Genomic DNA, 112994 nt, shown 5'->3' with positions numbered 1-112994 from the left:
GCGCGCATCGAGTCGAGCACCTGTTCCTTGGTGGCCCCGGCCGGCATCTGCCGGCCGATGATGCCGGCGAACACCAGGTCCGTGGCCTTGCCGAGAATCTTCGGACCGATGACGCTCAGGGTCACGCTGACGACGACGCACAGCAGCAGCGCGTAGATGGTCAGCCGTTCGGGCTTGAATCGGGCGACGAGCCGTTTGCCCGACCCCTTGAAGTCCATCGAGCGCTGGTCGGGGCCGCCCCCGGCCATCATGCGTCCCATGGGCCCGGCCATCAGGCAGCCTCCGCTTCCGTGAGCTGGGAGAGCACGATCTCCCGGTACGTCTCGTTGCCCGCCATCAGCTCGTGGTGCCGGCCGGTGCCGACCACCCGGCCCTCGTCCAGCACGACGATCCGGTCCGCGTCGCGGATGGTCGCCACCCGCTGGGCCACGATGACGACGGTCGCCTCTGCGGTCTCGTGGCCGAGCGCGCTGCGCAGGGCCGCGTCGGTGGCGTAGTCGAGCGCGGAGAAGGAGTCGTCGAAGAGGTAGATCTCGGGGCGCTGCACCAGCGTGCGGGCGATGGCGAGCCGCTGCCGCTGACCGCCGGAGACGTTGGTGCCGCCCTGTGCGATCGGCGCGTTCAGGCCGCCCTCGAGCTTCTGCACGAAGTCCTTGGCCTGCGCCACCTCCAGCGCGTGCCACATCTCCTCGTCGGTGGCGTCCGGATTGCCGTAGCGCAGGTTGGTGGCGACCGTACCGGCGAACAGGTACGGCTTCTGCGGCACGAGCCCGACGGTCTTCGCGAGCAGCCGGGGGTCGATCTCCTGGACGTCGACGCCGTCCACCAGCACCTCGCCCTCGGTGGCGTCGAACAGCCGCGGGACCAGGCCCAGCAGCGTCGACTTGCCGCTGCCGGTCGAGCCGATGACCGCGGTCGTCTCACCGGGCCGGGCCACCAGTTCGATGGACTTCAGCACCGGCTCCTCGGCACCCGGATAGCGGAAGCCCGCGCCCCGGATCTCCAGATGGCCGTGCCGGCGCAGCTCGGACACCGGCGCGACCGGCGGCACCACGCTCGAGTCGGTCCCCAGGACCTCCTGGATGCGCTCGGCGCAGACCTCCGCGCGCGGCACCATCATGAACATGAAGGTGGCCATCATCACAGACATGACAATCTGCATCAGATAGGCGAGGAACGCGGTCAGATCGCCGATCGCCATCCCGCCGCTGTCGATCCGATGGGCGCCGAACCACACCACCGCGATCGACGACAGGTTCACCACCGTCATCACGATCGGGAACATCAGTGCGAGCATTCGGCCGGTGGCCAGCTGCATCTCGGTCAGATCGCCGTTCGCCTTCCCGAACCGGCCCTGCTCGTACTCGTCCCGGACGAAGGCTCGGATCACCCGGTTGCCGGTGATCTGCTCGCGCAGCACCCGGTTCACCGTGTCCAGCCGGACCTGCATGGACCGGAACAGCGGCCGCAGCCGGCGCACGATCAGCGTCACCGAGACGCCGAGCACGGGCACGACGGCGACGAGCACCGCGGACAGCGGCACGTCCAGGCCGAGCGCCAGCACGATCCCGCCGACGCACATGATGGGCGCCGACACCATCAGGGTGAACGTCATCAGGGCCAGCATCTGGACCTGCTGTACGTCGTTGGTCGTACGGGTGATGAGCGAGGGCGCCCCGAAGTGACCCACCTCGCGGGCGGAGAAGGACTGCACCCGGTCGAAGACGGCGCCGCGCACGTCCCGGCCGAGCGCGGAGGCGGTCCGGGCGCCGAAGTACACGGCGCCGATGTTGCAGACGACCTGGGCCAGCGAGATGCCGATCATCAGGGCGCCGAAGGACAGGATGTAATCCGTGTCACCTTTCACGACACCGTTGTCGATGATGTCGGCGTTCAGTGTGGGCAGATAGAGGGTGGCGCAGGTCTGCAGGAACTGCAGCAGCACCACGAGAGATATGGGTTTCCTGTAGGGCCTGAGGTAGGTCCGCAGAAGTCGTATGAGCACGCTACGTCTCTCGGAGTCGGCGGTGGGGGCTGGTCGGAGTGCCCTTGGCCCCTATCGTCGGACACTCCACCGGCGTTACCTCAACCGATTAACCCATCAGCGTGCTCCTGCGCCCGTACGCGTTTGCGGTGTTACGGGCGGAACGCCCCCGGGTGGGTCTGCTCCCGCACCGAAACGAACTGCTGCCGCACGGCCTGACCCACGGCCAGTTCGTCGCCCGGCTCCAGGACCTGCGCGGCCGCCCCCTGCCAGGCGGGCGGGGTCCGCGGGTCGAGGGTGCCCTGCGACACGCCGAGCGCCCAGGCGGCCTGCCGGGCCGCGCCGATCGCCGCGTAGTCGGCGGGCTGCGGTACGACGACCTGCGCGCCGAACAGCGAGGGCGCCGCCGTCTGCACCGCGGGCAGCTCGGCGGCCGCACCCAGCAGGAAGATCCGCCGGACCTCCACGCCACGCCCGCGCAGCACGTCCAGCGCGTCGGCCAGCCCGCACAGCATGCCCTCGAACGCGGCCCGCGCCAGGTGCTCGGGCTTCATCGACTCGCGCCGCAGCCCGGCCAGCGTCCCCGCGGTGTGCGGCAGATGCGGCGTCCGCTCGCCCTCCAGATAGGGGAGGAGGACCAGCCCGTGGGCCCCAGGCGTCGACTTCATCGCCAGGTCGGACAGGCTCTCCAGATCCGGCAGGCCGAGGAGTTCGGCGGCGCCGCGCAGGGTGCGCACCGCGTTCAGCGTCGTGACGACCGGCAGGTGCATGCCGGTGGCGTCGGCGAGCGACGTGATCATCCCGGCCTGGTCGGTGAGCGCCTCCGGGTGCACGGCCATCACGGACCCGGACGCCCCGAGCGAGACGACCGCGTCCCCGAGCCCGATCCCGAGCCCGAACGCGGCGGCCATGGTCTCCCCGGTCCCGGCGGAGATCAGCAGCCCCTCCGGGGTCGTACCGGCCGCGTCCGACGGACCGATCACCTCGGGCAGCATCGCCTGGTGGCCCAGCGCCAGCTCGACCAGGTCGGGCCGGTAGGCGCCGGTGGCGGCGGACCAGTAGCCGGTGCCGGAGGCCCCGCCGCGGTCGGTGGTCCGGCGCACGGGCCGCCCGAGGAGCTGCCAGACCAGCCAGTCGTGGGCCTGGAGCAGCGTGGCCGTACGGCGGGCGTTCTCGGGCTCGCTCTTCGCGAGCCAGCGGAGCTTGGTCACCGGCTGCGCGGCCTGCGGGACGCACCCCACCGCCTGCGTCCAGGCCTCCCGGCCGCCGAGCGCGTCGACCAGGTCGGCCGCCGCGACCTGCGCCCGCTTGTCACCGCCGACCATCGCCGGACGCACCGTGTTGCCCTGCGCGTCCAGCGGGATCAGCGCGTTCTGCTGCGCGGAGACACCGATGGCCTGCACACCCTCGAGCAGGCCGCCCCCCGCGGCCTCGCCCAGGGACAGCAGCCAGGCCTGCGGGTCCACATCGCTGGGCCGGCCCCCGTCCGGCGTCTCCACCGGATGCGGGGCGTACCCCTGCCTGAGCACGGCTCCGGTGTCCGTGTCGCAGACCACGATGCGAGTGAAATCGGGCGAGCTGTCCAACCCGGCGACTATCCCCATGGCGAAAATTCTGCCGCATCGCGGCGCTTGCTTCGGCCGTGGGCGCCCACTCGGCGCGGGGCGCCCGTCGTCCGGGGCCGTACAGCCGCCGCTACGTGTTGCTCGTGCCCCAGTCGTCCTCGCCGCCCGTGCCGTTGACGTTGCGTTCCCGCAGGGAGCGCACCCGCTGGGCCACGGACTCCGGGACCCGGTCGCCGACCTTGTCGCTGACCGTGTGGAAGGCCTTGCCGGCGTACACCCGGCCCTGCTGGGCGGCCGTCTCGGCGGTGTTGCGGACGGCGGGGTTCTGCGCGATCTGGCGAGCGGACTTCTTCAGCTGCTCGTAGCGCTCGCGTCCGGCCCTCGTGCCGAGCACGTAACCGAGGGCCAGTCCGGCGACGAACGTGAGCCGGTAGCGCATGGCTGCCACCCTTCTCCTTGCGTAGGTCTCTGGTGCGGCGTCGGGGCCGGGGGATACCGATTGGCGGAGCACCCCCCTGCTTGCGCTAATGTATGTGTCGCAGCGAGCGCCCGCCCCCTGGCGAATACCCAGGTAGGTACGTTCGATGCAACGAGGCAATCCTCCGTAGCTCAATTGGCAGAGCAGCCGGCTGTTAACCGGCAGGTTACTGGTTCGAGTCCAGTCGGGGGAGCTTCGGTCCTCCGTAGCTCAATTGGCAGAGCAGCCGGCTGTTAACCGGCAGGTTACTGGTTCGAGTCCAGTCGGGGGAGCGCACTGAACGAGGACCCTTCGGGGTCCTTTTTCATGCCCGCGGGAACCGCTGTGACCATGGCGAAGTCTCAAGGTCAGGAAGCAGCGCAGAAGCCGACCATCCGAAGCAGGAGATCGTATGAGCGGCTATGCTGCGGCAGACGGCGCGCACACATGTACGCGACACGCCGCTATGGGGCGGTAGCTCAGCCGGTTAGAGCAGCGGACTCATAATCCGTCGGCCGTGGGTTCGAGTCCCACCCGCCCCACCAGGCGCTACACGCGCAGAAACGATGTCACCTGCGGTGATGCAGGAGCGGTGGCCGCCACGCCGAGGCGGCACCACCGTTCACCCGCTCGGATCACGAGTCACGAACCCCGCGGACGCCCCGGATCACCCGGAGAGCTGATCGAGCACCGGAACGGCCCCGCCCCGACCGGCGCGCCACCGGGATCGGACGATCAAGAACGGCCCCGCCTCGACCGGCACCCCTTCCTCCGCCCTCCCGGCGCCCGTCCGTGCCGGGGGCGAGTCGCTGTCGGTGTGCGGCCGGCCGTGAGGGGGTGACCGGTGATGTGGATCACAGGTGCTGGACCTCGAGCATGCTTGAGGAAGCAGGCTGCCGGCATCGCAGGGCGCCGGACAACGGCAGCCCCTCGCCCCGGAGTTCAGGAGAACCGGCATGGCCACGCTGCTGCACATCGACACCTCCCTCAACGGCGAGAACTCCCACTCCCGCGCCGTGGCCGCCGCCTGCCGAGAGGCATGGGAGAGCGAGCACCCGCAGGGCACGGTGATCCACCGTGATGTCGACGCCGACCCCGTGCCCCACCTGCGGGCCGCCGCCTACTACGCCGGATACGTCGCCCCCGCCGACCGGTCCCCCGAGGAGCGGGCAGCCTTCGCCCTGCGCGCCCGGCTGATCGAGGAGGCCGAGGCGGCGGACGTGATCCTGCTCGGCGCCCCGATGTACAGCTACTCGATCCCCTCGACGCTGAAGGCCCGGATCGACCACGTCTTCGCCGTGGGCCGCACCGCGATGACCGAGCGCCCCTCGCTCGCGGGCAAGCCGGCCGTCGTCGTGACCAGCCGCGGCGGTTCGTACCAGGAGGGCACCCCCCAGTACGGCAACGACTACGTGCAGAGCTACCTGCGGCAGGCCCTCGGCGGCGATCTCGGTCCGGACGTCAGCTTCATCGTCCCCGAGCCGACCCTGGCACCGGCCGTTCCGGCGATGGCCGACCTGGTCCCGCTCTTCGAGGCCTCCCGCACCGAGGCCCTCGCGGCCGCCGAGTCCCACGGCAAGGAACTGGCGATGCGTCCGGCCGCCCAGGACACCCGCGCGTCACCCGGGCCCGGCGGCCCGAGTCCCGGGACGCGCGGGCGTGTTCGAGGGGCGCCGTGTCCGGCGCCATACTGTGCGCATGGAACGCATAGGGGGCTACCTCGTCGAGCGGAAGCTCGGGGAGGGTGGGATGGGGACCGTCTTTCTCGCGCGGACGCGGGGCGGGCGCGCGGTCGCGCTGAAGGTCGCCAAGGCGGAACTGGCGGCGGACCCGGTCTTCCGTGAGCGGTTCCGCAGTGAGGTGGAGGCGGCCCGGGCGGTCGGCGGCTTCCACACCGCGCCGGTCGTGGACGCCGACGTCGACGGTGATCCGCTGTGGCTGGCGACCGCCTACATCCCCGGCCCGACCCTCGCGGCGCGGCTCGGCGCCCAGGGCGCCATGGACGAGCCGCAGTTGCGGGCCCTGGCCGCCGCGCTCGCCGAGGCGCTGGAGTCCATCCACTCCTGCGGTCTGGTGCACCGGGATCTCAAGCCCGGCAACATCATCATGGCCGAGGACGGACCCCGGGTCCTCGACTTCGGCATCGCCCGGGCCGTCGAGTCCACCCGCTTCACCGCCACCGGCACCGCCTTCGGCACCCCCGGCTTCCTCGCCCCCGAGCAGGCCCTCGGCCACGATGTGACCGGTGCCGCCGACGTGTTCGCCCTGGGTGCCGTCCTGGTCGCCGCGGCCGGTGGCAGCGCCTGGGGCGAGGGCACGCCCATGGGGCTGATGTACCGGTCCGTCCACGAGCCGCCGAACGTGTCGACCGTGCCCGCCGGGCTGGTGGAGCTGGTGTCGGCCTGCCTGGCCAAGGACCCCGCGGCCCGGCCGACCCCCACCGAACTGCTGGACCGCATCACGGGGGAGCCGGCGGAGCGGGCCCCGGGCGTGCCGTCGTACACCCCGACCGTCATGGCACCGCCGACGCCGCGGCAGGTACCCGCGGCGCCCGCGCAGTTCCCCGCGACCACGGCGACGCCCCCGCATCTCGCGGCAGCCCCCTCGATCCCCCCGGCGCCCGTGGCCCCGCCGCAGGTCGCCTACGGGTTCGGGCCGCCCATGCCGTACGGCCCGCCGGAAGCCGTGCTCGGCGACGGCGAAGCCCGCGTCGTCGTGAACGCGGCCGGAGTGGTTCTCGAACTCGCGGGCGTCGCCGCGGACTTCGAGTGGGCGGAGATCGCCGGTGTCCGGCGCACGCCCTCCTCGCGCGGCAGCCGGCTCACCGTGACCGTCCAGTTGTGGGACGGCAGCGTGTACGACTGCGAGCTGAACGCCCGCCGCTCGGCCCGGCTCGCCGAATGGATCGCACAACTGGACCACGTCTTCGGGCGGTACCTGGCGGGCCGGTAGCGGACCGGTCGGCGCCGGCCCGTCAAGCCGTTTCGCCAACAGCCTCTCTTGAGCCCGAACTTGGCCCAGGCTTGGCTTGGACATGCCCTGTACTGGGCACGGACCTCCTACGGGGAGCCGCCGTGGGGCGGTGCCGGCAGGAGGAGGCGTCATGGACCGTCGGATCCGGGTGCGTGTGAGTCGTCGGCCGGCCGCCCCTCGAGGGCAGGAGATCGACCGCAGGACGCCTTCGGGGCGCATCCTGCCGTACTGATCACTCCTGGTCGTCGCCGGGCGGCGGCGCGTGGCGGGCCACCGCCTCGCGCAGTGCCGTGCGCAGGTCCTCGGGCGGGCGGGGGCCGTCGGGCAGGGCGCTCGCGGTGACCACCGCCGCGACCTCGCGCAGCTTGGTGTTGGACCGCTGGGAGGCCTCCCGCAGGATGTCCCAGGCCCGGTCGGGACCGCAGCCGTGGGCGGCCATCAGGATGCCGCGCGCCTGGTCGATGACCGGGCGGGAGCCGATCGCGTGCCGCAGCTGCTCTATCTCCAGGCGCAGTTCCCACAGCTGTTCCGCGCGTTCGAGGGCCACCGCGGAGGCGGTGCGGGCGGGGAACCCGGCGGGCAGTGCGGTGACCAGCGGGTCGGTGGCGTCCAGGCCGACCAGTTCCAGGACCCGGCGTGGCTGTCCCCGCCATCCCGTGGCCGCGACCGGCACGCCGTGCAGGTGACCGTACTCGGTCAGCGCGTCCAGGAACTCCAGGCCCGCCGTGTCCATGAACGACACCCCGCTCGCGTCCAGCTCGACCCGGGCGACGCCCGCCGGCAGGGCGGCCAGGGCGGCGGCCAGCGTGTCCGTACAGCCGTGGACCAGCTCTCCGCACGCCTCCAGAAGGGCCCGGTCCTCCTCCGTCCGGCCGCCGATGGCCAGCGCGTCCAGCCGCCCGGTGTGCGGTGCTCGTGCCGCTGAGGTCATGTCTCCCCCCTGCTTCGCTCCGCATGGCTCGCTCCCTCGCCTGCCCCTCGCGTCCCGGACTACACACCGGGAAGGAGAGTCGGGGCGCATACTGGGCACCCTTGTTCATGTGCGACTGTTCATGTGCGACGGGGAGACGGTGTGAGCGTGCCGGAGCCGGTGCGGCCCCCGACGGCGGCCGTCGTACCGGGGCCCCCGGTGCCGCGGCTCGACGTGGTCCCGCTGACCGGACGGAGCGGAGTCCGGGCGGCGGGCGAGGTGAGCCTGCCGACGCGCGGCATCTGGGAGCGCGCGCTGGAACGGGCCGTTCGCGAGGGCGAGGACGTGTACTGCTTGGAGCTTTCCGCACTGACGTTCGTCGACGTGGCGGGCGCCGACGCGCTCGCCTGCGCCGCACGGCGGTTCGGTGAGCGGCGGCGGCTCGTGCTGGAGCGGCCGCCCCCCGCGCTGTCCCGCATGCTGGGTCTGCTGTGGCCGGGACTGCCGGCGATCGAGGTGTCGAGGTCATGACCGTGACGGCCGAACCCTTCGTGCACCCCGCCCTCTTCTACGCGGACGCCGAGCAGTACCTCGCCGGCACCGTGCCCTTCGTCCGCTCCGCCCTGGCCGCCGAGGCGCCGGTCGCGGTCGCCGTACCCGGCGAGAACCTGCGGCTCGTCCGGGACGCCCTGGGCGCCGACGCCGACGGCGTACGGTTCCTGGACATGCGGGAGGCCGGACGCAACCCCGGCCGGATCATCCCCGCCGTGCTGCGAGCCTTCGCCGACACCCAGCCGCCGGGCCGGCGCGTCCACATCATCGGCGAACCGGTCTGGGCGGGCCGCACCCCGGCCGAACACGCCGCCTGCGCCCAGCACGAGGCGCTGATCAACGCGGCGTTCCAGGGGCGCGAGGCGACGATCCTGTGTCCCTACGACACCGCCCGCCTGGACGAGCGGGCGCTCGCCGACGCCCACGCCACCCACCCGGTCGTCATCCCGCCCGGCGCCACCGCGCCCCGCCCCAGCCCGGCCTACGACCCCGAGGGCGTCGTCGCCCGCTACAACCAGCCGCTGCCGCCCGCGCCCGACCCCGGCCCCGGCGTGCTCGCCCTCACCTTCGACGACGGCTCCCTCTCCGCCGCCCGCCACCTCGCCACCGAGCACGGCACCCGGCTCGGCCTGAGCGGACTGCGGCTGGAGAACCTGACCCTGATCACCGCCGAGCTGACCACCAACAGTGTGGTCCACGGCGGCGGCACCGGCGCGCTCACGGTGTGGGCCGAGGGCGGGTACGTGCTGTGCGAGGTCCGGGACAAGGGCCGGGTGACAGACCCCCTGGCCGGCCGCCGCCCCGCCGGCCGCGACCAGCGCGGCGGCCGCGGCCTGCTGCTGGTCAACCTCGTCTCCGACCTGGTGCTGGTGCACACCGGCGCGGACGGCACGACCATCCGGAGCCACGTGGCGCTGTGAGGGTCGGCGCCCGCACGGCGGCGCCCGCCGCGTGAGATCGCCGGGCCCGTGCCGCCGGGTCGGCTAGGCCGCCAGCGGGTTGAGGACGAGCGGCTCGACGTGGCCCTCCAGCATGGCGCCGAGACCCTGTACGGCGCACAGTTCGGGCCGTTCGGCGATGTCCACCGGGACGCCGGTCGCCTTCCGGAGCATCTGGTCCAGGCCGGGCAGCAGAGCGGAGCCGCCGACCATCATGATCCCCCGGTCGGCGAGGTCGGCCACCAGGTCGGGCGGGCACTCGCGCAGCACCTTGCCGATCCCGTCGAGGATGGCCATCAGCGGAGCCTGGACGGCGCCGCGCACGGCGGCGGTGTCGATCCGCACGCTGCGGGGGAGACCGGTGGCCAAGTCCCGGCCGTGGATCTCCGTCGAGGCCGGTCCCTCCGGGGTGAGCCCGCTGCCGGACAGGGCGAGATGCAGCGGCCGTACGGACTGACTGGGCAGCGTCAGCGCGTGCTTGTGCCGCAGGTGCTGCACGATCGCTTGGTCCACGGCCTCACCGCCGACCGGGATCCGCTGGGCGGTGACGATGGAGCCGAGGGAGAGCACCGCGACCTGCGTGGCCGCCGCCCCGCACATCATGATCATGGTGGCCTCGGGCCGATCCACGGGCAGCCCGCACCCCACGGCGGCGGCGATCAGCGTGTCCACCAGCTCCACCCGCCGCGCGCCCAGCCCGACCAGCGTCTCGATCGCGGCCCGCTGGGCCAGCGGGTCGGCGTCGTGCGGGGTGCAGGCCGCCGCGCGCAGCCGCGGCTTGCGGCGCAGCGTACGGCGCATCTTGTCGCCGAGCAGGTGCCGCAGCATGCGCTGGGCCATCTCGATGTCGACCACCGTGCCACCGGCGATCGGCCGTACGACCCTGATGTAGTCCGGCGTCCGCCCCGTCATCTGCTCCGCGAACTCGCCCACCGCGATGAGCGCACCGTTACGGGTGTTCACGGCCGCGACCGAGGGCTGGTCGACGACGAGACCGGCGCCCTTCACATACACGCGGGTGTGGGCCGCGCCCAGGTCGACGGCGAAGTGGCAGCGGCGCAAGCGCTCCAGACTGACGGTCACGGCGGATCCTCCCGAGTGCGCAGGCCTTGGGCGGCCGACCGGTTGGCGGGCCTCTTCCCCGTCTCTGCATCCTGCTGCGGGCCGAAGGGCGGGCGCCTTCTGGAGGGGGCCGGGCGGGGTGCCGCTGAATGGGGGGTTTACCGCGGAACCGCGGTGTGTCGCGAGGTCAGGCCGCGCCGCTCATGAGCCGGGCGCGGGCTCCGGCGTCGCCGACGCCCAGCTCAGCCTGACGACCAGCTGCCCCTCCGCCGCTCCCTTGGCGATCACCGCGCCGGCTTCCGCGCTCAGCTTCACCCCGAACTCCAGTTCCACCGAGTCGGGGCGCAGGGTGCCGTCCCGGAAGACCCGCAGGGCGGAGTGGGCCGCCGCGCGCACCCCGTCCAGCGCGCCCTCGAAGGTGCGGGTGGTCTGGGCCGCGGGGCCGCCCTCGCCGCGCGAGACGAGACGGGTGCCGCTCGCCGCGTCCGTGGCCTCCACCACGACCACGGCCCCGTCCTCCGTGGTGAACTCCATCAGCTTGTTCATGGCGCTGTCCGCCCCCCCCCGTGTCGTCGATCCATGACCAACTCCATTGTTGCGGAGGGGGAGTGGGACTGTCCGCCGTTCCGCCCCTGCCGGGGCGCCGTGTTGGCGGGAAGCCGCCAGGACATGTTTCCGCCAGGACCGCTCAACACCCCTGCAACAGAAGGCACATGACACTCGTCCCAGCACTCGGCGCACCAGGACGGACACTCCCGGACGAGAAGAGGCGTGGATGAGGCGAGGACCAGTCAGACGCGGTGCGGCCCTGCTGTCGGCGGGGCTTGCGATGGCCCTGTTGCCGACGGGCCCGGCGGTCGCGCGGACCGCCGCCGCCGCGGACCGGCGCCCCCCGGGCGCCGCGACCACCGTCACCCTCGTCACCGGCGACAAGGTGACCGTCATCGATCTCGCGCGGGGCCGGAAGACGGTCACCGTGCAGCGGCCCCGAGGGGCCACCGGTGCGGTGCGGACGCAGGTGAACGACGGCGACATCACCGTCGTACCGGACGAGGCGCTGCCCCATCTGCGGGCCGGCACCCTGGACCGGCGGCTGTTCGACGTGAGCGGGCTGATCCGGCAGGGACTCACGGACGCCGAGGCCGACGCGCTGCCGCTGATCGTGACCTACGGCAAGGGCGCCCGCGCCACCACCCCCGCCGGATCCGAGCGGACCCGGGCACTGCCGAGTCTGCGCGGTGCCGCCGTCGAGGCGGAGCGGGGACGCACCTTCTGGCGGTCCTTCACCCGCGGCGGCGTCGGCAAGGTCTGGCTCGACGGGCGCGTCAAGGCCGACATGGCCGAGAGCAACGCCCAGATCGGCACCCGGGCCGCCTGGGACGCGGGGCTCACCGGCAAGGGCGTCACCGTCGCCGTCCTCGACACCGGCGTCGACCTGAGCCACCCCGACCTGACGGGCCGGGTCACCGCCACCAGGAGCTTCGTCGAAGGACAGGAGGTCGCCGACCGCAACGGGCACGGCACCCATGTCACCTCCACCGTCGGCGGCAGCGGCGCCGCCTCCGACGGCAGGGAACGGGGAGTCGCGCCCGACGCCGGCCTCGCGGTCGGCAAGGTGCTCAGCGACCAGGGCTCGGGAAGCGAGTCCCAGATCATCGCGGGCATGGAGTGGGCGGCGCGGGACGTGCACGCCCGGGTGATCTCCATGAGCCTCGGCTCGACCGAGGCCAGCGACGGCACCGACCCGATGGCCCAGGCGGTGAACACCCTCTCCGCGGAGACCGGCGCCCTCTTCGTCGTCGCCGCCGGCAACACCGGCTCCCCGTCCTCCATCGGCTCGCCCGGCGCCGCCGACGCGGCCCTCACCGTCGGCGCCGTGGACTCCGGCGACCAGGCCGCCTACTTCACCAGCGCCGGACCCCGGTACGGCGACAACGCCCTGAAGCCGGACATCTCCGCGCCCGGCGTCGACATCCTCGCCGCCCGGTCCCAACTAGTCTCCGGCAGCGGCTACTACACCTCCATGAGCGGTACCTCCATGGCGACCCCGCACGTCGCCGGAGTGGCCGCCCTGCTCGCCCAGGCCCATCCCGACTGGACCGGCGCGCGGTTGAAGGACGCGCTGATGTCCACCTCGCGTCGCCTCGACGCCTCCGCCTACCAGCTGGGTGCGGGTCGGGTGAGCGTTCCCGACGCGGTCGGGGCGCGGATCACCGCCACCGGCTCCGCCGACCTCGGCTTCCACAGCTGGCCGTACGAGGCGGACAAGCCCGTCACCCGGCCCCTCACCTACACCAACTCGTCCGACGACGACGTGCGGCTGACGCTCGCCGTCCAGGGCGGCCCGGACGGTGTGGCCACCCTCGCCGACTCCGCCCTCACCGTCCCCGCGCACGGCACCGCGTCCACCACCGTCACCGGCGACGCGTCGAAGGCGGCGGTCGGGCAGAGCAGCGGGCAGATCGTGGCCTCCGGGCCGGACGGCACCCCGCTCGCGCACACCGTGTTCGGACTGGTCAAGGAGGAGGAGCGGTACACGCTCACCGTCCACGTCAAGGACCGCGACGGGGCGTCCACCGCCGCCGACCTCGCCGTGCAGCGGCTCGCCGCGGGCGAGGACGCCCAGCCCGCGCACGTCGGCGACTCCGGCACCCTGAAGCTGCGCCTGCAGCCCGGCACCTACTCCCTCACCTCCTTCCTCGACGTGCGCGGCAGCCACGGCGCCGACTCCCTCGGCCTCGGCTTCCTCGCCGCCCCCGAGATCACCCTCGACCGAGACCGGGACGTCACCCTGGACGGGCGTGAGCTGAGGGAGATCGTGGCGGACGTCGACCGGCGCACCGAGACGCGTCAGCTCCTCATGGAGTACGACCGGACGGCGAACGGCGCCGACCTGTTCGGCGCGGTCCAGGTGCCCCTGACCTACGACAGCGTCTTCGCCGCGCCCACCCGGAAGGTCACCCAGGGTGGTTTCGAGTACCGGACCGTGTGGCGGCTGGGCAAGCCGCTGCTGGAGGTCAAGGGGATCGGCGAGGCGACCGTACAGGCGGGCGGCAGGCTGATCGTGGGGCGGACGAAGCTGCCGCTGGCCGACGTCGGGGACGGGCCGTTCACCGGTGTGTCCGGCAAGGCGGTGCTCGCGCACCTCGCCGACGGCGCCGACCCGGCCGCGCTGGCCCGGGCGGCCCAGGACGCCGGTGCCCGGGCGCTGTTCGTGACGGACGACGCGCCGGGCCGGCTGATGGCCTGGTGGGGCACGGACGACAACGCCGACCGGCCCCTGCAGATCGCCACGGTGAGCCGGGCGGACGCGGCCCGGCTGCGGGCGGCCGGGAAGGTCGAGATGACCGGCACCCGCAACTCGCCGTACATGTACGACCTGTCCGAGGGCCACCCGGGCGCGATCCCGGACCGGGACCTCACCTACGCCCCCGCAGGGCGTCAACTGGCCGCCGTGCACACCAGGTTCCATGCCGCCGAGCCGGTGAGCGGCGGCGAGTTCCGGTACTCGATCACCGGCACCTTCCCCATCGGCCTCGGCTTCCAGGAGCGCGTCGACCTGCCCGCCGAGCGCACCGACTACGTCTCCACCGGCCCCGGCCAGCTCTGGCACGAGTCCGTCACCGCCCACGAGGACGCGCTCGAGGAACGCAGCGGACTGGTGCGCTACGAGGGCGGCAGCCGGTCGGAGCTGAACTGGTTCCGTCCCGTGTGGCACCCGTGGCTGGGCACCGGTCTCGGCTGGGGGCAGCAACGCGCCGGGAACGAGATCCAGTTGAACACCCCCGGCTGGGGCGACTCCGGGCCCGACCACACCGGCTTCGGCGACGTGTGGAGCGACGGCAGCGGGATGAGCCAGACCACCGCCGTCTACCTGGACGGAACGCTCGTCGACCGGCGCACCAGCTCCGGTGTCTACGTCTGGGACGCGCCCGCCGACGAGCACACCTACAAGGTGGTCACCGACACCGCCCTGGACGCCGGCCACTGGCAGCCCGCCACCAGGGGCCACACCGAGTGGACCTTCCGGTCGGCGGCCGGCCCGGAGGACCGCTGGACCTACCTGCCGCTGATCAACCTTGCCTTCGACCTCGACACCGACCTCGCCGGCCGGGTGCGGGCCGGGCAGCGGATACCGGTCGGCCTCGGCGCCGAGTACGTGGCGAACGCGGCCGGCACCGGGACCCTCGGCGGCGGCAGGCTTGAGGTGTCGTACGACGACGGCACGACCTGGCGGACGGTGCCGCTGACCGCCGGCCGTGGCGCCTCCTGGCGCGGCACGATCGCCGTGCCGCGCGACGCCGCCCACCTCTCCCTGCGGGCCTCGGCCCGCGACGACAAGGGCGGCGCGGTGACCCAGGAGATCATCCGGGCGGTGGACGTGAGGTAGTTCAGGGGTGGGGGTGGTCCGCGGGCTCCACGACGCCCCGGACCACCCCCAGCTCCACCAGGTCCTGCGGCCGGATGCGCAGCTGTCCCGCGGTCGTCTCCACCTCATGCGGGGGGCGCTTGAGGATGGCCGCGGCGAGTTCCGGCGCTATCACCGAGAAGTAACTGTCCGGCGTGGCCCAGGTGTTGCCGGGCGCGGCCAGCGCCAGCGCCCCGCCGGAACCGCCCTCGCCCGTCACCAGCGTGGTGATCGGCACCCGCGCGCAGGCCACCGCCCCGAACACCTCGGCGATCGCGGCCCCGGCCCCCTGCCGCTCCGCCTCGGCGTCATTGGCCGCCCCCGGCGTGTCCACCAGCGTCAGCACCGGTATGTCGAGCCGGTCGGCGAGCCGGATCAGCCGGGCCGCGGTGCGGTACCCGGCCGGCCGGGTCGCCGCCCCGGTCTGCGCCGCGTACGCCACGGTACGGCCGTCCCGCTCACCGAACCCGCACAGCATGCCGTCGGGGTCCGTGCCGCCGCAGCGGTCGCCGCTGAGGGAGACCCGGTGGGTGAAGTAGGCATCCAAGTAGGCCTGTGCGCGCGGGCGTTCGGCGGAGCGGGCGCGGCGGACGGCCTCCCAGCCGGTGGCGGGGAGGGCGGCGGAGCCGAGGGCCCGCGGTACGGCAGCCTCCTGCGCCGGACTGGTGAGCAGCCGCAGCCACCGGCCCAGCGTGCCGCGCAGCTCCTCGGGCCGTACCACCGTGTCCGCCGACCCCGCCGCAACCTGCGCCTCGGCCGTGTAGGCGGACGGGTCCGCGTCCCGGGGCCGCACCCGGGAGCCCGCGAAACCCACCTGGGCGCCCGGCAGCGCGAGGATCACGTCGGCTCCGGCGCCGAGCGTGGCCCAGCCGCCGCCGGTCGTGGGATCCCGCAGGACCGCGACCTGCGGCAGCCCCGCCTCCCGGGTGAGCGCCGACTCGCGGGCCACCCGCTGGAGTTGGGTCAGCGCCGGCATGCCCTCCTGCATCCGGCTGCCGCCGGTCGCCACCAGCGGCACGACCGGGAGCCGGTGGGCCCGTGCGTGCCGGTGGGCGGCCTCCAGACGGTCGCCGGTGCGCTCGCCCAGAGAGCCGCCGAGGAAGCCGAACTCGAACGCGATCAGCACGGCCCGGGTGCCCCCGACGCTCGCGGTGCCGCAGACGACGGACTCCTCCTCACCGGTGCGCTCGGCGGCGCGGGCGCGCGAGGCGTCGTAACCCTGCCAGCCGAGGGGGCCGTTCACCTGTGCGTGCCGGGACGCGACGGGAAGCTCCTCGAACGACGCCTCGTCCGCGACCAGCGCCAGGATCTCGCGTGCCGACAGCCGCTCAGGCATCGGCCACCAGCGCCCGCTTCATGATCTTTCCCATGTCGTTGCGGGGCAGCGCGTCCAGCCGGCGGACCACGCGGGGCCGCTTGTGCGGGGCCAGCCGCCGGGCCACGTGCTCGGCCAGTTCCTCGGCGGACGGCACGGCCCCCGGGTCGGCCGGCACGATCCACGCCACGATCCGCTCGCCCAGGTCCGGGTCGGGCTCCCCCGTGACCGCCGCCTCCCGCACCCCCGGATGCTCCAGCAGCGCGTTCTCGATCTCGCCCGCCCCGATCTTGTAACCGCCGCTCTTGATCAGGTCGGTGGCCTTGCGCCCGACGATGCGGACGTAGCCGTCGCTCTCGCGCACCGCCATGTCGCCGGTGCGGAACCAGCCGTCGGCGGTGAACGCGGCGGCGGTCGCGTCGGGCCGGTTCAGGTACTCGGTGAACAGGTTCGGTCCGCGCACCTGGATCTCGCCAACGGTCTCCCCGTCGTACCCGGCGAGTTCCGTGCCGTCCTCCTCCACCAGCCGCAGCTCGACGCCCGGCAGCGGCACCCCGACCGTCCCGGCCCGGGCCTCCCCGTCCGCCCGCACGCTGGTGTTCATCAGCGTCTCCGTCATGCCGTACCGCTCGATCACCCGCCGGCCGGTAGCGGCCAGGATCCGCTCGTGGTCGTGCACCGGCAGCGCCGCCGAGCCGGAGACCAGCAGCCGGGCCCGGCCCAGGCCCTTGGCCAGCTCCGGGTCGTCCGGCAGGGCCTCGGCGATGCGGTGGTACATCGTCGGCACGCCGAACAGCATGGTCGCGCCGTCGTTCAGCTCCCGGGCCACGCCCTCGGTGCCGAACCGCCCCAGGTGCCGCACCGAACCACCGCGCCGCAGCGGGCCGAGCACGCCCAGCACGAGCCCGTGCACATGGAACAGGGGCAGCCCGTGCACCAGCACGTCCTCGCCGCTCCACCGCCAGGCGTCGGCGAGCGCGTCCAGGGTCGCGGCGAGCGCCCGGCGCGGGATGACCGCGCCCTTGGGCGGGCCGGTGGTGCCGGAGGTGTAGACGACCAGCGCAGGGTCGGTCTCGCGGGCCTCCTCCTCGGGGGCGGTGCCGGTGGCGTACGCGTCCACGTCCAGCCGGGCCACCCCGCCGAGTGCGGAGGGCAGCTCCGCGCCGGGAGCGGCCAGGACCAGCTCGGGCGCGCTGTCGGACACGATGTGCGCCAGCTCCTTCTCGCCCGACTTCGGGTTCAGCGGCACCGCGGCCACTCCGGCGAGCAGCGCGCCCGTCACCGCGACGGCGGTCTCCAGCTCCGGCGTCGCCCACACGGCGACCCGGCCGGTCCCGCGGATCCGCTCGGCGAGCGCGCCCGCGGCGCCCGCGAGTGCGCCGTACGTCAACGACCGTTCGCCGAACCGCAGGGCGACCCGGTCGCCCGGACCGTCCGCCAGGGCGGGGAAGAGGGAGGACACGCGGCGCACTCCTTGGGGCTCGGGGACTTCAGCACCTTCCTACACCAGCCGCCGCGTTCCGACGACCGTGCTCAGGTCCGCCGCGAGCCGCAGCTCGGCCGACCGCAGCGCCGGATGCTCGAGCCAGTGCAGCCGGGCCCGGTCGACCACGCCCTCGTGCAGCGGCGGCCAGCCGGTCGCCGGCGTGAAGTCGTCGACGACGACCGTCCCGCCGGGCGCGAGCAGCCGCTCGACGTCGGCGGGCGCGTCCCCGGGCACCTTCCCCTGCCCGCCGCCGTCGAGCACGAGCAGGTCGAAGGGCCCGTGCTCCTCGATCCGCCGCCAGTCGCCGCTCAGCACGGTGACCTCGGGGCGGCCGGCGAAGACCTCCGCGGCCGACCGCGCCCGCTCCGGGTCCCGCTCCACGCTGTACAGCCGCACTCCCGGCGCCGCGCCCGAGGCCAGCCAGGCCAGCCCCACCCCGAGCCCGGTGCCGGTCTCCCCGATGCGGGCCCGGGCGCCTGCCGCCAAGGCGTGCAGCAGGCGGCCCTGTTCGGGGCGGCAGGAGTACGGGAAACGGTGGGTGCGGGCGGCGGCCAGGGCCGCCTCCACCAACGGTGGAAGCCGGTCCATGGCGGTGTACGCGTGCGTTCCGGTCAGTGCCATGGACCCGATCCTGCCCGGCTCAGGCCGCCGCCTCCACCACATCGGCGACGACGCAGCTGACGTTGTCCGGCCCTCCGGCCGTGTTCGCCGCGTCTATCAGGATGTGCACCGTGGTGTCCGGGGCCTGGGAGGCGGCCAGCGCCGCCTGGATCCGCTCGTCCGGGACGACCCCGGACAGGCCGTCGGAGCACAGCAGGTATCGGTCGCCCGGCCGGGCCTCGTGCAGCCGCAGGTCCGGGACCGGGGGCGTGCCCGAGCCGAGGGCCTTCAGCAGCAGCGCCCGCTGCGGATGGCTCGCGGCCTCCTCGGGCGTCAGCCGCCCCTCGTCGATCAGCGACTGCACCACGCTGTGGTCGTGGGTGATCCGGAACAGCTCACCGTCCCGCAGCAGATACGCACGCGAGTCCCCGACGTGCACGAGCGCCAGCTTCGACCCCGTCCACAGCAGCGCGGTCAGCGTGGTGCCGACCGTCTCGCCCTCGCCTCCCAGATCCCCGATCGCCTCGTTCGCCCCCTGTACGGCGTCCGCCAGCAGGTTCAGCACGTTGCCGGCGGCCGGCTCCTCCCCCTCGTCCAGGAACCTCAGCGCCTCCACGGCCGCGCTGCTGGCGAGCGCCCCCGCCGGCCCGCAGCCGTCGGCCACGGCGAGCAGCCTGCGGCCCGCGTACACGGTGTCCTGGTTGGCGGGACGGACGTGCCCACGGTCGGTGTGGGCGGCATAACGCAGTTCCAGCATGGTGGTGTGGTCCCTTCTCGACTCGACGGTCAGCTGGTCGACGAGGAACGCGGCGAGATCCCGCCTTACGGCCGTGTCCGCCTCGACGCGCGCCCAGTAGGCCCGGATCTCCCGGGCGGCACCGGCCGCGTCCAGGGCGCACACCGCGCGGATCTCGGCCAGCGGCATGCCCAGCCGCCGCAGCCAGCCCACGAGCCGTGCCCGTCCGAGCTGCGCCACGGCGTAGTACCGGTAGCCGGTGTCGGGGTCGACCCGTGCGGGCCGCAGCAACTCCAGCTCGTCGTACAGCCGCAGCGCCTTCGGCGACAGCCGGCTCGCCTTGGCGAAGGCGCCGATCGTCAGCAACTCCATGAGCACCTCGCTCCTCGTCGTCCGCCACCGATGCTGGGGCTTCCCCAAAGGTGAAGGTCAAATGGGCTGTCCCGGTTCCGCGGGCGCTTGTTAGCCTCACCGGTGATCGAACCGCCGTACGACAGGGAGCGCGCCGTGCCCCGTATCGCCCTTGCCACCTACGACTGCGGAGCCGAGCCGCACCGCGATCGCGACCTGCCGGTGCTGGTGGGCGCGCTGACGGAGGCAGGCGCCGAGGCCGAGGCCAGGCCCTGGGACGACCCGGACACCGACTGGGGCGGCTACGACCTCGTCGTCATCCGTTCGACCTGGGACTACAGCTGGCGTGCCGAGGAGTTCGGGGCGTGGGTGGAGCGGGTCGGCAAGGCCACCCGCATCGCCAATCCGGCCGCCACGGTGCGCTGGAACTCCGACAAGCGCTACCTCGGCGACCTCGCGGCGGCCGGTGTGCCCACCGTCCCCACGCGCTACCTCGCTCCCGGCGAGCCGGCCGACCTGCCCACCGACCACGAGTACGTGATCAAGCCGACCTCCGGCGCGGGCGCCCGGTTCGCCGCCCGCTACACCCCCGCCGAGCACGAGACCGCCGTACGGCAGCTGGCCCGGATGCACGCGGAGGGCTTCACCGCGATGGTGCAGCCGTATGTGCGGGGCATCGACGTCAGCGGGGAGCGGGCGCTGCAGTTCTTCGGCGGCCGCCTGCTGCACGCCAGCCGCAAGGGCGCGGTCCTCGCGCCCGGCACCCCCTACGACGCCGACAAGGTCGCCCACCCCGACCTGGAGCCGTGGCAGCCGATAGCTGCCGAACTGGCCGTGGCGGAACGGGCGTTGGTGGCTGTACCGGACACGGCGGGACTGCTGTACGCACGCGTCGACCTGGTCGACGGTGAGGACGGGCACCCCCGGGTGATGGAACTGGAACTGGTGGAGCCGAACCTGTTCCTGTACCTGCACCCGGCCTCCCTGCCCCACGTGACGGAAGCAATCCTGACGGCAGCCGCACAGGGGTAGGCGCCCCGCGCGGACGGGGCGGCTGTGCGGGATCTGGCGGCCGTGCGGACCGGCGGCGCTGCCGACGGGCGGTCGTGTGGCATCGGGTGGCTGTGGGGGGCCTGGTGGCTGTGTGGACCGGTGGCGCTGCTGGCCGGTGGCCCCGGTCGTGTGGCATCGGGCAGCCGTGCGGGGCCGGGCGGCTGGCGCGGGATCAGGCAGCGCTGCCCGACCGGCGGTCGTGTGTCATCGGGCGGCTGTGTGGGACCTGGCGGCTGTGTGGGACCGGTGGCCGTGTGGCATCGGCGGCTGTGAGGGGGCGGACGGCTGGGGGGAGACCGGCCGTCCGGAAGTTATCGGACCTTCGGAGGAGAGCCGCCGGCTGTGCGGGATTCCGCGGCCGGACGAGACCCGGCGGCTTTGCGGGGCCAGGGCGGTCGGACCCGGGCGACGGCCCGGCAGGAACTACGGCGTCTCGCCGGCGACTGTTGCTCGGCAGGCCTCCGCGTAGGCGCGGACCAGCGGGCGGGTTTCGTCCTCGCGGCGCCAGGCCAGGGCGTAGCGGCTGGGGCCGATGCCGCGGACCGGGCGGGTGGTGACACCGCCCAGGGTGATCAGCGGGGCGTTGCCCTCGGCGACCAGGCAGACGCCGAGGCCGGCGACGAGGGCCTCGTACGTCTCCTCCGCCCCGGCGATCTCCGCTCCGATGCGCGGCGGCCGGCCCGCCCGGGCCTCCAGGGCGAGCCAGTAGTCGCGCAGCGGGCCCGCGCTCCTCGGCAGGGCGAGGAACGGCTCGTCCAGCAGGTCCGCGAACTCGACCTCGGCACGGGCGGCGAGCGGGTGCGTGTCCGGGAGGGCGACCAGGCGGGGTTCCTCGGCGAGCACCGTCCAGGCGTAGCGCTCCTCGTCGGGCAGCGGCAGCCACACGAAGGCGATGTCGGCGCTGCCGTCCGCGAGGCCGGCCGTGGGGTCCTCCCAACTCACCTGGCGCAGCCGGGGAGTGGTCCCGGGATGGGCGGTGGTGAAGCGGGAGCGGATGGCCGGCAGCAGCCCGCCCCGGCCGGGACTTGTGCTCATGCCCACCACCAGCGTGCTGCGCTGCGCCGCCTTGGCGGCCTCCACGGCGGCCGTGCCCGCCTCCCACGCGGCCAGCACCCGGCGTGCGTGCGGCAGCAGCGCCTCGCCGGCGGCCGTCAGCGCCACCCCGTGCCGGTCGCGCAGGAACAGCTCGGCCCTCAGGAGGTGCTCCAGTGCCCGGATCTGCTTGCTGAGCGCGGGCTGTGACACGTACAGACGCTCGGCCGCGCGCGTGAAGTGCAGCTCCTCGGCGACAGCGACGAAGTAGCGCAGGTCCCGGGCGCGGACGTCCATGGTCATAACCGATGGCTATCACCATGGGTCTTGGACGGGCAACGCCATTCCGCAGCAGGCTGGTTCGTGTCGGAAACGCAGGTGCGAACGGGAGTTGCCGTGAACAAGGTATGGCTGGTGACCGGTGCGAGCAGTGGCTTCGGGCGGGCGATCACCGAGACGGCGGTGGCCGCCGGTGACGTGGTGATCGGTGCGGCCCGGCGCCCGGAGGCGCTGGACGAGCTGGTGGCCGCGCATCCCGACCAGGTGGAGGCGCTGCGGCTCGACGTCACCGACACGGCCGCGATCGAGGCGGTCGTACAGGACGTGGTGGCGCGGCACGGCCGGATCGACGTGCTGGTCAACAACGCGGGCCGCACCCATGTCGGCGCGCTCGAGGAGACCACGGAGCAGGAGCTGCGGGACCTGTTCGACCTGCATGTCTTCGGCCCGGCGGCCCTGGTGCGGGCGGTGCTGCCGCACATGCGCCGGCGGCGCTCGGGCGCGATCGTGCAGATGAGCAGCATGGGCGGCCAGATGTCCTTCGCGGGCTTCGGCGCCTACAGCGCGACGAAGTTCGCGCTGGAGGGCATGTCCGAGGCGCTCGCGGACGAGGTGCGGGAGTTCGGCGTCAAGGTGCTGATCGTGGAGCCGGGCGCGTTCCGGACCTCGATCTTCGACACGAGCCGGGCCGGGGTCAGCGCGGACAGCGGGGTGTACGCCAAGGTCGGCGAGACCCGCGGGTTCGTCTCCGGCGGCGACGGCACCCAGCCCGGCGACCCGGCCAAGGCCGCGGCCCTCATCCTGGCCGCGCTGGAGGCGGAGCCCACCCCGCTGCGGCTGACCCTCGGCGACGACGCGGTCAGCGCCGTGCTGGCCCATCTCGACCAGGTCCGCGGGGACGTCACCGCGTGGGAGAAGCAGGCCAGGGCGACGGGCTTCGACGCCTGAGCGGGTTCAGCCGCGGACAGCGGTCCGCTGCAGCAGCCCCCAGGTGAACTCGGCGACCACCTCGTGCCGTACGCCGGCCCGGTCGGGGGCGGTGAAGGCCAGCCCCCAGCGGGTGGGGGCCGTGCCCTCCAGCGGACGCGCCGGGGCGAAGGCGCGGGCGGCCTCGTCCACCGTGCAGGACCACGGGGTGAGGTCGTGCAGCGTGCGCAGCACCGGTGCCGGCGCACCCGGCGCCCGCACCAGCCACTCGTTCCACACCGCGCCGTCGGGGGAGACCAGCACCTCGAAGCGCAGGCCCGGCCAGAGCGGCAGCGCCCACTGACGGGCCTCGCAGTCGACGTCCCCGAGGCGGCGCTCGGCCACGGCCTCGGGCTCGCCGAGCACCGACCGGTAGCGGGCGGCGGCGGACCGGGACCTCGGGGACCGGACCATGGCCTGCCAGTGCTTGTTGGCCTCCCGCATGTCCGCGACCGACGCGCCCAGAGTGCGCCGGGCCGCCTCCACCAGGTCCGGATTGTGGTCGGCCATGCGGCGCAGCAGCACCAGCTGGAAGTCGAGTCGCATGCCCCCATGGTGCCCGGCCCGTCCCGGGCCATTGCCCGCGCAACCCCGCATGGCTAGCCTGTGTTCGTCATGCCGATCGTCTGTTGAAATCTCGAACACAGGCGCTTAGACCCAAGGGAGGGGGCCGGACGTGGGACGCCTCGTGCCTGCCGTGACCCGGGCTCTCGACATTCTTGAGCTGTTCCTCGACGGGGACGGGACGCTCTCCGCCCCCGACATCGTGCGCAAGCTGCAGCTGCCGCGCACCACCGTGCACGAGCTGGTCACCACGCTCGCCGCACGCTCGTACATCGTGCCCGTGCCGGGACAGCCCGGACGGTACCGGCTCGGCGTACGGCCGTACCAGCTCGGCAGCCGCTACGCCGAGCAGCTCGACCTCGCGGCCGAGGGCCAGCAGGTGGCCCGCTCGGTGGCGGAGACCTGCGACGAGACCGTCCACGTGGCCATCCTCGAGGGCACCGACGTCATCTACATCGCCAAGGTCGACTCCACGCACGCGGTGCGCATGGTCTCGGCCGCGGGCCGTCGCCTCCCCGCCCACTGCACCTCCGTCGGAAAGATGCTGCTGGCCTCGCTGCCGGAGCAGGAACTGGCGGCGCGGATACCGGACGGCGCCGAGCTGACCGCCATGACCCCGAACAGCATCACCGATCCCGCCGCGCTGCGCGAGGCCCTCGCGGAGATCAGGCAGCGGGGCATCGCGGTGGAGAGCCGCGAGTCCAACCCGGACGTGTCCTGTGTCGCGGCCCCGGTGCGCGACCGGGCCGGGCAGGTGGTCGCCGCCCTGTCCATCTCGGTCCCCATGATCCGCTGGAGCGACGAGCGCCGGACGGAGCTGGAGCAGCTGTCCGCCAAGGGCGCGGCGGAGCTTTCGGAGCGGCTGGGCCACCGGAGCGTGGCATGACGGCCGGGTACGAGGTCGCCGTGCGCGCGGAGGCGGCGCTCGGCGAGGGCCCGACCTGGGACCCGGCGACGGGCCGGCTCGTCTGGCTGGACGTCCTGGGCATGCGCATACACACGTACGCCCCCGCGTCGGGCCGTCGTACGGCGCGTACCACCGAGCAGCACGTCGGCGCGGCCAAGCCCCGGGCGGGCGGCGGCCTGGTGCTGAACCTGAGGGACGGCGTCGGCCTGCTCGACCCGGACGGCACCTTCCGCTGGCTGCACCACGAGCCGGTACCCGGGCGCCGCGCCAACGACGCGGCCGTCGCCCCCGACGGGTCCCTGTGGGCGGGCACGATGCGCTACGACGAGGCGACGGGCGGCGGCACGCTGTCCCGCCTGACCGGAGACGGAGACGTGCGGACGGTCCTCTCCGACGTCACGGTCAGCAACGGCACCGGCTGGAGCCCGGACGGCGGCCTGATGTACTACGCCGACACGCCGACGCGGCGGGTGGACGTCTTCGACCACGACGGCGGGACCGTCCGCAACCGCCGCACCCTGGTCGAGATCGAGGAGGGCGCCGGTTTCCCGGACGGCCTGACGGTCGACGCGGAGGGCTGCGTGTGGGTGGCCCTGTGGGACGGGGGAGCGGTCCGCCGCTACACGCCGTCCGGCGAGCTGGACCGGGTCGTCCGGCTGCCCACCCCGCGCACGACGGCCTGCACGTTCGGCGGCCCCGACCTGACCGACCTGTACATCACGACGGGCCGCACGGGCCTGTCCTCACCGCACCCCCTGTCGGGCTCGGTCCTGGTGGTCCCGGGCGCCGGCAAGGGCCTCCCCCAACCGGCGTTCGCGGGCTGAGCGGTGACGATGCCGGGCGCGGGTGGGCATCGCTCAGCCGCGCCCGCGGAGTGCCGCTGCACCCACCCGTGCCGCCTGGGGGTCCCCCCAGGCCCTTGAGGCACTGGGGGAGGCACGACTGCCCGCAGCCGCGCGGGCGTCGCGGTCCGCAGTCGGCCGACGCACTCCGCCGACGGTGCTGCCCCCCCAGGGGCGCGGGGAACCGCGCGACCAGCCCCCACGCACCCGCAGCCCGCACACGGGCCGCGGCACAACGGCGCTACCCGACCCCGCCTACAAAACACCCGCGGCCTTCCGCTCCTCCACCGTCAACGGCGGAGCGAAGAGCGGAGGCTTCAACGGCCCCACCACCGCCGCCAGCACCACGCTCGGCGCCAGCAGTGCCTCCGCCCCCCGCTCCAGGGCCGTGACGTCGGTGACCCTGCGGGCGATGCGGCCGTTGCCCGTCGCCGTGCGCAGGAGCCGGGCCACGTAGGCGGACAGGAGGCGGTCCCGCAGGGTGGGGCCGGACTGCGTGGCACCGGGGTAGAAGACGTCCGCCCCGATCGCGAGGTCCCAGGCCGCCCGTACCGTCCGCCCGACCGCCTTCTGCACGTGCCGCGACAGGCCGGGGGTGCCGATCCCGTGACGGCGGACCACGTCCCGCAGGGCCAGGGCGGACTGGGCCGAGACGGCCATGCCGTGGCCGTACACCGGGTTCAGGGCGCACACCGCGTCCCCGAGGACAGCGAAGTTCTCCGGCCACGCCGGCATCTTCTCGTAGAAGTGGCGGCGGTTCGCGGTGGTCCGGGTGACCGCCACCTCCGTCAGCGGCTCCGCGTTCGCCAGCAGCTCCCCGATCAGCGGGTGGCGCAGCTCCTCGTACGCGTACCGGGTGAAGTCGCCGGCCGTGGTGGGTAGTTCGTCGCTTCTGCCGCCGAACAGCGTGACGATCCACCGGCCGTCCTCCACCGGCATCAGCACACCCCCGCGCCCGGTCCCCGCGCCCCGCGGGTCGGGCTCGATGTTGACGACGGGGAAGCCGTCCCGGGCCGCCTGCTCCGGCGCCCGGAACAGGCGGCTGGCGTACACCAGGCCCGAGTCGACCTCCCGCCGCTCGGACCGGGGCAGGCCCAGCTCGGTCAGCCAGTGGGAGGCCCGGGAGCCGCGGCCCGTGGCGTCCACGACCAGGTCGGCCGGCAGGGTGCGCTCGCCCTCGCCGTGCGCCCGGATCCGTACCCCCGTCACCGCCGCGTCCGTGCCCGTGAGACCCACCGCCTCGGCCCGCTCCACCAGCTCGATGTCCCCGTCGGCCAGCACGAGTTGCCGTACCACCCAGTCCAGCAGGTCCCGGCCGGCCGGCAGCATGAACGCGGACTCGGCCCACCGCCGGTACCAGCCGTGCGGCGACAGCGCCACCATGTCCGTGGTCATCGGCACCCGGCTCACCCCGGCCGCCCGCAGCCGCCCGATCGCCCCGGGCAGCAGCTGCTCCAGCGCACGCGCTCCGCCGGACCAGAGCTGGTGCACGTGCCGGGCCTGCGGCAGCCCCTTGCGCGGCTCGGGGCCCGCGGGCAGCGCGTCCCGCTCGACGACGGTCACCCGGGCGCCCGTCGAGGCCAGGGCGCGGGCCGCGAGCAGCCCGGCGAGGGAGCCGCCGAGGACGACGGCGGCGGGCTTGCGTTCACTCATGTACGGCAACGCTCTCTGCTGGGACGGCCGCACGCGCGCGGACCGCCTCGATGTCGTCGGGACGGCGGAGGGCTCGGGAGACGGCCCCGATCTCCTGGAGCAGGCTCGTGGTGTCGGGCCCGGCCGGGACCTCGGAGGGCTCCGGGTCACGGCCCCTCGTCTCGATCGCGTCGAGGATGCTCACCGCGGCCGCCAGTGCCCGGGCCCGCTCCGGCGGATGCCCGAGGCCGAGGGCCGCGTCGTAGGACCGCCTGCCGAGTCCGGTGTCGATGCGCCGGGCCAGCGGCAGCAGCACGTCCCGGATGAACGTCTCGCGCCGGGTCAGCCGCAGTTCGGGCGTGGCCCGCAGCACGAACGGCACGCCCTCCCCGCTCGCGGTCCGCATCAGCTGGTACAGCGGCCGCAGTTCGCGGTGGGCGAGCCGGACCAGCCAGCGGTCGTGCAGGTACTGGCCGGCGTGCGGAAGGATGAAGCCGACCGCGATCAGGATGGCGGACAGCGCGGCGACGGGCGGGGCGAGGTTGGTGCTCAGCCAGTCCAGGTTCTGCCCGAACCAGCGTGTGACGACCGCGACCAGCTTGGACGCGTCGAAGATCAGGTTCAGCACGTAGCCGGCGCCGAGCAGCTTCAGGCCCCAGCGCAGCCAGGCGTCCAGCCCCTCGGTGCGCACCCAGTTCCAGATCAGCCTGGAGGTGATCAGGCAGGCCACGGCGTGTGCGACGAGGTAGAGCAGGATCTCCTCGCGCATGAACGGGGTGGTGGCGTAGTACGTGTCCAGGTCCCGCAGCCGCTCCACGGGAGCGTCGGCGAGCAGGAACAGCAGCCAGAGCGCGACGACCACTCCGGAGTAGACCGAGATCACCCACCGCATCGCGCGGCGGGTGGCGGCCGAGCGGTCGGACAGGCCGTTGCGCCAGGTGATGATCAGCAGCAGGCAGGACCCGCAGAACGCGGTGATCAGCGAATAGCACCAGGGCGCCGACACGTTGGGTACGCCGGTGAGCCGGTTGACGGCGGCGATCGTGGACGGCGTGCAGAACACGAACACCGCGCAGGCGAGCAGCAGCAGTCCGCCGACCGCGCGCAGCAGCGGGTCCCGCCACAGCCGGATGATCGTGGGCAGCTTGATCACCAGGGCGGCGGTGAGCACCGCAGTGGGGATCCAGAAGGAGATGTAGAACTCGCTGAGGAAGTCCGACGGGTCGTGCGCCGGCAGGGTCACCGCGTGGCTCCTCCGCGTCCGCGATAGCCGAGTGAACGCTGGACGGGGTCGAGGGGCGCGCCCGGTCCGGTGCCGTCGAGGTGGGGCCGGAAGAGAGTGGCGAGGCGGTGGCCGAAGTCGTCGGCCTCGGCCTCGTCCGCCTCCCGGGAGCCGTTGCGGGCGGCCACCGTGAGCACCATGTCCCGCCGGCGGGGCTCACCGGCGAGCGCGCGGGCCGCCGCGGCCCCGGCCAGGTGGTGGTGCCGGTGCCCGACGTGCAGGTGCCACAACTCATGGCCGAGAATGACCAGTTGCTGCACGGCCTCGGCCCGCTCCTCCACGATGACCAGGTCGAAGTCCTGGAACTCCACCCACAGTCCGGTGACCTCGATCTCGTCCGGGAAGCGCTCGAAGCGCAGCTCCACCGGCCGCCCGGCCCGTCGTGCGCTCATCTCCTCGCACAGCACCCGGCACAAGTCCCGTACGCCGTCCGGCGCCTGCGGCCGTGCGCGGACGGCGGCGGCGAGGTCGGCGGCCAGCGAGCGCATCGCCGAGCCCGGACGCGAGCCGCGCAGCCGTCCGGCCAGCCGTGCCGCCCGCTCTCGCGCGCCCGCGATGGTCATCGTTCCCCCTTCTCACCGCCGGTGTGCGGCTCGTCCGAGCGTACGCGCCCGGATGTGTCCGCGTCATGCGATCCAACGGCCGTAGTTCAAGGGCTAACCACCTATGAGCTTTGTCCAACCCATTGACGCGCAAGCGCTTCGAATTTACGGTCCGTTCGAAGTTACGGGCGTCATTCGATATATCGAACAGTGGGGCAAGGTATGGGACAACCTGGCCTGAATCGCAGGCAACTTCTGGGAGCGGCGGGCGAATTGACGGTCGCCGCGAGCCTCGGCTTCGCGGCCCTCGGCACCGGGGCCGACGCGCTCGCCTCCGGCGGGCGTACCGGGTGCGCTACTGGAACCTCTTCAGCGGCGGCGACGGCTGCGTGCTGAAGAAGGCGGGCCTGCTCGGCGACGACGGCCTGATGATCCCGGTCACCTCCACCACCGAGTGGTTCGACGTCCTGAAGAAGGCCAGGAAGGTACAGAAGAAGGGGCTGCAGACCATCGGTCTGTGGACCAACGACCGCGGGCGTGAACTCGAGGTACCGGGATCCGGATCGGCCGTTCGAGGTCGGTGACGGGCCCGTACACGGACAGTACGGGCAAGCCGCTGCTGGAGGGCGGCGGCGACCTGTTCCTGGCGTCCCACGGCCGCTGCATCGCCCCGGCGGAGAGTCGGCGTTCCGCACCCACGGCAAGACCTGGCTGGCGTACCACTACTACGACGCGGACGACGACGGCACCCCGAAGCTGGGCCTCGACGAGCTGGGTTGGCGCTCCGACTGGCCTGTTCCGAAGTGACTCGAAAGGACCCCATGAGCAAGCGCACCGCCCGCTTCACCCTCGACCCCGCTTTCACGGTCGGCCCGGTCAACCCTCGTCTGTTCGGCTCCTTCGTGGAACACCTGGGCCGTTGCGTCTACACCGGCGTCTTTGAGCCGGACCACCCCACGGCCGACGCCGAAGGCCTCCGTACCGACGTCCTCGACCTCGTCCGCGAACTGGGCGTCACCACCATCCGCTACCCCGGCGGCAACTTCGTGTCCGGCTACAGGTGGGAGGACTCCGTCGGCCCCGTCGAGGACCGCCCCCGCCGACTCGATCTCGCCTGGCACTCCACCGAGACGAACCGCTTCGGCCTCTCCGAGTACATCGCCTTCCTGAAGAAGATCGGCCCCCAGGCCGAGCCCATGATGGCCGTCAACCTCGGCACGAGGGGCGTGGCCGAGGCGCTGGAACTGCAGGAGTACGCCAACCACCGCTCCGGAACCGCCCTCTCCGACCTGCGCGCGGCCCACGGCGACAAGGAGCCCTTCGGCATCGGGCTGTGGTGCCTCGGCAACGAGATGGACGGCCCCTGGCAGACGGGCCACAAGACGGCCGAGGAGTACGGCCGCATCGCGGCCGAGACGGCCCGGGCCATGCGGCAGATCGACCCCTCCGTGGAGCTGGTCGCCTGCGGCTCCTCCAGCCAGGCCATGCCCACCTTCGCCGAGTGGGAGGCGACTGTCCTGCGGGAGACGTACGAGCTGGTCGACCACATCTCCCTGCACGCCTACTACGAGCCCGTCGACGGCGATGCGGACTCCTTCCTGGCCTCCGCCGTCGACATGGAGTCCTTCATCGAGAACGTGGTGGCCACGGCCGACCACGTCGGTGCCCGCCTGAAGTCCGAGAAGAAGATCAACCTCTCCTTCGACGAGTGGAACGTCTGGTACCTCTCCCGCTGGGAGGAGCACGCGAGGACCATCGACCGGAGCGACTGGCCGGAGGCCCCCCGCCTGCTGGAGGACAACTACAGCGTCACGGACGCGGTCGTCTTCGGCTCGCTCCTCATCGCGCTGCTCCGGCACGCCGACCGCGTCACCGTCGCCTGCCTGGCCCAGCTCGTCAACGTGATCGCCCCGATCATGACCGAGCCGGGCGGCCCGGCCTGGCGGCAGACGACGTTCCACCCGTTCGCGCAGGCCTCCCGGTACGGCAGGGGCGAGGTCCTCGACGTCCGGGTGGACTCGCCGACGTACGAGACGAGGAAGTACGGCGAGGCGGACCTGCTGCACGCCACCGCCGTCCGCGCCGAGGACGGCACGGTCACCGTCTTCGCCGTCAATCGCGACCGCACGGAGCCGCTGCCGCTCGAGGTCGCCCTGGGCGGGCTCGACCTGACGTCCGTCACCGAGCACAGCGCCCTGGCGGACGCCGACCCCGACGCCCGCAACACCCTGGACGACCCCGAGCGGGTCACCCCGCACCGGGTCGAGGGCACCGCCCTGCGGGACGGCACCCTCACCGCCGTGCTGGAGCCGCTGTCCTGGAACGTGATCCGGGTGACGTAGCGGAGATCAGCGGCCGGGGGAGGGCACCGGGGTCACCGGTACTCCTCCGGCCGCCCGGCCCAGCAGGGTCAGCCGTACCTTCCCCGGCCCGGACAGCGAGGTGAACTCCGAAAGGACCGCCAGCGCCAGGGTGTTGGTGCCCCGGGTGCGCAGGATGCCGTTCGGCAGGACGAAGGTGTGCTGCGGACCGACGTTGTTGATGTACTGGCCCATGTTCCAGCCGTTGAGGAAGATCTGCGCGCGGTAGGCCCGGTACGGGTCGTCTTCCAGGGTCAGGCCGACCGAGGCGTCGATGTCGGCCGGCACGGACAGCCGGAAGGCCGTCCGGTACCAGGTCACTCCCTGGCGCCGCTCGGCCCGCGGGAAGGTCACCGCCTCCCAGTCCCGGTCGGCGAAACCGGGCAGGTGCCAGCCCTGCCGTTCGCCGTACAGGCCGCCGTTGTTCTGCGGCCCACGCACCGGGTCCGGCGCCGCCTCGCCCTGGATCCGCCACGTCACCCTCGGCGCCGCCCCCCGGAAGAGGGCGGCGGTCAGCCCGCGGGCGGCCTTGTGGGTGTCCAGCGCCTTGCCGTCCTGGTCGTGCTGCATGCGCCGGACCAGGACCGACAGCACGTGCCGGCCGGGCGAGCGCAGTCGTTCGTCCACCGGGAGGACGGCCGTGGCGTCCCAGCTGCCCTTCCTGGTCGTGGTGTTCTTGTCCGGCACCGGCATCCGGTGGGTGCCCAGCGGCTCCCCGTCCAGCCATGCCATCAGCAGGCCCTGGGTGCCGGTGGAGTAGGCGAGCGAGACCTCCTCGATGCCGGAGGAGTCGGTGAAGGTGCCCCGGTACCAGACGTCTCCGTAGTGGAAGCCGTAGTCGTCGGCGAACAGCACCGGCTGGTCCTCCGGGACGGGCGTGGTGCTGAACGACGACGTCCTGTCGGCGGCCTTCCAGTCCGAGTCGTCGAAGTTCGGTCCCGCCTCCGGGTTCTCCGTGCGCATTCGCCAGCCGCCAAGCGCGGGCAGCCCCACCTCGGGCACGGCGGGCAGCATTCCGGTCGTCATCAGGCTGCCCGAGTAGGTGACCCGGGTCGGCACCTTCCGCCCGTTCCACACCACACTCGAGATGCCGCGCGGCCCCCACACCTCCACGCTGGTCTCCCCGGTCACGTCACCCGTCAAGTGGACCTCGGAGCCACGCAGTTCGGCGTGGCGCAGCAGCGCCGGACCGTACACCAGCAGGGTGCCGGACGGGGTGTCGTACGGGAAGATGCGCACGGCGGTGGCGTCGTCGGCGAAGAGCAGCAGCAGCGGGGTCTCGCTCTCGCCCTTCTCGACCATCACGCGGGTCAGACCGCCCTGGCCGAGGGGCGCGTTGACGTGCAGCTCGTTCCTGTCGTAGGCCCAGGCGGCCTCCGGGTCGAGCCGGGTGACGTACGGCTCCTCCGGGCACTTCAGGACCAGGTCGGCCATGTCGTCCCGGCGGCCCGCGAACACCGCGATGTCCTGCCGTCCGGCCGTCACGCACAGCATGGGCTGCGCGGTGGAGTACTTCAGGGTCCGCCTGCCGAGGCCGAGGCGGAGTCCGGTGGTCAGCATGCGGGCGTCGCGCGCGGGCACGGTGATCCGCAGGTGCCCGGCGTCCGTGGGCAGATCGGTGACGACCGGCTCCGTGCCGTCGTTGCGGGCTACGTACACATGGGCGCCGGTGTCCGGGTTGGTCAGGTGGTAGACCTTCAGCCCCTTCACCTCGACGTCCGCGGCCCGGTCCAGCCGGGCGAAGTCGGGCACGCGCTGCAGCAGGTGCCCGAGCTGGTGCATCGGAGCGATCTTGTCGGTGACGTTGCGCCCCTCGTCGATCGCCGCCCCGTAGTCGTACGAGGTGTAGACGACCGGCGCGGGCAGCCAGCCCCACGACGTCCCGCCGAACGTCATGTACACGTTGTGCAGGGTGATCCCGTTGGCCAGGTTGGTGAGGTAGAAACGGCGCTCGTAGGCCGCGTCCCGGGTGCGCCGCGACTCGGCGTACCCCTTGCCGTCGAACCAGGCGCCGCCCCACGGGTCGAACCAGCCACCCCCGAACTCGGGCACGAATCCGGGCGTGTGCGGCGAGGCGGTGGCGCCGCCGGTCGCTCCGCCGGGCCCGAAGTGACCCCAGTCCGGCGGGGTCTGGGACGGCGACGGATACCCGTCGAAGCCGTACAGCCAGCCGCCCTTCTCCCCGGCCGTGTCGAAGGACCCCGGGACCCAGTAGCCGTTGCGCCCCTTGTCGTTGTGGAAGAGGGGTACGTCGATCCCGTCGTTACGGACCTTCTTGTACAGATGGGACATGTAGTCCCGGCCGGTCGCCTCCCCGGCATGGGCGTCGTACTCGTTCTCGATCTGGTAGAGCAGGATCGTGCCCTTGCCCTGGGTGAACAGGTGCCGGCGGGCGATCCGGTTCACCTGGGTGAGCCACTCGTCGACGTGCGCCAGATAGGTCGGGTCGGCGGTGCGGGCCGTCCCCTTCGTCGCCGTGAGCCAGCCCGGGAAGCCGCCGCCGTCGACCTCGGCGTTGATGTACGGGCCGGGCCGCAGGATGACGTACAGGCCGGTCTCGGTGGCCATGCGCAGGAACAGGTCGAGGTCGCGGACGCCGGAGAAGTCGTACCGGCCGGGCGCGGGGGAGTGGTAGTTCCACGACACGTAGATGCTCACGGCGTTGTAGCCGTGCGCCCGCATCTTCTGCAGCACGTCCCGCCACAGGGACGGGCTCGGCAGCCGGAAGGGGTGCATCTCGCCGGACCACACGACCAGCCGCCTGCCGTCCACCAGCAGGGAGTAGTGGTCGTAGCCGATGGTGTGACGCTCCCCGTCGGCGCTGGGCGGAGCGGGGGCCGGACCGGTCGGCACGCTGCGCGCCGCGTACGCCGAGGACGCCCCGGGGCCGCCGCTGCCGCCCAGGGCGAAGCCGAGCGCGGCCGAGCCGGCCAGGGCACTGAAGGTACGTCTGCTGAGCGCCAAGGTGGATCCTCCCGGGCGATCTTACGGGGGCGCGGTTCGGCCATTCTCCATGGAGATACGCCCCACAATGGACCCATGAGGATCTCGGCGCGGGCGGATTACGCGGTACGGGCGGTGCTGGAGCTGGCCGTACGACACGGTAACGGCCCGGTGAAGGCAGAGGAAATCGCCGCTGTCCAGGACATCCCCCACAAGTTCCTGGAAGGCATCCTGGGCGATCTGCGACGTGCCGGAATCGTCGACAGCCGGCGCGGTGGGGGCGGCGGCTACCGGCTGGCCCGGGCCGCGGCCGCCATCACCGTGGCGGATGTCATCCGGGCGGTTGACGGCCCGATCGTGTCGGTACGCGGTGAGCGCCCGACGGGGCTCGCCTACACCGGCACCGCCCAGCCCCTCCTCCCGCTCTGGATCGCCCTGCGCGCCAATGTCCGCCGCATCCTGGAGGGCGTCACGATCGCCGACCTCGCGACCGACGCCCTCCCCGAGTCGGTACGCGCGCTGGCGGCGGAGCCGGCAGCCTGGGAGAACCCGTGAACCCGTGAACCCGTCCACGGGGACGTGAAAATCCCGTTGTGAATGGCCGGAGTTCACCCTCCCGGGGTGGCGATGGGCTTCCTACGATGCCCATCGCCTCCCCCTCCTTCACAGGTTCCACACAGCTTCTTCAAAGTTCAACGGACGGGTCGGAGGCCGAAACCCCCCACTCGACAACTGGAGAAAGCATGGCTGGTGGACTCCTCCTGAGCGGTGCCGTAGCCGCTCTTCTCACCACCGCGATACCCGCCTCGTCCTCGCCCGTCTTCGACGACCCGCCCCCGGACAAGATCGTCATCGATGTCGCCACGGTGAACGGCTCCGGCTGTCCCGCGGGCACGGCGGCCGTCGCCGTCTCCCCGGACAACACCGCCTTCACGGTGACCTACAGCAACTACCTCGCCCAGGCCGGCGGCAACTCCGACCCCACGGCCTTCCGCAAGAACTGCCAGCTCAACCTGGTCGTGCACGTGCCGCAGGGCTTCACCTACGCGGTCGCCAGCGCCGACTACCGGGGCTTCCTCTCGCTCCAGTCCGGCGCGTCCGCGACGCAGAAGGCCTCGTACTACTTCCAGGGCTCCTCGAACACCGCGTCGAAGACGCACCCGTTCAGCGGCGCCTACAACGACGACTGGCAGGCCACCGACAGCACCGACTGGGCCCAGCTGGTGTGGGCCCCCTGCGGCGTCCTGCGCAACTTCAACATCAACACCGAACTGAGGGTGAACGCGGGCAGCGCGAACCCCGGCAAGGTCAGCTTCATGACGATGGACTCGACCGACGGGGACATCAGCACGGTGTACCACCTGGCGTGGAAGCAGTGCCCGGGTTCATAGCCGGGCGCGAGGCGTGACCGCGTCGCCCGGCTCGCTGACAGTGCCGGGCGACGCGCGGGCGGTCTAGGTCGTCTCGGGGGCGTCGTCGTACTCGCGGGACACCACCGTGACGCGCCCTGTGGCCGCTTCGAACCGTACGGTGTCCAGGCCCATGGTCTCCAGCTCGGCGATCGTGGTGGCATGCGCGGTCGTGTTCAGGGCGAGCACGGCAAGCCGGTGGCCGCCGTCGCCGAGTGCCACCTCCTCGGCCGGCAGGGTCTCCACCATGCGGTCGGCGGAGGCGGACGGCAGCGGCTCGTCGACGGCCACGTGCAGCATCAGGTGCTCCATGCCGGTGTCGAGGCGGCGTGCCTGTGACACCCAGACCGTGCGGATCGCCGGGAAGTCCCGGATCCGGCGGGCCACCGCGTCCCGCAGGGCCCGCGCGACCGGATGGGTGGACCAGGTCAGTCTCAGCCGCTCGCCCTCGGCCCGCTGACCCCGCTCGCGCAGCGTCCGGTGCAGCAACGGCACCGGTACGCGAGCCCAGTTGGCCGCGGAGAAGAGAGCGAGGACGCCGACGCCGGTCTGCTGGGCGATGTCCAGCAGCCGCAGGACGTCGCAGTGGACCGCCGCAGAGGCCTGAGGGAGCCGTTCGGCGCGGCACGCCTCGCTGACGTAGCCGGGGAGGGCGGGACTGCCGTCCTCGTTCTTGAGGAACATCACCGACCCGTTCGCCTGTACGGGCACGAGGACGCCGTGGTCGGCGAGGGCGGCGAGGAGCTGGTCCGACTCCGTGACGGCGGCACCACGGTCGAGGATGTCGGCGAGTGCCGCGTTGTCGGTCACGGAACGCATCCTGGCATACCTGTCCTGAAGAACGCCGACCGGTTTGCGAGACGGGCGTCGCCCGAGGAGCGCTAGCCCGCCTGTCCCATTCCCGCCGCGTTCGGCCAGCTCTGTGCGTTGGGCCAGCCGGTCGCCGGGGCGGGGGAGAGCCCGGTCGCGGGGGCCGGGGTGGCCGGGGCCGTCATGCCGCGGACCTGGGCGGCCGTGAGGCCTCCGCGGGCCGGGACACCGGGCGGGGTGGGGCCGGCCACGGCGGCGGGTGCCGGAACGGGGACGGGGGCTGGAACCGGGGCCGGTGCCGGAACGGGGGCCGGGATGGGGGCCGGGATGGGGACGGCGGGGGACGGGACGGGTGCCGGCATCGGGGCCGGAGCCGGTACGGGAGCCGGTGCCACCGGCTGCTGCATCGGGAGCGCCTGGGCTGCCGCCGGCATCGGCATCCCGCCGCCGGTCGGCGGTACGGCGGCGGGGAGCGGCATGCCGGTGCCGGCGGCCGGGGCGGTGGCGATCCCCGGGGCGGGGGCGGGCGCGGCGGCCGGTGCGGCCAGCCGCATGCCGGCCCCGTTGGTCTCGCTCACCAGCCGGTCCACTGCCGCCGTACCCGAGCTGTAGCTGGTCCCGGTGCCCAGCTCGGGTACGGCGGCTCCCCTCCTGGACCCGTAGAGCACCTGCTCCAGGCCGGACACCAGGCGACGCACGTCGACCTGGGGGCGCACCACGAGTCTCAGGAAGCGGCTGGAAGAACCGATCTTGTTGCCGCACTCACGGACCAGGATCCGGTGCTCGGTGAGCATCCGGTCCCGGACCACCGTGCCCTCGGCGCCGACGGGCAGGCGCACGAAGAGGAAGTTGCCCTGCGAGGGGTAGACGGTGAGGCCGGGGAGCGCGGAGAGGTGGCTGGCCATCTCCAGGCGGTCGCGACGCACCTGCATCAGGCTCTGCGCGTACTCCGGTCCGTGTTCCCGCAGCATGAACACGACGTGCTCGGCGAAGGAGTTGAGGTTCCACTTCGGCAGCATCGAGCGGACCTTGCCCGCGAGCGCCGGGTTGGCGACCAGATACCCGAAGCGTATTCCGTGCAGGCCGAAGTTCTTGCCGAGGCTGCGCAGGACGACGACGTTCGGGCGGAGCATGGCCTCCTGGACGACGCTGGGCTCGGCCTCCGCGTCGGCGAACTCCAGGAAGGACTCGTCGACGACCACCAGGTCCAGGTCCGCCATCGCGTCCATGAACTGCACCACGGACTGCTTGCGCAGATAGCCGCCGTCCGGGTTGTTGGGGTTGCAGATCACCGCGACCCGGGTGCCCCTGGCCCGGATGAACTCGGCGTACTGGGCGAGGTCCAGCGCGAAGCCGTTCGCCTCCTGCAGCGGGAACATGTCGACCCGCTTGCCGGTCTCCATCGGCTGGTCCGTCCAGCGGCCGAACGTGGGGACGGGCACGGCCAGGGACTCGCGGACCAGCAGATGGTCGATCCAGGTGATCAGTTCCGTCGAGCCGTTGCCCATCGCGACGCACTGCGGGGGCAGCTGGAGCAGCCCGCACAGCTCGGCCGTGATGGTGTCGGCGCTGCTCGGGTAGTACGTGATGATCTCGCGCAGCCGGGTCGCCATCTCCTCGAACATGGCCGGAGTGGGGAAGTACGGATTGCACGGGATGCAGAAGTCCACCGGGCCCGACCCGTCGCTCTCCCGCGTCAGCGCCGCCATCGAAGGGCTGTGCGCGGCGGTGTTGCGGAACAACGAGGTGACGTTGTCAGGCAAGAGAACCTCCGTCGAAGGGTGGCCCGTGCGGGGGAGCACGGGCCACCCATGGATACGGAGGGGACGGCAGTGGCGTTCAACTCACCGGCCGTGTGAGCCTCTTCACGCCGAGCCCTTCAGGGCCCGCCCTCCAGGCCGAGCCGCGTCACATCGTGCCGCGTCACGCCCCGAACGTGTGGATCGTCGTCGTCCGGTACGTCTGCCCGGGCCGCAGCACGGTCGACGGGAAGTTCGCGTGGTTCGGCGAGTCCGGGAAGTGCTGGGTCTCCAGGCACAGGGCGTCGCCCTGGCGGTAGGTGCGGCCGCCGGTGCCGGTGAGGGTGCCGTCGAGGAAGTTGCCGGAGTAGAACTGCAGCCCCGGCTGGTCGGTGGCGATCTTCAGCGTGCGGCCGGAGCGCGGGTCGCGCAGCGTGGCGATGTGCTCGGGCCCGGCGGTGATGCCCTTGTCCAGGGCCCAGTTGTGGTCGTAGCCCTTGGCCTGCACCTGCTGCTCGTGGCCGGCGCGGATGTCCCGGCCGATCGGCTTGGCGTGGCGGAAGTCGAAGGGGGTGCCGCCCACCTTCGCCAGCTCGCCGGTGGGGATCAGGCCCGAGTCGGTGGGGGTGTAGCGGGAGGCGGCGATCGTGAGTTCGTGGTCCTCGATCGTGCCGCTGCCCTCGCCGGCCAGGTTCCAGTAGACGTGGCTGGTGAGGTTGACGACGGTCGCCCGGTCGGTGGTGGCCTCGTAGTCGATGCGCCACGCGCCGTGCCGGTCGAGGGTGTACGTCACCTGCGACCTGAGGGTGCCCGGGTAGCCCATCTCCCCGTCGGCGCTGGTGTAGTACAGGCGCAGGCCCACGTCGGAGCCCTCGGTGAACGGCTCGACGTCCCACATGTGCTTGTCGAAGCCCTTGGCGCCGCCGTGCAGGCTGTTCTCGCCGTCGTTGACGGACAGCTGGTGGCTCGTGCCGTCGAGGGTGAAGCGGCCCTTGCCGATGCGGTTGCCGTAGCGGCCGATCAGGGCGCCGAAGTACGGGCTCTTCGCCACGTAGTCGTCGATGTCGTCGAAGCCCGCGACGACGTTGGCGTGGCGGCCGTGCCGGTCGGGGATCTCCAGGGCCTGGACGATGCCGCCGTACGACAGCACCTTCAGGCGCGTGCCGCCGTTCGCCAGGGACCAGCGGTAGACCTTGGTGCCGTCGGCGAGCCTGCCGAAGGGTTCCTTCACCGGCTTCCCGCCTCCGGAGGCGGCCTGGGCGGTGCCCGAGCCGAGGGTGGTGGCGGCGATGCCCGCCGCCGCGGCGCCCGCGATGACCGTACGTCTGTTCAGTTCCACTTGCGGCTCCCGTAAAAGGAGGGGCCCCGCCGGCTCTTCCGGCGGGGCCCGAGCTGATTTACGAACCGGACTTGCGCTTGTTCCACACGTCGAATCCGACCGCCAGCAGCAGGGCCAGGCCCTTGATGACCTGCTGCCAGTCGGTGCCGACGCTGAGGAGGTTCATGCCGTTGTTCAGCACGCCGAGGACGAGACCGCCGATGATGGCGCCGAGGACGGTGCCGACACCGCCGCTCATGGACGCGCCACCGATGAACGACGAGGCGATGGCTTCGAGTTCGAAGTTGACGCCCGCCTTCGGCGAGGCCGCGTTCAGGCGGGCGGCGACCACCAGACCCGCCAGGGCCGCGAGCACGCCCATGTTCAGGAAGACGTAGAAGGTGACCTTCTTGTCCTTCACGCCGGACAGCTTGGCCGCCGGCAGGTTGCCGCCGATCGCGTAGATGTGGCGGCCGAACACCGCGTTGCGCATCACGTAGCCGTAGCCGACGACCAGTGCGCCGAGGATGATCAGCACGATCGGGGCGCCCTTGTAGCTGGCGAGCAGCAGGGTCAGCGCGAGGATCGCGGCGACCAGGGCCGTCAGCTTGAGCAGGAAGAGCCGGGTCGGCGGGACGTCCAGGGCGAACTCCTGCTGGCGGCGGCGGTCCCGGACCTCCTGCCACACCACGGCCGCGATCAGGACGAGCCCGAGCAGCAGGGTGAGGTTGTGGTAGTTGGTGTTCGGGCCCGCCTCGGGCAGGAAGCCGTTGCCGAGCTTCTGCAGACCGTCGGGGAAGGGGCCGAGGGTCTGGCCCTTGAGCAGGATCTCCGTCAGACCGCGGAAGAGCAGCATCCCGGCGAGTGTGACGATGAACGACGGTATGCCGAGATAGGCGATCAGATAGCCCTGGATCGAGCCCGCCGCCGCGCCCACCAGCAGACACAGCACCAGCGCGATCGGCCAGGACACCCCGTGCTGCACCGTCAGCACGGCGGCGAAGGCGCCGACGAACGCGGTCAGCGAGCCGACCGACAGGTCGATGTGCCCGGCGATGATCACCAGCATCATGCCGATCGCGAGGACCAGGATGTAGCTGTTCTGCAGCACCAGGTTGGAGACGTTGCGCGGCAGCAGCAGGTCCCCGTCGGTCCAGACCGCGAAGAGGACCACGATCAGGCCGAGCGCGATCAGCATCCCGTACTGGCGCATGTTGCGGCGCAGGCCGTCCAGCATCAGCTGGAGCAGGCCGCCGCCGGCCGATGCGCTCTTGCCCGGCGGCGCCGGGGCCGGGCTCTTGGCGGTCACATCCGTGCTCATCGCGTTACCTCTTTGTCCGTCTTGTCCTTCGTCATGCGACGCATCAGCACTTCCTGCGTGGCCTCGGCCCGCGGCACCTCACCGGTCAGCCGCCCGGCGGCCATCGTGTAGATGCGGTCGCACATGCCGAGCAGTTCGGGCAGCTCGGAGGAGATGAAGACGACCGCCTTGCCCTGGGCCGCGAGCTGGTCGATGACCGTGTAGATCTCGTACTTGGCGCCCACGTCGATGCCGCGGGTCGGTTCGTCCAGGATCAGCACGTCGGGCCCGGCGAAGATCCACTTGCTGAGGACGACCTTCTGCTGGTTGCCGCCCGACAGCTTGCCCACCGGTTCGAACACGGTCGGCGCCTTGATGTTCATGGACTCCCGGAAGCCCTCGGCGACCTGCCGCTCCTCGTGCTCGTCCACGACACCGCGCTTGGCGACCTTGTCCAGCGCGGTCAGCGAGATGTTGCGGTTGATGGTGTCGATCAGGTTGAGGCCGTAGTGCTTGCGGTCCTCGGTGACGTAGGCGATGCCGTGCCGGACCGCCTCCGGAACGGTCTTCGTCCGGATCTCCCGGCCGTCCTTCAGGACCGTGCCGCCCGCGTACCGGCCGTAGGTGCGCCCGAAGACGCTCATCGCCAGTTCGGTGCGGCCCGCGCCCATCAGGCCCGCGATGCCGACGATCTCCCCGCGGCGCACCTCGATCGACACGTCGTCCACGACCTTGCGCTGCTGGTCGATCGGGTGGTGCACGGTCCAGTTGCGGATCTCCAGCGCGGGTGCCGCGCCCTCCTCCGGCTGGTGCGGGGTGCGCTCGGGGAAGCGGTGGTCGAGGTCACGGCCGACCATGCCGGCGATGATCCGCTCCTCGGTCGTCTCCGGCGCCCTGACGTCGAGGGTCTCGATGGACCGGCCGTCCCGGATGATCGTCACCGAGTCGGCGACCCGGCGGATCTCGTTCAGCTTGTGCGAGATGATGATCGAGGTGATGCCCTGGTTCTTCAACTCCAGGATGAGATCGAGGAGTTTGCCGCTGTCCTCGTCGTTCAGAGCCGCTGTCGGCTCGTCCAGGATCAGCAGTTTCACCGACTTCGCCAGCGCCTTCGCGATCTCCACGAGCTGCTGCTTGCCCACGCCGATGTCGGTGACGCGGGTCTCCGGGTGCTCGTCCAGACCGACCCGGCGCAGCAGCTCGGTGGCGTGCCGCAGGGTCTCGTTCCAGTTGATGAGCCCGCGCCTGGCGTGCTCGTTGCCGAGGAAGAGGTTCTCCGCGATGGAGAGGTACGGCACCAGCGCCAGCTCCTGGTGGATGATGACGATGCCGTGCTGCTCGCTCGCCCGGATGTCCCTGAACTGGACGACGTCCCCCTCGAAGAGGATGTCCCCCTCGTAACTGCCGTACGGGTGGACGCCGGAGAGCACCTTCATGAGGGTGGACTTGCCGGCGCCGTTCTCCCCGCAGATGGCGTGGACCTCGCCCTGCCGGACGGTCAGGGTGACGTCCGACAGCGCCTTGACACCGGGAAAGGTCTTGACGATCGAGCGCATTTCCAGGACGGGTCCCGCCATGGTCGTGCCTTCCAATCCGTAGGGGCGGGCGCTTACTTGAGCTCGGACTCGGTGTAGTAGCCGCCGTCGACGAGCACCTGCTTGTAGTTGCTCTTGTCGACGCTCACCGGCTGCAGCAGGTAGGCGGGCACGACCTTGGTGCCGTTGTTGTAGGTCTTGGAGTCGTTGACCTGCGGCTTCTTGCCCTGGAGGGCGTCGTCGACCATGGTCGCGGCGACCTTGGCGAGCTGGCGGGTGTCCTTGTAGACGGTCTGCGTCTGCTCACCGGCGATGATCGACTTCACCGAGGCCAGCTCGGCGTCCTGGCCGGTGACGACCGGCAGCGGCTTGCTGCCGGAGCCGTAGCCGTCCGACTTCAGCGCGGACAGGATGCCGATGGAGATTCCGTCGTAGGGGGAGAGCACGGCGTCGACCCGGCCGCTCTTGTAGGCGGAGGTGAGGACGTCCTCCATGCGGTGCTGGGCCGTGGTGCCGTCCCAGCGCAGGGTGGTGACCTTGTTGAGCGCGGTCTGGCCGGACTTGACCACCAGCTGCTTCTTGTCGATGTACGGCTGCAGCACGCTCATCGCGCCGCCGAAGAAGTACTTGGTGTTGTTGTCGTCGTTCGAGCCGGCGAACAGCTCGATGTTGAAGGGGCCCTTCTTGCCGCTGTCCAGGCCGAGCCGGTGCACGATGTACGTGCCCTGCAACCGGCCGACCTTCTCGTTGTCGAACGAGGCGTAGTAGTCCACGTTCTTGCTGCCGAGGATCAGGCGGTCGTAGGCGATGACCGGGATGTTCGCGTCCGCGGCCTCCTGGAGCACGTTGTTCAGCGACTTGTTGTCGATCGCCGCGACGATCAGGCCCTTGACGCCCTGCGTGATCAGGTTCTCGATCTGCGAGACCTGGGTGTCCGGGTCGTCCTCGCCGTAGACCAGCTTGGTCGTGTAGCCCTTGGCTTCCAGGTTCTTGACGACGTTCTTGCCGTCGGCGATCCAGCGCTCGGAGGACTTGGTCGGCATCGCGATGCCGATGGTGCCGCCCTTGGTGTCACCGCCCTTGTTCTTGCTGCCGCCCTCGCTGTTCTGGCCGCAGGCGGTCAGGGTGAGGGCGAGCGAGGCGGCTCCGGCTATCGCGGCGAGTGCGGCTCTGCGGTTGCGCATGGGTGGTCCGTCCTTGTGGGTCTCGTCGTTGAGAGTCGTTGAGAGTCGTCGAGAAGGGGGGCTAGGCCGATGGGAAGCGGTTGAGCGGGCCGGGCAGCCGGGAGCCGAGCGGCGCCATGTCGCCGTCCGCGCCGTGCCGGGCGAGCAGGTCCAGGGCGAGGCGGCCGCGCCGCACCCGCTCCCGGGCGGTGTCCAGGGTCACGTCCCGCAGATGGGTGCCCCACGGGTAGATGCCGGGAGCCTTGGACAGGCCGAACTTCAGGTAGAGCGGTGCGCCGCGCCGGATCAGCTCGGCGACCTCGTACATCCGCACATAGCCGCCGAGGTCGTCGGGGGCCTCGATGTACATGTCCATGGGGGCGGCGGACACCCGGCGGATCTCGGTGAGGTGATTCAGCGTCAGATCGCTTGGCACGTTGACGGAGTCGGCGCCGAGCCGTTCGAAGACGGCGTACGAGGCCGGGTTGACCGGGCCGATCAGCGCCGACACCTTCAGCGTGGTGTCGGCCGGGACGATCCCCGCCTCGCGGGCCCGGTGCAGGGTCCACAGCACGCCCTCGTCGGCCACCAGCAGGCACTTGACGCCCAGTTCGGTGGCCCGTACGGCGTCTTCGACACAGCCGGCGACGGCGTCGTGGCCGCGGGCGCGCAGTCCGGCCCCCCGCGAGTCGGAGCGCACCGAGCCGCCGATGTCCCACGTGCCGCGCGGGCCGGTGAACAGGCACAGCTCGATGTCGCGTTCACCGGTCGCCTCGACCATCTCGGTGATCTCGGCGTCGGTGAGCATCCACACGCCGCTGCCCTGGCTGATCCGGTGGATCGGCACGTCGAGGCGTGAGGCCTCCTTGAGCACGACCGCCAGCGCTTCGGGACCCTCGCACGAGGGGATCTCGGTGCGCCAGCGGCCGCCGCCCGGGAAGCTGTGGGCGGAGGCGTCGGCGGGGTCGAGGCCGGGCGCGTCCAGGCCGAGTGCGGCGAGCACCTGCTCACCGGGCCTGCGGACTGCCGGGGCGGAAGCGTCGGTCACAAGCTGTCCTTCGTGTTCGGTATTTCGGACAAGGTTCGCGGCTCTGGGTGGAGCGAGGCCTCGGTGGCAGGGCCGAGAAAGCGCCGATAGAACGCTGAGAAAAAGCCGAAAAAACGCTGAAAAACAAGGCCTCGGTGGTACGCCGGTCAGGGCGCCGTCAGTTCACGCCCTGACCGGCGTACGTTCAGGGGCGCAGCAGCACCTTGCCCACCTTCGGATCACCGGCCCCCACCAGCTCGATGGCCTGTGGGAACTCGGTCAGTGGCAGCTCGTGCGTGACCAGCGGCAGTGGGTCGAGCAAGCCGGCGCCGAACACCCGCACGGCGTGCGCCCAGGCATCGGGTGGGGCCCCGAAGACCGTGTGCACCTCCAGCTGCCGTACGACGAGATCGGTCGGGTCGAGCCCGTCCGCGCCCGGCGCCGGGATACCGGTCAGCACCAGCCGTCCGCCGCGCCTGAGCAGCGAGGCGGCGGTGCGCGCGGCGGACGCTGATCCGGCGGTCTCCACGACGACGTCGAAGTCGTCCGGGAGGTCCTGGTCCCTGAGCCGGAAGTCGGTCGCCCCGAACCGCCTGGAGAGCGCCTCCCGGTCGTTCCGCGTGCCCACCACGAGCAGTTCCGCCGGCGAGACCGCCTTCAGGAACTGCACGGCGAACATCCCGAGCGTGCCCGTGCCGACCACCGCGACCCGCTCGCCGGGCCGGGCACCCGCCTTGAGCGCGGCTGCCGCGATGCAGGCGGCCGGCTCCAGCAGGGCGGCGGCGGTGAGGTCGGCGTCGTCCGGCAGCGGGTGCAGCAGCCGGGCGGGCAGGGTGAGCGTGGTGGCCATGGCACCCGGCTGGGTGAACCCGGTCTCCTCGTACCCGGCCGTGCACAGCGTGGTCTCGCTCGCGTGACAGCGGTCGCACACCTGGCAGTTGCGGAAGCCCTCGCCGACCACCTTGCGTCCGACGAGCGTCGAGGGCACCCCGGCACCCACGGCCCGCACGGTCCCCGACCACTCGTGGCCGGGCGTGAGCGGGTAACGGACGTACCCCTCGGGCCGGTTGCCCTGGTACACCTCGCGGTCACTGCCGCAGATGCCGACCGCGTGCACCGCGACCAGCGCCTCGCCGGGCCCGGGATCGCGGGGCGTGTGCTCCTCGACCCGGTGGGCGCCCGGCGCCTCGATCAGGACCCGGGACCCTCGGGAGGTCACTTCGTGTCCTTCGGCTTGCGCTGCTCCCAGCCCTCGGCCCACAGATCGAACCGGGCCTGCTGCTGCGGGAACTCGGCGGCCGCGTCGGTGTCGAGCTCCACCCCGAGACCGGGCCGGTCGGAGAGGTGGAAGTAGCCGTCGACGACCTCGGGGGCACCCTTGACGACCTTCTTGATCTCCGCGTCCGCGAAGTCGTTGAAGTGCTCCAGGATCTTGAAGTTCGGGGAGGTGAATCCGACCTGGAGACTCGCCGCCGTGAGCACCGAACCGCCCACGTTGTGCGGGGCGACCAGCATGTAGTGGGTCTCGGCGGTCGCGGCGAGCTTCCGCGTCTCCCAGATGCCGCCGATGTGGCCGACGTCCGGCTGGATGATGTCCACGGCCTGGCTCTCGAACAGCTCGCGGAACTCGATCCGGTCGTGGATGCGCTCACCGGTGGCGACCGGGATGTCCACCTTGGCGGCGACCTTCTCCAGCGCCTTGAGGTTCTCCGGCGGCACCGGCTCCTCCAGCCAGGCCGGCTTGAACGGGGCCATCTCCCTGGCGAGCCGGACGGCGGTGGCGGGGGAGAAGCGGCCGTGCATCTCCAGCATCAGCTCGGCGTCCGGGCCGATGGCGTCGCGCACGGCCTCGATGAGGGAGACGGCGTACAGCGTCTGGTCGTGGTCCAGCTCGAAGTGCCCGGTGCCGAAGGGGTCGATCTTCAGGGCCTTGTAGCCACGCTCCATGACCCCCTGGGCCGCCTTGTGGTAGGCCTCCGGGGTTCGCTCGGTCGTGTACCACCCGTTGGCGTACGCCTTGACCCTGTCCGTCACCTTCCCGCCGAGCAGCTGCCAGACCGGCACGCCGAGGGCCTTGCCCTTGATGTCCCAGCACGCCATCTCCACGACCGCGATGCCGGACATCACGATCTCACCGGCGCGGCCGTAGTCGCCGTACTTCATCCGGCGTACGAGGTCCTCGACGGCGAACGGGTCCGAGCCGAGAATGTGATTGGCCTCGGCCTCCCGCAGGTAGCCGATCAGCGCGTCGGTGTGACCGAGCATCCGGGTCTCGCCGACTCCCGTGATCCCCTCGTCGGTGTGCACCTGGACGTAGGTCAGGTTGCGCCACGGCGTCCCGACCACGTGTGTGCTGATTCCGGTGATGCGCACGGCAGTTGCCCTTCAGCTGTTCGAGATTTCGTCACACGTTCGAAATGCTGGCGTGACAGTAAGGACGGGGCGGTCAGGGTGTCAATGGGGCGAACGGGTAACGGTTTCGGCAAGGATTTCGAGAACCTTTTCGGTCTCGCACCAAACCTTCACAAGCGCGCCTAGGAACGTGACCGACGGGGAATCTAGTCTTCCGGCGTCATGGACTTCTGCCACCCGTGCCAACGGCACCTCAACGGCGCCCTGGCCTGCCCCGGGTGTGGCGCGCCCGCGCACTCTCTCTCCGCGCGCGCGGACGCCGCCGTCGCGCACGGATACGCGGGCACGGTGGCGGGCCCGTACGGGCAACAGGCGTTCGCGGGAACACCCGGTCGGCCGTACGCCGACCTTCCCGAACACGGCTCCTTCCCCGCCGGCGGCCCCTCCGACGGGTTCACGGCCGGGGCGACGCCGGCCGGGTTCGACGCCGGACAGGCCACGGACGGCCACCCGGACCCGGACGGCCACGCGGCCGACGAGCACCGGGAGGGCTACGAAGGCCAGGACGATCACGAAGACCAGGACGATTACCGGGACCGGGGCGACCACGAGGGCGTGGACGAGCCCGGAGGCCGTGCCGCCCGGCGCCAGTCGCGCGGCCGGGGCCGTGGTGGAGCGGCCGCCGCCGGCAGCGGCCCCGCCTCCGGCGACGCCAGCCGGCGCGACCGCAAGGCCGCGGCGCACCGGCGCCGCCGGCGCCGTACCCTGCTGATCGCCGCGGGCTTCGTGCTGGCGGCGGGCGGTCTCAGCCTCGCCGAACTCGGCACGGACGCACCCTTCTCCCCCTTCTCCAGCGACAAGCCGGCGGCGTCCGGGGACGCCTCGGTGGACGGCGGTGCCTCCGCCTCCCCGGACCGGACGGCCGACCCCCTCGACAGGACCTCGGGCACGGCGGGCAACCCGAACGCCTCCGCCTCGCCGGACGCGTCGGCCTCGGCCTCCGCCTCCAAGTCCCCGAAGGACAAGGCCTCCAAGTCCCCGTCCGCCACGGACAAGGCGCAGCAATCGGCCACGACGGGCGCGGGCGCGACGACCTCGGCCCCGGCCGTTCCCGCGCCGTCCCGTCCCGCGTCCACCCCGACGTCCGGCCCGACGACGTCCGGCCCGACACCGAAGCCGTCGCCGACCAGGACGTGCAACCGCTTCCTGTGGTGGTGCACCTAGGCAGGCCGCCGCGCGGTGTGCCGCACCGCGCGATCCCCGTCGAAAGGCCGCTGCACCGAAGCCGCCGCACCGAAACGGCCCCGGCGGGTTCCGTACCACCGTGTGCCATCGGCCATCCGGGGCATCGGTGACACCAACCCGCCCCCGGGACGGTTGAGTCGGACAGGTACGTCTCGCCGTACACGATCTCGGGAACGCCCGACGGCGGAACGGGCGTTGTGGCAGGGAGAGCAGCGGCTCGGTCGAGGAGAGCGGATGACGCAGCGGATCACCGTGCACGGCACGGTCGCCGAGGGCTTCGAAGCGGTGCGCGAGGAGTTCGCCGCCTTCGTCGCCGAGGAACGGGACGACTACGAGGGGCAGTTGTGCGCCTACGTGCGCGGCCGGCGGGTCGTCGACCTGTGGGCGGGCGAGGGTGCCGACGGGGACTCGCTGTATGGCGTGTTCTCCTCCACCAAGGGTGCCGCCCACCTCGTCGTGGCCCTGCTCGTGCAGGAGGGCACGCTTGAGCTGGACCGCAAAGTCACCTACTACTGGCCGGAGTTCGGAGCCGAGGGCAAGGCGGGGCTGACCCTGCGCGACCTGCTCGCGCACCGCGCCGGACTGGTCGGCACCGACACCGGGTTCAGCGCGGCGGAGCTGGCCGACGACCGGGCCATGGCCGAACGGCTCGCCGACCAGCGGCCGTTCTGGCGGCCGGGCACGGCCTTCGGCTTCCACGCCCTGGTGATCGGCGCGCTCACCGGCGAGGTGGTCCGGCGCGCGACGGGACGGACGACCCAGGAGCTGTACGAGGAGCGGGTCCGCGCGCCCTACGGGCTGGACTTCCACCTGGGCCTGCCCCCGTCCCGGGAGCCCCGCTTCCGTACCACGCTGCCGATGCTGCCGACCCCCGAACAGCAGGCGGTGCTGGGCGCGCTGCCGAGCGGTCCGCACACCCTCGCCTCGATCGCGTTCAACCGGCACGCCCCGGAGCCGACCGATCTGGCGACACTGCCGAACGACCGCACCGTCCGCGCCAGGGGCCCGGCCTCGGTGGGCGGGGTCGCCTCGGCCCGCGGCCTGGCCAGCATGTACGCGGCGATCATCAGCGAGGCCGACGGCAAGGCGCCGCTGCTGAAGGAGGACACGGTGGCGGAGTTCGGCCAGCTGCACTCCGTCGGGTACGACCTGGTGGCCCGCGCCCACAAGTCGTTCGGCCTCGGCTTCCAGGCCACCGCCGACACCTGGCACCCCTTCCTCGGCGCCGGCGCGATCGGCCACAGCGGCGCGGCCGGCTCCCAGGCCTTCGCGGACCCGCGCAGCGGTTTGGCCTATGGCTACACCCGCCGCCGCTTCGCCTTCCCGGGAGGTGCGGCCCCGGAGAACGAAAGGCTGGCAGCGGCACTGCACCGGGCGGCGCTGACTCGTTGAGGGGCGCGGGACCGTATCGATGTGCGGCTCCGCCGCGTGGGCGCGAGCAACCCACGACAACCCGCACCCGAACCCTCACCGCACCCGGCAGACGCCGATCCGCCGACGCAGCGCAGCCGCACCCCACGTCCAAGGATGCGGCTGCCGTTGTGCGCAACGACGGTTCTCAGACCAGCGTCACGGTGATGTCGCCCCGAGTCGCCTTCGAGTACGGGCACACCTGATGCGCCTTCTCGATCAGCTCCCGAGCAACGGTCTCCTCGACGTTCGGGATGTTCGCGGAGATCTCCACGATGATCCCGAAGCCGTCCTCGTTCCTGCCGATCCCGACCTTCGCGGTGACGGTCGAGCCGGAGACGTCGGCGCCCTCCTGCCGGGCGACCACACCGAGCGCGCCCTGGAAGCAGGCGCTGTACCCGGCGGCGAACAGCTGCTCGGGGTTGGTGCCGGCGCCGTTGCCGCCCATCTCCTCGGGCGGGTTCACGACGACGTCGAGCCTGCCGTCGTCGGTGGCTACACGGCCGTCGCGGCCGTTCTCGGCGGTGGCGACAGCCGTGTACAGGACGTCGGACTGCTGAATGGGCATGCGCTTCTCTTCCTCCTCGGTCCACCGCGACTCGCGCCCACGATCGACGGCGGATTTCGGAAAGAAGTTACCGCATGTCGGAAAGCCCGGACCAGGGGTCAGAGCTTGACGATCATCTTCCCGGTGTTGTCGCCGCGCAGCACACCGAGGAACGCCTCCAGGTTGTTCTCGATGCCCTCGACGACCGTCTCGCGGTACTTCAGCGCACCCGAGGCGACCCAGGGGCCGACCTCCTGGACGAACTGCGGCTGCAGGTCGTAGTGGTCGCCGACCAGGAAGCCCTCGATGCGGCCGCGGGTCTGGATCAGCCGGGCGAGGTTCCGCGGGCCGGGGGCCGGCTCGGTGTTGTTGTAGACGGAGATCATGCCGCAGACCGCGATCCGGCCGCCCTGGTTGAGCGAGCCGATGGCCGCCTCGAGGTGGTCGCCGCCGACGTTGTCGAAGTAGACGTCGATGCCGTCGGGGGCGGCCTCGCGCAGCTGCTCGCCCACCGGGCCGTTCTTGTAGTTGAAGGCGGCGTCGAAGCCGTACTCCTCCACCAGCAGCTTGACCTTCTCGTCCGAACCGGCCGAGCCGATGACCCGCGCGGCGCCCTTGAGCTTGGCGATCTGTCCGACCTGGCTGCCCACGGCGCCCGCCGCGCCGGACACGAACACCACGTCGCCCTCCTTGAAGGAGGCGGTGCGCAGCAGACCCGCGTAGGCGGTCAGGCCGGTCATGCCGAGCACACCGAGGTATGTCGACAGCGGCGCGGCCGACGCGTCGACCTTGACGGCGTGCTGCGCGTCCAGGACGGCGTACTCGCGCCAGCCGAAGAAGTGCAGGACGTGGTCGCCGACCGCGATGCCCTCGGCGTCGGAGGCCACGACCTCGCCGACCGCACCACCCTGCATGACCTTGCCCAGCTCGTAGGGAGCGGCGTACGACTTCGCCGCGCTCATCCGGCCGCGCATGTACGGGTCCACGGAGAGGTACTTGTTGCGTACCAGCACCTGGCCCTCGCCGGGGGTCGGGACGGGCGTCTCGACCAGGGCGAAGTCCTCGGGCTTCGGCCAGCCGACGGGACGGCTCTGCAGGTGCCACTCGCGGTTGATCATGACAGGACCTTTCGGATTTACTTCAGTGACTGAAACAACCGTGCACGTGAATATTTCATGTTGTCAAGTAAGCGGGTATCCTGAGGGCATGGCCACACCCGAGAAGACCCGTCCGGACGAACTGACCATCGAGGTCGTCCAGCTCATCGCCGAGGTGGTGGCCCGGTACCACGCGGACTACGAGGAGGCCGCCGCCGGGCACGCCCTGACCGGCGCCCAGGCGAAGCTGCTCAGCCTCCTGACGCTCGGACCGCTGCCCATGCGCAAGCTCGCGCAGAAGCTGAAGTGCGAGCCGTCCAACGTGACCGGGATCGTGGACCGCCTGGAGTCCCGGGGGCTGGTCGAGCGCCGCCCCGACCCCGGCGACCGGCGGGTGAAGGTGGCCGCAGCCACCGACGAGGGGTGCGGCGTGGTCCGCGAGCTGCGGGACGGGCTGCGCTTCGCCCGCGAGCCGCTGGCGGGCCTGTCCGACGACGAGCGGCTGGTGCTGCGCGATCTGCTGCGGCGGATGCTCGACGCCTGAGGGCCGACGGTAAAGTCTTCGTCATGCGCGATCTTGGGGCGGGTTTCGGACATCTCCTCGAAGGCCAGCGATGGGTCGGCCGGCACGGGAAGAGCTACGGCTTCGGGCTGCTGCCCGGTCTGATCACGCTGGTTCTGTACGCGGCGGCGCTGGTCGCGCTCGGGGTGTGGGGCGAGGACGGGGTGGCCTGGGCGACCCCGTTCGCGGACGACTGGTCGAGCCCCTGGCAGGGTCTGTTCCGCGGCTTCCTCACGGCCGTCCTGTTCGCCCTCGGCCTGCTGCTGGCCGTCCTGACGTTCACGGCCGTCACCCTGCTGATCGGCCAGCCCTTCTACGAGAGCCTGTCGGAGAAGGTCGACGAGGACGTCTCGCCCGACGGCACGGCACCCCGCTCGGGCCTGCCCCTGTGGCGCGAGCTGTGGATCTCGGCCCGCGACAGCCTGCGGATCCTGGTGCGGGCCTGCGTGTGGGGCGTCCTGCTCTTCGCCCTCGGTTTCCTGCCCGTCGTGGGCCAGACGGTCGTCCCGGTGATCGGCTTCTTCGTCACCGGGTTCTTCCTCACCGAGGAACTGGCCGCCGTCGCCCTCCAGCGCCGTGGCGTCGAACTCCGCGCCCGCCTCGCTCTGCTCCGCTCCCGCAAGGCCCTGGTGTGGGGCTTCGGCGCGCCGCTCGGCCTGGCCTTCCTGGTCCCGTTCGTCGCGGTGTTCCTGATGCCGGGCGCGGTCGCGGGCGCCACCCTCCTCGCCCGGGAGCTGCTGGGCGAGGAGAGCACCGAGGGTGAGGCGGGCGAGGCCTCGGAGGAGGACGGGGAGCAGGTCACCTCCTGAACGTGGCCTCCGCCGCCACCGTCACGATGGAGCGCACCTGGGCGATGATGTCCAGCCGGTTGCGGACGAACTCCGGGTCGGTCACCGTCCCCGTCGCCGGGTCGCTGTTGTCCGCGCCGAACTGCAGCACGGGTGTGTGCACATGGCCGCCCGGCAGGGTGTCGTGCAGGCCCAGGCGGTCCCGGAGCAGGGTCGCGCGGTACGCGATCTCGTTGGAGAGGTAGTTTCCGCCGCCGCCCGCACGGGCCGTCGAACCGGGGGTCGGACCGTCCGGCCGTACGACGGGATCGGTGCCTCCCGCCGGGATCTCGGTCACCTCCGTGTGGTCGTACACCGGGAACCGGCCCGTGTCGGCGGCCGTGACGGCCGCGTACGGCAGGGTCGTCGTCGTCCACTGGGGCTGTGCGGCCGGGTCGGTGACCGGGACGCTCTCGGTGCGCGAGACGTTGTCGTTGTCCGGGAAGCCGCCCCGCCAGGCGCCGTTGGTGCGCTCGATGTCGAAACGGCCGACCCGGCCCTGGCTCACGGTCGTGAACAGGTCGACCTTCGGCAGGTACGACCGCAGGGTCCGCTCCACCGTGCCGGCCGCGAAGTCCGCCCAGCGAACCGGGAACACGGCCGTCTCCACGCGGGCGGGCCCCCGCGCCGTCAGGATCACCGTGCCGTCCAGCGCCAGCGCGCTCGCCCCTGAGGGGTTGGAGATACGGATGTCCCGGTCCAGCGTGAAGGGGTCGAAACCGGTGAGGAGGATGCGCCGTAGGTGCGGTTGCCGGGGATAGCGGATGTCCGTCTGGCCGCGGGAGGTGCGCTCCAGATCGTCCAGCAGTGCCGTCCTCTGCGCATCGGAGAGCACGAACTCCGGTTCCCAGGTGCGCACTTCACGGGTCAGTCCGAGGCGCGCCCAGTACAGCGGCCGGTCGTCGTCCCGGCTCAGTTCACCACCGGCCGGCCCGCGGCCCTGCGCCCGGTTCACGGCCCGCCGCCACAGCGCCGAGCCTTGGGTCACGACGACGTGGCGGGCCTGCGCGTAGGACCGGGCGTGCTCCAGGGCCTGCGTGAACTCCGGTGCCACGTCGGCGAATCCGGAGCGTTCGAGGATCTCCCGCGGTACGGCCCGGTCGAGCCGTTGTTCCTCGACGGTGGGGGAGAGGGCCGCCGGGGCGGCTGAGGCGGTCGTGGTGGGGGCGGACAGTGCGGCCATCCCGGCCAGCAGGGTCACGCCGAGGACTGCGGTGCGTATTCGCAGCGAGGTCAAGGGAGTTCGGGTCCTTCCGTCACACGTGGTGGAAGTGCCGTACGAGGGGTGATACTGCCACGCGTGAAGACAGTGAAGGCCGTGAACCTCGGCGTCATCTTCCTCATGGAACTCGGCGCCCTCGCGGCCGTCTCCTACTGGGGATACACCCTCCTCGACACCAGCGGCTGGCTGCTCGCCGTCTTCGCGCCGGGCGTCCTGGGCTGGCTGTGGGGCCTGTTCGGCTCCCCACGGGCGAGGTTCAAGCTCCGGGGCGCCGCCCGCGCCGCCTTCGAGACGCTCTGGTTCGGCATCGCGGTCGTCGCCCTGTACGCGGCGGGAGCCCACGCCTGGGCGCTCGCCTTCGCGGTCGTGTGCGTGCTCAGCAAGTCCCTGGCCCACGCCTGGAACCAGTGAGCCTCACTCCGCCGGCTCGCCCAGCAGTCGCAGGAAGTCCCGGAAGGCGCCCGGCATGTCGACCGACTCCGGGTCCAGCAGCCACTGGTACTGCAGGCCGTCCATCACCGCCACGAGCAGCGGGGCGGTCCGCTCCGGGGTCAGGCCGTTCGGCAGCAGGTCGCCGTACTCGGCGCGCAGGACCGCCGCCATGCTCTCGCGGACCCGGGCATAGCGCTCGGTGAAGTAGGCCCGCGCCGGGTGCCCTTCCGTCACGCTCTCACCGAGCAGCGCCGAGAAGGTCTGGATGATGGCCGGGCGCATCGCGTTGTACTCGACCAGCGAGGCCAGCAGATCGACCCGCCACCGCGTGTCCGGCACCGCGTCCCACCGGTCCCGCTCCTGGAGCACGGCCACCAGCAGGGCGTCCTTCGTCGGGAAGTGGTGCAGCAGCCCCTGCTGGGTCAGCCCGACCCGCTCGGCCACCGCGGCCAGGCTCGCCCCCCGGTAACCGCGCTCGGCGATCACCTCCAGGGCCGCCCCGACGATCTCCGCGCGCCGCTCCTCGCTCCTGACCCTCGCGTTCATGACGTCACCGTAAGGCATCCCCGTCGAGCGAATATAACGGCAAGATAACAAAACCTACCGCCCTACAGGTAGTGGATGCAGGATGAGGGAGACCCAGAGGGACTTCAGCGAGGAGGTACCGCCGTGGCGGAGACGGACAAGGCGCGCGGGGACGAGGCTCGCGAGGCGGTCGTGGAGGCGGCGCTGCGCCGGCTCGACCTCGACGCCAAGACGCGGCTGCTGGCCGGCCAGGACATGTGGACCCTGCCCGCCCTGCCGGAGATCGGCCTGGAGTCGCTGGTCATGTCCGACGGCCCGATCGGCGTCCGGGGCGTGCGCTGGACGGCCGACGACCCCTCGGTCGCCCTGCCCTCGCCGACCGCGCTCGCCGCCACCTGGGACCCCGAACTCGCCCGCCGCGCGGGCGTGCTGCTCGCCCAGGAGGCCCGCCGCAAGGGCGTCCACGTCCTGCTCGCCCCCACCGTCAACCTGCACCGCTCCCCGCTCGGCGGCCGCCACTTCGAGGCCTACAGCGAGGACCCGTACCTGACCGGCGTGATCGGCACCGGCTATGTGACCGGCGTCCAGTCCGGCGGGGTCGGCACCACCGTCAAGCACTTCGTCGCCAACGACGCCGAGACCGACCGCTTCACCGTGAACAACCTGGTCTCCGAACGCGCCCTGCGCGAGCTGTACCTGGCCCCCTTCGAGGCGATCGTGACGAACGCCCACCCCTGGGGGATCATGACCGCGTACAACACGGTCAACGGCACGACCATGACCGAGCACCGCCACCTCGTCAACGAGGTCCTGCGCGGCGAATGGGGCTTCGACGGCTTCAACGTCTCCGACTGGATGGCCGCCCGCGACACCGTGGGCGCCATCGCCGGCGGCCTCGACGTCGCCATGCCCGGCCCCGACACCGTGTACGGCGAGACCCTCGCCCGCGCCGTCGGGGACGGCCGGGTCGCCGAGACCACCGTCGACGCCGCCGTACGCCGGGTGCTGCGCCTCGCGGCCCGCGTCGGCATCCTGGACGGGGCCGAGCCGGCCGTCGCCGAGCCGCCCGCGCCGGCCGACGGCGAGGCTCTGGCCCGCGAGATCGCCCGCCGCTCCTTCGTCCTCGTGCGCAACGAGCGCGGCGCCCTGCCCCTGAAGCCGAACGGCACGGTGGCCCTCATCGGCGCCGCCGCCCGCGACGCCCGCGTCCTCGGCGGCGGCTCCGCCACCGTCTTCCCGGCCCGCGTCGTCTCCCCGCTCGACGGCCTCACCGCCGCCCTTCCCGACGGCACCCTCACCTACGCCGTCGGCGCCGACCCGGCCACCGAACTCGCCGTCGCCGAGCAGGGCTTCAGCCTCCGGGCGGTCTGCCGCGACGCCGACGGCAACGTCCTCGGCACCGGCTCCGCGCCCAACGGGCAGATCCAGTGGATGGGTTCCGACCTGCCCGCGGGCGTCACCCACGACACCCTGCACACCGTGGAACTGACCGGCACCTTCACCCCGCGCGAGTCCGGCCCGCACAGCTTCGGCATCCGGGGCATGGGCCCGTTCACGCTCACCGTCGACGGGACGACGTACTACGACGACGTCCAGCGCCCCGACCGGGGCGGCCCCTTCGAGGCCTTCTTCACCGCACCCGTCCCCCGCGCCCAGGCCGAACTCACCGCGGGCGGCACCGTCGACGTCTTGCTCACCCATGTCGTCCAGCTGCCCGAGAACATCCCCATGAAGGTCGTCGCCTTCGCCCTCGCCCACTCCGCCCCGCGGCGCGACCCCGACGAGCTGATCGCCGAGGCCGTCGAGGCCGCCCGCGGCGCCGACACGGCCGTCGTCATGGTCGCCACCACCGACCGCGTCGAGTCCGAGGGCTTCGACCGCACCGACCTGAGGCTGCCCGGCCGCCAGGACGACCTGGTCCGCGCCGTCGCCGCCGCCAACCCGCACACCGTCGTGGTCGTCAACTCCGGCTCCCCGGTCGAGCTGCCGTGGCGGGACGAGGTCGCGGCCGTGCTGCTGACCTGGTTCCCCGGCCAGGAGGGCGGCGCGGCCCTCGCCGACGTCCTGACCGGCGCGCACGAGCCCGGCGGACGGCTCCCCACCACCTGGGGATCCCTTGCCGACGCCCCCGTCACCCAGGTCGTCCCCGAGGACGGGGAGCTGCCCTACACCGAGGGTGTGTTCATCGGCTACCGCGCCTGGGAGAAGGCCGGCCGCACCCCGTCGTACCCCTTCGGGCACGGCCTCGGCTACACCGACTGGACCTATGAGTCCCTGCAGGTCGAGGGCACCACCGCGCGCATCCGCGTCCGCAACACCGGGGAGCGGCCGGGCCGCGAGGTCGTGCAGGTCTATCTGTCCCCGGCCGAGCCGGACGCCGAGCGCCCGGCGCGCCCACTGGCCGGGTTCGCGAGCGCCGAGGCCGGACCCGGCGAGAGCGTCGAGGTGACCGTCGAGCTGCCCCGCCGCGCCTTCGAGATCTGGGACGACACGGCGAAGTCGTGGGCGTATGTGAAGGGTTCGTACGAGATCGCAGCCGGCCGCTCGATCACGGACCGCAGGCTGACCTCGGCGATTAACGTCTGATCCGGGACAAGTCCCCACGAGCAGCCCCGGTCCGGGACCTGACCCCTGGACCGGGGCTCGTGGAGTCCCTACGGCAGACCTCGGCGCACCGAGAAGCCGTACACCGTCTCGGACCGGAAGAGGTGACCCGGCCGCAGCTCGGTGCTCGGGAAGTCCGGGCGGTTGGGGGAGTCCGGGAAGTGCTGGGTCTCCAGGGCGATGCCGTCCCCGGGGCCGTAGGGGTCGCTCAGCTGGTCGGCGGTGTAGAGCTGGAGGCCCGGCTCGGTGGTGGCCACGGTGAGCACCCGCCCGGACGCCGGGTCGTACAGCTCGGCCACCTCCTCCGCCGTGGGTGTCACGCCCTTGTCCAGCACGAAGTTGTGGTCGTAGCCGGAGCCGACCTTGCGGGCCGTGCGGAAGTCGAAACGGGAGCCGGCCACGTCCTCCAGGGCCCCGGTGGGAATCAGGTCCGGGCCGACCGGGGTGTACCGGGAGGCGGACAGCCGCAGCTCGTGGCCGCCGGCGTGGCCCGAACCGCCCAGGTTCCAGTACGTGTGGTTGGTGAGGTTGACGACGGTCGGCGCGTCCGTGACCGCCTCGTAGACGATCCGCAGCGCACCGGACGCCTCCAGTGTGTACGTGGCCGTCACCGCCAGCCGACCCGGGAAACCCTCCTCGCCGTGCGGGCTCACCCGGGTCAGGCGCACACCGTGCTCGACCGGTTCGGCGTCCCACACCCGCTTGTCGAAGCCGCGCTCACCGCCGTGCAGCGTGTTCGGCCCGTCGTTCGGGGCCAGCGCGTATGTGCGACCGTCCAGCGGGAAGCGGGCACTCGCCACCCGGTTGGCGTACCGGCCGACCAGGGCCCCGAGATACGGCTCCGGGTGCTCCAGATAGCCGTCGAGCGCGGGGAACCCCAGCACCACGTCCGCCGTGCGTCCCTCCCGGTCCGGGACCCCTATCGACTGCACGATCCCGCCGTACGACAGCACTCGCACCCGCAGCCCGGCCCGCTCCAGCGTCCAGCGGTGCACCGGTGAGCCATCGGAAAGTGTGCCGAAAAGTTCACTCATGTGGGAAAGGCTAGGTCACGGTCTCGAGGCGGTGACGGCGCGGTAGGCGATCTCTGCGAGCCGGGCCTGCCCGTTGCGGCTCGGGTGGAACCAGTCCCAGGGGCTGAGCTGCTCGGTGTCGAAGCGGTAGTCGAAGACCGCGTTCCGGTCGAAGCGGCAGCGGCGGTCCTTGGCGCAGACGTCCCTCAGCACCTCGTTGTACTCCTGCACCCGCTGCTGCACCGTCTCCCGCCGCATCGTGGCCGCACGGGTCAGGTCGTCGGCCTCGCTCAGCATCGAGGGGCAGATGCCGAGCTTCCACACCTGCTTGCCCAGCGGATTCGCCCGGCCCTCGGACCACAGCCGCTTCAGGTTCGGCACGCTCGCCACGTACACCTGAGTCTTCGGCAGCTCGGCGCGCAGGGTGGCCAGGGACTCCTCGAAGCTCGCGCGGAAGTCGGCCACCGGCGTCATCGCCGAGGCCGACGAGCGGCACGCGTCGTTCGCACCGATCATCACCGTCACCAGTTGCGGACGGCGGGCGGCCGCCTGGGCCATCTGCTGCGGCAGGTCGGACATCCGGGCGCCTGTCACCGCGTAGTTCCAGCTGCGCTCCGCCGCCCCCCGCACCCCCAGCAGCCGCACCGCCAGGCTGTCGACCCTGGCGTCACTGCCCGTCGCCCACGACACCTCGGGGCAGTCGGAGAGCACCGCGCACGCGTCGAACCCGCGGGTGATGGAGTCGCCGACCGCGGCGATCGAGTCCGGGCGGCGGTCCCACACCGGAGCGGGTCTGGCCGAGGGCCGGGCCGCGCCCGTCCCGGAGTCCTTCGTGCCGTCGGCGCCGCCCCCACCGAAGGCGTCGCACCCCGCCGTCGCCAGCACGGCCGCCGCCACGACGGCGAGGGCGGCCCGCGCACGGTGCCTTCGCTTCCGCATCCCTGCTGATCCCCTCGTTCGACGGTGGAGTGCTCCCTCTCATGACAACGCGCGAGGGTTCCCGGCCCGCGACCTTGGAACGGCGCACCCCCGTACAAGCGTCCCCCTGGGTGAATGGCGGGAGTTTCCTGGCACCAGGACCGACGGTACGTCACACTCCTTGCGCCACCGCAAGGTAGCCTCGCCATCAACGCGGCCGTCGTGCCACTGCCGCACCGCCAGTCCGCAAGATGTCCCGCTCTGCCCGGAGGTTCCGGTGACGACACGTGGAGTTCTGTACGTGCACTCCGCGCCGCGCGCGCTGTGCCCGCACGTCGAGTGGGCCGTCGCCGGGGTGCTCGGCACGCGCGTGAGCCTCGACTGGATCCGGCAGCCCGCGGCACCCGGCACCTGGCGTTCGGAGTTCTCCTGGCAGGGCGAGGTCGGCACGGCCTCCAAGCTCGCCTCCGCGCTGCGCGGCTGGCACCTCCTGCGCTTCGAGGTCACCGCCGAGCCCTGCCCCACCGCGGAGGGCGAACGCTACAGCTGCACCCCCGACCTGGGCATCTTCCATGCCGTCACCGGCATCCACGGCGACATCCTCATTCCCGAGGACCGGCTGCGCGCGGCGCTGCTGCGCAGCCAGCGGGGTGAGACCGAGCTGGAGGCCGAACTGGCCAAGCTGCTGGGCAAGCCGTGGGACGACGAACTCGAGCCGTTCCGCTACGCGGGAGAGGGCGCACCCGTGCGCTGGCTGCACCAGGTGGTGTGAGCGGCCGAACACGACGAGAAAGGGCGAAGGGCCCCCACCTGCCGGTGAGGGCCCTTCGCTCACGTTCTCGGACGATGCCGAACGCCTGCTCAGAGGGTGCGGAACGCCAGCACCACGTTGTGGCCGCCGAACCCGAACGAGTCGTTCAGCACGGCGATGGGGCCCTCGGGCAGCGCCCGCGCCTCACCGACGACGACGTCCGCGTTGACCTCGGCGTCGAGCTCGCGCACGTTGATGGTCGGCGGAGCCGTACGGTTCACGAGGGCCAGGATCGACGCGACGGTCTCGATACCGCCGGCGCCACCCAGCAGGTGACCCGTCATCGACTTGGTCGCGGAGATGGCCATGTGGTCGACGTCGTCGCCGAACACCTTCCGCAGCGCCTTGATCTCGGCCACGTCACCCTGCGGCGTCGAGGTCGCGTGCGCGTTCACGTGCACGATCTCGGCCGGCTTCAGATCCGTGTTGTCGAGCAGGTTCTGCAGCGCGTGCGCGATGCCGTTGCCGGACGGCTCCGGCTGCGTGATGTGGTGGCTGTCGGCGGAGATCCCCTGGCCGACCGCCTCGACGTAGATCCGGGCGCCGCGGGCCTTCGCGTGCTCCTCGGACTCCAGGACGATCACGCCCGCGCCCTCGCCGAGCACGAAGCCGTCACGACCGGAGTCGTAGGGACGGGACGCGCCCTGCGGGTCGTCGTTGTTCTTGGACATCGCCATCATGTTGCCGAACGCGGCGATCGGCAGCGGGTGGATGGCGGCCTCGGTACCACCGGCCACGACCACGTCCGCACGACCGGTGCGGATCATCTCGATCGCGTACCCGATGGCCTCCGCGCCCGAGGCGCAGGCCGAGACCGGGGTGTGCACACCGGCGCGGGCACCCAGCTCGATACCGACGTTGGCCGCCGGGGAGTTGGGCATCAGCATCGGCACGGTGTGCGGGGAGACACGGCGTACGCCCTTCTCCTTGAGCACGTCGTACTGGTCCAGGAGCGTCGTCACACCGCCGATGCCGGAGGCGATGACCGCACCGAGACGGTCGGGGTTCACGGACGCGTCCTCACCGGCCTTGGCGGTGAAACCGGCGTCCTTCCAGGCTTCCTGAGCGGCGATCAGCGCGAACTGCGCGGACCGGTCCAGCTTGCGGGCCTGCGGCCGGGGGATGATCTCGCCGGGCTCGACGGCGATCTGCGCGGCGATGCGGACCGGCAGCTCGGCAGCCCACTCCTGCTCGAGGGGGCCGACACCGGACGTGCCGGCGACGAGGGCCTCCCAGAACGAAGCTGCGTCGCCACCCAGCGGTGTGGTTGCGCCGATACCGGTGACGACCACGGTGCGATTGGTCGGGCTCACGGGAATTCTTTCTCCAACGGATGCGGGAATCTACGGCGCCACCGCCGGGTGGCGGGGCCTAGCAGCCTGACGGCCTAAGGGGTGACTCAGGCCTGGTGCTTGAGGATGTAGTCGGTGGCGTCACCGACGGTCTTGAGGTTCTTGACGTCCTCGTCCGGGATCTTCACGTCGAAGCGCTCCTCGGCGGCGACGACGACCTCGACCATGGACAGCGAGTCGACGTCCAGGTCGTCGGTGAAGGACTTGTCCAGCTGGACGTCCTCGGTGGGGATCCCGGCGATCTCGTTCACGATCTCGGCGAGACCGGCGACGATCTCTTCCTGAGTGGCGGCCATGTCAGGCGCTCCTTCTTCGATATTCCAGACGGTTTGTGGCAGTGGTCCCCTGCCGGATCGCATGATCCGGCACGGAGTGCCTAGGGGAGGGTAACGACCGTGGCGGCGTAGACGAGACCCGCCCCGAATCCGATGACGAGCGCGGTGTCGCCGCTCTTCGCCTCCCCGGTCGCCAGGAGCCGCTCCATCGCGAGCGGAATCGAGGCGGCCGAGGTGTTGCCGGTGGTGCGGATGTCACGGGCGACCGTGACGTGCTCCGGCAGCTTCAGCGTCTTCACCATCGAGTCGATGATCCGCACGTTGGCCTGGTGCGGAATGAAGACGTCCAGATCGTCCGCGGTGATTCCGGCCGCGTCCAGCGCCTGCTGGGCGACCTTCGCCATCTCGAACACGGCCCAGCGGAACACCGCCTGGCCCTCCTGCGTGATCGCAGGGAACTTGATGTTGCCCTCGCTGTCCAGGGGCAGGGTGGAGACGTCGCCGACGTGGAACCGGTCCCACGGGACGGTCTGCTTGATGGTCTCGGACTTGTCGCCCTCCGAGCCCCAGACGGACGGGCCGATCGCCGGCTCCTGGGAGGGGCCGACCACGACCGCGCCGGCGCCGTCACCGAACAGGAAGGCCGTGGCCCGGTCCTCCAGGTCGGTCAGGTCGCTGAGCCGCTCCACGCCGATGACGAGCACGTACTCGGCGGAACCTTCCACCACCATGCCCTTGGCGAGCGTGAGGCCGTAGCCGAAGCCCGCGCAGCCCGCCGAGATGTCGAAGGCGGCGGCCTTGTCGGTGCCCAGCTTGTCGGCGATCTCGGTGGCGACGGCCGGGGTCTGGCTGAAGTGCGAGACGGTCGAGACGACCACGGCGCCGATCTGCTCGGCGTCGATGCCCGCGTCGGCGATCGCCTTGCCGGAGGCCTCGACGGCCATCGCGGCGACCGTCTCCTCGGGGCCCGCCCAGTGCCGGGTCTCGATGCCGGAGCGCGAGCGGATCCACTCGTCGGACGAGTCGATCTTCTCGAGGATCACCTCGTTGGGCACGACCCGGGTCGGCCGGTAGCCGCCGACGCCGAGGATGCGTGCGTACGGGGCGCCCTTGCTGGGCTTGATCTTCGCCATGTACGGCTCCTTAGGCACCTGCGTGCTCGGAGATGAGCTCGCGGGCCGCGTCGAGATCGTCGGGGGTCTTCAGGGCCAGCGTCTTCACGCCGGGCAGGGCCCGCTTGGCCAGGCCGGTCAGCGTGCCGCCCGGGCACACCTCGATGAGCGCGGTGACGCCGAGTCCCTTGAACGTCTCCATGCACAGATCCCAGCGCACCGGGTTCGCGACCTGTCCCACCAGCCGCTCCAGCACCTCGGCGCCGGTGGCGACGGCCCGGCCGTCCTTGTTGGAGACGTAGGTGACCTTCGGGTCGCCGGGCGACAGCTCCGCGGCGGCCTTGGCCAGCGTCTCGACGGCGGGTGCCATGTGGCGGGTGTGGAAGGCGCCGGCCACCTTGAGCGCGACGACCTTGCGGACGCCCTCGGGCATGTCCTCGTTCAGCGCGGCGAGCTGCTCCAGCGTGCCGGCGGCGACGATCTGGCCCGCGCCGTTGATGTTCGCCGGGGTCAGGCCCAGCTTCTCCAGGTGCGCGACGGAGACCTCGGGATCCCCGCCGAGCAGCGCCGACATGCCGGTCTCGGTGATCGCGGCGGCGTCGGCCATGGCCAGACCCCGCTTGCGGACGAGACCGAGCGCGGCGGTGTCGTCCAGGACGCCCGCGAAGGCGGCGGCGGTGATCTCGCCGACGCTGTGACCGGCCACCGCACCCGGGGCGACGTCGGAGATGTCACCGAGTGCCGCGGCGGACAGGATCCCGGCGGCGACGAGCAGCGGCTGGGCCACCGCGGTGTCGCGGATGGCGTCAGCGTCGGCCTGGGTACCGTAGTGGATCAGGTCCAGTCCGACGGCGTCCGACCACGCGGCGACGCGGTCGGACGCACCGGGGAGGTCGAGCCAGGGGGTCAGGAAGCCGGGCGTCTGAGCGCCCTGGCCGGGAGCGACGAGTACGAGCACTCTCACACTCTCTCTTGGGGACGGCCACGGCCGCCCGTGGGGACAGGGACGAAGAACACGGGGGGCTTTTGTGGGCCCCCGACAAAAGCCTAGGGTTGGGCGTCTCCATCGGCCAGACGCCCCAGGATCAGCGCGATCCGCAGTGTGAACGCGGATCGTACATCCGATGGCGACCACCCGGTGACGTCTGTCACACGTCGGAGCCGGTAGCGCACGGTGTTCGGGTGAACGAAGAGCATCCTCGCCGCGCCCTCCAGGCTGCTCGCCTGCTCCAGGTAGACACTCAGGGTTTCCAGGAGCGCCGAGCCCGCCTCCTCCAGCGGTCTGTAGATCTCCTCCACCAGCTGCTCACGGGCGCTCGGATCGCCCGCGATGGCGCGCTCCGGCAGCAGATCGTCCGCCAGCACCGGCCGCGGGGCGTCCTGCCAGGCGAAACACGCTTTCAGCCCGGCCGCGGCGGCCTGCGCGGACCGGGTGGCGGCCAGCAGGTCGGGTACGACGGGCCCGGCGACCACCGGCCCCGCGGCGTACGGCCCGATCAGCGACTTGGCGACGGCGAGCGGGTTGGGGTTGCCGCCGGCGATGACGACGAGCCGGTCCCCGAGCACCCCGGTGAGCACCTGCAGCTTGGCGTGCCGCGCGGCCCGCCGGATGGCCTCGACGGTCAGCTCGCTGTCCCCGTCGGGCGCGGTCCCGAGCACGACGCACACGTGCTCCGGCGAGTTCCATCCGAGGGCGGCGGCCCGGCTCACGGCGCCCTCGTCGGCCTCCCCGCTGAGCACGGCGTTGACGACCAGCGACTCCAGGCGCGCGTCCCAGGCACCGCGTGCCTCGGCGGCCTGGGCGTACACCTGGGCGGTGGCGAAGGCGATCTCCCGCGCGTACACGAGCAGCGCTTCCCGCAGCACGCTCTCGTCGCCCGGAGCCGCGACCTCGTCGATGGCGGACTCCATCACCTCGATGGTGGTCCGCACCATCTCCACGGTCTGCCGCAGCGTGATGGCCCGTGTCAGCTCCCGGGGTGCCGTCCCGAAGACGTCGGTGGAGATCGCCTGGGGCGCGTCCGGGTGCCGGAACCACTCGGTGAAGGCCGCGATGCCCGCCTGGGCCACGAGCCCGATCCAGGAACGGTTCTCCGGAGGCATGGCCCGGTACCACGGCAGGGTCTCGTCCATGCGTGCGATGGCCTGCGCGGCGAGGCTCCCGGAGGACTTCTCCAGCCGCTTCAGGGTCGCGGTGTGCGGGTGGACGGCGTGTACTGCGGGTTCGCTGTGGCGGGATTCGGGTTCGGGCACGGGGACAAGACTGCCTTATCCGGACGGGAGCGTGCGCCGCGGGTCGGAGGTCGGGCACCGCGCGGGGCCTGCGGCGCCGTCCGGGCGAGGTCTACGGTGGTGCCCGTGATGCACGTACGGCGCGCCGCGGAGCGCTACCGAGGAGGGGATCCGGAGGCCGGGATCGACACCCGCCACGCCTTCTCCTTCGGCCCGCACTACGACCCCGACAACCTGCGCTTCGGTGCGGTGATCGCCTGCAACGAGGAACGGCTCGCCCCCGGCGCCGGCTTCGACGAGCACCCGCACAGCCACACGGAGATCGTCACCTGGGTCGTCGAGGGCGAGCTGACCCACCGCGACTCCACGGGGCACGAGAGCCGGGTCCGCCCCGGAGACGTCCAGCACCTCAGTGCGGCGGCGGGCGTCCGGCACGTGGAACGCAACGACACCGACCGCCCCCTGACCTTCGTCCAGATGTGGCTCGCGCCACTGGACCCGGGCGGAGAGCCGTCCTACGAGATCGTCCCGGGCATCGCGGACTCCACCCCGTACGCCGTCCCGGGCGCGGGCGCCATGCTGCACGTACGCCGCCTGGCCGCCGGCGAGCGGACGGCGGTGCCGGACGCCGCGCAGGTGTACGCGCACGTAGTGCGGGGGGAGGTCCGCCTGGGCGAGGAGCGGCTCGGGCCGGGGGACTCGGCGCGGATCACCGGGGCCGAGGGCCTGGCGGCGGTCGGGGTCACGGCGACGGAGCTGCTGCTGTGGGAGATGACACCGTAGCGTCCGCCGCGGCCGGGGTCAGCCGCGCGACTCCGCCAGCACGGCGTCGGTGAACACCGGCCACGCCTCGACAGCCCAGGGCCCGAACGCCCGGTCCGTCAGGGCCACCGCCGCCATCCGGGCGTCCGGGTCGACCCACAGGAACGTACCGGACTGCCCGAAGTGCCCGAAGGCGCGGGACGAGGACGAACTCCCCGTCCAGTGCGGCGACTTGGAGTCGCGGATCTCGAACCCGAGTCCCCAGTCGTTCGGGTTCTGGTGCCCGTAACCCGGCAGCACCCCCTTCGTACCCGGGTACTGCACGCTCATCGCCGCCGCCACGGTCCGCGGATCCAGCAGCCGCGGCGCCTGCACCTCCGCCGCGAACCGCAGCAGGTCCTCCACCGTCGACACGCCGTCCTTCGCCGGGGAGCCCTCCAGCGAGGTCGCCGTCATCCCCAGCGGCTCCAGCACCGCCTGCCGCAGATACTCGCCGAACGGGATGTCCGTCGCCTTGGCGATGTGGTCCCCGAGCTGCTCGAACCCGGCGTTGGAGTACAGCCGCCGCTCCCCGGCGGGAGCGGTCACCCGGTGCTCGTCGAAGGCCAGCCCGGAGGTGTGCGCGAGCAGATGACGCACGGTCGACCCGGGCGGCCCGGCGGGCTCGTCCAGTTCGACCGCACCCTCCTCGTACGCGACGAGCGCCGCGTACGCGGCCAGCGGCTTGGTCACCGAGGCCAGCGGAAAACGGTGCCCGACGGGCCCATGGGTCCCGAGGACGGTCCCGTCCGCCCGTACGACACCCGCCGCGGCGGTGGGGACGGGCCAGTTCTCGATCAGCGCCAGGCTCTGCAACGACATGCCGGCGAGCCTAATGCCGGCTCACAGCGACAGCCGCATCGAGGGGTCGGGATCACGCGCGAAGCCGAGGGACGCGTAGAGCGGCTCCGCCTCGGGGGAGGCGTTCAGGAGCACGTGTCCGGCATCCCGCTCCCGGAACCAGTCCAGCAGCCGTTCCATGCACACGCGCGCGTACCCGCGGCGGCGGGCCTCCGGGTCGGTCGCCACGCTGAAGACGTGTCCCACGCGCCCGTGCGGATTGCCGGCCTTGCCGATGCGGTACTCCACCGTGCCCGCCACGAGCGCGGCCAGCGCCCCCGGCCGCTCCGGGTGATCCACCACGAACGCCGCGAAGTCCCCGTCCTGGTCCGCGAGCCGCCCGCGCAGTGCCGGCAGGGACTCGACGTGCCAGTCCGTCGGGCCGCCCCGGCCCTTCTCGAACAGCGAGTCGATCATGACCTGGCGCAGCCGCAGCACTTCCGTGGCGTCCTCGGGCTCGGCCCGTCGTACGAGAGTCATGCCCGCACGCTAACGACCCTGCCCGGCGCCCGTCCTGGGGATTTCTTACTGGTTTCCGCTTGCTTGGAGTGCACTCCAAGGCCATAGCGTGGGGGCATGACGGTGATGCAGACCACGCCAGCGGACCCCGAGCAAGCCACCCCCGCCGACATCTGCTCCGCCCCACCCCGGCGCCGTCCCCGCCCCGACGGCCAGGACCGCTACACGATCAGCGAGGTCGTCGCGTTCACCGGCCTGACCGCGCACACGCTGCGCTGGTACGAGCGGATCGGCCTGATGCCGCACGTGGACCGCTCGCACACCGGCCAGCGCCGCTACAGCAACCGCGACCTGGACTGGCTGGACTTCGTGACCAAGCTGCGCCTGACCGGCATGCCGGTGGCGGACATGGTCCGGTACGCGGAGCTGGTGCGCGAGGGCGACAGCACCTACGCGGAGCGGCAGTCCCTGCTCGAGTCCACCCGCCGGGACGTGCTGACCCGCATCACGGAACTGCACGACACCCTCGCGGTCCTGGACCGGAAGATCAGCTTCTACGCGCGGGAGCAGTAGCGCGACCTAGAGCTCGGCCAGCAACTCCGCCTTCTTGGAGGAGAACTCCTCGTCCGTGACCAGCCCCGCCTGATGCAGCTCCCCGAGATGCCGGATCCGCTCGGCGATGTCCGCGGGGTCCCGGCGCGCCGGGGCCGGTACCACCGGTACCGGCCCCCGGGTGCGCACCGCGGCCAGCACGGCCGCGGCGAACGGCAGCGACTCGTGCACCGGCCCGTAACCCAGCCCGAAGACCACGGCGGCAGGATCCTGGTCGGGCTGCGCCGGGCCCGCCGAACCGGCGGAGTCCCGCCGCTCGAGCCGTAGGTGCCCCTCGAAGACCTCGGGCGAGCGCCACTCCACTCCGCTGAGGTCGGCGACCGCGAAACTCTGGTCCCCCGCCTTCCACTTGGTGGAGGACGCACCCGTCCAGGACCACCGGAACTGCACGGTCGTCCCGTCGAAGGACGCCTTCCCGTCGTACGCCTTGAACTGCAGCGGCGCCTCGGGCGCGGTCACCAGGTGCCGGTCGGCGGGCCCGGACTCGGCCAGCAGACCCTTGAGTTCGTCGGCGTAGTACTCGGCGAGGGTCTCCCGCTCGGCCGGCAGCACCAGCCGGTACGGGTCCGAGCCCTCGCGCAGCTGCCCGGCCGCCACCTCCATCAGCGGGTCGGCGCCCAGGCGCGGCCGCAGCCGCAGCACGACGGTGCCGCGCTTGCCCGGGGCGAGGGTCACCTCCTCGAGCGCGGCCAGCGGGATCAGCCGCTCGCCCAGCGCCTGGAACAGCTTCGGTGTTCGAATCCCCCGTTCGTAACGGATGAGCACGGAGTCGGACTCGAACTCCCAGACGGCATGAAAACCCGCCAGTACGTCACCCATGCGGCTCATCGTATGCGGCACGTGCTCCTCCGTCGCCACCCGCGCAGACCGCACTTCCTGCTGTTTCTACGCGCGTCCGACCGTCGTGGTGCCGGGCAGACCGGCCCGGCAGGCATCGTTCTCCCGGTTACACATCACCTTGTCGTACGCGCCCACGCCGATGTCGGCGAGGTTGCGCAGGCTGTCCGTGCCCGGCTGGAAGTAGCCCGCGTGGCCCTGCGCGTCCCGCGCCGACAGCACCCGCGCCCCGAATGCCGAGGACACCGGGTCGGCGCCGTGCCCCAGGCCGCCGAGCTCCAGGTACGGGACGTCCTGCACCCAGTCGGTGGCGTCCCGCATCGCCCACACCCGGGCGGAGGTGCCCAGGCCGGAGGCCTTGGCGACCCGCATGCCGGGGCTCGCGGCCACCGCCACGTCGGCCACCCGGCGCGGCATGCCGTGCGCGGCGACCCCGCAGACCACCGAGCCGTAGCTGTGGCAGAACATCGACACCGGCGCCCGGCCGGGCAGGGCGTGCAGCAGCGCGTTGAGGCGTACGGCTCCCTCCTCGGCGCGCAGTCCGGTGGCCGCGTCCACACCGAGGCCGTCCGGCGCGGTGTAGTCGGCCCAGGCGATCACGGCCGTACGCGTCGAGGGGCTCTGCGCACGCTCGGCCGCGTACAGCGCCTTGGCCATGCCGACCGGGGCGGTGTACCTGCGGTTCGTCCGCTGGAAGGTGAGCAGGTCGGTGGCGACGCCGGGGACGACGACGGAGATCCGCTCGGCCCGGTCGAGACGTCCGAACACCTCGGCGACCCGGCCCGAACCCTCGGGGTCGAAGGCGAGGATCTGCCGGCCCGGGGTCATCAGCGCCTCGTAGCGGTGCATGCGGCGGCCCGCCTCCTGCTGACCCGCCGTGCTGAGCCGGCTGTCGTGCATGCGCTTCTTCTCGACCTTGCGCGCCTTGCCCAGCGCGATGTGGTTGGCGCGGTAGCGCAGCGAGACCGGCGCGCCGTTCATGTTGCCGACCGCGAGGGGATAGCGGTGGGCGAGACGGTCGCGCTCGTGCGGGGTGAGCGAGGCGAAGAAGTGGGCGAGACGCGTGGGCGCGGCCTCCGGGTCCGGCAGGTGGAGGCCGTTCACGCTGCCGTGCTCCCACTTGGCGAGCGAGGCCTGCAGGGCACTCGGCTGCCGGTGGCTGCGCATGGCGGTCCAGCCGGTGGTCGCGAGCATCACGAACACGACGGCAAGCGCGAGCAGTGCACGCCAGACGTTGAGTTGCGGGGAGGTGTCGAAGGAAGTCACTGGGAGGACACACTAGGAGAACGAGAGGGTCTCGCGGTAACCGAGTGACAGGTATCACGTTTCGGTAGACGTCGAACGATCTCGGAACGGCCTCACGCGGTACGCCAGTTCCCGGTGAGTGCCGACCCCACCAGATCGAGGTGGGACGCGGTGAGTTCGCGGATCGCCTCCAGGCTGAAGTCGTCGCCCGTGCTCCACTGCCGCTCGGTGACCCTTATCACCCCGCCGAAGACGGCCACGGCCAGCCGCGGCCGGGGATCGGCGTCCACGTCGACGCCCTCCCGTTCGGCGAGCAGCCGGGCGATGGTCTCCTCCGTGGCCGCCGAGCGCCGCAGATGGGCGGCGAGCAGCGCGGGAGTCGACTCGATCGTCCGGTACATGCGCAGGTACAGCTCGACCGGTACGGCCGACTCGACGGTCTCCCGGATCGCGTCCCAGCCCTCCAGGACCGCCTGCCGCAGCGCCTCCATCGGTGCCTCGTGCGCGGGGCGCGCCCGCACCGCCGCCACGAAGTGCGTCTCCGTCATCTCCTGCACGGCGAAGGCCACGTCCTCCTTGCCGGCGAAGTAGCGGAAGAAGGTGCGCTGCGAGACGTCCACGGCCTGCGCGATCTCGTCGACGGTCGTGTGCTCGTACCCATGGGTCGTGAACAGCTCGAGGGCGCAGCGCAGCAGTGCGTCCCGGGTGCGCTGCTTCTTGCGCTCACGCAGAGTCTCCATAGGTGTCAGTTACCGACTTGTGAATTGGTTTGTCAATTGTCAGTGGCTGTCACTAGCCTCGAACGCATGACTAGTCAGACCACCGTCGACACCACGGGGCCGGGGGACAAGGCAGCGACCACCCCGTCGGAGCCGACCCCCGCCACGGGGCTGCGCGGCCATCCGTGGCTCACCCTCATCACCGTCGCCGTCGGGGTCATGATGGTGGCCCTCGACGGCACCATCGTGGCGATCGCCAATCCCGCCATCGCCAAGGACCTGCACGCGAGCTTCTCGGACGTGCAGTGGATCACCAACGCCTACTTCCTCGCCCTCGCGGTCTCCCTGATCACCGCGGGCAAGCTCGGCGACCGCTTCGGCCACCGGCAGACCTTCCTCATCGGCGTGACGGGCTTCGCCGCCGCCTCGGGCGCCATCGGGCTGTCCCACAGCATCGCCGCGGTCGTCGCCTTCCGTGTGTTCCAGGGCCTGTTCGGCGCGCTGCTGATGCCGGCCGCGCTCGGCCTGCTGCGGGCCACCTTCCCGGCCGAGAAGCTCAACATGGCGATCGGCATCTGGGGCATGGTGATCGGCGCCTCCACCGCGGGCGGCCCGATCCTCGGCGGTGTCCTGGTCGAGCACGTCAACTGGCAGTCGGTGTTCTTCATCAACGTGCCGGTGGGCCTCCTCGCCCTCGTCCTGGGCGTGCTGATCCTGCTGGACCACCGCGCCGAGAACGCCCCGCGCTCCTTCGACCTGCTCGGCATCGCCCTGCTCTCCGGCGCGATGTTCTGCCTGGTGTGGGCGCTCATCAAGGCCCCGAACTGGGGCTGGGGCGACGGCAGGACCTGGGGCTTCATCGGCGCCTCCGTGCTGCTCTTCGTCCTCTTCGCCCTCTGGGAGACGAAGGTCGCCGAACCCCTGATCCCGCTGGGCCTGTTCCGCTCGGTCCCGCTGTCCGCGGGCGTCGTCCTGATGGTCCTGATGGCGATCGCCTTCATGGGCGGCCTGTTCTTCGTGACGTTCTACCTCCAGAACGTCCACGGCATGAGCCCCATCGACGCCGGTCTGCACCTGCTGCCCCTCACCGGCATGATGATCGTCGGTTCCCCGCTCGCGGGCGCCGCGATCACCAAGCTCGGCCCGCGCATCCCGCTGGCCGGCGGCATGGCCGCGACCGCGATCGCCATGTACGGCATGTCGACGCTCGAGGCCGACACCGGCAGCGGCGTGATGTCCGTCTGGTTCGCCCTTCTCGGCCTCGGCCTCGCGCCGGTCATGGTCGGCGCCACCGAGGTCATCGTCGGCAACGCGCCCATGGAGCTGTCGGGAGTGGCGGGCGGCCTGCAGCAGGCGGCCATGCAGATCGGCGGCAGCCTCGGTACGGCGGTGCTGGGTGCCGTGATGGCCTCCAAGGTCGACAGCGACCTGCCGGGCAACTGGACCGGTGCCGGGCTGCCGAAGCTCACCCCGGCACAGCTGGACCAGGCCTCCGAGGCCGTTCAGGTCGGCGTGGCCCCGGTCGCCAAGGGCACCCCGGAGCCGATCGTCGCGAAGATCACCTCCGTCGCGCACGACACCTTCATCTCCGGCATGAGCCTCGCCTCCCTGGTCGCGGCGACCGTGGCGGCGGTGGCCGTCTTCGTCGCGCTCCTCACCAAGCGGGGCCGGAACGCGGAGGCGGGTGCGGGAGTCGGCCACATCTGAGCCCGGCTCCGCCATCTCCTCCCGGCGGATTTCGCCCATCAGGGTGACTCCGCCAAAGATTCCTCGCCCACGGTGCGCGCCGCAGGTCACAGTGGGTCAAGTCCTCCGCAGGGCATGGGAGGACGCGGGCCGCGGCGCGCGCTGCTGGAGGGGGGCAGCGTGCGCAGGTCTGCGCACGGAAAACCGGGGTACCCGCCCAGTGGAGCCGAACTGTCCATGACCACCAGGGAGTTGATGATGGCAGGCTTCGGGCACGGAACGCGCGGGTACCCCCGGTCACGTGGCCGGACGTGGCAACGGACCGGGCCGGACCGTGCGACGCTCGGAATCATCGGCACGATCTGTGCCGTGGCCGGCTTCTTCGCACTGGGCATCGTCCTCGGCCCGGTCGCGATGTTCTGCGGCTGGCAGTCGATGGGCCGCAAGTGGTCCTCCGACCACAACGTCCCGGCCCTGGTGGCCCTGGTTCTGGGCGCCATCGACACCCTCCTGGCCATCATCGCCCTGGCGGGCGCGGCCACTTGGGGACACGGGCTCCTCTGACCCGGGGAGCGCGGAGCTGCTCGGCGCTGCGGGCGGAGACTGCCTCCGTGGCTGCGGGCAGTCGTGCCTCCCTCAGTGCCTCAAGGGCCTGGGGGAACCCCGGGCGGCACGGGTGGGCGCAGCGGCATCCCGCAGGCGCGGGCAAGCGAACCCACCCCCGCCCCGGCTCCCACGCCAGGCAACGCTCAGCTCCGCTGCTCCTCACGTTCCCCCGCCAGCCGAGCCACCTCGGCCCGCAGCAGGCGCACTTCCTCCGTCAGGGAAGCGATCGCCTCGGTCTGCCGCCGCTCCTCCACATCGTCCTTCTCGAACCGGGAGATGAACCAGGCGGCGATGTTCGCGGTGACGACACCGAGCAGAGCGATGCCCGAGAGCATCAGCCCGACCGCGATCATCCGGCCGAGCCCGGTCGTCGGGGCGTGATCCCCGTACCCCACGGTCGTCATCGTCGTGAAGGACCACCACACCGCGTCACCCAGCGTCCGGATGTTCCCGTTCGGCGAGTCCCGCTCCACCGACAGCACGGCCAGCGAACCGAACATCAGCAGTCCGACCACCGACCCCACGACGTATGTGGTCAGCCGGATCTGCGGAGCCATCCGGGCCCGCCGCCCCACCAGCAGCAGCGTCGACACCAGCCGGAGCAGCCTGAGCGGCTGCAGCACGGGCAGCACCACCGCGCACAGGTCGGGCCAGTGCGTGCGGACGAAGTCCCTGCGGCCGGGCGCGAGCGCCAGCCGCATCAGGTAGTCCGCGGCGAAGGCGGCCCACACCACCCACTCCACCGCGGTGCATCCGGCCGTCAGTGAGCGGCCGGCCGAACTGTCCACGATCGGCACCGCGTACGCGACGGCGAAGGCCAGCGCCAGCGCCAGCAGGGGTCGTTGGGTGCGCCGTTCCCAACGCGCCTGCGCCGAAAGTTGCTCCATGTCCGCATCGTAAGGAAAAGGTAAGCGCGGTGGAGACTCGAGCTCCACCGCCCTCACCCGTGCTCCGCGGCTACGCGTCGCCGCCCGCGGCCCCCGGATCCGCCGCCGAGACGTCCAGCAGCTGGTACCGGTCGATGGCCTGCTTCAGCACGGACCGGTCCACCTTGCCCTCCCTGGCCAGCTCGGTCAGCACCGCCACCACGACCGACTGGGCGTCGATGTGGAAGAAGCGGCGCGCCGCGCCCCGGGTGTCGGCGAAGCCGAAGCCGTCCGCGCCGAGGGACTGGTACGTCCCGGGCACCCACCGCGCGATCTGGTCCGGAACCGATCGCATCCAGTCGGACACCGCCACGAACGGACCCTCGGAGCCGCTCAGCTTCTGGGTCACGTAGGGCACCCGCTGCTCCTCCTCCGGGTGGAGCAGGTTGTGCGCCTCCACGGCCACGGCCTCGCGGCGCAGCTCGTTCCAGGACGTCGCCGACCACACGTCGGCGCTGACGTTCCAGTCCTCGGCGAGGATCCTCTGCGCCTCCAGCGCCCACGGCACCGCGACCCCGGACGCCATGATCTGCGCCGGGACGGCGCCGCCGGCGCCCTCGGCGATCCGGTGGATGCCCTTGAGGATGCCCTCGACGTCGACGTCCGCCGGCTCGGCCGGGTGCTTGATGGGCTCGTTGTAGACGGTGAGGTAGTAGAAGACGTCCTCGCCGTGCGGGTGCTCGGCGTCGCCGCCGTACATCCGGCGCAGGCCGTCCTGGACGATGTGCGCGATCTCGTAGGCGTACGCCGGGTCGTAGGCGACGCACGCCGGGTTGGTGGAGGCCAGCAGCTGCGAGTGGCCGTCCGCGTGCTGCAGACCCTCACCGGTCAGGGTCGTACGTCCAGCGGTCGCACCCAGCACGAAACCGCGCGACAGCTGGTCGGCCATCTGCCAGAACTGGTCACCTGTGCGCTGGAAACCGAACATCGAGTAGAAGACGTAGACCGGGATCAGCGGCTCGCCGTGCGTGGCGTAGGCGGAGCCGGCCGCGATCAGCGAGGCCGTGCAGCCCGCCTCCGAGATGCCGTCGTGCAGCATCTGGCCGGTCGGGGACTCCTTGTACGCGAGCAGCAGATCGCGGTCGACCGCCTCGTACTGCTGACCGAGCGGGTTGTAGATCTTCGCGCTCGGGAAGAAGGAGTCCATGCCGAACGTGCGGTACTCGTCCGGCGCGATCAGCACGAACCGCTTGCCGATCTCCTTGTCCCGCATGAGGTCCTTCAGGAGCCGGACGAACGCCATCGTCGTGGCGATGGACTGCTGGCCGGTGCCCTTCTTCACGGTCGCGTACGTCTTGTCGTCCGGCAGCGCGAGCGGCGCGGAGCGCACGACGCGCGTCGGGACGTACCCGCCGAGCCCCTTGCGCCGGTCGTGCATGTACTGGATCTCCTCCGTGTCCCGGCCGGGGTGGTAGTACGGCGGCGCGCCGGACTCCAGCTCCTTGTCCGAGATCGGCAGGTGCAGACGGTCCCGGAAGCGCTTGAGGTCGTCCACCGTCAGCTTCTTCATCTGGTGCGTGGCGTTGCGGCCCTCGAAGTTCGGGCCCAGCGTCCAGCCCTTGATCGTCTTCGCCAGGATGACCGTCGGCTGGCCCTTGTGCTCCTTGGCCGCCTTGAACGCCGCGTAGATCTTGCGGTGGTCGTGACCGCCACGGCCCAGGTGCAGGATCTGGTCGTCGGACATGTTCTCGACCATCGCGCGCAGCCGGTGGTCGTCACCGAAGAAGTGCTGCCGGATGTAGGCGCCGGACTCGGTGGCGTAGGTCTGGAACTGCCCGTCCGGGGTCGTGTTCATCTTGTTGACCAGCACGCCGTCGCGGTCCTGGGCGAGCAGCGGGTCCCAGGTGCGGTCCCACACCAGCTTGATCACGTTCCAGCCGGCGCCCCGGAAGACGGACTCCAGCTCCTGGATGATCTTGCCGTTGCCGCGCACCGGGCCGTCCAGGCGCTGCAGGTTGCAGTTGACCACGAACGTCAGGTTGTCCAGGCCCTCGCGCGCGGCGATGCTCAGCTGGCCGAGCGACTCCGGCTCGTCCATCTCGCCGTCGCCGAGGAACGCCCACACGTGCGACTTGGAGGTGTCGGCGATGCCGCGCGCCTCCATGTAGCGGTTCATCCGCGCCTGGAAGATCGCGCCGAGCGGGCCGAGGCCCATGGAGACCGTCGGGAACTCCCAGAAGTCCGGCATGGAGCGCGGGTGCGGGTAGCTGGAGAGCCCGTTCGGGTACTTCGACTTCTCCTGGCGGAAGCCGTCGAGCTGGTCCTCGGTGAGCCGGTCGAGCAGGTAGGCGCGCGCGTAGATGCCGGGAGAGGCGTGGCCCTGGAAGAAGACCTGGTCGCCGCCGTCGCCCTCGTCCTTGCCCCGGAAGAAGTGGTTGAAGCCCACGTCGTACAGGGAGGCGGAGGAGGCGAAGGTCGCGATGTGGCCGCCGACGCCGATGCCGGGGCGCTGGGCGCGGGAGACCATCACGGCCGCGTTCCAGCGGGTCGCGTTGAGGATCCTGCGCTCGATCTCCTCGTTGCCGGGGAAGAACGGCTCGGCCCGGGTGGGGATCGTGTTGACGTAGTCCGTGCTGCGCATCTCGGGCACGGCCACGCGCTTCTCGCGGGCCCGCTCGATCAGGCGCAGCATGAGATAGCGGGCCCGCTCCCGGCCGCGCTCGTCCACGGCGGCGTCGAGGGAGTCGAGCCACTCCTGGGTCTCTTCGGGATCGAAGTCAGGAACCTGACTCGGAAGGCCGCCAATGATGATCGGGTTGCGATCTGATCCGGAAGCCACGCTGTTCCTTACCTGTCGGAGGGCCGCTATTCTTCGCGATTCTTCGCGTTTTTTCTCGTACCTGCACCGTTCCCCATCGTGTACCTCGGGAAGGCGTACGTCATCTCTACTGCGGGGTAACCCGGGCGTGGGGCCGGTCGAAACGCAACGATACGCCCGGGGTGTGACGGCCTCGGCAAAGTTGTTCGATGGTCGTATCACCGGATGATTCCGAATCACGCAAAGCGGGCACATCGGTGTGATGTGGGTCACGGTGAATCGGGGTACGGTGCCAGAGGTTGCGGCGACACGGCCGGGATCGTCACTGTTTCGGCGGTCTGGACGGCCGGGTACTTGCGCGATCCGTCCCGCCCGTGTGGACTACGGCCAATGCTTCGCGCACGCGCGTGGCTGAGATATTCATCAAGACATGATCAGGAGGCAACCCGTGAGCGCGACCGCGGACCACGCGGAGGAGCGGACGAACCCTGCCGCCAGGCTGGGGTTCCAGCCCGGGCAGGTGGTCCAGGAGATCGGCTACGACGAGGACGTCGATCAGGAGCTTCGCGAGGCCATCGAGGAAGCCGTCGAAGGCGACCTGAAGGACGAGGACTACGACGACGTGGCCGACGCCGTTGTGCTGTGGTTCCGTGACGACGACGGAGACCTCACGGATGCGCTGGTGGATGCCACCACGTACATCGAAGAGGGCGGCGCCATCCTGCTCCTCACGCCGAAGACCGGCCGTGCGGGGTACGTGGAGCCGAGCGACATCTCGGAAGCCGCGACGACCGCCGGCCTGACCGCGTCCAAGAGCGTCAGCGTCGGCAAGGACTGGAGCGGCTCGCGTCTGGCGACGCCGAAGGCCGCCAAGTCCGGCAAGCGGTAGACCGCCGCGTCCTCGGGCATCGGACGGGCCGGCACTCACCGGCCCGTCCGAAGGCCTGCGCCGAAGCCGCGGTGAACGCTGCGTAGGGTGGTTCCGAGCGACAGCTGCGCTCTCACCCGAACAGCCCACCGAAGGGATGCACGACGATGGCGATCCAGGTCGGAGACAAGGCGCCCGACTTCGAGCTCAAGGACAACCACGGCCGCACCGTGCGGCTCGCCGACTTCCGCGGCGAGAAGAACGTGGTGCTGCTCTTCTACCCCTTCGCCTTCACCGGCGTGTGCACCGGCGAGCTGTGCGAGCTGCGCGACAACCTGCCGAAGTTCGCCGACCGCGACACCCAGTTGCTCGCCGTCTCCAACGACTCCATCCACACCCTGCGCGTCTTCGCCGAGCAGGAGGGCCTGGAGTACCCGCTGCTGTCCGACTTCTGGCCGCACGGCAACGTCTCGCGCGCCTACGACGTCTTCGACGAGGACAAGGGCTGCGCCGTCCGGGGCACTTTCGTCATCGACAAGGAGGGCGTCGTGCGGTGGACCGTGGTCAACGGCCTGCCGGACGCGCGCGACCTGACCGACTACGTGAAGGCGCTCGACACTCTGTGAGCCGATCGGTGATCCGACACCCTGTGAATCTTCGGGTCCAGGGTCAGCGGGGGGCGGGAACCCGTCACTAGGATCGGCACGTTGATCCCATATCCGAAGCACGAGGGGCTTTCGCCCCTGGACACCACATGGAGGACCCGTGGGAGTCAGCCTCAGCAAGGGCGGCAACGTATCGCTGACGAAGGAGGCCCCGGGCCTGACCGCCGTCATCGTCGGTCTGGGGTGGGACGTACGCACCACGACCGGCACCGACTTCGACCTCGACGCCAGCGCGCTGCTGCTGAACAACTCCGGCAAGGTCGCGAGCGACCAGCACTTCGTCTTCTTCAACAACCTCAAGAGCCCCGACGGCTCGGTCGAGCACACCGGTGACAACATCACTGGTGAGGGCGAGGGCGACGACGAACAGATCAAGATCAACCTGGTCGGCGTCCCGGCCGAGGTCGAGAAGATCGTCTTCCCGGTGTCGATCTACGACGCCGAGAACCGCCAGCAGTCCTTCGGCCAGGTCCGCAACGCGTTCATCCGCGTGGTGAACCAGGCGGGCGAGCAGGAGATCGCCCGCTACGACCTGAGCGAGGACGCCTCCACCGAGACCGCGATGGTCTTCGGCGAGCTGTACCGGCACGGCGCGGAGTGGAAGTTCCGCGCCATCGGGCAGGGCTACGCCTCGGGCCTGCGCGGCATCGCCCAGGACTTCGGCGTCAACGTCTGACGCGCGAGGTCCCCGCGTCCGTCCGGCGCCGCACCGTTTACGGTCGGCGCCGGACGTGCAGGACAACCAAAGAAGCAGCACTAGGGGAGGACCAGCAACATGGGCGTCACGCTCGCCAAGGGAGGCAACGTCTCCCTCTCCAAGGCCGCACCGAACCTCACCAACGTCATGATCGGGCTCGGCTGGGACGCGCGCTCCACCACCGGCGCCCCCTTCGACCTGGACGCCAGCGCCCTGCTGTGCGGCGCCGGGAACCGGGTGATGGGCGACGAGTGGTTCGTGTTCTACAACCAGCTCAAGAGCCCCGACGGCTCCGTCGAGCACACCGGTGACAACCTCACCGGTGAGGGCGAGGGCGACGACGAGTCGATCCTGGTCGACCTGACCAAGGTGCCGCTCCAGTGCGAGAAGATCGTCTTCCCCGTCTCGATCCACCTGGCCGACGAGCGCGCCCAGACCTTCGGACAGGTCTCCAACGCCTTCATCCGCGTGGTCAACCAGGCCGACGGCCAGGAACTGGCCCGCTACGACCTCAGCGAGGACGCCGGCACCGAAACCGCCATGATCTTCGGCGAGCTGTACCGGTACCAGGGCGAGTGGAAGTTCCGTGCGGTGGGCCAGGGGTACGCCTCGGGTCTGCGGGGAATCGCCCTGGACTTCGGGGTCAACGTTTCGTAAAGCCGAACACGGCGCGGTCCAGCGGTTCTTCGCTCGCCGCACCCGTGATCGGGCTGGAGACGCCGGCGCGTCGCCGACTTCGGACGAACGGAGTGTGGTCTTGAAACGGGAACCGGAACAGACGCCGCTGCGGCTCAACCCCGCACTCTCCGCGCTTGTGTACTGCGCCGTACTGCTCGCCGGCGTGGTGCTGATCGTGACCGGGCGGGCCAACCCCGTCGAGGCCTCCGGGTTCACCTCGCCCTTCCTGGTGATCTTCGAAGGAGTCAAGGGGCGCTGACGGCGCGAGGCCCGGACCTGTGGCTTTCAGGGGCGGGTGCCCTCGCCGCCACCCCCGGTGGGAGACCCCTTTAGACTCGTGGTCAACATTTAGCAAAGCCGAGTACGGCGCGGGGGAGACCCGTACCAACACAATGGGGTAGCCAGTGCTTCTCAAAACGTTCGGCTGGTCGTTCGCGGTCACCGCGGTCGGTCTGGTCGCTGCGGTCTTCTACGGGGGGTGGGAGGCCTTCGGCATCGTGGCGATCCTCTCCGTCCTCGAGATCTCGCTGTCGTTCGACAACGCGGTGGTCAACGCCGGAATCCTGAAGAAGATGAACGCCTTCTGGCAGAAGATCTTCCTCACGGTCGGCGTGCTCATCGCGGTCTTCGGCATGCGGCTCGTCTTCCCGGTCGTCATCGTGGCGATCAGCGCCAAGATGGGCCCGATCGAGGCGGTCGACCTCGCACTCAACAACAAGGACCGCTACCAGGAGCTGGTCACCGACGCCCACCCGGCGATCGCCGCGTTCGGCGGAATGTTCCTGCTGATGATCTTCCTCGACTTCATCTTCGAGGACCGGGACATCCAGTGGCTGCGCTGGATCGAGCGGCCCCTGGCCAAGCTCGGCAAGGTCGACATGCTGTCGGTCTGCATCTCCCTGATCGTCCTGCTCATCACCTCCTTCACCTTCGCCACCCACGCCCACCAGCACGGCGGCGCCCACGTCGACAAGGCGCAGACGGTCCTGATCGCAGGCATCGCCGGCCTGATCACGTACATGATCGTCGGCGGTCTCTCCGGCTACTTCGAGGACAAGCTGGAGGAAGAGGAGGAGCGCGAGCACGAGGAGGAGGAAGAGGCCGCCCGCGCCGGGAAGAAACGTTCTCCGGTGGTCCTGGCCGGCCAGGCCGCGTTCTTCATGTTCCTCTACCTCGAGGTCCTGGACGCGTCGTTCTCCTTCGACGGCGTGATCGGCGCCTTCGCCATCACCAACGACATCGTGCTGATGGCGCTGGGTCTGGGCATCGGCGCCATGTACGTCCGTTCGCTGACCGTGTACCTGGTCCGCCAGGGCACCCTGGACGACTACGTCTACCTGGAGCACGGCGCCCACTACGCGATCGGCGCCCTGGCCGTGCTCCTCATGGTCACCATCCAGTACGAGATCAACGAGGTCGTCACCGGCCTCGTCGGCGTCGTCCTGATCGCCTGGTCCTTCTGGTCCTCCGTCCGCCGCAACCGCGCCCTCGCCGCGGCCGAGGCCGGCGCGGGCGAGAAGGCCGAGGTCTCCTCCGGGGTCTGACGTCCGGCATCCCCTGCGAGCCCCCTACGGGCAGGATCAGGGACGTGACGGGGTGTGGCACCCCGTCCGGTGAGGAACGCTCTGTTCGGGGCGGCCGACGTGGTCGGCCGCCTCGACGGCGTTCAGTGACGACCATCCGGGGGCGGGAATGGGATTCTTCGACGGGCTGCGGGGCGGACGCGCCGCCGACTTCGACTCGGGCAGCGCCGCGACCAACGCGATCGAACTGACCAGGCGGCACCAGCAGGTGTCCCTCACCAAGCAGGACGCGGCCACCGGCCATCTGCGCATCAACCTCGCCTGGCGGATGCGGACCTCCGACTTCGACGGCAACCAGCGCACCAGTCTCTTCCGCCACCCCTTCAAGGCGCTCAGGCCGCCGGAGGTCCTCGGACACGGGCAGAGCATGGTCAACGTCGACCTCGACCTCGGCTGCCTGTACGAGCTGACCGACGGCACGAAGGGGGTCGTCCAGCCGCTCGGCGGCTACCTCGGCGACGTCAACGCACCGCCCTACATCAAGCTCAGCGGCGACGACCGGTTCGGATCGGCGTCCGGCGAGACCATGTACATCAACCTGGACCACCGGGAAGCGATCAAAAGGCTGCTGGTCTTCGTCTACATCTACGACCAGACACCCGCGTTCGACCGTACGCACGCGATCGTGACCCTCTACCCCAGCAACGGCCCCCGGATCGAGATAGGCCTGGACGAGCGGCATCCCCAGGCCCGGTCCTGTGCGGTCGTGATGATCGAGAACGTGAAGGGGGAGCTGGTCGTCCGCCGCGAGGTCAAGTTCGTGTACGGATTCCAGGGGGAGCTGGACCGGCTGTACGGCTGGGGACTGACCTGGGGCAGGGGCTACAAGTCCAAGGTGGAGCGGTAACCCCTACCGGCCGATGAACTGCGGACCCTGCGGCGGCAGCCGGAAGTTCGGGTCCAGGGGAGCCGTCAGGGCCGGCTGGGGCTGCGGATAGCCGTAGGCCGGCCGGCTCGCCGGCTGGGGATAGCCGTACGCGGGCTGCTGCGGCGACGTCGGCTGCGGATAGCCGTACGCCGACTGGGGCGGGACCGCCGTCGGCTGTTCGGGCGGCAGGGGCTGGGAGGTGGTCTCCGGCGGGGCCTGGCTCGGCTCCTCCTCCGGCTCCGACTCGTCCACCGAGATGCCGAAGTCCGTGGCGAGGCCCCTCAGCCCGTTCGAATAGCCCTCGCCCAGGGCGCGGAACTTCCAGCCCTCCCCGCGCCGGTACAGCTCCCCGCAGATCAGCGCGGTCTCCGCGCCGGTCTCCGGCTTGATCTCGAAGTGGGCCAGCGGCTCGCCGTCGGCGACGGAGGCGTCGTACAGCAGGATGCACAGGGCCGGGACGCGGTCGAAGGAGACGCCGTCCGCGGAGGCCACCAGCAGGATGCGGCCGACGGCGGGCTCGACACCCGAGAGATCCGACTGGATCGTGTCGGTCAGCCCCTCGGTGATCCGCTTCTTGCCCAGCCGCCACACCTGGCCCGAGGGATGCCGGGGCTGGTTGTAGAACACGAAGTCCTCGTCGGAGCGCACACGGCCGTCGGGGCCGAGCAGCAGCGCCGAGGCGTCCACGTCCGGAACTCCCTGCCCGGGCGTCCAGCGCAGCACGGCGCGCACCGTGGTGGCCTCGAGCGGGACGTTCGACCCCTTCAGCATCGCGTGCGTCATGCCGTCATCCTGCCCTCTCGGTCCTGGCCACGACAATGCGGGGGGTATTGCCGCCGACATGGGCGAGTTACCGGAAATTCATGCCCGAAGGGAACCCCCGACATGGATCCCTACGTACTATTACCGGCCACCCTTTACCGAATCCACAGGCTCGGCTTGCGCCCTGAGGAGTCCTATGCGTCATTTCGGGCACATCGCCCCCGAGGTGCGGCAGCGCCTCTTCCACCAGGAGCCGTGCGCGTTCACCGCCGACTCCCCGGCCCGGCTGCTCTCCGCGGCCCTGGGCGCCACGCTCTACAGCCCGGCAACCCGGCCGCGGCTCGCCGACGACGTCGTCAAGCAGGCCGGCAACGGCGTGGTCTCGATGGTGCTGTGCCTGGAGGACTCGATCGACGACGCGGACGTCGTGGCGGGCGAGGAAAACCTCGTCCGGCAGTTCGCCGACCTCGACGCCCGCGAGGGGGTGGAACCGCCCCTGCTGTTCATCCGGGTGCGTGCCCCCGAGCAGATCCCCGACCTCGTACGGCGCCTCGGCGCCTCCGTACGGCTGCTGTCCGGGTTCGTCATGCCCAAGTTCACCGAGGAGCGCGGCATCCCGTTCCTGGAGGCCCTCGCCTCCGCCGAGGCCGTCAGCGGCCGCCGGCTGTTCGCCATGCCCGTCCTCGAGTCGCCCGAGCTGCTCTACCGCGAGTCCCGCGTGGACACCCTGGAGGGCATCGCCCGCGCGGTCGCCAAGTTCCGCGACCGGGTGCTCGCCCTGCGCCTCGGCGTCACCGACTTCTGCTCCTCCTACGGGCTGCGCCGCGCCCCCGACATGACCGCCTACGACGTCCAGATCGTCGCCTCCGTGATCGCCGACGTGGTCAACATGCTGGGCCGGGCCGACGGCACCGGATTCACCGTGACCGGGCCGGTCTGGGAGTACTTCCGGGTGCCCGAGCGCATGTTCAAGCCACAGTTGCGGCAGAGCCCCTTCCTGGAGGTGCAGGCCGTCGAACTGCGCGAGAAGCTCATCGAGCACGCGATGGACGGGCTGCTGCGGGAGATCTCCCTGGACCAGGCCAACGGCCTGCTCGGCAAGACCTGCATCCACCCCTCCCACGTCCTCCCGGTGCACGCGCTGTCCGTGGTCAGCCACGAGGAGTTCAGCGACGCCCAGGACATCCTCCGGCCGGAACGCGGCGGCGGGGGTGTACTCCGGTCGGCCTACACGAACAAGATGAATGAGGTGAAGCCGCACCGCGCCTGGGCCGAGCGGACCCTGCTGCGCGCCGAGGCCTTCGGCGTGGCCAACGAGGACGTCGGCTTCGTGGAGCTGCTCACCGCCGGAATACCCGGCTGACGTCGCCGGACCATCCGGCCGACCTTTTCGCAACCCAAGGAACGCATGAACAACGCAGTGAACGACGGGGTCTGGTCCGGCAGCTGGGTCGCCGAGCGACTCGGTGTCGGACTCGAGGGCGACGACGGCCTGCGGGCCCTGCTGGGGCTCGCGCTGCGCCGCAACCCCAAGCGGGCCCACCTGCTCGTCTCCCACGTGCTCGGCAAGCACGTACCGCAGTCGCCGTCCGTCGTGTACGGCCACGGATTCCGCCTGGGCCGCCGGGTCCGCGACCTGCTCGGCGAGACACAGGCCGCCTCCGCCGTCGTCCTCGGCTACGCGGAGACCGCCACCGGCCTCGGTCACGCGGTCGCCGACGGCCTCGGCCTCGCCCCGTACCTGCACTCCACACGCCGCCCCGTGGCCGGGGCGGCCCGGGCGGGCGGCTTCGAGGAGTCCCACTCCCACGCCACCTCCCACCTGCTGCTCCCCGAGGACCCCGCCCTGCTCGCGGGCGACGGCCCGCTGGTCCTCGTCGACGACGAGTTCTCCACCGGCAACACCATCCTCAACACCATCCGTGACCTGCACGAACGCTATCCGCGGACACGGTATGTGGTGGTCGCCCTGATCGACATGCGTTCCGCCGAGGACACGGCACGCCTCCACCGGTTCGCGGAGGACATCGGCGCGCGGGTGGACGTGATCGCCACCGCGTCCGGGACGGTGCGGCTGCCGGAAGACGTCCTCGCGAAAGGACAGGAGCTGGTCGCCCGCTACGAGACCACCGGCGGGCCGTCGGCCGAGTGCCCCTCCGACGCGGCCGGACGCGCCACCCCCCGCACCCCCGAAGAGGCGCACCGGCCGGGCGACGTCGTCCGGGTGGACCTGCACTGGCCCCACCACCTGCCCGACGGCGGCCGGCACGGTTTCACGCCCGCCCACCGCGCCCGCCTGGAGACCGCGCTGCCCGCCATGGCCGCCCGGGTCGCCGAGGCACTGCCCGACACCGCCCGGCGCGTGCTCGTGCTCGGCTTCGAGGAGCTGATGTACGCCCCGCTGCGCATCGCCCGCGAACTGGAGCAGGTGATCCCCGCCGAGGTGCGCTTCTCCACCACCACCCGCTCACCCGTCCTCGCGGTCGACGACCCCGGCTACGCCATACGCACCCGCCTGGTCTTCCCCGCCCACGACGACCCCGCCGACGGCCCCGGCGACCGCTACGCCTACAACGTCGCGGGCGCCGGCTTCGACGCCGTCGTCGCCGTCGTCGACTCGACCGCCGACACCCCCGCCCTGCACGCCCCCGACGGCCTGCTGGCCCGCCTCGCGACCCACACCCCGCACGTCCTGCTCGCGGTCATACCGTCCTACGCGCCCGAGCCCCCCTCCACCCCCGAAAGGCCGGCCATGCTGCCCGAGCCCCTCCGCGGCCCCGCCTTCTCCTCGTACCCGCCCGAGGAGGTCGGCTGGCTGCTGCAGGACCTCTCGGACGTCACCCTGGAGGCGCCGACCGAGGAACGGGAGGAGGCCATCCAGAGCGGCGGAGCCCACTACGCCGAGTCGCTCCCGGTCGAGTACCAGCCCAGCGAGCAGTACCAGGAACTGTTCCACTCCGCCCTCGACGCCTCCGCCGCCCGGATCGCGCACGCCGTAGGCGTCGTCACCGAGACCGTCGTCGCCGAGCGGTCGCCCCGCCCGGTGCTCGTCTCCCTGGCCCGCGCGGGCACCCCGGTCGGCGTGCTCATGCGCCGCTGGGCCCAGTTCCGGCACGGCCTCGACCTCCCGCACTACGCCGTCTCCATCGTCCGCGGCCGCGGCATCGACGCGAACGCCCTGCGCTGGCTCGCCGCCCACCACGACCCCCGCGACGTCGTCTTCGTCGACGGCTGGACCGGCAAGGGCGCCATCACCCGCGAACTCGCCCAGGCCATCGAGGAGTTCGAGGAGAAGGAAGGCATCACCGGCTTCGACCCGGAGATCGCCGTACTCGCCGACCCGGGCTCCTGCGTCCGCACCTACGGCACCCGCGAGGACTTCCTCATCCCCTCCGCCTGCCTCAACTCCACGGTCTCCGGTCTGATCTCGCGCACCGTCCTGCGCGCCGACCTGGTCGGCCCGAACGACTTCCACGGCGCGAAGTTCTACCGCGAACTCGCCGGCGCCGACGTCTCCCTCGCCTTCCTCGACGCCGTCTCCGCCCGCTTCCCGGAGGTCGCCGACACCGTCGACAGCGCCGTCAAGGAACTGATGGCCGAGGACCGCACCCCGACCTGGGAGGGCTGGCAGGCCGTCGAGCGGATCAGCGAGGAGTACGGCATCCACGACGTCAACCTCGTCAAGCCCGGCGTCGGCGAGACCACCCGCGTCCTGCTGCGCCGGGTCCCGTGGAAGATCCTCGCCAAGGCCGGCGCGGGCGCCGACCTCGACCACGTACGGCTGCTCGCCGAACAGCGAGGGGTGCCCGTCGAGGAGGTCGGCGAACTGCCCTACACCTGTGTCGGACTCATCCACCCCAAGTACACGCGGGGCGCCACGGGCGCCGACGGCCGGGCGGTGAACGTCTGATGCCGGTGCTGGTGGCGAGCGACCTCGACCGCACACTCATCTACTCCTCGGCTGCCCTCGCGCTGACCATGCCGGACGCGCGGGCGCCCCGGCTGCTGTGCGTCGAGGTCCACGAGAGCAAGCCCCTGTCCTACATGACCGAGACGGCCGCCCAGCTCCTCACCGACCTCGGCGACACCGCCGTCTTCGTGCCCACCACGACCCGCACCCGCAAGCAGTACCAGCGCATCAACCTGCCCGGCCCGCAGCCGGCGTACGCGATCTGCGCCAACGGCGGCCATCTGCTCGTCGACGGCGTCACGGACCACGACTGGCACACCGCAGTGCTGGCACGTCTCGCCGACGAGTGCGCACCGCTGGAAGAGATCACCGAGCACCTGACCCGGACCGCAGACCCCGTCTGGGTGCGCAAGCACCGGGTCGCCGAGGACCTCTTCGCCTACCTCGTCGTCGAACGCGAGCTGCTGCCGGAGGACTGGGTGAAGGAACTGGCCGTATGGGCGGAGAACCGAGGGTGGACCGTCTCCCTCCAGGGCCGCAAGATCTACGCCGTCCCCAAGCCGCTCACCAAGAGCGCCGCCGTACACGAGGTCGCCCGGCGCACCGGCGCCCACCTCACCCTGGCCGCCGGCGACTCCCTGCTCGACGCCGACCTGCTGCTGGCCGCCGACCAGGGCTGGCGCCCGGGCCACGGCGAACTGGCCGACAGCGACTGGAGCGCCCCGGCGATCACCGCGCTCCCTGAACGCGGAGTACTGGCCGGGGAGCGGATCGTACGCGAGTTCCTGCGGGCCGCACGGCAGCAGCCCTGACCCGCAGGACCGAGGTCAGCCGCAGCAGCCACCACCGCAACAGCCGCCCCCGCCCCCGCCCGCCCGGGGCGCGGGGGCCGGCGCGGCCGACGTGCCGCCCACGGCCACCGTCGACAGCAGCTTGACCGTGTCGTCGTGGCCCGCGGGGCAGGCCGCCGGGGCGGCGGACTCCGCCATCGGACGGCTCAGTTCGAAGGTGTCGCCGCAGGTACGGCAGCGGTACTCGTAGCGAGGCATACCCACAGATTAACCGGCGACCCCACCGGCCGGGCTCACTCCGTGTCCGGCCGGTGCGCTTCCCGCGTACTCCGCAGCGCCCGGTCGGCCGGCGGCATCCCGGCCTCCCGCCCGAGCTGCTCCTGCCCGACCGCGTCCGGGTGCCGTGCCCGCCAGTACGGATTGTCGTGCGGCAGGGCCGAACCGACCCGGCCGTACATGCCGAAGGTCATCAGCAGCACGCCCACGACGAAACTGAACAGCACGTTCTGGATCCTGAACGCGAGGAAGTTGTTGGGGGTGTCCAGCAGACCGAGGAACAGGAAGCCGTTCAGCAGGAACAGCACACCCAGCACCATGTTCAGCGTGGACGCGAAGTTCCCGCCGACCGCCATGCCGACCAGCAGCAACGCGCCGATGCAGATCGACAGCACACTGAGCGTGCCGTTGGTGTTCAGCCCGGCGACCGAGTTCCCGCCGGTGTCGAAGAAGCCGATGTGGTCGATCAGGCCGAGGATGCCGAAGGCGACAAGGAAAGCGCCGATCAGGCCCGCACCGATCCGGTAGACCCGGTTCAGCCGGTGGTCGACGGGCAGGTGGTCGTCCAGCCGCATCCGCCGCCGATCCCCGGCCTTCTCCGTGTGCACTGCGTGTGTGGCCATGTCCGCCTCCCTGGGGCGCCTAGCGGAGGCCATCCGTTCCATTCAATATCCGCCCGCCCCGCCCCACCCGGCAACACGCGCAGCTCAGTGGCCGCCCCCGCGCTCCTCCCGGATCTGCGCCACCACCCGGGCCACCGTCTGCCGCACGGCGTCCGTCTCGGTCAGGAAATGCCAGTAGTCCGGGTGCCGGCCCTCCAGCGTGCCGATCGCCCGCTCCAGCCGCCCCACCGCGTCGTCCAGCGGCCGCGCGTGCCGCGGATCCGGAGTCGTACGGCCGGTCATCGCCAGCCGCTGGGCGTCCCGGATCGCGAACCGGGTCCGCTCGACCTCCTGCTGCGGATCCTTCTGCACCGCGTTCAGCCGCGTGAGCCGGTCACCGGCCGCCGACACCGCCTCGTCCGTCGTGTTCAGCAGCGCCCGCACGGTCGACAGCAACGAGGTGGCGTCCGGCCAGCGCTGGGCGTCCCGGGCCGCCTGCGCCTCGCGCAGCTTCAGCTCGGCCTGCCGCACGTTCTGCGCCGCCTGCGCGGGCACCTGCTGCAGATCCTGCCAGCACGCGGCCGCGAACCTCCGCCGCAGCTCGCTCAGCACCGGGTCGACCTGCCCCGCCCGGGTGGTCAGCGCCTGGGCCCTCGTCCGCAGACTCACCAGCCGGTGATCGATCTCGGCCGCCTTCTCCGGCAGCCGCTCCGCCTCCGCCCGGATCGCCAAGGCCTCCCGCTGCACCCGCTCGGCCCGCTCCAGCGTCTGCGCCACCCCGTGCTGACCGGCACCCTGGTTCAGCCTCGTCAGCTCCGGCGAGAGCGCCGCGAGCCGGGCCGCGAGATCATCGGCCGCGAGACCCTTCTGACGTACGGCGTCCAGCGCGTTGCTCGCGCCCAGCAACGCCTGCCGGGCCCGCTCCACCGCCGGGGCCAGCCGGGCGAGCTGCGTCTCGGCCTTGCCCAGCAGCGGCTCCAGCGAGCTGCCGAAACGGTCCAGCTCCTGCTTGACCCGGACCAGCTCGTCCTTGGCCGCCGTCAGTTCGGTGCGCGCCCGGGCCGCCGCAGCGGCCTCCAGATCGTCCCGGTCCAGGTCATGGGCGTCCACGGCCTGGATGTACCGCTGACTGACCTCGTCGATCCGCGCGCCCAGCGCCTCGAAGTCGCTCACCACCCGCCGCGCGGCGGGGGAGTCGTCGACGGCCGTGATGGTCTCCACCGAGATCCGCAGATCCCGCTGGGCGGTGTCGAGTTCGTAGAACGCGGCCGCCGCGGCGTCCTTCGCGGCCTGCGCCTCGGCCCGCTGGCCCTCCGCCCGCCCACCGAACCACCGCCGGGTGCCGCCACCGGCGAACGCGGCGGGCAGCGCGAGCACGGCCAGTACCGGCAGAGTCAGCAGGGTCACGGTGTCGCGCAGTGCCGTGGACCCGCCCCGGGCCCCTACGGTCGACGGCGGGTACGACCGCGTCGATGGCGTGCCCGGTGTCGCCGTCACATCCCTCTCCCGTGCTGTGAACCGCCGTGGGTGCTGTCATTCTCCCACCCGTTGAAGACGAACACACGGGCCGGTCAGTTCGCCGTACGGACCGTGACCTTCCCGCGCGAGAAGCGGACGGACACGGTGCGGGGCTCCTGTGATCGGGTTTGCGGTGCACTGCCACCGGCAATGTAGGCTGTCGACTCGTCCTGGGTGTGGTGCCCGGGAGACGGGTGCGTAGCTCAGGGGTAGAGCGCCTGCCTTACAAGCAGGATGTCGGCGGTTCGAAACCGTCCGCGCCCACACGGGAGAAGCCCCCGGCCGAGTGTGGCCGGGGGCTTTTCGTCACTCTGCTTCCTCGTGGTCCTCGTGGTCCTCGTGGGCGTGCTTCAGCTTCGTGCGGGCCTCGACGCGTTCCGCCGCCACGACCTCGGCCCAGAAGCGGTGGCCGCTGACGAACACCGCCAGTTCGTGCTCCCGGCGGCGGAGCTTCTCCACCTCGGCCTGCTCGTCGGCCGTCCAGCCGGGGGACGCGGGCCGCTCCACCTTCCGCCAGCCGCTGTCGTCACTGAAGCCGTCCAGCGGCTCGACCGACCAGGGCAGCCGCCTGAGCAGGGCCGACAGCTCGGCCCGGACCTGATGCAGCTCCTCCTGACCGGCTAGGAGGTCACTGGGGAATTCGTAGGTCTCAGCCACGCGGCAATGCTACGCCTGTTCGATTTTGAGTGGCGAGTTCGGTTGTGAGGTTCACGCGAACGGGTAACGCCCGTCGAAGCCGACAAAAGGCCTCAGTGGCCGACTGCCCGGAGCTCCGTCACCAGGCGGGTCGTCACCGGCACCGGTACGCCGTGCCGGTCCGCCGCGCGGAGCAACGCTCCGCCGATGGCGTCGAGTTCGAGTGGACGCCCCGCCTCGGCGTCGCGCTGCATGGAGGACTTGGCGGCGGGCGGGAAGGCGTCGTACCGGGACAGGGCCTGGGCCGGGTCGGCGGGGGCGCCGCAGGCGCGGCTCACCGCGGTGGTCTCGGCGACCAGGGACTCCAGCTCCTCGCGGTGGCGGGTGCGGGCTTCGCCGAGGGGGAGGCCGTAGCGGGTGGTGAGCAGAGCGAAGGGGGCGAGGAAGGCCATCTTCGCCCACAGGGCCGCGGTCTCGTCCTCCAGTACGCGCGTGGCCGCGCCGGCGGCGGTGAGCACGGCGGCGAGGGAGTCGAGGCGGGAGCGGGGCACGCCGTCCCCCGCCAGGTCGATCTCCGTGAACGGGCTGCCGTGTTCGATCACGCCCGGGGCCAGGCGGGTCGATTCCACCCGGATCACGCCGGGGGCCACGCGGTCGGGGCCGTAGCGGGCGCGCAGGGTCGCGGGGTGCTCGACGCCGTTCAGGAGCGGTACGACGAGGGCGTCGCCGAGGGCGGCCGGCGGCACGCGGGTGAGGGCGGTGTCCAGGGTGGTGTGCTTGACGGTGACCAGGCACGCGTCCACCGGTTCGCGCAGCTCGGTGTCCGCTTCCACGGGTGCGGTGAAGTCCCCGAACTGGCGGCTGCGGACCTGGATTCCGGTCCCGCGCAGGGTGTCGGCCGTGGCCTGCCGGGCCAGGCAGATGACGCGGTGGCCGGAGCGGGACAGGAGGGCGGCGAGAAGGCCGCCGGTGCCGCCGGGGCCGAGGACGGCCACGGTGTGCTTCGTCATGAGGGTGTTCCTCTCGTCGGTCGGCCCCGGGGTTCGGTGGCCGCCTTCGGAGTGATCCTCGCAGCGGGGCGAGGTGTGCGTGAGACTGGGGGCATGTGCCGGAGTATCAAGACGTTGCGTCCGCCCGTGCTGCCCGGTGAGGCCACCGACGACGACATCCGTGCCGCCGCGCTGCAGTACGTGCGGAAGGTCTCGGGGTTCCGGGCGCCCGCCGCCCACAACCGCGAGGTGTTCGACCGGGCCGTGGAGGCCGTGGCGGAGGCCACGGCGGAGCTGCTCGGCGGGCTGGAGGTGCGGGGGCAGTCCGTGCGGGAGGCGGGGTAGAGCCCGTTCTTCGGGCCTGTGAAGTCGGTCTGATAGGCCGTCAAATGACCTTGTGTGCACGGAGGTCGGCGTTCGGTGCGCCGATGGGGCAGCCACCGGGTGGCCGCTGCAAGTGCCCTGTCCAGATGTGGATTCGGTCGCGCTTTCGGGTGTCGGTGCGGTCGCGTGGGCCGTCCCACGTGCGGCTGAGGGCGATGCGGAATCGTGAGCGGAGGTGGAACCATGGCCAAATGTTGAACTTGCAAGCATCGATTAGGTTCACCTAACCTGGGTCCCTCGTTCGGTACCGCCGTCCCCCACGACCGGCCCCGCGCGTTCCCTCCGGCTGCGCCGGACGCGCTGCCCGGCCGACACCGAAGAGGAGAACCGCCATGTCCACGCGCCTCAACTCCGCTCAGCCGTACGCGCTCGGGCTCTTCCGCATCGTCGTAGGCCTGCTGTTCGCCGTGCACGGCGCCGCCTCGCTGTTCGGCGTCCTCGGCGGCGCCATGGGCACCGGCGGCACGATCCCGTCCGGCACCTGGCCCGGCTGGTACGCGGCCGTGATCCAGCTGGTCGCCGGCGGCCTCGTCCTGCTCGGCCTCGGCACCCGCGGTGCCGCGCTGATCGCCTCGGGCTCGATGGCGTACGCGTACTTCGACGTCCACCAGCAGGCCGCCCTGTGGCCCATCCAGAACGGCGGCGAACTCTCGGTCCTGTTCTGCTGGTCGTTCCTCCTGCTGGTCTTCACCGGCTCCGGCGCCTTCGGTCTCGACCGCCTCGTCACGCGCCGTACGGCGGCGACGCGGCAGCCGGCCCCGGAGCAGACCCCGATCACGGCCTGACCGCCCCGCGGAAGACGGCCCGACCCGCCTCGGGGATGACGGCCTGACCGCCCCCGCTCTCGACGGCACCCTTCCCCCTGTTGTACGGAGGGGTGCCGTCGCCGTTGTGCCGGCACGGAAGTGAAAACCCCGTTTCGATCACATGTGCCCCCCGCGAACCCTCTGTCACACCCTCGGCGTACGCTGTATGGCTGTCATCGGGGGAGTAACGGGGGAGTCGGAGTGTGGGAGAGCCTGGGGTCACTGGCCGCCGGTCCATGGATCTACGCCATGGTGGGCCTGTCGGTGCTCCTCGACGTGTTCGTGCCGGTGCTGCCGAGCGGAGTGCTCGTCATCACGGCGGCCACGGCAGCGGCGGCGGGTTCGGGCGCGGCGGCGGGGCAGGTCCCGCACGACGTGCCGGACATCCTCGTCCTGACCCTCTCCGCCGCGACAGCCTCGGTCCTCGGTGATCTGGTGGCCTACCGGCTGGCCTGGCGGGGCGGTGAGCGCCTGGACCGCGCGATAGCCCGCTCCCGCCGCCTGACCGCCGCGCAGGAACGTCTCGGCGAGGCCTTGTCCCGGGGCGGTGGCGCCCTGGTCGTGCTGGCCCGTTTCGCTCCCGCCGGCCGTTCGGTCGTCTCGTTCTGCGCGGGCGCCGCGCATCGCCGCGTCCGCGAGTTCCTCCCCTGGTCGGCGCTGGCCGGCCTGTCCTGGGCCGCCTACAGCGTCTCCCTCGGCTACTTCGGCGCCCGGTGGCTGGGCGCCACCTGGCTTGCCACGGGGGTGTCGGTGGTGGCGCTGTCCGGGGCGGGAGCCATGGCCGGGTTCCTGATGCGGCGGCGCGCGGCGTAGCCGTCGGACACGGGGCCGCCCCCCTCGGTCGCGCGCGGCGGTCGAGGGGGGCGGCTGTGTCTCCGTGATCAGCAGCTTGCCAGGTAGTTCGTCAGCGCGGTCTTCTCGGCGGAGTCGACCGAGAGGCCGTAGTAGTACTTCACCTGGACCCAGGCCCGCACGTAGGTGCAGCGGTACGCCGTGCGCGACGGCATCCAGGTGGCCGGGTCCTGGTCGCCCTTGGCCTGGTTGACGTTGTCGGTGACGGCGAGGAGCTGGGGGCGGGTGACGTCGTTGGCGAACGCCTGGCGCTGGGACGTGGTCCACTTGCTCGCGCCCGAGTCCCAGGCCTCGGCGAGCGGGACGAGGTGGTCGATGTCGACGTCGGAGGCGGCGGTCCAGGTGGCGCCGTCGTAGGGCGAGTACCAGCTGCCGCTCTGGGCCACGCAGGCGGAGTCGGTGACGACGTTCGTGCCGTCGCGCTTGAGGATGTACTCGCGGGTGTTGCAGGTGCCGCTGATGGTGATCCAGGTCGGGAACAGGTCGCGGCTGTAGCCGGTGCGGTTCTCGGTGGCCACGGTGAGCTGGGAGAGGTAGCTGCGGGCGGTGGCGCCGCTGACCGGCGTGGGGAGGGCGGCGGAGGCGCTCGGGGAGTTGAACAGGGCGACGGAGGCTATCAGGCCCGTGAGGGCCGAGAGTATGCTCAGCCGTCGACGCGCGTAGAACTTCGGCATGCGAACTCCCTGGTGGGGTGGGGGTGTTGGGCGCGAGCGAGGGAATGCTCGCGGTGCCGTATTGCCGGTGGGTGAGCGCTCGGTAAGAAGCTAGTGACGTGTGCATGACACGACAAGACTCATCGCGCAACTTTCGCGTCCCGTACCATGGGGTGCGCAGAAGGGGAGTAGCTCTTCGCCGGACCGTCGACATACTGCTCAGCCAGCCTGAGCCGGCGCCCGGAGGCGGATCCCGTACGGGCCGCCCAGCGAGACCTTCGGCAAGCAGTGCACACGCTCGTGCCCCACGGCACGGGCGCCGCGTGTGCTGCCGTGCCGAGGTGTCTCATGTGAGGTTCAGCACTCTCGGTGGGGCAGCCCCGACCGATTGAGGAATCTTGATCAGCATCACCGTGACGGCGCTCGTCTTCGGCGTCGTCTTCCTCGCCGAACTGCCGGACAAGACCGCGCTCGCCGGCCTCGTCCTCGGCACCCGCTACCGAGCCTCGTACGTCTTCGCGGGCGTCGCCGCCGCCTTCCTGCTGCACGTCGTGCTCGCCGTCGCGGCGGGCAGCGTGCTCACCCTGCTGCCCCAGCAGATCGTGCACGCGCTGACCGGCGTCCTCTTCCTCGGTGGCGCGGCGATGCTCCTGCTGAAGAGGGACGACGACGAGGAGGAGATCCACAAGCCCGCCGACCAGTCCTTCTGGAAGGTCGCGGGTACGGGCTTCATGCTCATCCTGGTCGCCGAGTTCGGTGACCTCACCCAGATCATGACCGCCAACCTCGCCGCGCGCTACGACGACCCGATCTCCGTCGGACTCGGCGCGGTCCTCGGCCTGTGGGCGGTGGCCGGGCTCGGCATCGTCGGTGGAAAGGCCCTGATGAAGCGGGTGCCGCTGCGGCTGATCACGCAGATCGCGGCGCTGCTGATGCTGGGACTCGGGGTGTGGAGCCTGTACGAGGCCATCGCGGGCTGAGCTGAACGGTGGGTGAACCCTCGGTGGTCCCGGTGGCGGAAACCGCGCGATGTTTTGTACCGTGGAGGAACAAAGTGGCCTCCGCCCGTTTTCCCTGACCGGCGGGCGGGGCCGCCTTGTCCTGTTCCTCCCCTTTGGAGCTGCCGATGCCGGCCACCGTCCTCACCGCCCGCGCCCTCCTGCTCGACATGGACGGCACCCTCGTCAACTCGGACGCCGTGGTCGAGCGCATCTGGCGGCGCTGGGCCGAGCGGCACGGGCTGGAGGGCGACGAGGTGATGAAGGTCGTGCACGGCAGGCAGGGTCATGCCTCGATGGCGGTGCTGCTGCCCGACCGGCCCATGGAGCAGAACCTCGCCGACAACGCCCGCATGCTCGCGGAGGAGACGGCCGACATGGACGGCGTGGTCGAGGTTCCCGGTGCCGGAGCCTTCCTCGCGTCCCTGCGGGGGGTGCCGCACGCGCTGGTGACCTCCGCGGACGTCGCCCTGTCCACGGCGCGGATGGCTGCCGCCGGGCTGGCGCTGCCCGAGGTGCGGATCACCGCGGAGTCGGTCGGTGCGAGCAAGCCCGATCCGGAGGGGTTTCTGAAGGGCGCCGCCGAGCTGGGCGTGGACCCGGCGGACTGTGTCGTCTTCGAGGACTCCGGGGCGGGTGTCGCGGCCGGGCGGGCCGCCGGCATGAGGCATGAGGGTCGTGGGGGTGGGGCCGCGGGCCGGCTCCCATGGGCCGGATGTCGTGGTGCGGGACCTTGCGCAGGTGCGGGTCGAGGCCGCGGGGGGCGGGGAGCTTCGGCTGCGTGTGGGGTGAGTGGCCGCTCGGGCGGGGCGGGGCTGGTGTCGTAAGGGGTCTCGGGTCTCGCCCCCGCCGCCCCTGCCCTTCCCGCCCCCAGGGGTTCCGCCCCCTCGACCCCGCCAAGGGGCTCCGCCCCCTGGGCCCCCGATCGGCCCCGTCCTCGAACGCCGGACGGGCTGAGAGCCGCGGCCTGCGCGCCTCGTCGTCGGGTGCAGGACGGATTCATGGCTCCGTCGTCTCCGATTCCAGGCTTTTTCGGGTGGCCGGGCCGTAGACGCCCAGGGGGTCGTCCTGGATTCCGCGGGCCCACTGGTAGGTGCTCACCGCGTCCTCGACCGAGCGGGTGAAGACGTCGGACACCTGGGCGCCGTACAGGTTCAACTGCTTCAGCCGGAGCTGGAGTTCGGTGACCTCCGGGCCCTTGTCGCCGCGCCGGAGGACGGGTGGTGCGGTGGGCGCCGTGTTCGGGGAGCCGATGTGTGTCGTCGAGGGGGTCGGCGAGGGCGGGCGGGACACCGACGTGGACGCCGTGGGGGTGGGGGAGGGGGGCGAGGTGCTGGGTGACGGGCTCGGGTCGGCCGACGGGGAGAGGGGCGGCGGGGCCGAGCGGGCCGGGGCGGGCGGCGCGGGCGCCGACGAGGTGCCCGGCGTGGTCGCCTCCGGGACGCTCTCCCGCACCTCCTGGGCCGCCCGGTCCCGTGCCGGCGTCCGGTAGTCGAACAACCCGCTCGCGAAGCCGGCCGCCGCCACGACCGCGACCCCCGCACCCGCGACGGACAGCAGGACCGTGCGGCGGGAGCGGCGCCGGGGTTCTGCTGCCGGACCCCTGTCCGACTCCGCGTCGGGCTCGAGCGGCGGCTCCTGCTCGAAGAGCCGCAGATCGGTGCCGCTCGGCTCGGCCACCGGGCGTAGCGGCAGGGTGGGCTCGGCGGCCGGTACCGGACGGGTGCCCGCGTCACCGTCGGAAGCGTCGGCGGCCCCCGCGGCCCCCGCGACCTCCGTGACCGCCGCGACCCCCGCGACATCGACGTATGGCCGTATCCGCAGCGGATCGAAGTCCTCCGCCGCGGCCGCCTCGGCCGTACGTGCCTCGCGCAGGGCCTCGGAGGCGCGCCGCGTGCAGTCGCAGGACGGGGTGTTGTCCGACCCCCTCGGCGCCCCGCACTCCGGGCAGGTGTGGCCCGTCGGTTCCCTCACGCGTTCGTCCCCTCCCCTCGGGAAATCCCGAGTTTATGCAGACGTCCTCCACAACCGCCGAGCAGGAACACGCAGGAAACCGGTCACACAGGGAACTCAACAGGCCATAAACGGCCACACCGCCCACGATGGTATGTGTGCATCCGAGCACCGGGAGGTCTCCATGGCCCTGGACACGCACGGCGCGGCGAAGGACGCACGGGCCGCCGAGCAGGTCTCCGGCAATGTGCTCGTCTCCATCGGCGCCCTGCTGCTCGGGCTGCTGCTCGCCGCGCTCGACCAGACCATCGTGTCGACCGCGCTGCCCACCATCGTCAGCGACCTCGGCGGTCTGGAGCATCTGTCCTGGGTGGTCACCGCCTATCTGCTGGCCTCGACCGCCGCGACCCCGCTGTGGGGCAAACTCGGCGACCAGTACGGGCGCAAGAGGCTGTTCCAGACCGCGATCGTCATCTTCCTCATCGGATCCGCGCTGTGCGGCATGGCGCAGAACATGCCGCAGCTGATCGGCTTCCGGGCACTGCAGGGCCTGGGCGGCGGCGGGCTGATGGTGCTGTCGATGGCGATCGTCGGCGACATCGTGCCGCCCCGCGAACGCGGCCGCTACCAGGGTCTGTTCGGTGCCGTGTTCGGCGCGACCAGTGTGCTCGGGCCGCTGCTCGGCGGGCTGTTCACCGAGCACCTGAGCTGGCGCTGGGTGTTCTACGTCAACCTGCCCGTCGGCGTCGTCGCGCTCGCCGTGATCGCCACCGCCCTGCACATCCCGCGCCGGGCCGCCCACCACGTCATCGACTACCTCGGCACCTTCCTGATCGCCGCGGTCGCCACCTGCCTGGTGCTGGTCGCCTCGCTCGGCGGCACCACGTGGGCCTGGGGTTCGCCGCAGATCATCGGGCTCGCCGTGCTGGGCGTCGTCCTCGCCGTCGCGTTCGTCGCCGTCGAGCACCGGGCCGCCGAACCCGTGCTGCCGCTCAAGCTGTTCCGTATCCGCACCTTCACCCTCGCCGCCGTCATCAGCTTCATCGTCGGCTTCGCCATGTTCGGCGCGATGACCTATCTGCCGACCTTCCTCCAGGTCGTGCACGGCGTCTCCCCGACCGTGTCCGGCCTCTACATGCTGCCGATGGTGATCGGCCTGCTGCTGTCCTCGACCGTCTCCGGGCAGATCGTCAGCCGCACCGGCCGCTGGAAGGTCTTCCCGGTCGTGGGCACCGCCGTCACCGCCGTCGGCCTGCTCCTGCTCCACCGGCTGGACGAGCACAGCCCCACCGCCGAGATGAGCGTCTACTTCTTCGTCTTCGGCCTGGGCCTCGGCCTGGTCATGCAGGTCCTCGTGCTCATCGTGCAGAACGCGGTGTCCTACGAGGACCTGGGCGTCGCCACCTCCGGCGCGACCTTCTTCCGCTCCATCGGCGCGTCCTTCGGCGTCGCCATCTTCGGCACCGTCTTCGCGAGCCAACTCGGCGACAAGCTCACCGACGCCTTCCGCGGGGTGCGTCTGCCGCCCGGCGCCACGGCCGACGCGCTGAAGGCCGACCCGCGCGGCATCGCCGCCCTGCCGCCCTCGCTGCGCCCGGCGGCGCTGCACGCCTTCGCGTCCGCCATCACCGACGTGTTCCTGTACGCCGCGCCGGTCGCCGCCCTCGGCTTCGTGCTGGCATGGTTCCTGAAGGAGGACCGGCTGCGCGGCTCGGTCACCGCGCCGGACGTCTCCGAGACGATCCCGCCCAACCCCGTCGAACGCTCCTCCTACGACGAGGTCTGCCGTTCGCTGTCCGTGCTCGGCACCCGCGAGGGCCGCCGGGAGGTCTACCGGAAGATCATCGAGCGGGCCGGCTACGACCTGCTGCCCGCCGCCGGCTGGCTGCTGCTGCGCATCCGCAGGTACGGCTCGGTGGAGCCGGGGGTGCTCGCCGAGCGCACCGACGTCCCGATGCGGATCATCCTCTCCGCCGAACGCCAGATCGAGGAGCGGCGCCTGGTCGAACGCCGGGGCCTGGACCTGACGCTGACCCCGGCCGGCCGGGAGGTCGCCGAACGGCTGGCCAAGGCCCGCGAGGAGTCCCTCGCCGAGCTGCTCGGCGACTGGTGGCAGCCGGACCGGTCCACCGACCTGACCCAGCTCGTGAAGGAACTCACCGGCGAGCTGTGCGGCTTGGAGCGTGAGCGGCCGGGCGGCACGAAGGTCATGAAGGAGGCGTGACGGCCTCGGCGGCCGGCAGGCCCTTGCGGAACCAGTGCTCTGCGTACGGGTCGTCGTTGTGCGGTCCGGTCTCCGTGTAGCCGAGGCGGGCGTACAGGGCGCGGGCCTCCACCAGATCGTCGCGGGTGTCGAGGATCAGGTGCCGGGCGCCCAGGGCGCGGGCGGCCTCCTCCGCGGCGGCGACCAGGAGCGCGGCCCCGCCCCGGCCGCGCATCCCCTCGGACACGAACACCCGGGTCAGTTCGGCCGTGTCCGGGTCGAGCAGCCGTACGCCCGCAGAACCGGCCGGCTCACCGTCGTACCGGCCGATCAGCAACCGGCCGGTGGGCGGCGTGAGTTCGGCACCCGACCTGGCCGCGATCCCGCGCTCCAGCTCGTCCGGGTCGGTGTGGTGCCCCTCGTACAGCAGGTACCAGCGGTCGCTGACCTCCGTGTAGTACGCCCGCCACAGCGCGACGGCGGCCGGTGAGTCGTACGGCTCCGGAGCGATCGTCCACGTCATGGCGGCCATTGTCGGGCGGTACGGCGGACCGTCCGCAAGCGAATATGCGCGGCCTCCGGGGAGCCGACGGGCCGGGTCCCGCGCGGCCGGGCGGACGGACTTCCGGAGACTGTTCCCCGTGAACCGAACCGACCGTCTCTACGCCCTGGTCGAGGAGCTGCGCGCCGCCGCTCCCCAGCCGCGCAGCGCCCGCGCGCTCGCCCGGCGCTTCGAGGTCAGCGTCCGCACCGTCGAGCGGGATCTGCTGGCCCTGCAGCAGTCCGGGGTGCCGATCCACGCCGAGCCGGGCCGCACCGGTGGGTACGTCCTGGACCGGGAGCGCACCCTGCCGCCGCTGACCATCACCCCGGCCGAGGCGACCGCCCTGGCGGTCGGGCTGCACGCCCTCACCGGAACACCGTTCGCGGCCGACGCGCGCAGCGCGCTGCACAAGGTGCTGGCGGTCATGCCGGGACGGGAGCGGCGGGCGGCGGCGGAACTGGCCGGGCGCGTGCAGCTGCTCGTACCGGCCGCCGGGTCCGCGCGGAGCGCCGAGCCGATCGTGCCCGCCGCGTTGCGGGAGGCGCTGCCGGCACGACGGGTGCTGCGCCTGGAGTACGCCGACGCGGCAGGTGCCGTCACCGCCCGGGACGTCGAACCGCTCGGCTTCCTGGGCGGCGAGGAGCACTGGTACCTGGCCGCCTGGTGCCGGCTGCGGGAAGCCCCGCGCGGTTTCCGCCTCGACCGCGTCCGCACGGTCAGGGCCCTCGACGAGCGGATCCCGGACCGCCGGGTCGACCTGGCGGCCCTCGACACCCTCGGCTCCGACCTGGTGCCCCTCGGCGAACTGGGAATGTGACGGCAATCACCGACAGGGGGGTGTCGCGGGAGGGGCGGAGTCTGGTGCCCGTTCCGAGCAACGACGATCACGCTGGAGACCACCCGCCATGACATCGGCATCCCTGACGACCGCCACCGGAATCGCCCTCTTCGACCGCTGGACCGCCCTGTGGAACGGCGACCTCGGCCGGCCGGAGGCCTTCCTCGCGCCCGACTTCCGCATCCGCTTCGGCAACGCCCCCGAGAAGGCGGCCACCGACGAGATCCACGGTCCGGCGGGCCTCGTCGCCTACGTCTCGGCCTTCCGCACCGAGAAGCCCGGGCTGCGGTACGCCGTCGAGGGGACCCCGACGGTGGACACCGCACGGGGCCGGATCGCCTCCTGCTGGTACGTGACACGTCCGGACGGCGTCCAGATGAGCGGCATCGACCTGCTGGAGGCGGTGGACGGGCGTATCGCGGCCGTGTGGTCGGTGACCGGCCTGCGCCGCTTCGCCGACTAGCGACCGTTTGTGGGCCGACTTCCGGGTCACCCGATAGGAGAACCGGCCAGCGGGGCCGGTCCGATCCGGAAGGCAACCATGTCCACAGGCATGATCATCGCTTTGATCGTGATCGTGGCGGCCGTGGTCCTCGTCGCGGCCACCCTGATCCTGCGCGCCCGCGGCCGGCACGGCGGGCCCAACTTGAGGCGGCGCTTCGGGCCCGAGTACGAGCGGACCGTGGCACGGCACGACGGTGACACCAAGGCCGCCGAACGCGAACTGACCGAGCGGGTCGAACGCCACGGCGCCCTGCGCGAACGCCCGTTGCAGCCCGCCGAGCGGGAGCGGTACACGGTCCGCTGGACGGCCGTACAGGAGCGCTTCGTGGACGCGCCGCAGGAGGCGGTGGCCGAGGCCGACCAGCTGCTCGCGGAACTCGCCGGAGCCCGCGGCTACCCGGACGGCGGACGCTACGAGGAGCAGCTCGCCGCGCTGTCCGTGCACCACGCCGACCACATCGAGGGCTACCGGCAGGTGCACCGGGTGACCCGGACCGGGGCGAGCAGCGGGGCGAGCGAGGCCGGCGCCGGCACCGAGGAGCTGCGCACGGCCCTGGTCGAGGCCCGCGCCCTCTTCGACGACCTGGTCGACAGCGGCAGGACGACCGGCCGGCACCGCGCCGACGCCACGGTCGGCGGCGGCAGCGGCAGCGGCTCCGACGGCGCCCCGGCCCGTTCCCACGCCCCGTGGCACTTCACCAAGAGCCACCCGAAGGAGAGTTGAGCCATGGCCCAGGACAGGGAGACCGGGCCGGGCCCGGAGAGGTACCCGGCCGGGGGCGACGTCTCCGGCGCCGCACGCGGGCCGGAGGACGAGCGGCGGCCCGGCGAACGGCTCCCCGGTGAGCCGGAGCCGGGAGCCGACCCGGGCGGCATGCGCCGGCCGGACGACCGGACGGGCCGGGTCCCCGGTACCGCCGGACCCGGCCGGGAGGGCCTGACGGCGGACGACCGCACTCCGGCCGCGCCGCCCGCCCCGGACGGCACGGCGGCGGACGCACGGAGTGAGCGGCCCGCCCGGACGCAGGGCGGCGAGTGGTCCGCCGCGGACGCCCGCGGCGAAGGGGCCCCGGGGACCGCCGGGTCCGGACGGGAGGACGTCGCGGCGGGCGGCTGGATGCCCGACGACGGGCTCGGGGCGCCGTCCCCGGGCGAGCTGACCGGACGCGAGGCGGCCACGACGGAGGGCCGGGGTGCGGACTCCTGGCCGGCCGCGCCCCGCGGGGCGGGGCAGGCCGCGGAGGGCACCGGCAGCCGGGCCCCGCTGCTGCCGCACGAGGAGTCGGAGCGGTGGGAGGCGCTGCTGCGGAAGACGTCCGCCGGGTTCGTGGACGAGCCGCGGGCCGCGGTCGAGGAGGCCGACCGTGAGCTGGAGGAGATCGCCGCGCGGATCAGCGAGGCCGTGACCCGCCGCCGTCGCACCCTGCGCAAGTCCTGGCAGGACACCGAGGGCGGCGCACCGGGCCGCGAGACCGACACCGAGCAGCTGAGGCTCGCCCTGCGGGACTACCGGGAGCTGGCCGGACGGCTGCTGCACGTCTAGAACTACGTGCCCGGGACCCGTGAGTCCTGGGCCGCCGCCCGCAGCCTGCGCCACTCCCGTACGACCTCCTCGACGTCGTACGGCTTCTTGCCCAGGTGCGGGCCGGGCGGCGGCTTGAACATCATGTCGCGAATCTTCACGTTGACGTCGGTGATGATCTTCCGGACGATCCGCTCCGAGGGCGCCGCGTAGGCCGCCGCCAGCGCGTCCTCGGCCTCCTTGCGCAGGGCCAGCGCGGGAGGCAGCACCGCCAGCCCCTCGCGGGCCATCTTCCGCTTGACCCACCACAGTTCGTCGTACGTGGAGTCGAGGTCGGCGGGCAGCGGCTCGCCCGCGCCCGGCAGCCGGTCGAACTCACCGCGCCCCTGGGCGTCGCGGATCTGCTTGTCGACCCAGGACTCGAACGGGACACCCGGTGGCTTTCGCTCGGTCATGAGCCCATTGTGCCGGACGGGACCCGGCCGGGCGTTTTATCATGCGGCGGCGGTGCGGCAACCGGGCCACCGCAAGGGACGCCGTCCGGCGTCGCAGCTTCCGCAGGGGGAACGCACGTGCTCGAACTGACCATGGCCACCGTGTCCGGGGCCGACGAGGGTGCCACGGCCGGCATGACGATGGCCGACGCGCCCAGCGAGCCGGGCGCGGTGCTGCGGGTGGGCCGGGACGGGTCCGTGTGCCGGCTGGTCACGCCCGAGGACTGGCTGTTCGTCTCCCGGGTCCACCTGGAGTTCCTGTGCGGTCCCGACGGCGGCTGGCAGGTGTCCTGGCTGCGCGGCTCGCAGGCGGAGCCGTCCGCCGAAGTGCGGCTGATCGTAGGGGAGTACGCGCAGACCGTGGCCTACGGCGGGGCCGTCCAGCTGCCCCGCGGCGGCTCCGGCGAGATCGTCGTCACGGACCGCACCGCGCCGCGCAGCGTCAACGTGGGCTTCTACCACGAGGTGTGAGCCCGGCCGGGAGGCTCAGCCCAGCACGCGGGCCAGCGCGAAGCCGTCGTACCCCTTGCTGCCCACTGTCTGGACCGCCGTGCCGGAGAGCCTCGGGTGGGTGGCGATCAGTTCGATGGCGGCACGGGTGCCGACGACGTCCGGTTCAGCGCTGCCGGTGTCGGCGACCCGGCCGCCGCGCACCACGTTGTCCACGACGATGAGGCTGCCCGCGCGGCAGAGCCTGAGTGCCCACTCCACGTAGTGCGGGTTGTTGGCCTTGTCGGCGTCGATGAAGACCAGGTCGAAGGGGGCCGGGTTCTCGTCGGCGAGCTTGGGCAGCGACTCCAGCGCCGGACCGACCCGCACCTCCACGACCCGGTCCAGGCCCGCACGGGCGAGGTTGCGCACGGCCACCTCGGCGTGCTTGGCGCTGTACTCCAGCGAGATCAGCCTGCCGTCGGCGGGCAGCGCCCGGCCCAGCCAGATCGTGCTGTAACCGCCGAGCGTGCCGATCTCCAGGATGTTCCGGGCGCCCTGGATCTCGGCGAGCAGCTGGAGGAACTTGCCCTGGGTTGCGGTGACGCCGATGTGCGGCAGCCCGGCGGCCTCGCTGTCGCGCAGGGCGGCCCGGAGCGCCTCGTCGTCCGGTGCCAGATGGCTGCTGAAGTAGAAGTCGACGTCGTCCCAGAGCTGCGACCCGCTCATGCGCCTGCTGCCTTTCCCGAGTGTCCGTACTTCCACATGAATGGTCTCAGCCGAGGGGCGCGGACGGGGTGAGTGGCGGCGGTGGCCGAACGGGCGGCGGGGGTTGCACCGGCCGCCGTGAGCGTCGTACGGCGGCCAGGGCGACGGCCGTGACGACGAGCAGCAGACCGCCGCCGACGGTCAGCAGCCAGGCGGGGATCCCGGCCACCTCGCGCAGCCGGTCCTCGTGGATCACCTGCTGGACCGGTGTGTCGGCGGCCGCGCGGAGCAGCTCGTGGTCGCCGGAGATGCGGGCCGGCTCGGGGAACCCCTGGGTGAGCGCGGTCAGGTACGGCGTCCCGGCGGCGAGCCGGCCCAGGGAGCCGTCGTGAGTGCGGAGGCGGCCCGCGAAGACCACGCTGGGCTCCGGTCCGCCGATCGCCGAGCGCGTCCGCATGCGGTGCGTGGCGAGAACGTACAGGCCGAGGGACTGCGGGAGGCGGGCCAGGCGGGACAGCCTCATCGGGTACACCGGGCGGTCCGCGGAGAAGGTGAGGTGGATCGGGTCGAGCGCGCCGTGCAGTGCGCTGCCGGCCGTGTCCGGGGAGAGCCGGACGGCCACGTACTCCCAGTGCCGGTCGACATACGGTTGCAGGGCCGTCCTCAGCCGGGCGGGCAGGGAGAAGCCGTGGGCGTGCAGCCAGTCGCCGAGGGCAGCCGGGTCGGTGGCGGTCAGCCGGGCCACGTCGAAGGGGCCGAGCCGCTGCCGGCCGACCACGCCGACGGCGCCGGCGGCGGGCGGTGCGGCGGCGTCGGCGGAGTCGTTCCGGCCGTCGAAGGGCCAGTCGCCGTTCCGCGGCCAGAAGTGGTACCGCGTGCGGTGCACGGGCCGGACGGCCTCGGCCAGTTGGTCGAAGAGGGCCCGGTCGCCGAGGCGGACGGTGGCCCGGTGCGGGACGGGCATGATCCAGGCGGCGTGCCGTGCGTCGCCGTCGACCGTCAGCCGCATCACGATCTGTTCCCGGCGGCCGTCCCAGCGCACGACGGACTGCTCCTCGGCGACGGCTATGCGGGTCGCCGGGTCAGGGACCATCGCTCCGCAGCCACAGGCGTAGGCCGGGGCGATCAGCCAGGTCAGCTGGATGCCGAGGAGGCTGAGTACGAGCGCGAGCACGCGTGCGCGTGCGGTGCGGATTCCGTGCATGGCCGTTCGCGCCCCCCGTGTCGATGCCGGCGGGGGTACAGACGGTTCGGGTGCTCGGACGGTTCCGCCGCCGGTGCGGGCCGGGCGCGACGGCGGCGCCGTGAGGCCGACGGCACCGCAGCTCCCCGGGGGCGCGGGGAACCGCGCGACCGGCCCGGCGCGGACCCGCACCCGGCGACGGTGTGCCTACCGCTGCTCCACTGCCGGGGCGGAACCCGGCAACGGCCGCCCCGCCGACTCCGCCATGCGCCACACCGCGAACCCGCCGATGACGGCGGCGCCCATCATGTAGTACGCGGGCATCATCATGTTCCCGGTCGCCCCGATCAGCGCCGTGACCACCAGCGGAGTCGTACCGCCGAACAGGGACACCGACACGTTGAAGCCGATCGACAGGGAGCCGTAGCGGACCCGGGTCGGGAAGAGCGCGGGCAGCGCGGCCGGCATGGCCGCCGTGAAGCAGACCAGCAGCAGACCCAGCGCACCCATGCCGAGCGCCACGGCCGGCAGGCTGCCCTGGCGGATCAGCAGCACCGCCGGGACGGACAGGAACAGGAAGCCCGCGCAGCCCGCGGCGATCACCGGACGGCGGCCGACGCGGTCGGTCAGGGCGCCCGCGAACGGCTGGACGATCATCATCAGCGCCATCACACCGAGCACGACCAGCAGGCCGTGCGTCTCGTCGTACTTCAGCTCACTGGTGAGGTAGCTCGGCATGTACGACAGCAGCATGTAGTCGGTGACGTTGAAGACCAGCACCAGGCCCATGCACAGCAGCAGAGCCTTCCACTGGCCCGCGACCATCTCGCGCAGCGGCACCTTCGGCCGGGCGGCCTCCGCCTTCTCGACCTCGGCCGCGAACGCCGGGGTCTCCTCCAGCCGCATCCGCAGGTACAGGCCGACGATGCCCATCGGGCCCGCGATCAGGAACGGGATCCGCCAGCCCCAGGAGACCAGATCGGCCGAGGAGAGCAGAGCCGTCATCAGGGTGACCAGACCCGCGCCGCCGATGTACCCGGCCAGCGTGCCGAACTCCAGCCAGCTGCCGAGGAACCCGCGCTTCTTGTCCGGCGCGTACTCGGCGATGAACGTCGAGGCACCCGCGTACTCGCCGCCGGTGGAGAAGCCCTGCACCAGACGGGCGGCGAGCAGCAGCAGCGGCGCTCCGACGCCGATCGTCCCGTACGACGGGATCAGGCCGATCGCGAAGGTGCCGGCCGCCATCATGATCATGGTGAGGGCGAGGACCTTCTGGCGGCCGACGCGGTCGCCCAGCGGGCCGAAGACCATGCCGCCGAGCGGGCGGACCAGGAAGGCCGCGGCGAAGGCGCCGAACGTGGAGAGCAGCTGTGCGGTCGGGTTGCCCGAGGGGAAGAAGACCTTGCCCAGGGTGACCGCGATGTAGCTGTAGACACCGAAGTCGAACCACTCCATCGCGTTGCCGAGCGCGGCCGCCTTCACGGCGCGCTTGACGAGGGCGGGGTCGGTGACGGTGACGTCGGAGGCCTTGCGGGCCCTGGGGATCTTCAGGGGCGGGGTGGTGACGGCTGTGACGGTCGCCAAAACGGGGCTCGCCTACCTTTCGACGGGGACAGGGACGCGACCCGGACGGCGGCGGTGACGTACGGCGGGCCGAAAAGCGACGATAGGGGGACTTCGGGTCCTTACGTCCTGTACGCAAGTAGATGCATAGTGCAGCTAAATGGCGCGTACGCAGGTACGTCTGCCCACTTCCGAGCAGGCATTCCGGTCCCTCGTTGTGATCCTTCTCGCGCACCGGGGAGGCAACCGCACCCCCTGCGGACTATCGTCATCCGGACAAAAGGCGGACGGACGTCAGGTGAACCGGGGTTTTCTGCGTCCTCCTCCTGGGGGGTCTGCGAGCCTCCAGGGCTCGCAGAGGGAACCCGGCGCGCACGGCGCCCGGGCCGAACGGGGCGGGAGGCCGACGAGGCGTGGCGAATGTGGATCACAGCGGGCGAACGGCGGATGCCTTCGGACCGGCCGAGGCCGGAGCCCGCCTGCGGGCCGCCCGGCTCGCGCTGTGGGCGGTGGCCGCGATCCTCGCGGTACGGCAGCTGGCCGTCGTCCTGACCACCCCGAGCGGCGAACGCCTCACCGACCTGGAGACCTGGGTGGGTCCCGAGGGCGTCCTGCACGTCAAGGGCTCGCTGTACGACTCCACGAGATTCACCGGCACCCCCTTCGCCGGTCTGGTCCTCAAGCCGCTCACCAGATCCGCCGAGCAGGCCCTCGGCTGGGGCTGGACCTTCGGCACCCTGCTGCTGGTCGTCGCCCTCGGCCTGGTCGCCGCCCGGGCGCTGCCCCGGCCGGTGAGCCGCCGCACCTCCCTGCTGGCCGCGCCGGTCGCGATCAGCCTGCTCATGCTGTCGCTGCCGGTCCGCAACACCCTGTGGCTCGGCCAGACCAGCGTCATCCCGGTCCTGCTGGTGCTGCTCGGCTGCTTCACCGTGCGCGGGGAACGCGCGAGCGGCCTGTGCATGGGCCTGGCCGCCGCCCTGCAGCCGACCGTCCTGCTGTTCGCCCCGCTGCTGTGGTTCACCGGTCGCCGCCGGGCCGCCCTCACCACGGCCTCCTCCTTCGCCGCGTGCACCGTGCTCGCCTGGGCCGCGATGCCGCACGACTCCTACACCTACTGGGTGCACCACATGGCCGGCGTCGGTCTCGGCGGCAAGGCCGACGCCCTCGCCAACCAGTCCCTGCACGGCGCGCTGCTCCGCCTGGGCCTGACCGGCCCCCTGGAGATCGCCCTCTTCCTGCTGCTCGGCGCGGCCGTCACCGCCCTCGCGCTGCCCCGCGCCGTCCGATACGCCCGCGACGGCCAGCTGCTGCTCGCCGTCGCCGTCATCGGCTGCGCCGCCGTCGCCGTCTCCCCGACCACCTGGCAGCACCAGCTGCTGTGGCTGCTGCTCGCGGTGGTCGGCCGGGTCGGCAGCCGGGCCTCGGACCGCTACGTCTGGCCGGTCGCGGTCGTCCTGGTGACCACGCTGCCGGCCAGGATGATGCTGCCGAACACGCCGGCGATGTACCCGCTGCGCGACAACCTCGTCCTGCTCGCGGCCCTGGCCGCCGCCACCGCGGTGCCCTTCCTGTCCAGGACCTCGCCGTCCTACCGGACGCCGGTACCCACGCAGCACGCGCCCGCCGTCCCGGCCCGTTTCGGCAGCGTCCCGCTCCTGCCCTTCCCGCGCCGGGTGCTCACCCGCCCCAACCTCCTGCTGGAGCTGCTGCTCATCCGGGTGACGTACGCGGCCTACCAGCAGGTGCGGCTGGCCGCGACCGGGGGCAGCAACGCCGAGGGCCGGGCCACCGCCGAGGACCACGGCCGGATCGTCCTCGACCTCGAACGCCTCCTGCACATCGACATCGAGCACGCGGTCAACCACGCCGTGGTGCGGGTCGGCTGGCTGCGGCACTTCTTCGACTTCTACTACGAGTCCTTCCACTTCGTCGTCCCGCTGACCGTCCTCGGCGTCCTGTACCGGCGCCGCCCGGTCGACTACCGCTGGGCCCGAGCCTCCCTGGGCTTCGCCACCCTCCTCGCCCTGATCGGCTTCTGGCTCTTCCCGCTGGCCCCGCCGCGGCTGATGCCGGGCCTCGGCGTCATCGACACCGTCCACGGCGTCCAGGACTTCTCCCAGCCGGACTACGGCACCCTGACCGCGCTCACCAACCAGTACGCGGCGATGCCGTCCCTGCACTTCGGCTGGGCCCTGTGGTGCGGTGTCGTCATCGCGGTCATAGCCCCGAAGCGGTGGATGAAGGTCCTCGGCCTCCTGCACCCGCTCTTCACCGTCTCGGCCATCGTCGCCACCGGCAACCACTGGGTGCTGGACGCGGTCGGCGGCGCGGTGGTGGTGACCGCGGGCTTCGGCCTGTCGTACCTCTTCCAGGGACCGCGGGCACGGGTGGTCGCGGCGGTGGCGGCGCAGGGGGCGCGGGAGCCGGTGAAGGACGCGGCCCCCGGCTGAGCACCGGGGGCCGGTCCGGTCCTACAGCCGCTGGATGATCGTCCCGGTCGCCAGCCCGCCGCCCGCGCACATCGTGATGAGCGCGAACTCCTTGTCCGCGCGCTCCAGTTCGTGCAGGGCGGTGGTGATGAGGCGGGCACCGGTCGCGCCCACCGGGTGGCCGAGGGCGATCGCGCCGCCGTTGACGTTCACCTTCTCCAGGTCCTGTTCGAAGACCTGGGCCCAGCTCAACACCACTGACGCGAAGGCCTCGTTGATCTCGACGAGGTCGATGTCCTTCAGGGACATCCCGGCCTTGCCCAGCACGGCCTTGGTGGCGTCGATCGGTCCGTCGAGGTGGAAGTGCGGGTCGGCGCCCACGAGGGCCTGGGCCACGATCCGGGCCCTCGGCCGAAGCTTCAGGGCCCGTGCCATCCGCTTCGACGCCCACATGACGGCCGCGGCCCCGTCCGAGATCTGCGACGAGTTGCCCGCTGTGTGCACCGCCGTCGGCATCACCGGCTTCAGCCCCGCCAGCGCCTCCATCGAGGTGTCGCGCAGCCCCTCGTCCTTGTCGACCAGCCGCCACATGCCCTGCCCGGCGTGCTGCTCCTCCTCGGTGGTGGGCACCTGCACGGCGAAGGTCTCCCGCTTGAAGCGCTCCTCCGCCCAGGCGTGCGCCGCCCGCTCCTGCGACAGCAGGCCCAGGGCGTCCACGTTCTCGCGGGTCAGGCCGCGGTGCCGGGCGATCCGCTCGGCCGCCTCGAACTGGTTGGGCAGGTCGACGTTCCACTCGTCCGGGAAGGGCTTGCCGGGCCCGTGCTTGGAGCCCGACCCCAGCGGCACCCGCGACATCGCCTCGACCCCGCAGCTGATCCCGACGTCGATCACGCCCGCGGCGACCATGTTGGCCACCATGTGCGAGGCCTGCTGAGAGGAGCCGCACTGGCAGTCGACCGTCGTCGCCGCCGTCTCGTACGGCAGCCCCATGGTCAGCCAGGCCGTACGCGCGGGGTTCATGGACTGTTCGCCGGCATGGGTCACCGTGCCGCCGACGATCTGCTCGACCGCGTCGGCGGGGATGCCGGTGCGGCCGAGGAGTTCACGGTAGGTCTCGCCCAGCAGATAGGCGGGGTGCAGATTGGCGAGCGCGCCGCCGCGCCTGCCGATCGGGGTGCGTACGGCTTCGACGATCACGGGTTCCGCGGCCATGGGGGTGCGTCCTCTCCTCGGTCGCCCGCGCGGCGCGGAGGCGTCCCGGCCCGCCCGCCACGCAGAACTAGAACGCGTACTAGTTCTGGGTGAAGTCTGCTGACATCGTGTCCACTGCCGCAAGGGTCGTGCAGCCTCCGAAGTCGCGATCTGCACGAATTACACACGCAATTGGGGCCGCCGCATGTCTTGCGACTTGTAGAACCCGTTACTACGTTCACGGCAGCCGTACACCTGATGGACCGTCAGAACGGACGACGGGAGCCGCCGATGCACTGCCCCGCGCTGCCCGACGGGTTCGACTTCACCGACCCCGACCTGCTGCACCACCGCGTGCCCCTCCCGGAGTTCGCCGAGCTGCGCCGCACCGAGCCGGTCCGCTGGATCCCGCAGCCGCGCGGCCTGGCGGGCTTCGCCGACGACGGCTACTGGGCCGTGACCCGGCACGCGGACGTCAAGTACGTCTCCACGCACCCGGAGATCTTCTCCTCGACCCTCAACACCGCGATCATCCGCTTCAACGAGCACATCGAACGCGACGCGATCGACGCCCAGCGGCTGATCCTGCTGAACATGGACCCGCCCGAGCACACCAGGGTCCGCCAGATCGTGCAACGCGGGTTCACGCCACGCTCCATCCGGGCCCTGGAGGACCGCCTGCGCACCCGCGCCGAGGCGATCGTCGCGGCCGCCCGCGCCCGCTCCGGCCCCTTCGACTTCGTCACCGAGGTCGCCTGCGAACTGCCCCTGCAGGCCATCGCCGAACTGATCGGCGTACCCCAGGAGGACCGGTCCAAGATCTTCGACTGGTCCAACAAGATGATCGCCTACGACGACCCCGAGTACGCGATCACCGAGGAGGTCGGCGCCGAGTCGGCCACCGAGATCCTCGCCTACGCGATGAACATGGCCGCCGACCGCAAGCAGTGTCCGGCCCACGACATCGTGACGACCCTGGTGGCGGCGGAGGACGAGGGCAACCTGAACTCCGACGAGTTCGGCTTCTTCGTGCTGATGCTGGCGGTGGCCGGCAACGAGACGACCCGCAACGCCATCACCCACGGCATGCACGCCTTCCTCACCCACCGCGAGCAGTGGGACCTCTTCAAGCGCGAGCGCCCGGCGACCACGGCCGAGGAGATAGTCCGCTGGGCGACCCCGGTCAACTCCTTCCAGCGCACCGCCACCCAGGACACCGAACTCGGTGGAGCGCGGATCAGGAAGGGCGACCGGGTCGGCCTCTTCTACGCCTCCGCCAACCACGACCCCGAGGTCTTCACCGCACCCGACGCCTTCGACATCACCCGCGATCCCAATCCGCACCTCGGCTTCGGTGGCGGAGGCCCGCACTACTGCCTCGGCAAGTCCCTCGCGGTGCTGGAGATCGACCTGATCTTCAACGCCCTGGCGGACGCCATGCCCTCCCTGCGTCTGGCCGGCGACCCCCGCCGGCTGCGCTCGGCCTGGATCAACGGCGTCAAGGAACTGAAGGTCACCACGGGCTGACCCACCGATCGGGGCCGACGGTTCCCGGCACCGCCGGCCCACCCCGAGGGAGGCAGGAACACCCCGTCCCTATGCCCGGTTCCTGCCTCCCCCGAGGCTTCCGCCGCTCCCGGCACCGCGACCAGCGGGACCGTCTCCTCGGCCGACGCCGGATCACTCCCGGCCCGAGGCCACCATCGCCAGCACCCCCGAGGCCACCGCCGCGATCAGCAGCGGGATGCCGAGGTCGTGCCGGAGGACCAGCCAGGCGCCGACCGCGGCTCCCCCGAACATCGCGACCACCGAGGCCGTGCGGCGCGGGGAGCGGTGGCCGGTGGCGTCGCCGAGGCGCGAGTCGGAGGCCAGACCGGTCAGGGTCATCGTCAGGACCGTGGTCGTCAGGTCCGGGACGCCCAGCTTGCGGACCGTGGCGTTGCGCAGGCCCATCGCGAAGGCCGTGAGGGCGATGAGGGCGTAGCGGGTGCCGGCAGCGCCCGGCCAGGCGAAGGCCACCGCCGCCGACGCCCCGACCAGGAGCGCCTCCGCCGTCAGGGTCAGCCGGGCCCACCGGCGGCGCGAGCCCCGGCCGTACCGGTCCGCCGTCCGGCCGCCCGCCACGGCGCCCAGCAGGAAGCAGACCAGCGAGGTCGCGGTGTGCGGGACCGAGAAGCCGGGTGCGCCGGCGGCGGCGAACCCGAGGACCACCACATTGCCGGTCATGTTGGCCGTGAAGACCCGGCCGAGACCCAGATAGCTCACCGCGTCGATCAGGCCGCTGACCACGGTGAGCGACAGCAGCACGGTCACCAGCCGCACCCCGCGCGCCTCCTGGTCCGGCACGGGCGTCGACGACGTCGTCATACTTCCTCCGGTCAGCCGGACGGACAGGGTGGTGACAGGTCCACCACGGGGACGGGGGACTCTCGGATGCCCTGGCGAAGCCTGCGTCCCCAGCGTTCGGGGCATGACAGAGGACACGCGCGAACCAGGGGAAAAGCAGACCGGTTGGCGGATGTGCGGGAGCTGCTGACCGACGACTTCCACCGCCGGCTCAACCGGCCGGCCGGTGGCCTCGAGGAAGCCACCGGCCGGCCGGTGGCTTCCTCGAGGCCCTGCGGGCCAACGACCACAGCTGTGACTGGAAGCCCGATGTGCCGGTGCGGCTGTACGCCGGGGACGACGACACCGACGTGCCCATCGGCAACGCCCGGACATGCGCGCGCACCCTCGCCCGGCGGCGGGCGAGGGTGCGGGTGCTGGATATGGGGCCCGTCGACCACGGAGGGTCGTACCGGGCAGCCCTGGCCGGCATCGCGCGCTGGTTCG

The 112994-nt window shown here is 71.9% G+C and carries 104 protein-coding genes, 4 tRNA genes and 2 pseudogenes (1 of these 110 cut by a window edge); 51 read left to right on the top strand and 59 right to left on the bottom strand.

Going from position 1 to position 112994, the window contains the following annotated elements; all coding sequences use genetic code 11:
- The 4 genes from AC07CM_RS03785 to AC07CM_RS03770 form a co-directional block, all read right to left on the bottom strand.
- Positions 1–272 carry the beginning of an ABC transporter ATP-binding protein gene (locus AC07CM_RS03785; RefSeq protein WP_478874702.1) on the bottom strand. Its footprint begins 1657 nt before the window's first position, so 272 of the gene's 1929 nt are visible here — the first part of the coding sequence; its start codon is at positions 270–272; its stop codon lies beyond the left edge, outside the window.
- Positions 272–2005: an ABC transporter ATP-binding protein gene (locus tag AC07CM_RS03780; RefSeq protein ID WP_478874701.1), complete on the bottom strand. Its 1734-nt coding sequence runs from the start codon at positions 2003–2005 to the stop codon at positions 272–274. The genes AC07CM_RS03785 and AC07CM_RS03780 overlap by 1 nt, the downstream gene beginning before the upstream one ends.
- Positions 2006–2136: 131 nt before the next feature.
- Entirely contained in the window at positions 2137–3588 is a 1452-nt protein-coding gene (locus tag AC07CM_RS03775) for a xylulokinase (protein ID WP_478874700.1), read from the bottom strand.
- Positions 3589–3679: 91 nt separating this feature from the next.
- Positions 3680–3997, bottom strand: coding sequence for a YtxH domain-containing protein (locus AC07CM_RS03770; protein ID WP_478874699.1), 318 nt, complete (start codon positions 3995–3997; stop codon positions 3680–3682).
- Between the two features lie 150 nt (positions 3998–4147).
- Between AC07CM_RS03770 and AC07CM_RS03765 the strand changes: the two genes are divergently transcribed.
- The 5 genes from AC07CM_RS03765 (at position 4148) to AC07CM_RS03745 (ending at position 6958) form a co-directional block, all read left to right on the top strand.
- Positions 4148–4220 (top strand) — tRNA-Asn (locus tag AC07CM_RS03765).
- A 6-nt stretch (positions 4221–4226) separates the two neighbouring features.
- Positions 4227–4299 (top strand) — tRNA-Asn (locus AC07CM_RS03760).
- Positions 4300–4474: 175 nt separating this feature from the next.
- Positions 4475–4551: transfer RNA gene (locus AC07CM_RS03755), tRNA-Ile, on the top strand.
- Between the two features lie 411 nt (positions 4552–4962).
- Entirely contained in the window at positions 4963–5850 is an 888-nt protein-coding gene (locus tag AC07CM_RS03750; protein WP_478874698.1) for an FMN-dependent NADH-azoreductase, read from the top strand.
- Entirely contained in the window at positions 5756–6958 is a 1203-nt protein-coding gene (locus tag AC07CM_RS03745; protein WP_478874697.1) for a serine/threonine-protein kinase, read from the top strand. The genes AC07CM_RS03750 and AC07CM_RS03745 overlap by 95 nt, the downstream gene beginning before the upstream one ends.
- Before the next feature lie 253 nt (positions 6959–7211).
- Here the strand turns inward: AC07CM_RS03745 and AC07CM_RS03740 are convergent, their stop codons facing one another.
- Positions 7212–7910 (bottom strand): ANTAR domain-containing response regulator, encoded by a 699-nt coding sequence (locus AC07CM_RS03740; protein ID WP_478874696.1) that lies wholly within the window; start codon positions 7908–7910, stop codon positions 7212–7214.
- A 147-nt stretch (positions 7911–8057) separates the two neighbouring features.
- Here AC07CM_RS03740 and AC07CM_RS03735 point away from each other — a divergent pair, with 147 nt between their 5' ends.
- The gene (locus AC07CM_RS03735) at positions 8058–8420 is read left to right on the top strand and encodes an STAS domain-containing protein (protein WP_478874895.1); all 363 of its coding nucleotides are present in this window, start codon (positions 8058–8060) and stop codon (positions 8418–8420) included.
- Positions 8417–9361, top strand: coding sequence for an anti-sigma factor RsbA family regulatory protein (locus AC07CM_RS03730; protein WP_478874695.1), 945 nt, complete (start codon positions 8417–8419; stop codon positions 9359–9361). Before AC07CM_RS03735 ends, AC07CM_RS03730 begins: the two co-directional genes overlap by 4 nt.
- Positions 9362–9424: 63 nt before the next feature.
- Here AC07CM_RS03730 and mreB read toward each other — a convergent pair whose 3' ends face one another.
- Together mreB and AC07CM_RS03720 are read right to left on the bottom strand one after the other, a co-directional pair.
- Complete coding sequence (mreB, locus tag AC07CM_RS03725) at positions 9425–10462, bottom strand: rod shape-determining protein MreB (protein ID WP_478874694.1); 1038 nt, start codon at positions 10460–10462, stop codon at positions 9425–9427.
- 180 nt (positions 10463–10642) lie between these two features.
- Entirely contained in the window at positions 10643–10987 is a 345-nt protein-coding gene (locus AC07CM_RS03720) for a CU044_2847 family protein (protein WP_478874693.1), read from the bottom strand.
- A 229-nt stretch (positions 10988–11216) separates the two neighbouring features.
- On the opposite strand from AC07CM_RS03720, the gene AC07CM_RS03715 reads away from it, so the two are divergent.
- Positions 11217–14831 carry a S8 family serine peptidase gene (locus AC07CM_RS03715; protein WP_478874692.1) on the top strand — a complete coding sequence of 1205 codons (3615 nt, stop codon included), beginning with the start codon at positions 11217–11219 and terminating at the stop codon, positions 14829–14831.
- Between the two features lies 1 nt (position 14832).
- Here AC07CM_RS03715 and AC07CM_RS03710 read toward each other — a convergent pair whose 3' ends face one another.
- From AC07CM_RS03710 to AC07CM_RS03695, 4 genes are read right to left on the bottom strand one after another with little or no spacing between them, the layout of a single operon-like run.
- Entirely contained in the window at positions 14833–16185 is a 1353-nt protein-coding gene (locus tag AC07CM_RS03710) for a carboxyl transferase domain-containing protein (protein ID WP_478874691.1), read from the bottom strand.
- Positions 16178–17626: an acyl-CoA synthetase gene (locus tag AC07CM_RS03705; protein ID WP_478874690.1), complete on the bottom strand. Its 1449-nt coding sequence runs from the start codon at positions 17624–17626 to the stop codon at positions 16178–16180. Before AC07CM_RS03705 ends, AC07CM_RS03710 begins: the two co-directional genes overlap by 8 nt.
- Before the next feature lie 39 nt (positions 17627–17665).
- Positions 17666–18271, bottom strand: coding sequence for an O-methyltransferase (locus tag AC07CM_RS03700; protein ID WP_478874689.1), 606 nt, complete (start codon positions 18269–18271; stop codon positions 17666–17668).
- Between the two features lie 19 nt (positions 18272–18290).
- The gene (locus AC07CM_RS03695) at positions 18291–19358 is read right to left on the bottom strand and encodes a MerR family transcriptional regulator (RefSeq protein WP_478874688.1); all 1068 of its coding nucleotides are present in this window, start codon (positions 19356–19358) and stop codon (positions 18291–18293) included.
- Positions 19359–19493: 135 nt separating this feature from the next.
- On the opposite strand from AC07CM_RS03695, the gene AC07CM_RS03690 reads away from it, so the two are divergent.
- Positions 19494–20369: an ATP-grasp domain-containing protein gene (locus AC07CM_RS03690; protein ID WP_478874687.1), complete on the top strand. Its 876-nt coding sequence runs from the start codon at positions 19494–19496 to the stop codon at positions 20367–20369.
- A 444-nt stretch (positions 20370–20813) separates the two neighbouring features.
- Here AC07CM_RS03690 and AC07CM_RS03685 read toward each other — a convergent pair whose 3' ends face one another.
- Entirely contained in the window at positions 20814–21725 is a 912-nt protein-coding gene (locus AC07CM_RS03685; protein WP_478874686.1) for a LysR family transcriptional regulator, read from the bottom strand.
- A 93-nt stretch (positions 21726–21818) separates the two neighbouring features.
- Here AC07CM_RS03685 and AC07CM_RS03680 point away from each other — a divergent pair, with 93 nt between their 5' ends.
- Positions 21819–22649 carry an oxidoreductase gene (locus AC07CM_RS03680; RefSeq protein WP_478874685.1) on the top strand — a complete coding sequence of 277 codons (831 nt, stop codon included), beginning with the start codon at positions 21819–21821 and terminating at the stop codon, positions 22647–22649.
- Between the two features lie 6 nt (positions 22650–22655).
- Here AC07CM_RS03680 and AC07CM_RS03675 read toward each other — a convergent pair whose 3' ends face one another.
- Positions 22656–23213 (bottom strand): hypothetical protein, encoded by a 558-nt coding sequence (locus AC07CM_RS03675; protein ID WP_478874684.1) that lies wholly within the window; start codon positions 23211–23213, stop codon positions 22656–22658.
- Positions 23214–23343: 130 nt separating this feature from the next.
- Here AC07CM_RS03675 and AC07CM_RS03670 point away from each other — a divergent pair, with 130 nt between their 5' ends.
- Together AC07CM_RS03670 and AC07CM_RS03665 are read left to right on the top strand one after the other, a co-directional pair.
- A complete protein-coding gene (locus AC07CM_RS03670; RefSeq protein ID WP_478874683.1) occupies positions 23344–24117 on the top strand; it encodes an IclR family transcriptional regulator in 774 nt (257 codons plus the stop codon).
- A complete protein-coding gene (locus tag AC07CM_RS03665; protein WP_478874682.1) occupies positions 24114–24962 on the top strand; it encodes an SMP-30/gluconolactonase/LRE family protein in 849 nt (282 codons plus the stop codon). Before AC07CM_RS03670 ends, AC07CM_RS03665 begins: the two co-directional genes overlap by 4 nt.
- A gap of 273 nt (positions 24963–25235) precedes the next feature.
- On the opposite strand, the gene AC07CM_RS03660 is transcribed toward AC07CM_RS03665, so the two are convergent.
- From AC07CM_RS03660 to AC07CM_RS03650, 3 genes are read right to left on the bottom strand one after another with little or no spacing between them, the layout of a single operon-like run.
- Positions 25236–26633 (bottom strand): NAD(P)/FAD-dependent oxidoreductase, encoded by a 1398-nt coding sequence (locus AC07CM_RS03660; protein ID WP_478874681.1) that lies wholly within the window; start codon positions 26631–26633, stop codon positions 25236–25238.
- On the bottom strand, positions 26626–27855 hold the full coding sequence (locus AC07CM_RS03655) for an MAB_1171c family putative transporter (RefSeq protein WP_478874680.1): 1230 nt from the start codon (positions 27853–27855) through the stop codon (positions 26626–26628). The genes AC07CM_RS03660 and AC07CM_RS03655 overlap by 8 nt, the downstream gene beginning before the upstream one ends.
- The gene (locus AC07CM_RS03650) at positions 27852–28457 is read right to left on the bottom strand and encodes a toxin-antitoxin system, toxin component family protein (RefSeq protein WP_478874679.1); all 606 of its coding nucleotides are present in this window, start codon (positions 28455–28457) and stop codon (positions 27852–27854) included. Before AC07CM_RS03650 ends, AC07CM_RS03655 begins: the two co-directional genes overlap by 4 nt.
- Before the next feature lie 201 nt (positions 28458–28658).
- Between AC07CM_RS03650 and AC07CM_RS03645 the strand changes: the two are divergent.
- Together AC07CM_RS03645 and arfA are read left to right on the top strand one after the other, a co-directional pair.
- A pseudogene (locus AC07CM_RS03645) lies at positions 28659–28969 on the top strand (hypothetical protein); the annotation flags it as partial.
- 288 nt (positions 28970–29257) lie between these two features.
- Complete coding sequence (gene arfA / locus AC07CM_RS03640) at positions 29258–30778, top strand: arabinosylfuranosidase ArfA (protein WP_478874678.1); 1521 nt, start codon at positions 29258–29260, stop codon at positions 30776–30778.
- A gap of 6 nt (positions 30779–30784) precedes the next feature.
- Here the strand turns inward: arfA and AC07CM_RS03635 are convergent, their stop codons facing one another.
- Complete coding sequence (locus tag AC07CM_RS03635) at positions 30785–33760, bottom strand: glycoside hydrolase family 35 protein (protein ID WP_478874677.1); 2976 nt, start codon at positions 33758–33760, stop codon at positions 30785–30787.
- Between the two features lie 75 nt (positions 33761–33835).
- On the opposite strand from AC07CM_RS03635, the gene AC07CM_RS03630 reads away from it, so the two are divergent.
- Together AC07CM_RS03630 and AC07CM_RS03625 are read left to right on the top strand one after the other, a co-directional pair.
- A complete protein-coding gene (locus tag AC07CM_RS03630; RefSeq protein ID WP_478874676.1) occupies positions 33836–34294 on the top strand; it encodes an RrF2 family transcriptional regulator in 459 nt (152 codons plus the stop codon).
- A 188-nt stretch (positions 34295–34482) separates the two neighbouring features.
- Entirely contained in the window at positions 34483–35130 is a 648-nt protein-coding gene (locus AC07CM_RS03625) for a DUF4360 domain-containing protein (RefSeq protein ID WP_478874675.1), read from the top strand.
- 63 nt (positions 35131–35193) lie between these two features.
- Here the strand turns inward: AC07CM_RS03625 and AC07CM_RS03620 are convergent, their stop codons facing one another.
- The 9 genes from AC07CM_RS03620 to AC07CM_RS03580 form a co-directional block, all read right to left on the bottom strand.
- Complete coding sequence (locus AC07CM_RS03620) at positions 35194–35958, bottom strand: hypothetical protein (RefSeq protein WP_478874674.1); 765 nt, start codon at positions 35956–35958, stop codon at positions 35194–35196.
- Positions 35959–36029: 71 nt separating this feature from the next.
- Complete coding sequence (locus tag AC07CM_RS03615) at positions 36030–37721, bottom strand: pyridoxal phosphate-dependent aminotransferase (protein ID WP_478874673.1); 1692 nt, start codon at positions 37719–37721, stop codon at positions 36030–36032.
- A gap of 160 nt (positions 37722–37881) precedes the next feature.
- Positions 37882–39036: an aldose epimerase family protein gene (locus AC07CM_RS03610; RefSeq protein WP_478874672.1), complete on the bottom strand. Its 1155-nt coding sequence runs from the start codon at positions 39034–39036 to the stop codon at positions 37882–37884.
- Between the two features lie 58 nt (positions 39037–39094).
- Positions 39095–40336, bottom strand: coding sequence for a multiple monosaccharide ABC transporter permease (gene mmsB, locus AC07CM_RS03605; protein WP_478874671.1), 1242 nt, complete (start codon positions 40334–40336; stop codon positions 39095–39097).
- The gene (gene mmsA, locus AC07CM_RS03600) at positions 40333–41892 is read right to left on the bottom strand and encodes a multiple monosaccharide ABC transporter ATP-binding protein (RefSeq protein ID WP_478874670.1); all 1560 of its coding nucleotides are present in this window, start codon (positions 41890–41892) and stop codon (positions 40333–40335) included. The genes mmsB and mmsA overlap by 4 nt, the downstream gene beginning before the upstream one ends.
- A 32-nt stretch (positions 41893–41924) precedes the next feature.
- On the bottom strand, positions 41925–43034 hold the full coding sequence (gene chvE, locus AC07CM_RS03595) for a multiple monosaccharide ABC transporter substrate-binding protein (RefSeq protein ID WP_478874669.1): 1110 nt from the start codon (positions 43032–43034) through the stop codon (positions 41925–41927).
- Positions 43035–43095: 61 nt separating this feature from the next.
- Positions 43096–44061: a hypothetical protein gene (locus AC07CM_RS03590; protein WP_478874668.1), complete on the bottom strand. Its 966-nt coding sequence runs from the start codon at positions 44059–44061 to the stop codon at positions 43096–43098.
- Positions 44062–44245: 184 nt separating this feature from the next.
- Positions 44246–45259 (bottom strand): zinc-dependent alcohol dehydrogenase, encoded by a 1014-nt coding sequence (locus AC07CM_RS03585; RefSeq protein WP_478874667.1) that lies wholly within the window; start codon positions 45257–45259, stop codon positions 44246–44248.
- Positions 45256–46413, bottom strand: a complete 1158-nt coding sequence (locus AC07CM_RS03580; protein ID WP_478874666.1) for a mandelate racemase/muconate lactonizing enzyme family protein — start codon at positions 46411–46413, stop codon at positions 45256–45258. The genes AC07CM_RS03585 and AC07CM_RS03580 overlap by 4 nt, the downstream gene beginning before the upstream one ends.
- Before the next feature lie 201 nt (positions 46414–46614).
- On the opposite strand from AC07CM_RS03580, the gene AC07CM_RS03575 reads away from it, so the two are divergent.
- A complete protein-coding gene (locus AC07CM_RS03575) occupies positions 46615–47616 on the top strand; it encodes an SCO2400 family protein (protein WP_478874665.1) in 1002 nt (333 codons plus the stop codon).
- Between the two features lie 255 nt (positions 47617–47871).
- Positions 47872–49029 (top strand): serine hydrolase domain-containing protein, encoded by a 1158-nt coding sequence (locus AC07CM_RS03570; RefSeq protein WP_478874664.1) that lies wholly within the window; start codon positions 47872–47874, stop codon positions 49027–49029.
- A 166-nt stretch (positions 49030–49195) separates the two neighbouring features.
- Here the strand turns inward: AC07CM_RS03570 and AC07CM_RS03565 are convergent, their stop codons facing one another.
- Complete coding sequence (locus AC07CM_RS03565; protein ID WP_478874663.1) at positions 49196–49615, bottom strand: organic hydroperoxide resistance protein; 420 nt, start codon at positions 49613–49615, stop codon at positions 49196–49198.
- A gap of 98 nt (positions 49616–49713) precedes the next feature.
- A complete protein-coding gene (locus AC07CM_RS03560) occupies positions 49714–50712 on the bottom strand; it encodes an NADP-dependent oxidoreductase (RefSeq protein WP_478874662.1) in 999 nt (332 codons plus the stop codon).
- Positions 50713–50800: 88 nt separating this feature from the next.
- On the opposite strand from AC07CM_RS03560, the gene AC07CM_RS03555 reads away from it, so the two are divergent.
- Positions 50801–51235 carry a MarR family winged helix-turn-helix transcriptional regulator gene (locus tag AC07CM_RS03555; RefSeq protein WP_478874661.1) on the top strand — a complete coding sequence of 145 codons (435 nt, stop codon included), beginning with the start codon at positions 50801–50803 and terminating at the stop codon, positions 51233–51235.
- A 23-nt stretch (positions 51236–51258) separates the two neighbouring features.
- Complete coding sequence (locus AC07CM_RS03550; protein ID WP_478874660.1) at positions 51259–52062, top strand: EI24 domain-containing protein; 804 nt, start codon at positions 51259–51261, stop codon at positions 52060–52062.
- Here the strand turns inward: AC07CM_RS03550 and AC07CM_RS03545 are convergent.
- Positions 52052–53317: a pyroglutamyl-peptidase I gene (locus AC07CM_RS03545; RefSeq protein ID WP_478874659.1), complete on the bottom strand. Its 1266-nt coding sequence runs from the start codon at positions 53315–53317 to the stop codon at positions 52052–52054. The two genes, AC07CM_RS03550 and AC07CM_RS03545, sit on opposite strands and share 11 nt — an antisense overlap.
- 63 nt (positions 53318–53380) lie before the next feature.
- Between AC07CM_RS03545 and AC07CM_RS03540 the strand changes: the two genes are divergently transcribed.
- A complete protein-coding gene (locus tag AC07CM_RS03540) occupies positions 53381–53713 on the top strand; it encodes a YrdB family protein (RefSeq protein WP_478874658.1) in 333 nt (110 codons plus the stop codon).
- Positions 53714–53716: 3 nt separating this feature from the next.
- On the opposite strand, the gene AC07CM_RS03535 is transcribed toward AC07CM_RS03540, so the two are convergent.
- Entirely contained in the window at positions 53717–54298 is a 582-nt protein-coding gene (locus tag AC07CM_RS03535; RefSeq protein ID WP_478874657.1) for a TetR/AcrR family transcriptional regulator, read from the bottom strand.
- 57 nt (positions 54299–54355) lie between these two features.
- On the opposite strand from AC07CM_RS03535, the gene AC07CM_RS03530 reads away from it, so the two are divergent.
- Positions 54356–56845 carry a beta-glucosidase H gene (locus AC07CM_RS03530; RefSeq protein WP_478874656.1) on the top strand — a complete coding sequence of 830 codons (2490 nt, stop codon included), beginning with the start codon at positions 54356–54358 and terminating at the stop codon, positions 56843–56845.
- A gap of 68 nt (positions 56846–56913) precedes the next feature.
- On the opposite strand, the gene AC07CM_RS03525 is transcribed toward AC07CM_RS03530, so the two are convergent.
- Both AC07CM_RS03525 and AC07CM_RS03520 read right to left on the bottom strand, forming a co-directional pair.
- The gene (locus AC07CM_RS03525; protein WP_478874655.1) at positions 56914–57897 is read right to left on the bottom strand and encodes an aldose epimerase family protein; all 984 of its coding nucleotides are present in this window, start codon (positions 57895–57897) and stop codon (positions 56914–56916) included.
- Between the two features lie 15 nt (positions 57898–57912).
- The gene (locus AC07CM_RS03520) at positions 57913–58815 is read right to left on the bottom strand and encodes an SGNH/GDSL hydrolase family protein (RefSeq protein WP_478874654.1); all 903 of its coding nucleotides are present in this window, start codon (positions 58813–58815) and stop codon (positions 57913–57915) included.
- 256 nt (positions 58816–59071) lie between these two features.
- On the opposite strand from AC07CM_RS03520, the gene AC07CM_RS03515 reads away from it, so the two are divergent.
- Complete coding sequence (locus AC07CM_RS03515) at positions 59072–59566, top strand: DUF3145 domain-containing protein (RefSeq protein ID WP_478874653.1); 495 nt, start codon at positions 59072–59074, stop codon at positions 59564–59566.
- 89 nt (positions 59567–59655) lie between these two features.
- Here AC07CM_RS03515 and fabF read toward each other — a convergent pair whose 3' ends face one another.
- The 5 genes from fabF to fasR all read right to left on the bottom strand — a co-directional run bounded on the left by fabF (position 59656) and on the right by fasR (position 64597).
- Positions 59656–60918 carry a beta-ketoacyl-ACP synthase II gene (fabF, locus tag AC07CM_RS03510; RefSeq protein ID WP_478874652.1) on the bottom strand — a complete coding sequence of 421 codons (1263 nt, stop codon included), beginning with the start codon at positions 60916–60918 and terminating at the stop codon, positions 59656–59658.
- A gap of 86 nt (positions 60919–61004) precedes the next feature.
- Positions 61005–61253: an acyl carrier protein gene (locus AC07CM_RS03505; protein ID WP_018545314.1), complete on the bottom strand. Its 249-nt coding sequence runs from the start codon at positions 61251–61253 to the stop codon at positions 61005–61007.
- Positions 61254–61333: 80 nt separating this feature from the next.
- Positions 61334–62365 (bottom strand): beta-ketoacyl-ACP synthase 3, encoded by a 1032-nt coding sequence (locus tag AC07CM_RS03500; RefSeq protein ID WP_478874651.1) that lies wholly within the window; start codon positions 62363–62365, stop codon positions 61334–61336.
- Between the two features lie 10 nt (positions 62366–62375).
- Positions 62376–63302 carry an ACP S-malonyltransferase gene (locus AC07CM_RS03495; RefSeq protein WP_478874650.1) on the bottom strand — a complete coding sequence of 309 codons (927 nt, stop codon included), beginning with the start codon at positions 63300–63302 and terminating at the stop codon, positions 62376–62378.
- A gap of 89 nt (positions 63303–63391) precedes the next feature.
- A complete protein-coding gene (gene fasR, locus AC07CM_RS03490; RefSeq protein ID WP_478874649.1) occupies positions 63392–64597 on the bottom strand; it encodes a fatty acid biosynthesis transcriptional regulator FasR in 1206 nt (401 codons plus the stop codon).
- Positions 64598–64705: 108 nt separating this feature from the next.
- Here fasR and AC07CM_RS03485 point away from each other — a divergent pair, with 108 nt between their 5' ends.
- Positions 64706–65359, top strand: coding sequence for a pirin family protein (locus AC07CM_RS03485; protein WP_478874894.1), 654 nt, complete (start codon positions 64706–64708; stop codon positions 65357–65359).
- 18 nt (positions 65360–65377) lie between these two features.
- Here AC07CM_RS03485 and AC07CM_RS03480 read toward each other — a convergent pair whose 3' ends face one another.
- Both AC07CM_RS03480 and AC07CM_RS03475 read right to left on the bottom strand, forming a co-directional pair.
- Positions 65378–66199, bottom strand: a complete 822-nt coding sequence (locus tag AC07CM_RS03480) for a serine hydrolase domain-containing protein (RefSeq protein WP_478874648.1) — start codon at positions 66197–66199, stop codon at positions 65378–65380.
- Between the two features lie 21 nt (positions 66200–66220).
- Positions 66221–66697, bottom strand: a complete 477-nt coding sequence (locus AC07CM_RS03475) for a GNAT family N-acetyltransferase (protein WP_478874647.1) — start codon at positions 66695–66697, stop codon at positions 66221–66223.
- Between the two features lie 96 nt (positions 66698–66793).
- Between AC07CM_RS03475 and AC07CM_RS03470 the strand changes: the two genes are divergently transcribed.
- A complete protein-coding gene (locus tag AC07CM_RS03470) occupies positions 66794–67249 on the top strand; it encodes a MerR family transcriptional regulator (RefSeq protein WP_478874646.1) in 456 nt (151 codons plus the stop codon).
- A gap of 6 nt (positions 67250–67255) precedes the next feature.
- Here the strand turns inward: AC07CM_RS03470 and AC07CM_RS03465 are convergent, their stop codons facing one another.
- The 3 genes from AC07CM_RS03465 to AC07CM_RS03455 all read right to left on the bottom strand — a co-directional run bounded on the left by AC07CM_RS03465 (position 67256) and on the right by AC07CM_RS03455 (position 70110).
- On the bottom strand, positions 67256–68107 hold the full coding sequence (locus tag AC07CM_RS03465; protein WP_478874645.1) for a DUF4429 domain-containing protein: 852 nt from the start codon (positions 68105–68107) through the stop codon (positions 67256–67258).
- Between the two features lie 66 nt (positions 68108–68173).
- Positions 68174–69391 carry an alpha/beta hydrolase gene (locus AC07CM_RS03460; protein WP_478874644.1) on the bottom strand — a complete coding sequence of 406 codons (1218 nt, stop codon included), beginning with the start codon at positions 69389–69391 and terminating at the stop codon, positions 68174–68176.
- 92 nt (positions 69392–69483) lie between these two features.
- The gene (locus AC07CM_RS03455; protein ID WP_478874643.1) at positions 69484–70110 is read right to left on the bottom strand and encodes a TetR family transcriptional regulator; all 627 of its coding nucleotides are present in this window, start codon (positions 70108–70110) and stop codon (positions 69484–69486) included.
- A 66-nt stretch (positions 70111–70176) separates the two neighbouring features.
- Here AC07CM_RS03455 and AC07CM_RS03450 point away from each other — a divergent pair, with 66 nt between their 5' ends.
- Positions 70177–71796, top strand: coding sequence for an MFS transporter (locus AC07CM_RS03450; RefSeq protein ID WP_478874642.1), 1620 nt, complete (start codon positions 70177–70179; stop codon positions 71794–71796).
- Positions 71797–72033: 237 nt separating this feature from the next.
- The gene (locus AC07CM_RS03445) at positions 72034–72339 is read left to right on the top strand and encodes a small hydrophobic protein (RefSeq protein ID WP_478874893.1); all 306 of its coding nucleotides are present in this window, start codon (positions 72034–72036) and stop codon (positions 72337–72339) included.
- 185 nt (positions 72340–72524) lie between these two features.
- Here the strand turns inward: AC07CM_RS03445 and AC07CM_RS03440 are convergent, their stop codons facing one another.
- Both AC07CM_RS03440 and aceE read right to left on the bottom strand, forming a co-directional pair.
- Positions 72525–73268: a potassium channel family protein gene (locus tag AC07CM_RS03440; RefSeq protein ID WP_478874641.1), complete on the bottom strand. Its 744-nt coding sequence runs from the start codon at positions 73266–73268 to the stop codon at positions 72525–72527.
- A 70-nt stretch (positions 73269–73338) separates the two neighbouring features.
- Positions 73339–76086, bottom strand: a complete 2748-nt coding sequence (gene aceE, locus AC07CM_RS03435; protein WP_478874640.1) for a pyruvate dehydrogenase (acetyl-transferring), homodimeric type — start codon at positions 76084–76086, stop codon at positions 73339–73341.
- A 427-nt stretch (positions 76087–76513) separates the two neighbouring features.
- Here aceE and AC07CM_RS03430 point away from each other — a divergent pair, with 427 nt between their 5' ends.
- The 7 genes from AC07CM_RS03430 (at position 76514) to AC07CM_RS03400 (ending at position 81403) form a co-directional block, all read left to right on the top strand.
- Positions 76514–76954, top strand: a complete 441-nt coding sequence (locus tag AC07CM_RS03430) for a DUF3052 domain-containing protein (RefSeq protein WP_478874639.1) — start codon at positions 76514–76516, stop codon at positions 76952–76954.
- 146 nt (positions 76955–77100) lie between these two features.
- The gene (locus AC07CM_RS03425; protein ID WP_478874638.1) at positions 77101–77559 is read left to right on the top strand and encodes a peroxiredoxin; all 459 of its coding nucleotides are present in this window, start codon (positions 77101–77103) and stop codon (positions 77557–77559) included.
- Positions 77560–77698: 139 nt separating this feature from the next.
- Positions 77699–78274, top strand: a complete 576-nt coding sequence (locus AC07CM_RS03420) for a calcium homeostasis/redox stress adaptation protein (protein ID WP_478874637.1) — start codon at positions 77699–77701, stop codon at positions 78272–78274.
- 99 nt (positions 78275–78373) lie between these two features.
- Positions 78374–78952: a TerD family protein gene (locus AC07CM_RS03415; RefSeq protein ID WP_478874636.1), complete on the top strand. Its 579-nt coding sequence runs from the start codon at positions 78374–78376 to the stop codon at positions 78950–78952.
- 100 nt (positions 78953–79052) lie between these two features.
- Positions 79053–79232, top strand: coding sequence for a hypothetical protein (locus AC07CM_RS03410; protein WP_478874635.1), 180 nt, complete (start codon positions 79053–79055; stop codon positions 79230–79232).
- A 145-nt stretch (positions 79233–79377) separates the two neighbouring features.
- Positions 79378–80517, top strand: coding sequence for a DUF475 domain-containing protein (locus AC07CM_RS03405; RefSeq protein ID WP_478874634.1), 1140 nt, complete (start codon positions 79378–79380; stop codon positions 80515–80517).
- Positions 80518–80665: 148 nt separating this feature from the next.
- Positions 80666–81403, top strand: coding sequence for a TerD family protein (locus tag AC07CM_RS03400; protein ID WP_478874633.1), 738 nt, complete (start codon positions 80666–80668; stop codon positions 81401–81403).
- A gap of 3 nt (positions 81404–81406) precedes the next feature.
- On the opposite strand, the gene AC07CM_RS03395 is transcribed toward AC07CM_RS03400, so the two are convergent.
- Positions 81407–82207, bottom strand: coding sequence for a TerD family protein (locus AC07CM_RS03395; protein ID WP_478874632.1), 801 nt, complete (start codon positions 82205–82207; stop codon positions 81407–81409).
- Between the two features lie 175 nt (positions 82208–82382).
- Between AC07CM_RS03395 and AC07CM_RS03390 the strand changes: the two genes are divergently transcribed.
- From AC07CM_RS03390 to AC07CM_RS03380, 3 genes are read left to right on the top strand one after another with little or no spacing between them, the layout of a single operon-like run.
- Complete coding sequence (locus tag AC07CM_RS03390; RefSeq protein WP_478874631.1) at positions 82383–83549, top strand: HpcH/HpaI aldolase/citrate lyase family protein; 1167 nt, start codon at positions 82383–82385, stop codon at positions 83547–83549.
- Between the two features lie 45 nt (positions 83550–83594).
- Positions 83595–86096 carry a phosphoribosyltransferase gene (locus AC07CM_RS03385; RefSeq protein WP_478874630.1) on the top strand — a complete coding sequence of 834 codons (2502 nt, stop codon included), beginning with the start codon at positions 83595–83597 and terminating at the stop codon, positions 86094–86096.
- Positions 86096–86908 carry an HAD family hydrolase gene (locus AC07CM_RS03380; RefSeq protein ID WP_478874629.1) on the top strand — a complete coding sequence of 271 codons (813 nt, stop codon included), beginning with the start codon at positions 86096–86098 and terminating at the stop codon, positions 86906–86908. Before AC07CM_RS03385 ends, AC07CM_RS03380 begins: the two co-directional genes overlap by 1 nt.
- Positions 86909–86923: 15 nt before the next feature.
- On the opposite strand, the gene AC07CM_RS03375 is transcribed toward AC07CM_RS03380, so the two are convergent.
- The 3 genes from AC07CM_RS03375 to AC07CM_RS03365 form a co-directional block, all read right to left on the bottom strand.
- Positions 86924–87145 (bottom strand): FmdB family zinc ribbon protein, encoded by a 222-nt coding sequence (locus tag AC07CM_RS03375; protein ID WP_094218258.1) that lies wholly within the window; start codon positions 87143–87145, stop codon positions 86924–86926.
- Positions 87146–87180: 35 nt separating this feature from the next.
- On the bottom strand, positions 87181–87786 hold the full coding sequence (locus tag AC07CM_RS03370) for a DUF4383 domain-containing protein (protein WP_478874628.1): 606 nt from the start codon (positions 87784–87786) through the stop codon (positions 87181–87183).
- A gap of 84 nt (positions 87787–87870) precedes the next feature.
- Positions 87871–89262, bottom strand: a complete 1392-nt coding sequence (locus tag AC07CM_RS03365; protein WP_478874627.1) for a hypothetical protein — start codon at positions 89260–89262, stop codon at positions 87871–87873.
- 213 nt (positions 89263–89475) lie between these two features.
- Here AC07CM_RS03365 and AC07CM_RS03360 point away from each other — a divergent pair.
- Positions 89476–89547 (top strand) — tRNA-Val (locus tag AC07CM_RS03360).
- A 42-nt stretch (positions 89548–89589) separates the two neighbouring features.
- On the opposite strand, the gene AC07CM_RS03355 is transcribed toward AC07CM_RS03360, so the two are convergent.
- A complete protein-coding gene (locus AC07CM_RS03355; RefSeq protein ID WP_478874626.1) occupies positions 89590–89940 on the bottom strand; it encodes a hypothetical protein in 351 nt (116 codons plus the stop codon).
- Between the two features lie 92 nt (positions 89941–90032).
- Positions 90033–90929, bottom strand: a complete 897-nt coding sequence (locus tag AC07CM_RS03350; RefSeq protein ID WP_478874625.1) for a ketopantoate reductase family protein — start codon at positions 90927–90929, stop codon at positions 90033–90035.
- Between the two features lie 93 nt (positions 90930–91022).
- On the opposite strand from AC07CM_RS03350, the gene AC07CM_RS03345 reads away from it, so the two are divergent.
- The 3 genes from AC07CM_RS03345 (at position 91023) to AC07CM_RS03335 (ending at position 92911) form a co-directional block, all read left to right on the top strand.
- Positions 91023–91253, top strand: a complete 231-nt coding sequence (locus AC07CM_RS03345; RefSeq protein WP_478874624.1) for a DUF2277 domain-containing protein — start codon at positions 91023–91025, stop codon at positions 91251–91253.
- Between the two features lie 371 nt (positions 91254–91624).
- Positions 91625–92077 carry a DoxX family protein gene (locus AC07CM_RS03340; protein ID WP_478874623.1) on the top strand — a complete coding sequence of 151 codons (453 nt, stop codon included), beginning with the start codon at positions 91625–91627 and terminating at the stop codon, positions 92075–92077.
- 222 nt (positions 92078–92299) lie between these two features.
- A complete protein-coding gene (locus AC07CM_RS03335; RefSeq protein ID WP_478874622.1) occupies positions 92300–92911 on the top strand; it encodes a DedA family protein in 612 nt (203 codons plus the stop codon).
- Positions 92912–92979: 68 nt separating this feature from the next.
- Here AC07CM_RS03335 and AC07CM_RS03330 read toward each other — a convergent pair whose 3' ends face one another.
- Entirely contained in the window at positions 92980–93624 is a 645-nt protein-coding gene (locus tag AC07CM_RS03330; protein WP_478874621.1) for an HNH endonuclease family protein, read from the bottom strand.
- 377 nt (positions 93625–94001) lie between these two features.
- Between AC07CM_RS03330 and AC07CM_RS03325 the strand changes: the two genes are divergently transcribed.
- Positions 94002–94583, top strand: a complete 582-nt coding sequence (locus AC07CM_RS03325) for a TMEM165/GDT1 family protein (protein WP_478874620.1) — start codon at positions 94002–94004, stop codon at positions 94581–94583.
- A gap of 146 nt (positions 94584–94729) precedes the next feature.
- Positions 94730–95393 (top strand): annotated as a pseudogene (locus AC07CM_RS03320) (HAD-IA family hydrolase).
- Between the two features lie 207 nt (positions 95394–95600).
- Here the strand turns inward: AC07CM_RS03320 and AC07CM_RS03315 are convergent.
- A complete protein-coding gene (locus AC07CM_RS03315) occupies positions 95601–96575 on the bottom strand; it encodes a peptidoglycan-binding domain-containing protein (protein ID WP_478874619.1) in 975 nt (324 codons plus the stop codon).
- Between the two features lie 163 nt (positions 96576–96738).
- Between AC07CM_RS03315 and AC07CM_RS03310 the strand changes: the two genes are divergently transcribed.
- Positions 96739–98778, top strand: coding sequence for an MDR family MFS transporter (locus tag AC07CM_RS03310; RefSeq protein WP_478874618.1), 2040 nt, complete (start codon positions 96739–96741; stop codon positions 98776–98778).
- Here the strand turns inward: AC07CM_RS03310 and AC07CM_RS03305 are convergent.
- Positions 98762–99289 (bottom strand): GNAT family N-acetyltransferase, encoded by a 528-nt coding sequence (locus AC07CM_RS03305; RefSeq protein WP_478874617.1) that lies wholly within the window; start codon positions 99287–99289, stop codon positions 98762–98764. The two genes, AC07CM_RS03310 and AC07CM_RS03305, sit on opposite strands and share 17 nt — an antisense overlap.
- A gap of 109 nt (positions 99290–99398) precedes the next feature.
- Between AC07CM_RS03305 and AC07CM_RS03300 the strand changes: the two genes are divergently transcribed.
- From AC07CM_RS03300 to AC07CM_RS03285, 4 genes are all read left to right on the top strand, one after another.
- A complete protein-coding gene (locus tag AC07CM_RS03300) occupies positions 99399–100118 on the top strand; it encodes a helix-turn-helix transcriptional regulator (RefSeq protein ID WP_478874616.1) in 720 nt (239 codons plus the stop codon).
- A gap of 88 nt (positions 100119–100206) precedes the next feature.
- Positions 100207–100602 carry a nuclear transport factor 2 family protein gene (locus AC07CM_RS03295; protein WP_478874615.1) on the top strand — a complete coding sequence of 132 codons (396 nt, stop codon included), beginning with the start codon at positions 100207–100209 and terminating at the stop codon, positions 100600–100602.
- A gap of 78 nt (positions 100603–100680) precedes the next feature.
- Complete coding sequence (locus tag AC07CM_RS03290; RefSeq protein ID WP_478874614.1) at positions 100681–101367, top strand: hypothetical protein; 687 nt, start codon at positions 100681–100683, stop codon at positions 101365–101367.
- 3 nt (positions 101368–101370) lie between these two features.
- Entirely contained in the window at positions 101371–102186 is an 816-nt protein-coding gene (locus tag AC07CM_RS03285) for a hypothetical protein (RefSeq protein ID WP_478874613.1), read from the top strand.
- Between the two features lie 2 nt (positions 102187–102188).
- On the opposite strand, the gene AC07CM_RS03280 is transcribed toward AC07CM_RS03285, so the two are convergent.
- Positions 102189–102620: a DnaJ family domain-containing protein gene (locus AC07CM_RS03280; RefSeq protein WP_478874612.1), complete on the bottom strand. Its 432-nt coding sequence runs from the start codon at positions 102618–102620 to the stop codon at positions 102189–102191.
- A 117-nt stretch (positions 102621–102737) separates the two neighbouring features.
- Here AC07CM_RS03280 and AC07CM_RS03275 point away from each other — a divergent pair, with 117 nt between their 5' ends.
- On the top strand, positions 102738–103130 hold the full coding sequence (locus AC07CM_RS03275) for a hypothetical protein (RefSeq protein WP_478874611.1): 393 nt from the start codon (positions 102738–102740) through the stop codon (positions 103128–103130).
- Between the two features lie 15 nt (positions 103131–103145).
- Here AC07CM_RS03275 and AC07CM_RS03270 read toward each other — a convergent pair whose 3' ends face one another.
- The 3 genes from AC07CM_RS03270 to proP all read right to left on the bottom strand — a co-directional run bounded on the left by AC07CM_RS03270 (position 103146) and on the right by proP (position 106563).
- Positions 103146–103817 (bottom strand): O-methyltransferase, encoded by a 672-nt coding sequence (locus AC07CM_RS03270; RefSeq protein WP_478874610.1) that lies wholly within the window; start codon positions 103815–103817, stop codon positions 103146–103148.
- Between the two features lie 46 nt (positions 103818–103863).
- Positions 103864–105000 (bottom strand): DUF2330 domain-containing protein, encoded by a 1137-nt coding sequence (locus AC07CM_RS03265; RefSeq protein ID WP_478874609.1) that lies wholly within the window; start codon positions 104998–105000, stop codon positions 103864–103866.
- A gap of 186 nt (positions 105001–105186) precedes the next feature.
- Entirely contained in the window at positions 105187–106563 is a 1377-nt protein-coding gene (proP, locus tag AC07CM_RS03260; protein WP_478874608.1) for a glycine betaine/L-proline transporter ProP, read from the bottom strand.
- A gap of 392 nt (positions 106564–106955) precedes the next feature.
- Here proP and AC07CM_RS03255 point away from each other — a divergent pair, with 392 nt between their 5' ends.
- Entirely contained in the window at positions 106956–108992 is a 2037-nt protein-coding gene (locus AC07CM_RS03255; protein WP_478874607.1) for a bifunctional glycosyltransferase 87/phosphatase PAP2 family protein, read from the top strand.
- A 21-nt stretch (positions 108993–109013) separates the two neighbouring features.
- Here the strand turns inward: AC07CM_RS03255 and AC07CM_RS03250 are convergent, their stop codons facing one another.
- Positions 109014–110183, bottom strand: a complete 1170-nt coding sequence (locus tag AC07CM_RS03250) for a steroid 3-ketoacyl-CoA thiolase (RefSeq protein ID WP_478874606.1) — start codon at positions 110181–110183, stop codon at positions 109014–109016.
- A 270-nt stretch (positions 110184–110453) separates the two neighbouring features.
- On the opposite strand from AC07CM_RS03250, the gene AC07CM_RS03245 reads away from it, so the two are divergent.
- A complete protein-coding gene (locus AC07CM_RS03245) occupies positions 110454–111689 on the top strand; it encodes a cytochrome P450 (RefSeq protein WP_478874892.1) in 1236 nt (411 codons plus the stop codon).
- Positions 111690–111842: 153 nt separating this feature from the next.
- On the opposite strand, the gene AC07CM_RS03240 is transcribed toward AC07CM_RS03245, so the two are convergent.
- Positions 111843–112529: a YoaK family protein gene (locus AC07CM_RS03240; RefSeq protein ID WP_478874605.1), complete on the bottom strand. Its 687-nt coding sequence runs from the start codon at positions 112527–112529 to the stop codon at positions 111843–111845.
- Positions 112530–112994 lie beyond the last annotated feature (465 nt).

The sequence above is a fragment of the Streptomyces sp. NPDC044061 genome, from assembly GCF_056434305.1.
Note: the sequence above shows the minus strand (reverse complement) of the source record. Positions and strands in the feature narration are given on the sequence as shown.

Bases quoted from the DNA above. Each gene is read 5' to 3' on its own strand.
- AC07CM_RS03775 (WP_478874700.1), bottom strand. From the start codon at position 3,588: ATGGGGATAGTCGCCGGGTTGGACAGCTCGCCCGATTTCACTCGCATC.
- AC07CM_RS03750 (WP_478874698.1), top strand. From the start codon at position 4,963: ATGGCCACGCTGCTGCACATCGACACCTCCCTCAACGGCGAGAACTCC.
- AC07CM_RS03745 (WP_478874697.1), top strand. From the start codon at position 5,756: ATGGGGACCGTCTTTCTCGCGCGGACGCGGGGCGGGCGCGCGGTCGCG.
- AC07CM_RS03740 (WP_478874696.1), bottom strand. From the start codon at position 7,910: ATGACCTCAGCGGCACGAGCACCGCACACCGGGCGGCTGGACGCGCTG.
- AC07CM_RS03730 (WP_478874695.1), top strand. From the start codon at position 8,417: ATGACCGTGACGGCCGAACCCTTCGTGCACCCCGCCCTCTTCTACGCG.
- AC07CM_RS03720 (WP_478874693.1), bottom strand. From the start codon at position 10,987: ATGAACAAGCTGATGGAGTTCACCACGGAGGACGGGGCCGTGGTCGTG.
- AC07CM_RS03715 (WP_478874692.1), top strand. From the start codon at position 11,217: ATGAGGCGAGGACCAGTCAGACGCGGTGCGGCCCTGCTGTCGGCGGGG.
- AC07CM_RS03710 (WP_478874691.1), bottom strand. From the start codon at position 16,185: ATGCCTGAGCGGCTGTCGGCACGCGAGATCCTGGCGCTGGTCGCGGAC.
- AC07CM_RS03700 (WP_478874689.1), bottom strand. From the start codon at position 18,271: ATGGCACTGACCGGAACGCACGCGTACACCGCCATGGACCGGCTTCCA.
- AC07CM_RS03695 (WP_478874688.1), bottom strand. From the start codon at position 19,358: ATGGAGTTGCTGACGATCGGCGCCTTCGCCAAGGCGAGCCGGCTGTCG.
- AC07CM_RS03685 (WP_478874686.1), bottom strand. From the start codon at position 21,725: ATGACCATGGACGTCCGCGCCCGGGACCTGCGCTACTTCGTCGCTGTC.
- AC07CM_RS03675 (WP_478874684.1), bottom strand. From the start codon at position 23,213: ATGCGACTCGACTTCCAGCTGGTGCTGCTGCGCCGCATGGCCGACCAC.
- AC07CM_RS03665 (WP_478874682.1), top strand. From the start codon at position 24,114: ATGACGGCCGGGTACGAGGTCGCCGTGCGCGCGGAGGCGGCGCTCGGC.
- AC07CM_RS03660 (WP_478874681.1), bottom strand. From the start codon at position 26,633: ATGAGTGAACGCAAGCCCGCCGCCGTCGTCCTCGGCGGCTCCCTCGCC.
- AC07CM_RS03650 (WP_478874679.1), bottom strand. From the start codon at position 28,457: ATGACCATCGCGGGCGCGCGAGAGCGGGCGGCACGGCTGGCCGGACGG.
- arfA (WP_478874678.1), top strand. From the start codon at position 29,258: ATGAGCAAGCGCACCGCCCGCTTCACCCTCGACCCCGCTTTCACGGTC.
- AC07CM_RS03630 (WP_478874676.1), top strand. From the start codon at position 33,836: ATGAGGATCTCGGCGCGGGCGGATTACGCGGTACGGGCGGTGCTGGAG.
- AC07CM_RS03625 (WP_478874675.1), top strand. From the start codon at position 34,483: ATGGCTGGTGGACTCCTCCTGAGCGGTGCCGTAGCCGCTCTTCTCACC.
- mmsB (WP_478874671.1), bottom strand. From the start codon at position 40,336: ATGAGCACGGATGTGACCGCCAAGAGCCCGGCCCCGGCGCCGCCGGGC.
- mmsA (WP_478874670.1), bottom strand. From the start codon at position 41,892: ATGGCGGGACCCGTCCTGGAAATGCGCTCGATCGTCAAGACCTTTCCC.
- chvE (WP_478874669.1), bottom strand. From the start codon at position 43,034: ATGCGCAACCGCAGAGCCGCACTCGCCGCGATAGCCGGAGCCGCCTCG.
- AC07CM_RS03575 (WP_478874665.1), top strand. From the start codon at position 46,615: ATGGACTTCTGCCACCCGTGCCAACGGCACCTCAACGGCGCCCTGGCC.
- AC07CM_RS03570 (WP_478874664.1), top strand. From the start codon at position 47,872: ATGACGCAGCGGATCACCGTGCACGGCACGGTCGCCGAGGGCTTCGAA.
- AC07CM_RS03565 (WP_478874663.1), bottom strand. From the start codon at position 49,615: ATGCCCATTCAGCAGTCCGACGTCCTGTACACGGCTGTCGCCACCGCC.
- AC07CM_RS03560 (WP_478874662.1), bottom strand. From the start codon at position 50,712: ATGATCAACCGCGAGTGGCACCTGCAGAGCCGTCCCGTCGGCTGGCCG.
- AC07CM_RS03555 (WP_478874661.1), top strand. From the start codon at position 50,801: ATGGCCACACCCGAGAAGACCCGTCCGGACGAACTGACCATCGAGGTC.
- AC07CM_RS03550 (WP_478874660.1), top strand. From the start codon at position 51,259: ATGCGCGATCTTGGGGCGGGTTTCGGACATCTCCTCGAAGGCCAGCGA.
- AC07CM_RS03535 (WP_478874657.1), bottom strand. From the start codon at position 54,298: ATGCCTTACGGTGACGTCATGAACGCGAGGGTCAGGAGCGAGGAGCGG.
- AC07CM_RS03530 (WP_478874656.1), top strand. From the start codon at position 54,356: ATGCAGGATGAGGGAGACCCAGAGGGACTTCAGCGAGGAGGTACCGCC.
- AC07CM_RS03525 (WP_478874655.1), bottom strand. From the start codon at position 57,897: ATGAGTGAACTTTTCGGCACACTTTCCGATGGCTCACCGGTGCACCGC.
- AC07CM_RS03520 (WP_478874654.1), bottom strand. From the start codon at position 58,815: ATGCGGAAGCGAAGGCACCGTGCGCGGGCCGCCCTCGCCGTCGTGGCG.
- AC07CM_RS03505 (WP_018545314.1), bottom strand. From the start codon at position 61,253: ATGGCCGCCACTCAGGAAGAGATCGTCGCCGGTCTCGCCGAGATCGTG.
- AC07CM_RS03500 (WP_478874651.1), bottom strand. From the start codon at position 62,365: ATGGCGAAGATCAAGCCCAGCAAGGGCGCCCCGTACGCACGCATCCTC.
- AC07CM_RS03485 (WP_478874894.1), top strand. From the start codon at position 64,706: ATGCACGTACGGCGCGCCGCGGAGCGCTACCGAGGAGGGGATCCGGAG.
- AC07CM_RS03480 (WP_478874648.1), bottom strand. From the start codon at position 66,199: ATGTCGTTGCAGAGCCTGGCGCTGATCGAGAACTGGCCCGTCCCCACC.
- AC07CM_RS03475 (WP_478874647.1), bottom strand. From the start codon at position 66,697: ATGACTCTCGTACGACGGGCCGAGCCCGAGGACGCCACGGAAGTGCTG.
- AC07CM_RS03470 (WP_478874646.1), top strand. From the start codon at position 66,794: ATGACGGTGATGCAGACCACGCCAGCGGACCCCGAGCAAGCCACCCCC.
- AC07CM_RS03465 (WP_478874645.1), bottom strand. From the start codon at position 68,107: ATGGGTGACGTACTGGCGGGTTTTCATGCCGTCTGGGAGTTCGAGTCC.
- AC07CM_RS03455 (WP_478874643.1), bottom strand. From the start codon at position 70,110: ATGGAGACTCTGCGTGAGCGCAAGAAGCAGCGCACCCGGGACGCACTG.
- AC07CM_RS03450 (WP_478874642.1), top strand. From the start codon at position 70,177: ATGACTAGTCAGACCACCGTCGACACCACGGGGCCGGGGGACAAGGCA.
- AC07CM_RS03445 (WP_478874893.1), top strand. From the start codon at position 72,034: ATGGCAGGCTTCGGGCACGGAACGCGCGGGTACCCCCGGTCACGTGGC.
- AC07CM_RS03440 (WP_478874641.1), bottom strand. From the start codon at position 73,268: ATGGAGCAACTTTCGGCGCAGGCGCGTTGGGAACGGCGCACCCAACGA.
- AC07CM_RS03425 (WP_478874638.1), top strand. From the start codon at position 77,101: ATGGCGATCCAGGTCGGAGACAAGGCGCCCGACTTCGAGCTCAAGGAC.
- AC07CM_RS03415 (WP_478874636.1), top strand. From the start codon at position 78,374: ATGGGCGTCACGCTCGCCAAGGGAGGCAACGTCTCCCTCTCCAAGGCC.
- AC07CM_RS03400 (WP_478874633.1), top strand. From the start codon at position 80,666: ATGGGATTCTTCGACGGGCTGCGGGGCGGACGCGCCGCCGACTTCGAC.
- AC07CM_RS03395 (WP_478874632.1), bottom strand. From the start codon at position 82,207: ATGACGCACGCGATGCTGAAGGGGTCGAACGTCCCGCTCGAGGCCACC.
- AC07CM_RS03390 (WP_478874631.1), top strand. From the start codon at position 82,383: ATGCGTCATTTCGGGCACATCGCCCCCGAGGTGCGGCAGCGCCTCTTC.
- AC07CM_RS03385 (WP_478874630.1), top strand. From the start codon at position 83,595: ATGAACAACGCAGTGAACGACGGGGTCTGGTCCGGCAGCTGGGTCGCC.
- AC07CM_RS03380 (WP_478874629.1), top strand. From the start codon at position 86,096: ATGCCGGTGCTGGTGGCGAGCGACCTCGACCGCACACTCATCTACTCC.
- AC07CM_RS03375 (WP_094218258.1), bottom strand. From the start codon at position 87,145: ATGCCTCGCTACGAGTACCGCTGCCGTACCTGCGGCGACACCTTCGAA.
- AC07CM_RS03370 (WP_478874628.1), bottom strand. From the start codon at position 87,786: ATGGCCACACACGCAGTGCACACGGAGAAGGCCGGGGATCGGCGGCGG.
- AC07CM_RS03350 (WP_478874625.1), bottom strand. From the start codon at position 90,929: ATGACGAAGCACACCGTGGCCGTCCTCGGCCCCGGCGGCACCGGCGGC.
- AC07CM_RS03345 (WP_478874624.1), top strand. From the start codon at position 91,023: ATGTGCCGGAGTATCAAGACGTTGCGTCCGCCCGTGCTGCCCGGTGAG.
- AC07CM_RS03340 (WP_478874623.1), top strand. From the start codon at position 91,625: ATGTCCACGCGCCTCAACTCCGCTCAGCCGTACGCGCTCGGGCTCTTC.
- AC07CM_RS03330 (WP_478874621.1), bottom strand. From the start codon at position 93,624: ATGCCGAAGTTCTACGCGCGTCGACGGCTGAGCATACTCTCGGCCCTC.
- AC07CM_RS03310 (WP_478874618.1), top strand. From the start codon at position 96,739: ATGGCCCTGGACACGCACGGCGCGGCGAAGGACGCACGGGCCGCCGAG.
- AC07CM_RS03305 (WP_478874617.1), bottom strand. From the start codon at position 99,289: ATGGCCGCCATGACGTGGACGATCGCTCCGGAGCCGTACGACTCACCG.
- AC07CM_RS03295 (WP_478874615.1), top strand. From the start codon at position 100,207: ATGACATCGGCATCCCTGACGACCGCCACCGGAATCGCCCTCTTCGAC.
- AC07CM_RS03290 (WP_478874614.1), top strand. From the start codon at position 100,681: ATGTCCACAGGCATGATCATCGCTTTGATCGTGATCGTGGCGGCCGTG.
- AC07CM_RS03285 (WP_478874613.1), top strand. From the start codon at position 101,371: ATGGCCCAGGACAGGGAGACCGGGCCGGGCCCGGAGAGGTACCCGGCC.
- AC07CM_RS03280 (WP_478874612.1), bottom strand. From the start codon at position 102,620: ATGACCGAGCGAAAGCCACCGGGTGTCCCGTTCGAGTCCTGGGTCGAC.
- AC07CM_RS03270 (WP_478874610.1), bottom strand. From the start codon at position 103,817: ATGAGCGGGTCGCAGCTCTGGGACGACGTCGACTTCTACTTCAGCAGC.
- AC07CM_RS03265 (WP_478874609.1), bottom strand. From the start codon at position 105,000: ATGCACGGAATCCGCACCGCACGCGCACGCGTGCTCGCGCTCGTACTC.
- AC07CM_RS03250 (WP_478874606.1), bottom strand. From the start codon at position 110,183: ATGGCCGCGGAACCCGTGATCGTCGAAGCCGTACGCACCCCGATCGGC.
- AC07CM_RS03245 (WP_478874892.1), top strand. From the start codon at position 110,454: ATGCACTGCCCCGCGCTGCCCGACGGGTTCGACTTCACCGACCCCGAC.
- AC07CM_RS03240 (WP_478874605.1), bottom strand. From the start codon at position 112,529: ATGACGACGTCGTCGACGCCCGTGCCGGACCAGGAGGCGCGCGGGGTG.